This is a genomic window from Alteromonas sp. ABV2_168 (genome assembly GCF_056161165.1).
In genome coordinates, this window is the sequence record NZ_JBSWYQ010000010.1 from 1 (window position 1) to 115,343 (window position 115,343).

Annotated in this window: 101 protein-coding genes and 9 tRNA genes (1 of these 110 running past the window's edge); 46 read left to right on the top strand and 64 right to left on the bottom strand. The window is 48.7% G+C overall.

The features are described 5' to 3' along the window. Nucleotides 1-283: 283 nt before the first annotated feature. The 3 genes from ACXAH4_RS14800 to gltX all read right to left on the bottom strand — a co-directional run bounded on the left by ACXAH4_RS14800 (nt 284) and on the right by gltX (nt 2,071). Nucleotides 284-359 (bottom strand) — tRNA-Glu (locus tag ACXAH4_RS14800). A 136-nt stretch (nt 360-495) separates the two neighbouring features. Further along, a tRNA-Ala gene (locus ACXAH4_RS14805) sits at nt 496-571 on the bottom strand. Between the two features lie 90 nt (nt 572-661). Beyond that, nucleotides 662-2,071 carry a glutamate--tRNA ligase gene (gene gltX, locus ACXAH4_RS14810; RefSeq protein ID WP_474882445.1) on the bottom strand — a complete coding sequence of 470 codons (1,410 nt, stop codon included), beginning with the start codon at nt 2,069-2,071 and terminating at the stop codon, nt 662-664. A gap of 300 nt (nt 2,072-2,371) precedes the next feature. Between gltX and ACXAH4_RS14815 the strand changes: the two genes are divergently transcribed. From ACXAH4_RS14815 to ACXAH4_RS14835, 5 genes are all read left to right on the top strand, one after another. Next, nucleotides 2,372-2,447 (top strand) — tRNA-Val (locus tag ACXAH4_RS14815). 36 nt (nt 2,448-2,483) lie between these two features. After that, nucleotides 2,484-2,559: transfer RNA gene (locus ACXAH4_RS14820), tRNA-Val, on the top strand. Nucleotides 2,560-2,609: 50 nt separating this feature from the next. Beyond that, nucleotides 2,610-2,685, top strand: a tRNA-Val gene (locus ACXAH4_RS14825). Nucleotides 2,686-2,808: 123 nt separating this feature from the next. Continuing rightward, a tRNA-Val gene (locus ACXAH4_RS14830) sits at nt 2,809-2,884 on the top strand. A gap of 261 nt (nt 2,885-3,145) precedes the next feature. Then, nucleotides 3,146-4,771, top strand: coding sequence for a response regulator (locus ACXAH4_RS14835; RefSeq protein ID WP_474851154.1), 1,626 nt, complete (start codon nt 3,146-3,148; stop codon nt 4,769-4,771). A gap of 23 nt (nt 4,772-4,794) precedes the next feature. On the opposite strand, the gene ACXAH4_RS14840 is transcribed toward ACXAH4_RS14835, so the two are convergent. Both ACXAH4_RS14840 and moaA read right to left on the bottom strand, forming a co-directional pair. Further along, nucleotides 4,795-5,352 (bottom strand): GNAT family N-acetyltransferase, encoded by a 558-nt coding sequence (locus ACXAH4_RS14840; RefSeq protein ID WP_474882447.1) that lies wholly within the window; start codon nt 5,350-5,352, stop codon nt 4,795-4,797. Between the two features lie 23 nt (nt 5,353-5,375). Then, complete coding sequence (gene moaA, locus ACXAH4_RS14845; protein ID WP_474882448.1) at nt 5,376-6,344, bottom strand: GTP 3',8-cyclase MoaA; 969 nt, start codon at nt 6,342-6,344, stop codon at nt 5,376-5,378. A 186-nt stretch (nt 6,345-6,530) separates the two neighbouring features. Here moaA and ACXAH4_RS14850 point away from each other — a divergent pair, with 186 nt between their 5' ends. Next, nucleotides 6,531-8,318 carry an ABCB family ABC transporter ATP-binding protein/permease gene (locus tag ACXAH4_RS14850; RefSeq protein WP_474882450.1) on the top strand — a complete coding sequence of 596 codons (1,788 nt, stop codon included), beginning with the start codon at nt 6,531-6,533 and terminating at the stop codon, nt 8,316-8,318. Continuing rightward, complete coding sequence (locus ACXAH4_RS14855) at nt 8,318-8,530, top strand: DUF3820 family protein (RefSeq protein WP_119500860.1); 213 nt, start codon at nt 8,318-8,320, stop codon at nt 8,528-8,530. Before ACXAH4_RS14850 ends, ACXAH4_RS14855 begins: the two co-directional genes overlap by 1 nt. Nucleotides 8,531-8,576: 46 nt before the next feature. Here the strand turns inward: ACXAH4_RS14855 and ACXAH4_RS14860 are convergent, their stop codons facing one another. Both ACXAH4_RS14860 and ACXAH4_RS14865 read right to left on the bottom strand, forming a co-directional pair. Continuing rightward, complete coding sequence (locus ACXAH4_RS14860) at nt 8,577-10,214, bottom strand: rhamnogalacturonidase (RefSeq protein WP_474882452.1); 1,638 nt, start codon at nt 10,212-10,214, stop codon at nt 8,577-8,579. Nucleotides 10,215-10,410: 196 nt separating this feature from the next. Beyond that, nucleotides 10,411-10,800 carry a DUF3224 domain-containing protein gene (locus ACXAH4_RS14865; RefSeq protein WP_303574944.1) on the bottom strand — a complete coding sequence of 130 codons (390 nt, stop codon included), beginning with the start codon at nt 10,798-10,800 and terminating at the stop codon, nt 10,411-10,413. A 67-nt stretch (nt 10,801-10,867) separates the two neighbouring features. On the opposite strand from ACXAH4_RS14865, the gene ACXAH4_RS14870 reads away from it, so the two are divergent. Beyond that, the gene (locus tag ACXAH4_RS14870) at nt 10,868-11,209 is read left to right on the top strand and encodes a hypothetical protein (protein ID WP_474844832.1); all 342 of its coding nucleotides are present in this window, start codon (nt 10,868-10,870) and stop codon (nt 11,207-11,209) included. A gap of 6 nt (nt 11,210-11,215) precedes the next feature. On the opposite strand, the gene ACXAH4_RS14875 is transcribed toward ACXAH4_RS14870, so the two are convergent. From ACXAH4_RS14875 to ACXAH4_RS14885, 3 genes are all read right to left on the bottom strand, one after another. Next, complete coding sequence (locus tag ACXAH4_RS14875; protein WP_303574946.1) at nt 11,216-12,562, bottom strand: class II 3-deoxy-7-phosphoheptulonate synthase; 1,347 nt, start codon at nt 12,560-12,562, stop codon at nt 11,216-11,218. 356 nt (nt 12,563-12,918) lie between these two features. Continuing rightward, complete coding sequence (locus tag ACXAH4_RS14880) at nt 12,919-13,407, bottom strand: low molecular weight protein-tyrosine-phosphatase (protein ID WP_349585535.1); 489 nt, start codon at nt 13,405-13,407, stop codon at nt 12,919-12,921. A 229-nt stretch (nt 13,408-13,636) separates the two neighbouring features. Then, nucleotides 13,637-14,326, bottom strand: coding sequence for an SDR family NAD(P)-dependent oxidoreductase (locus tag ACXAH4_RS14885; RefSeq protein ID WP_474844831.1), 690 nt, complete (start codon nt 14,324-14,326; stop codon nt 13,637-13,639). A gap of 190 nt (nt 14,327-14,516) precedes the next feature. Between ACXAH4_RS14885 and gdhA the strand changes: the two genes are divergently transcribed. After that, nucleotides 14,517-15,857 carry an NADP-specific glutamate dehydrogenase gene (gene gdhA / locus ACXAH4_RS14890; protein ID WP_474844830.1) on the top strand — a complete coding sequence of 447 codons (1,341 nt, stop codon included), beginning with the start codon at nt 14,517-14,519 and terminating at the stop codon, nt 15,855-15,857. A 73-nt stretch (nt 15,858-15,930) separates the two neighbouring features. Here gdhA and pobA read toward each other — a convergent pair whose 3' ends face one another. Then, entirely contained in the window at nt 15,931-17,109 is a 1,179-nt protein-coding gene (pobA, locus tag ACXAH4_RS14895) for a 4-hydroxybenzoate 3-monooxygenase (protein WP_474844829.1), read from the bottom strand. Between the two features lie 210 nt (nt 17,110-17,319). Between pobA and ACXAH4_RS14900 the strand changes: the two genes are divergently transcribed. Next, nucleotides 17,320-17,622 (top strand): hypothetical protein, encoded by a 303-nt coding sequence (locus tag ACXAH4_RS14900; RefSeq protein ID WP_474844828.1) that lies wholly within the window; start codon nt 17,320-17,322, stop codon nt 17,620-17,622. Between the two features lie 223 nt (nt 17,623-17,845). Continuing rightward, nucleotides 17,846-18,562, top strand: a complete 717-nt coding sequence (gene pepE, locus ACXAH4_RS14905; protein ID WP_474882453.1) for a dipeptidase PepE — start codon at nt 17,846-17,848, stop codon at nt 18,560-18,562. On the opposite strand, the gene bioD is transcribed toward pepE, so the two are convergent. Genes bioD through bioB form a run of 4 tightly spaced genes read right to left on the bottom strand, consistent with a single transcriptional unit; the run spans nt 18,539 to nt 22,265 of the window. Further along, the gene (bioD, locus tag ACXAH4_RS14910) at nt 18,539-19,213 is read right to left on the bottom strand and encodes a dethiobiotin synthase (protein ID WP_474882454.1); all 675 of its coding nucleotides are present in this window, start codon (nt 19,211-19,213) and stop codon (nt 18,539-18,541) included. The two genes, pepE and bioD, sit on opposite strands and share 24 nt — an antisense overlap. 3 nt (nt 19,214-19,216) lie before the next feature. Further along, nucleotides 19,217-20,011, bottom strand: a complete 795-nt coding sequence (locus ACXAH4_RS14915; RefSeq protein ID WP_474882455.1) for a methyltransferase domain-containing protein — start codon at nt 20,009-20,011, stop codon at nt 19,217-19,219. Continuing rightward, nucleotides 20,008-21,165: an aminotransferase class I/II-fold pyridoxal phosphate-dependent enzyme gene (locus tag ACXAH4_RS14920; RefSeq protein ID WP_474844824.1), complete on the bottom strand. Its 1,158-nt coding sequence runs from the start codon at nt 21,163-21,165 to the stop codon at nt 20,008-20,010. The genes ACXAH4_RS14915 and ACXAH4_RS14920 overlap by 4 nt, the downstream gene beginning before the upstream one ends. Beyond that, on the bottom strand, nt 21,165-22,265 hold the full coding sequence (gene bioB / locus ACXAH4_RS14925; protein WP_119500846.1) for a biotin synthase BioB: 1,101 nt from the start codon (nt 22,263-22,265) through the stop codon (nt 21,165-21,167). The genes ACXAH4_RS14920 and bioB overlap by 1 nt, the downstream gene beginning before the upstream one ends. A gap of 98 nt (nt 22,266-22,363) precedes the next feature. Between bioB and bioA the strand changes: the two genes are divergently transcribed. From bioA to ACXAH4_RS14945, 4 genes are all read left to right on the top strand, one after another. Next, nucleotides 22,364-23,635: an adenosylmethionine--8-amino-7-oxononanoate transaminase gene (gene bioA / locus ACXAH4_RS14930; protein ID WP_474882594.1), complete on the top strand. Its 1,272-nt coding sequence runs from the start codon at nt 22,364-22,366 to the stop codon at nt 23,633-23,635. Between the two features lie 15 nt (nt 23,636-23,650). Then, nucleotides 23,651-24,181, top strand: coding sequence for a DUF2937 family protein (locus ACXAH4_RS14935; protein ID WP_474882457.1), 531 nt, complete (start codon nt 23,651-23,653; stop codon nt 24,179-24,181). Nucleotides 24,182-24,333: 152 nt separating this feature from the next. Beyond that, nucleotides 24,334-25,689 carry a hypothetical protein gene (locus ACXAH4_RS14940; RefSeq protein WP_474882459.1) on the top strand — a complete coding sequence of 452 codons (1,356 nt, stop codon included), beginning with the start codon at nt 24,334-24,336 and terminating at the stop codon, nt 25,687-25,689. A gap of 159 nt (nt 25,690-25,848) precedes the next feature. Further along, nucleotides 25,849-26,115 carry a hypothetical protein gene (locus ACXAH4_RS14945; RefSeq protein WP_119500843.1) on the top strand — a complete coding sequence of 89 codons (267 nt, stop codon included), beginning with the start codon at nt 25,849-25,851 and terminating at the stop codon, nt 26,113-26,115. Between the two features lie 53 nt (nt 26,116-26,168). Here the strand turns inward: ACXAH4_RS14945 and ACXAH4_RS14950 are convergent, their stop codons facing one another. Both ACXAH4_RS14950 and ACXAH4_RS14955 read right to left on the bottom strand, forming a co-directional pair. Then, nucleotides 26,169-27,320, bottom strand: coding sequence for a GNAT family N-acetyltransferase/peptidase C39 family protein (locus ACXAH4_RS14950; RefSeq protein ID WP_474844821.1), 1,152 nt, complete (start codon nt 27,318-27,320; stop codon nt 26,169-26,171). Next, a complete protein-coding gene (locus tag ACXAH4_RS14955; RefSeq protein WP_474882460.1) occupies nt 27,317-28,765 on the bottom strand; it encodes a RimK family protein in 1,449 nt (482 codons plus the stop codon). The genes ACXAH4_RS14950 and ACXAH4_RS14955 overlap by 4 nt, the downstream gene beginning before the upstream one ends. A gap of 315 nt (nt 28,766-29,080) precedes the next feature. Here ACXAH4_RS14955 and ACXAH4_RS14960 point away from each other — a divergent pair, with 315 nt between their 5' ends. Continuing rightward, nucleotides 29,081-30,049 (top strand): calcium/sodium antiporter, encoded by a 969-nt coding sequence (locus ACXAH4_RS14960; RefSeq protein ID WP_474844819.1) that lies wholly within the window; start codon nt 29,081-29,083, stop codon nt 30,047-30,049. 77 nt (nt 30,050-30,126) lie between these two features. On the opposite strand, the gene ACXAH4_RS14965 is transcribed toward ACXAH4_RS14960, so the two are convergent. Further along, on the bottom strand, nt 30,127-30,498 hold the full coding sequence (locus ACXAH4_RS14965; RefSeq protein ID WP_119500839.1) for a hypothetical protein: 372 nt from the start codon (nt 30,496-30,498) through the stop codon (nt 30,127-30,129). 275 nt (nt 30,499-30,773) lie between these two features. Between ACXAH4_RS14965 and asnS the strand changes: the two genes are divergently transcribed. From asnS to ACXAH4_RS15005, 8 genes are all read left to right on the top strand, one after another. Next, nucleotides 30,774-32,171, top strand: coding sequence for an asparagine--tRNA ligase (asnS, locus tag ACXAH4_RS14970; RefSeq protein ID WP_474844817.1), 1,398 nt, complete (start codon nt 30,774-30,776; stop codon nt 32,169-32,171). A 151-nt stretch (nt 32,172-32,322) separates the two neighbouring features. Beyond that, nucleotides 32,323-33,453, top strand: coding sequence for a paraquat-inducible protein A (locus ACXAH4_RS14975; protein ID WP_474882462.1), 1,131 nt, complete (start codon nt 32,323-32,325; stop codon nt 33,451-33,453). A 2-nt stretch (nt 33,454-33,455) separates the two neighbouring features. Then, on the top strand, nt 33,456-35,105 hold the full coding sequence (pqiB, locus tag ACXAH4_RS14980) for an intermembrane transport protein PqiB (protein ID WP_474844815.1): 1,650 nt from the start codon (nt 33,456-33,458) through the stop codon (nt 35,103-35,105). Then, nucleotides 35,095-35,658, top strand: coding sequence for a PqiC family protein (locus ACXAH4_RS14985; protein ID WP_474851142.1), 564 nt, complete (start codon nt 35,095-35,097; stop codon nt 35,656-35,658). Before pqiB ends, ACXAH4_RS14985 begins: the two co-directional genes overlap by 11 nt. 18 nt (nt 35,659-35,676) lie before the next feature. Continuing rightward, nucleotides 35,677-36,774: a GGDEF domain-containing protein gene (locus ACXAH4_RS14990; protein ID WP_474844813.1), complete on the top strand. Its 1,098-nt coding sequence runs from the start codon at nt 35,677-35,679 to the stop codon at nt 36,772-36,774. A gap of 111 nt (nt 36,775-36,885) precedes the next feature. Further along, a complete protein-coding gene (locus ACXAH4_RS14995; protein ID WP_474882463.1) occupies nt 36,886-38,043 on the top strand; it encodes an efflux RND transporter periplasmic adaptor subunit in 1,158 nt (385 codons plus the stop codon). A gap of 9 nt (nt 38,044-38,052) precedes the next feature. Then, on the top strand, nt 38,053-41,214 hold the full coding sequence (locus tag ACXAH4_RS15000) for an efflux RND transporter permease subunit (RefSeq protein ID WP_474882465.1): 3,162 nt from the start codon (nt 38,053-38,055) through the stop codon (nt 41,212-41,214). A 17-nt stretch (nt 41,215-41,231) separates the two neighbouring features. Beyond that, entirely contained in the window at nt 41,232-41,714 is a 483-nt protein-coding gene (locus ACXAH4_RS15005; RefSeq protein WP_474844810.1) for an N-acetyltransferase family protein, read from the top strand. Here the strand turns inward: ACXAH4_RS15005 and ACXAH4_RS15010 are convergent. After that, nucleotides 41,711-42,136 carry a CBS domain-containing protein gene (locus tag ACXAH4_RS15010; RefSeq protein ID WP_474844809.1) on the bottom strand — a complete coding sequence of 142 codons (426 nt, stop codon included), beginning with the start codon at nt 42,134-42,136 and terminating at the stop codon, nt 41,711-41,713. The genes ACXAH4_RS15005 and ACXAH4_RS15010 overlap by 4 nt on opposite strands. 165 nt (nt 42,137-42,301) lie before the next feature. On the opposite strand from ACXAH4_RS15010, the gene tpx reads away from it, so the two are divergent. Together tpx and sodC are read left to right on the top strand one after the other, a co-directional pair. Beyond that, nucleotides 42,302-42,796 (top strand): thiol peroxidase, encoded by a 495-nt coding sequence (gene tpx, locus ACXAH4_RS15015; RefSeq protein WP_303574976.1) that lies wholly within the window; start codon nt 42,302-42,304, stop codon nt 42,794-42,796. A gap of 168 nt (nt 42,797-42,964) precedes the next feature. Further along, nucleotides 42,965-43,495, top strand: coding sequence for a superoxide dismutase [Cu-Zn] SodC (gene sodC, locus ACXAH4_RS15020; RefSeq protein WP_474882467.1), 531 nt, complete (start codon nt 42,965-42,967; stop codon nt 43,493-43,495). Nucleotides 43,496-43,552: 57 nt separating this feature from the next. On the opposite strand, the gene ACXAH4_RS15025 is transcribed toward sodC, so the two are convergent. The 16 genes from ACXAH4_RS15025 to aspS form a co-directional block, all read right to left on the bottom strand. Next, a tRNA-Ser gene (locus ACXAH4_RS15025) sits at nt 43,553-43,643 on the bottom strand. 99 nt (nt 43,644-43,742) lie between these two features. Beyond that, on the bottom strand, nt 43,743-44,804 hold the full coding sequence (gene nadA, locus ACXAH4_RS15030) for a quinolinate synthase NadA (protein WP_474882468.1): 1,062 nt from the start codon (nt 44,802-44,804) through the stop codon (nt 43,743-43,745). 229 nt (nt 44,805-45,033) lie between these two features. Beyond that, nucleotides 45,034-45,109 (bottom strand) — tRNA-Lys (locus ACXAH4_RS15035). A gap of 45 nt (nt 45,110-45,154) precedes the next feature. Further along, a tRNA-Lys gene (locus tag ACXAH4_RS15040) sits at nt 45,155-45,230 on the bottom strand. A 506-nt stretch (nt 45,231-45,736) separates the two neighbouring features. Continuing rightward, the gene (gene ybgF / locus ACXAH4_RS15045) at nt 45,737-46,552 is read right to left on the bottom strand and encodes a tol-pal system protein YbgF (RefSeq protein WP_474882596.1); all 816 of its coding nucleotides are present in this window, start codon (nt 46,550-46,552) and stop codon (nt 45,737-45,739) included. A 22-nt stretch (nt 46,553-46,574) separates the two neighbouring features. Next, the gene (pal, locus tag ACXAH4_RS15050; RefSeq protein WP_303574978.1) at nt 46,575-47,141 is read right to left on the bottom strand and encodes a peptidoglycan-associated lipoprotein Pal; all 567 of its coding nucleotides are present in this window, start codon (nt 47,139-47,141) and stop codon (nt 46,575-46,577) included. A 36-nt stretch (nt 47,142-47,177) separates the two neighbouring features. Continuing rightward, on the bottom strand, nt 47,178-48,533 hold the full coding sequence (tolB, locus tag ACXAH4_RS15055; protein WP_474882470.1) for a Tol-Pal system beta propeller repeat protein TolB: 1,356 nt from the start codon (nt 48,531-48,533) through the stop codon (nt 47,178-47,180). Nucleotides 48,534-48,538: 5 nt separating this feature from the next. Continuing rightward, complete coding sequence (gene tolA / locus ACXAH4_RS15060; RefSeq protein ID WP_474844805.1) at nt 48,539-49,351, bottom strand: cell envelope integrity protein TolA; 813 nt, start codon at nt 49,349-49,351, stop codon at nt 48,539-48,541. 6 nt (nt 49,352-49,357) lie between these two features. Further along, nucleotides 49,358-49,783, bottom strand: a complete 426-nt coding sequence (gene tolR / locus ACXAH4_RS15065; protein ID WP_119500818.1) for a protein TolR — start codon at nt 49,781-49,783, stop codon at nt 49,358-49,360. Nucleotides 49,784-49,802: 19 nt separating this feature from the next. Continuing rightward, nucleotides 49,803-50,483 (bottom strand): protein TolQ, encoded by a 681-nt coding sequence (tolQ, locus tag ACXAH4_RS15070; RefSeq protein WP_349585487.1) that lies wholly within the window; start codon nt 50,481-50,483, stop codon nt 49,803-49,805. Beyond that, nucleotides 50,473-50,880, bottom strand: a complete 408-nt coding sequence (gene ybgC / locus ACXAH4_RS15075) for a tol-pal system-associated acyl-CoA thioesterase (protein WP_474882472.1) — start codon at nt 50,878-50,880, stop codon at nt 50,473-50,475. Before ybgC ends, tolQ begins: the two co-directional genes overlap by 11 nt. A 434-nt stretch (nt 50,881-51,314) precedes the next feature. Further along, nucleotides 51,315-52,319, bottom strand: a complete 1,005-nt coding sequence (gene ruvB / locus ACXAH4_RS15080; RefSeq protein ID WP_474882473.1) for a Holliday junction branch migration DNA helicase RuvB — start codon at nt 52,317-52,319, stop codon at nt 51,315-51,317. Between the two features lie 12 nt (nt 52,320-52,331). After that, entirely contained in the window at nt 52,332-52,955 is a 624-nt protein-coding gene (ruvA, locus tag ACXAH4_RS15085; protein ID WP_474882475.1) for a Holliday junction branch migration protein RuvA, read from the bottom strand. Nucleotides 52,956-53,199: 244 nt separating this feature from the next. Next, nucleotides 53,200-53,718 carry a crossover junction endodeoxyribonuclease RuvC gene (gene ruvC, locus ACXAH4_RS15090; protein WP_119500813.1) on the bottom strand — a complete coding sequence of 173 codons (519 nt, stop codon included), beginning with the start codon at nt 53,716-53,718 and terminating at the stop codon, nt 53,200-53,202. Next, nucleotides 53,715-54,152, bottom strand: coding sequence for a dihydroneopterin triphosphate diphosphatase (nudB, locus tag ACXAH4_RS15095; RefSeq protein ID WP_474844803.1), 438 nt, complete (start codon nt 54,150-54,152; stop codon nt 53,715-53,717). The genes ruvC and nudB overlap by 4 nt, the downstream gene beginning before the upstream one ends. Nucleotides 54,153-54,158: 6 nt before the next feature. Then, the gene (gene aspS, locus ACXAH4_RS15100) at nt 54,159-55,922 is read right to left on the bottom strand and encodes an aspartate--tRNA ligase (protein WP_474851134.1); all 1,764 of its coding nucleotides are present in this window, start codon (nt 55,920-55,922) and stop codon (nt 54,159-54,161) included. Between aspS and ACXAH4_RS15105 the strand changes: the two genes are divergently transcribed. Beyond that, entirely contained in the window at nt 55,921-56,076 is a 156-nt protein-coding gene (locus ACXAH4_RS15105; RefSeq protein ID WP_161599126.1) for a hypothetical protein, read from the top strand. The genes aspS and ACXAH4_RS15105 overlap by 2 nt on opposite strands. Before the next feature lie 26 nt (nt 56,077-56,102). Next, a complete protein-coding gene (locus tag ACXAH4_RS15110) occupies nt 56,103-57,005 on the top strand; it encodes a DUF72 domain-containing protein (protein ID WP_474882477.1) in 903 nt (300 codons plus the stop codon). 108 nt (nt 57,006-57,113) lie between these two features. Here ACXAH4_RS15110 and ACXAH4_RS15115 read toward each other — a convergent pair whose 3' ends face one another. From ACXAH4_RS15115 to ACXAH4_RS15150, 8 genes are all read right to left on the bottom strand, one after another. After that, on the bottom strand, nt 57,114-58,454 hold the full coding sequence (locus ACXAH4_RS15115; protein ID WP_119500809.1) for a sigma 54-interacting transcriptional regulator: 1,341 nt from the start codon (nt 58,452-58,454) through the stop codon (nt 57,114-57,116). Beyond that, complete coding sequence (locus ACXAH4_RS15120) at nt 58,451-59,044, bottom strand: hypothetical protein (protein ID WP_119500808.1); 594 nt, start codon at nt 59,042-59,044, stop codon at nt 58,451-58,453. The genes ACXAH4_RS15115 and ACXAH4_RS15120 overlap by 4 nt, the downstream gene beginning before the upstream one ends. After that, on the bottom strand, nt 59,044-60,444 hold the full coding sequence (locus ACXAH4_RS15125; RefSeq protein ID WP_349586212.1) for a sensor histidine kinase: 1,401 nt from the start codon (nt 60,442-60,444) through the stop codon (nt 59,044-59,046). Before ACXAH4_RS15125 ends, ACXAH4_RS15120 begins: the two co-directional genes overlap by 1 nt. 98 nt (nt 60,445-60,542) lie before the next feature. After that, nucleotides 60,543-60,815, bottom strand: a complete 273-nt coding sequence (locus ACXAH4_RS15130) for an EF-hand domain-containing protein (protein ID WP_474844800.1) — start codon at nt 60,813-60,815, stop codon at nt 60,543-60,545. Between the two features lie 200 nt (nt 60,816-61,015). After that, complete coding sequence (locus ACXAH4_RS15135) at nt 61,016-63,088, bottom strand: EAL domain-containing protein (protein WP_474882479.1); 2,073 nt, start codon at nt 63,086-63,088, stop codon at nt 61,016-61,018. A 53-nt stretch (nt 63,089-63,141) separates the two neighbouring features. Further along, on the bottom strand, nt 63,142-63,588 hold the full coding sequence (locus ACXAH4_RS15140) for a tellurite resistance TerB family protein (RefSeq protein ID WP_474882481.1): 447 nt from the start codon (nt 63,586-63,588) through the stop codon (nt 63,142-63,144). Between the two features lie 93 nt (nt 63,589-63,681). Then, nucleotides 63,682-65,331, bottom strand: coding sequence for an ATP-binding SpoIIE family protein phosphatase (locus tag ACXAH4_RS15145; protein ID WP_474882483.1), 1,650 nt, complete (start codon nt 65,329-65,331; stop codon nt 63,682-63,684). A 21-nt stretch (nt 65,332-65,352) separates the two neighbouring features. Further along, nucleotides 65,353-65,658, bottom strand: coding sequence for an STAS domain-containing protein (locus ACXAH4_RS15150; protein WP_474864392.1), 306 nt, complete (start codon nt 65,656-65,658; stop codon nt 65,353-65,355). A 238-nt stretch (nt 65,659-65,896) separates the two neighbouring features. On the opposite strand from ACXAH4_RS15150, the gene yciH reads away from it, so the two are divergent. From yciH to ACXAH4_RS15185, 7 genes are all read left to right on the top strand, one after another. Next, the gene (gene yciH, locus ACXAH4_RS15155; protein WP_474882485.1) at nt 65,897-66,220 is read left to right on the top strand and encodes a stress response translation initiation inhibitor YciH; all 324 of its coding nucleotides are present in this window, start codon (nt 65,897-65,899) and stop codon (nt 66,218-66,220) included. A gap of 54 nt (nt 66,221-66,274) precedes the next feature. After that, nucleotides 66,275-67,075 (top strand): response regulator, encoded by an 801-nt coding sequence (locus ACXAH4_RS15160; RefSeq protein WP_474864395.1) that lies wholly within the window; start codon nt 66,275-66,277, stop codon nt 67,073-67,075. A gap of 255 nt (nt 67,076-67,330) precedes the next feature. After that, nucleotides 67,331-68,518, top strand: coding sequence for a prephenate dehydratase (pheA, locus tag ACXAH4_RS15165; RefSeq protein ID WP_119500799.1), 1,188 nt, complete (start codon nt 67,331-67,333; stop codon nt 68,516-68,518). 323 nt (nt 68,519-68,841) lie between these two features. After that, nucleotides 68,842-70,305 (top strand): betaine-aldehyde dehydrogenase, encoded by a 1,464-nt coding sequence (betB, locus tag ACXAH4_RS15170; protein ID WP_474882487.1) that lies wholly within the window; start codon nt 68,842-68,844, stop codon nt 70,303-70,305. Nucleotides 70,306-70,314: 9 nt separating this feature from the next. Continuing rightward, the gene (gene betA, locus ACXAH4_RS15175) at nt 70,315-72,018 is read left to right on the top strand and encodes a choline dehydrogenase (protein ID WP_474882489.1); all 1,704 of its coding nucleotides are present in this window, start codon (nt 70,315-70,317) and stop codon (nt 72,016-72,018) included. A 3-nt stretch (nt 72,019-72,021) separates the two neighbouring features. Beyond that, entirely contained in the window at nt 72,022-73,239 is a 1,218-nt protein-coding gene (locus ACXAH4_RS15180) for a BCCT family transporter (RefSeq protein WP_474864400.1), read from the top strand. 9 nt (nt 73,240-73,248) lie between these two features. Continuing rightward, nucleotides 73,249-73,950 (top strand): TorF family putative porin, encoded by a 702-nt coding sequence (locus ACXAH4_RS15185; protein ID WP_474882491.1) that lies wholly within the window; start codon nt 73,249-73,251, stop codon nt 73,948-73,950. A 105-nt stretch (nt 73,951-74,055) separates the two neighbouring features. Here ACXAH4_RS15185 and ACXAH4_RS15190 read toward each other — a convergent pair whose 3' ends face one another. From ACXAH4_RS15190 to ACXAH4_RS15210, 5 genes are all read right to left on the bottom strand, one after another. Continuing rightward, entirely contained in the window at nt 74,056-76,662 is a 2,607-nt protein-coding gene (locus ACXAH4_RS15190; protein WP_474882598.1) for a TonB-dependent receptor plug domain-containing protein, read from the bottom strand. 442 nt (nt 76,663-77,104) lie between these two features. Further along, complete coding sequence (gene tyrA, locus ACXAH4_RS15195) at nt 77,105-78,250, bottom strand: bifunctional chorismate mutase/prephenate dehydrogenase (RefSeq protein ID WP_474882493.1); 1,146 nt, start codon at nt 78,248-78,250, stop codon at nt 77,105-77,107. 30 nt (nt 78,251-78,280) lie between these two features. After that, nucleotides 78,281-79,372, bottom strand: coding sequence for a 3-deoxy-7-phosphoheptulonate synthase (locus tag ACXAH4_RS15200; protein WP_474882495.1), 1,092 nt, complete (start codon nt 79,370-79,372; stop codon nt 78,281-78,283). Between the two features lie 236 nt (nt 79,373-79,608). Continuing rightward, complete coding sequence (locus tag ACXAH4_RS15205; protein ID WP_474882497.1) at nt 79,609-80,124, bottom strand: maltose acetyltransferase domain-containing protein; 516 nt, start codon at nt 80,122-80,124, stop codon at nt 79,609-79,611. A gap of 96 nt (nt 80,125-80,220) precedes the next feature. Then, complete coding sequence (locus tag ACXAH4_RS15210) at nt 80,221-82,353, bottom strand: TonB-dependent siderophore receptor (protein ID WP_474882499.1); 2,133 nt, start codon at nt 82,351-82,353, stop codon at nt 80,221-80,223. Between the two features lie 254 nt (nt 82,354-82,607). On the opposite strand from ACXAH4_RS15210, the gene ACXAH4_RS15215 reads away from it, so the two are divergent. From ACXAH4_RS15215 to ACXAH4_RS15225, 3 genes are all read left to right on the top strand, one after another. Further along, nucleotides 82,608-82,937 (top strand): DMT family transporter, encoded by a 330-nt coding sequence (locus ACXAH4_RS15215; protein WP_119500791.1) that lies wholly within the window; start codon nt 82,608-82,610, stop codon nt 82,935-82,937. Nucleotides 82,938-83,084: 147 nt separating this feature from the next. Then, nucleotides 83,085-84,053 (top strand): sensor histidine kinase, encoded by a 969-nt coding sequence (locus ACXAH4_RS15220; protein ID WP_474882500.1) that lies wholly within the window; start codon nt 83,085-83,087, stop codon nt 84,051-84,053. 2 nt (nt 84,054-84,055) lie between these two features. Beyond that, entirely contained in the window at nt 84,056-84,667 is a 612-nt protein-coding gene (locus tag ACXAH4_RS15225) for a response regulator transcription factor (protein ID WP_474882502.1), read from the top strand. 79 nt (nt 84,668-84,746) lie between these two features. Here the strand turns inward: ACXAH4_RS15225 and rplS are convergent, their stop codons facing one another. From rplS to ACXAH4_RS15260, 7 genes are all read right to left on the bottom strand, one after another. Continuing rightward, complete coding sequence (gene rplS / locus ACXAH4_RS15230) at nt 84,747-85,106, bottom strand: 50S ribosomal protein L19 (protein ID WP_119500788.1); 360 nt, start codon at nt 85,104-85,106, stop codon at nt 84,747-84,749. An 18-nt stretch (nt 85,107-85,124) separates the two neighbouring features. Next, nucleotides 85,125-85,886 (bottom strand): tRNA (guanosine(37)-N1)-methyltransferase TrmD, encoded by a 762-nt coding sequence (gene trmD / locus ACXAH4_RS15235; RefSeq protein WP_474864411.1) that lies wholly within the window; start codon nt 85,884-85,886, stop codon nt 85,125-85,127. Beyond that, a complete protein-coding gene (gene rimM, locus ACXAH4_RS15240) occupies nt 85,886-86,407 on the bottom strand; it encodes a ribosome maturation factor RimM (protein WP_119500786.1) in 522 nt (173 codons plus the stop codon). Before rimM ends, trmD begins: the two co-directional genes overlap by 1 nt. Before the next feature lie 25 nt (nt 86,408-86,432). Further along, on the bottom strand, nt 86,433-86,684 hold the full coding sequence (rpsP, locus tag ACXAH4_RS15245) for a 30S ribosomal protein S16 (RefSeq protein WP_070174859.1): 252 nt from the start codon (nt 86,682-86,684) through the stop codon (nt 86,433-86,435). A gap of 135 nt (nt 86,685-86,819) precedes the next feature. Continuing rightward, nucleotides 86,820-87,707, bottom strand: a complete 888-nt coding sequence (locus ACXAH4_RS15250) for a response regulator (protein WP_474882503.1) — start codon at nt 87,705-87,707, stop codon at nt 86,820-86,822. Next, nucleotides 87,688-89,718, bottom strand: a complete 2,031-nt coding sequence (locus ACXAH4_RS15255; protein ID WP_474882505.1) for an MHYT domain-containing protein — start codon at nt 89,716-89,718, stop codon at nt 87,688-87,690. Before ACXAH4_RS15255 ends, ACXAH4_RS15250 begins: the two co-directional genes overlap by 20 nt. Continuing rightward, nucleotides 89,715-90,884: an HD domain-containing phosphohydrolase gene (locus ACXAH4_RS15260; protein ID WP_474851119.1), complete on the bottom strand. Its 1,170-nt coding sequence runs from the start codon at nt 90,882-90,884 to the stop codon at nt 89,715-89,717. The genes ACXAH4_RS15255 and ACXAH4_RS15260 overlap by 4 nt, the downstream gene beginning before the upstream one ends. A gap of 230 nt (nt 90,885-91,114) precedes the next feature. On the opposite strand from ACXAH4_RS15260, the gene ACXAH4_RS15265 reads away from it, so the two are divergent. The 3 genes from ACXAH4_RS15265 to ACXAH4_RS15275 all read left to right on the top strand — a co-directional run bounded on the left by ACXAH4_RS15265 (nt 91,115) and on the right by ACXAH4_RS15275 (nt 97,162). Continuing rightward, nucleotides 91,115-92,875, top strand: coding sequence for an ABC transporter transmembrane domain-containing protein (locus ACXAH4_RS15265; RefSeq protein ID WP_474844781.1), 1,761 nt, complete (start codon nt 91,115-91,117; stop codon nt 92,873-92,875). A 125-nt stretch (nt 92,876-93,000) separates the two neighbouring features. Beyond that, a complete protein-coding gene (locus ACXAH4_RS15270; protein ID WP_119500781.1) occupies nt 93,001-94,056 on the top strand; it encodes an efflux RND transporter periplasmic adaptor subunit in 1,056 nt (351 codons plus the stop codon). Further along, complete coding sequence (locus tag ACXAH4_RS15275; protein WP_474882507.1) at nt 94,049-97,162, top strand: efflux RND transporter permease subunit; 3,114 nt, start codon at nt 94,049-94,051, stop codon at nt 97,160-97,162. The genes ACXAH4_RS15270 and ACXAH4_RS15275 overlap by 8 nt, the downstream gene beginning before the upstream one ends. 123 nt (nt 97,163-97,285) lie before the next feature. On the opposite strand, the gene ACXAH4_RS15280 is transcribed toward ACXAH4_RS15275, so the two are convergent. From ACXAH4_RS15280 to ACXAH4_RS15295, 4 genes are all read right to left on the bottom strand, one after another. Next, the gene (locus ACXAH4_RS15280; RefSeq protein WP_119503352.1) at nt 97,286-97,693 is read right to left on the bottom strand and encodes a tellurite resistance TerB family protein; all 408 of its coding nucleotides are present in this window, start codon (nt 97,691-97,693) and stop codon (nt 97,286-97,288) included. A 248-nt stretch (nt 97,694-97,941) separates the two neighbouring features. Next, the gene (locus tag ACXAH4_RS15285; protein ID WP_119500779.1) at nt 97,942-99,162 is read right to left on the bottom strand and encodes a phosphoenolpyruvate carboxylase; all 1,221 of its coding nucleotides are present in this window, start codon (nt 99,160-99,162) and stop codon (nt 97,942-97,944) included. Beyond that, on the bottom strand, nt 99,159-99,794 hold the full coding sequence (locus tag ACXAH4_RS15290; RefSeq protein ID WP_119500778.1) for a condensin complex protein MksE: 636 nt from the start codon (nt 99,792-99,794) through the stop codon (nt 99,159-99,161). Before ACXAH4_RS15290 ends, ACXAH4_RS15285 begins: the two co-directional genes overlap by 4 nt. Further along, on the bottom strand, nt 99,791-103,471 hold the full coding sequence (locus tag ACXAH4_RS15295) for an ATP-binding protein (protein WP_474882509.1): 3,681 nt from the start codon (nt 103,469-103,471) through the stop codon (nt 99,791-99,793). The genes ACXAH4_RS15290 and ACXAH4_RS15295 overlap by 4 nt, the downstream gene beginning before the upstream one ends. 99 nt (nt 103,472-103,570) lie before the next feature. On the opposite strand from ACXAH4_RS15295, the gene ACXAH4_RS15300 reads away from it, so the two are divergent. Next, nucleotides 103,571-103,747 carry a hypothetical protein gene (locus ACXAH4_RS15300; protein ID WP_474882511.1) on the top strand — a complete coding sequence of 59 codons (177 nt, stop codon included), beginning with the start codon at nt 103,571-103,573 and terminating at the stop codon, nt 103,745-103,747. Between the two features lie 39 nt (nt 103,748-103,786). On the opposite strand, the gene ACXAH4_RS15305 is transcribed toward ACXAH4_RS15300, so the two are convergent. The 3 genes from ACXAH4_RS15305 to ffh all read right to left on the bottom strand — a co-directional run bounded on the left by ACXAH4_RS15305 (nt 103,787) and on the right by ffh (nt 106,596). After that, nucleotides 103,787-104,452, bottom strand: a complete 666-nt coding sequence (locus tag ACXAH4_RS15305; RefSeq protein WP_474882513.1) for a permease prefix domain 2-containing transporter — start codon at nt 104,450-104,452, stop codon at nt 103,787-103,789. Then, nucleotides 104,446-104,784, bottom strand: coding sequence for a PadR family transcriptional regulator (locus ACXAH4_RS15310; protein WP_474844777.1), 339 nt, complete (start codon nt 104,782-104,784; stop codon nt 104,446-104,448). The genes ACXAH4_RS15305 and ACXAH4_RS15310 overlap by 7 nt, the downstream gene beginning before the upstream one ends. Before the next feature lie 417 nt (nt 104,785-105,201). Then, nucleotides 105,202-106,596 (bottom strand): signal recognition particle protein, encoded by a 1,395-nt coding sequence (ffh, locus tag ACXAH4_RS15315; RefSeq protein ID WP_474844776.1) that lies wholly within the window; start codon nt 106,594-106,596, stop codon nt 105,202-105,204. Nucleotides 106,597-106,814: 218 nt separating this feature from the next. Between ffh and ACXAH4_RS15320 the strand changes: the two genes are divergently transcribed. Together ACXAH4_RS15320 and ACXAH4_RS15325 are read left to right on the top strand one after the other, a co-directional pair. Beyond that, nucleotides 106,815-107,606: a cytochrome C assembly family protein gene (locus ACXAH4_RS15320; protein WP_474844775.1), complete on the top strand. Its 792-nt coding sequence runs from the start codon at nt 106,815-106,817 to the stop codon at nt 107,604-107,606. 138 nt (nt 107,607-107,744) lie between these two features. Continuing rightward, nucleotides 107,745-109,040: an HlyC/CorC family transporter gene (locus ACXAH4_RS15325; protein WP_474844774.1), complete on the top strand. Its 1,296-nt coding sequence runs from the start codon at nt 107,745-107,747 to the stop codon at nt 109,038-109,040. Between the two features lies 1 nt (nt 109,041). Here ACXAH4_RS15325 and ACXAH4_RS15330 read toward each other — a convergent pair whose 3' ends face one another. Beyond that, a complete protein-coding gene (locus ACXAH4_RS15330) occupies nt 109,042-109,230 on the bottom strand; it encodes a hypothetical protein (RefSeq protein ID WP_119500773.1) in 189 nt (62 codons plus the stop codon). A 121-nt stretch (nt 109,231-109,351) separates the two neighbouring features. Then, the gene (gene sixA / locus ACXAH4_RS15335; protein WP_474851116.1) at nt 109,352-109,864 is read right to left on the bottom strand and encodes a phosphohistidine phosphatase SixA; all 513 of its coding nucleotides are present in this window, start codon (nt 109,862-109,864) and stop codon (nt 109,352-109,354) included. A 176-nt stretch (nt 109,865-110,040) separates the two neighbouring features. Here sixA and ACXAH4_RS15340 point away from each other — a divergent pair, with 176 nt between their 5' ends. Then, complete coding sequence (locus ACXAH4_RS15340) at nt 110,041-112,791, top strand: insulinase family protein (RefSeq protein ID WP_474882515.1); 2,751 nt, start codon at nt 110,041-110,043, stop codon at nt 112,789-112,791. A 182-nt stretch (nt 112,792-112,973) separates the two neighbouring features. Further along, nucleotides 112,974-115,343, top strand: partial view of an EAL domain-containing protein gene (locus tag ACXAH4_RS15345; RefSeq protein ID WP_474882518.1) — the 5' portion only. 2,142 nt of this gene lie beyond the right edge of the window; the window shows 2,370 of its 4,512 coding nt (coding positions 1-2,370); its start codon is at nt 112,974-112,976; the stop codon falls past the right edge of the window.

The window sequence follows — 115,343 nt, forward strand, 5'->3', positions numbered from 1 at the left end:
TAGGCCTCTAGACGAAGGGGACAGAAATTTTGTCTTGCGAAGCATGCTTCGCTAAATTTCTGTAAGGCGATTCACGATTTATCGTGAGAGCGACCTTATCCTAGGTTCGAAAGCAAGCTTTCGAGATTTTCAGTAAGGCGAATCGAGCCCGCGAGATGAGCGACCTTATTCCTCTTACTGACTTTCAAGTCCTGAAGATGTTTAAATGTAACTCACTGATACAAGCTACAAACAACAACTCCGGCCTATTTCACAGTATTAACCGACTGTGACGCGATACAAATGGCGTCCCCTAGGGGATTCGAACCCCTGTTACCGCCGTGAAAGGGCGGTGTCCTAGGCCTCTAGACGAAGGGGACTGAAAATCTGTTTCGAAAGCAAGCTTTCGAGATTTTCAGTAAGGCGAATCGAGCCCGCGAGATGAGCGACCTTATTGCCTTACCTAAGAACTTACCGGAAAATACATTTCCGACTACTGTAAATTCTTTAAGAATTTGGTGGAGCCAGGCGGGATCGAACCGCCGACCTCCTGCATGCCATGCAGGCGCTCTCCCAGCTGAGCTATGGCCCCGTACTTGGAATGGTCACTGTATTTCGTGTGACTGTTCCGTGACAGCGGGGCGCATTCTAGGCATACCCCACTGCCCTGTCAACGGTTTTTTTAGGAATTTTCCCTGTTTGCTATAAAAGTAAGCGCTTTGTTTATTCTCTCTTCAATTTTGGCTTTTGAGAGCAAATTCAACGTTACATCCAGCGACGGAGAGTTACCACTTCCGGTTGCTGCAACACGTAAAGGCATACCGACTTTACCCATTCCCACACCCAGCGATTCTGCCGCCGCATTAATAGCAGCACCGATATTTTCCGGATCCCATTCTTCAATAGCCAGCAGTTTCTCTTTAACCACCTCGAGAGGCTCTTTGGCAACAGGTCGCAGATGCTTTTTCGCAGCATTTGCATCGAAGTCTTCAAAATCCACATAGAAGTATGTACTGATTTCCGCCAGCTCTTTAAGTGTTTTGACACGATCAGCCTGAATGGCAATCACCGATTCCAATGCCGGTCCGGCAGCCAAATCGATATTCATCTCATCAAAATGCCATTTCAGACGTGACGCAACCTCACTGGCTGGCAGAGTTTTCATGTAGTGTTGATTCAGCCATACCAGTTTTTCAGTATTAAAAGCAGAAGCAGACTGACCAATGGCGTCCAGATCGAAATATTCAATCATTTCTTTCAGTGAGAAGATTTCCTGATCCCCGTGGGACCAACCCAGACGAACCAGATAGTTAAGTACCGCCTGCGGCAGATAACCATCATCACGATACTGCATTACACTCACGGCACCGTGACGCTTAGACAGCTTCTTGCCATCATCACCAAGAATCATAGATACGTGAGCGTATTCAGGCACCGGCGCACCCAATGCTTCCAGGATATTAATCTGGCGTGGCGTGTTATTAATGTGGTCTTCGCCACGCACTACGTGAGTAATACCCATATCCCAGTCATCCACTACAACACAGAAGTTATAAGTAGGCGAACCGTCAGAACGTTGAATGATCAGATCATCCAGCTCTTTATTACTGATTTCGATTTTGCCACGGATATGGTCGTTAATGACTACCGTGCCTTCCAGCGGGTTTTTGAAACGGATAACAAAAGGCTGACCTTCCGGGTGATCAGTACGGTCACGCCATGTACCGGGATAACGGGGCTTCTCGCCGTTTTCTTTTTGCTTTTCACGAATGGCGTCCAGTTCTTCTGAACTCATGAAGCACTTATACGCTTTACCTTCATCCAACATTTGCTGAATCAGTTCTTTATAACGGTCAAAACGTTGTGTCTGATAATACGGACCTTTATCCCAGGTCAGACCCAGCCATTGCATACCATCAAGAATGGCTTGCTTGGCTTCTTCTGTTGAACGTTCCAGATCGGTATCTTCTATACGAAGAACAAATTCGCCACCTTTGGCTTTTGCATATAACCAGGAATAAAGTGCAGTACGGGCACCACCAACGTGAAGATAGCCTGTAGGGCTGGGAGCAAATCGCGTTACGACAGACATGTAGTTTCTCTATCTTTAAATGGAAGTAAAAATTGCGTGCATTCTACCAGCCAATCCGGCGTGGCAAAAGCCAGCTATCGTGCCATTATTTAATATCAGCGGTTAACTGCGAAATAATGGACGGAATTTTCATATTATGCTTAAAATTCCGCCACCCACCGGACACAGAAACATCAGCACCCTGCGAATTGATCGGAATTCAATCAGGCAGTCATTTTTCCGTAATTTTGTTGTTGACACCATCGAATGCAACCCTATAATACCGCCCCACTTGTCCAGCACGGACAGGTAACAAACAGCGGACGCTTAGCTCAGTTGGGAGAGCATCGCCCTTACAAGGCGAGGGTCACTGGTTCAAGTCCAGTAGCGTCCACCACTTCTCCTTGAGCGGTGGGCTGTTTGAAAAGAAAGAGGACGCTTAGCTCAGTTGGGAGAGCATCGCCCTTACAAGGCGAGGGTCACTGGTTCAAGTCCAGTAGCGTCCACCACTTTCTCACTATCACTGTGAGCAGTTTCTTTCTTTTAGCAACAAATTACCGGACGCTTAGCTCAGTTGGGAGAGCATCGCCCTTACAAGGCGAGGGTCACTGGTTCAAGTCCAGTAGCGTCCACCAATTTTCTTTGGATTTGGTACGGCGAGGGTCACTGGCTCAACAACTTCGTTGCATTCTTTTAATAAGAGCTTCGAGTAGACGTCCACCAGTTCCCTTTTAAAAATTTGTTGCAGAAAAAAATTCGGACGCTTAGCTCAGTTGGGAGAGCATCGCCCTTACAAGGCGAGGGTCACTGGTTCAAGTCCAGTAGCGTCCACCACTTTCTTTTCAGATTCCTTGTTTCATTTATATATCAAGTAACGTGTCCGTTCACTGGTTCAACAACTTCGTTGCCTGCTTTTGAGAAAAATGCTCAGCAAGCGTCCATCACTTCCCTGTTAACTTTCCCATTCTCTTTGTATTTCAAACCGTGCTAAGGTGCTGATTAACTATTGCAGTTGATTTTCCTAATAGTTTTGCAGGATGCTGCCGATACAAAAACAGCACAATGTATTGCTATGGACAGGTAGTAACACGCACGATGAATATCAAGCTTGCCCGCGCTATTCGTGTTCTGATTGTAGATGATCAGATCCTGGCGAAGGGATATTTGAAATACACAATGGAAGAACTCGGGTTCCAGCAAATCAGTTATATTGATAAAGCTGACGAAGCCCTGCGCCTGATAAAAGAAGAAACCTTTGAACTTGTGGTGTGCGCGTATGATCTGCGGGAAGAAAAAGAAGGTTATTTTCTCTACGAACAACTCAAAGCCCACAAGATCCTGCCTCTGACCACTGCGTTCGTTTTTATTTCTTCAGACACTACTGCTGAGATTGTTCATTCAATCGTTGAACTGCAACCTGACGAATTTCTTGCCAAACCGTTCTCGGTAAAAGAGCTGGATAAACGCCTGAGTCGCGTACTGGTTCGCAAACAAGCACTCAAAGATGTTTATGCGTTAATGGACAAGGGGGATTTCGAAGGGGCACTTGACGAACTTGAGCGCTTTTTGACAGAACCCAAAAACGCTGAATTTTTCCCGCTGGCCCTGCGAACAAAGGGTGAATTACTGCTTTTATGCGAACACTTCGAAGAAGCCGCTGATTTTTATCAGGCCATCATCAATGTGCAGGATTTTACCTGGGCAAAACTGGGACTGGTTCGTTGCTACCTGCAACTGGATAAAGATGATGAAGCGGAAAAGCTTATCCTCAGGCTGGCATTTCAGCCGGATGCCATGCTCAGCGCCTACGATTTACTGGCGGCGTTGCAGATAAAGCAACAGGAGTTCGATGATGCGCTGGAATCTGTCACTCTGGCATCCTCAATCTCTCCCCGTAATGTGCACCGGCATAAACAGGCCGTGGATTTATCTAAGATCACCCATGATTTCCCTGCGCAATTTGACGCAGCAAGGCGGGTGGTAAAATACGCTAAAAATTCTATTCACGACAAACCTGAAAATTACCTTAATGTGGCCCGCGCCGGCATTGATTTTGCCATGACCGCCGATGCAGCAGAGACAGGAAAACTTGTCAGGCAAACGCAGGACTTTATCCGTCAGATGAAAGAAGCGTTTCCGAAAGCGGAGGTCGACAGTGAACTCAAGGTCATTGATGCCAGGCTGTATTATCTTGAAGATGAAACCGATAAAGCCCGCATGCTGTTGAGTCAGTTACAAAATGCCGATATGAGCCATGAAAATACTGAAGGTCTGATGGACAGAGCAAAAGCTTTTCATGAGGTTGGCTTGCAGGAACATGCGCTGGCGATTCTGGATGAAGTTGAGCGCCGTTGTGTTACCGATGAAAGTCAAAGTGCGCTGTTTATGCATTACCTGAAGCAACAACAGCAGGAGAAGCGGGAGATTGCAGAAAGCCCGAAAGCGCTGAATAACACGGCTGTAAACTATTTCCGCGAAGGGGATGTGGCCAATGCGCTTATTGCCTTCCGCCAGGCATTTACGGTTATGCCAAAGAACCCGGCCATAGCGCTGAATCTGCTGCAAACCACCGCGTCTGAGCTAAGGGATAACCCTGCCAGGCAAACAGAAGATAATAAAAAATTAATTTTCAACTGCATGAAAACGCTGGAGTCGGCCACTCTGACAGATGAACAGGAACGCCGCTATCACCGGGTGAAAAGTAGTCTCAGCGGCCTTTAATCACCTGATCAGTTGACGGTTTCTCAGCACACCGGTTTTGCTGGTAACAGTGTCTGCCGGTAAACCACGACTTCATCATTGAACACTGCATCAGAATAGAGATAACGGTGCGAAAACGTCATACCCAGTTTTTCCATTACGTTTACTGATGCCTTGTTATCCGGCAGTGCAATGGCTGAAAACTGGTTTGTCCCGTTAACATATAACGCCTGTTTGACTTGTGCTGCGGCCTCGGTGGCAATCCCCTTTCCCCAGGTTTTGCGGTGAAAGCGCCAGCCCAGCTCCAGATTATTATCATCCCTTTCACCGGTGAAAAATCCGAAAGGCCGCACCAGAATCCAACCCAGATCTTCCTGTGGTGACTCCAGAGCACTCACCCGCCAAAGCCCCCACCCTTTCGGTTCATCAGAAAACGCCCGGATCCGCGGAATAAACTGTTCCCGAATCGTCTCCATAGATGTTTTTTTACCGCCATTGATGTACTTCATCACGGCTTCATCCTGATCCACCGACCACAAAAACTCTGCGTCATCTGCGGTGACAAAATTAAAGGACAATCTTTTTGTATGAGGAATGTGCATGATTTGCTACCCGCGGCCGGTAATCAGCCGCCCAACATCGCAAGATGTGACGTTGCTCCGGTATTACCATCCTGCAGATAATGCGTCGCGTGCTTCTGAGTCAGCAACTGCTGCAAGTGTGCCATTAATGCCTGCACATCACCCTGCTGCAGATAAGGGCGAATATCAATACCGTGCTCACTGAACAGACACAGGTGTAACTTGCCGTTTGCGGCCACCCTCAGACGATTACAACTGGCGCAGAAATCTTTGCTGTAAGGCATGATGAGACCAATGCGGCCTGCGTAATCCGGATGATGAAACTCCTGCGCAGGACCGGCATCTTTGCTGCGCAATACCGGCATCCAGCCTTCATTAAGCAGCTGTTGCTTCAGCGGCCCGCCGGATAAGTGTTGTTGTGCAAAGAATTCAGGATGATCACCGGTTTCCATCAACTCAATGAAACGTAACGTAATCGGCGTGTCTTTCAACCAGTCTTTAAACTGCTGAAGTTGTTTACCGGCAAAATGTTTAAGGTAAACAGAATTCACTTTCACAGTCATGCCAGTATCAATCGCAGCACTGACACCATCGAGCACCTGAGTTAATTTATTCTGTCCGGTAATGTCGGCAAACTGGCGGGGATCAAGACTGTCAATGCTCACATTAACCTGATCAAGACCGGCATCACGCCATTTTTGTGCATCTCTGGCCAGGCGTCCGCCGTGGGTGGTGGTCGCCACTTTATTAATGCCGTCAGTGTTCTTACACAGTGCAATCACGTCGATAAAATCCCGCCTCAGGCTGGGTTCACCACCGGTGATCCGGATTTTAGATGTGCCAAGACCGGCAAAGGCCTGTACCAGCATATCTATCTCAGGCAGCGTAAGAAATGTGTCGTCAGAAGGCCCGTGGTATCCGTCAGGCAGGCAATACTGGCACTTAAAATTGCATGCTTCTGTAATGGATAAACGCAGATAATGAAACCGGCGACCAAAGTTGTCCTGTAACAAAAAGACACTCCCGCTTAGCATTGGCCCTGTAAAGACAGGAAAATGAAAGAAACAATTCAGATTAGCACTTTACCACGAAAGAACTATATCGTCATGAACACAAAAAATGCGTTTAACGTGAAACTTTGAGCGCGCAACGCTTTGCGGTACTCTTATTTACATACAGTCGTACACCACATTTTCACGATGAGACCATCCCGATTTAATGTTTCACCGGACACACCGGTGCGCTGGCACGTGCTGAATCAGCTCTGGCCTTATTTACTTGAGTTTAAAAGCCGCGTTGCCTTCGCGCTGGCCTGCCTGATCATGGCAAAGCTTGCAGCAATCGGTCTGCCCTATGTACTTAAATACACAGTCGATTCACTGAACACAAAAGATGCGGCCACCGGTCTGGTTGCCGTGCCTCTGGCATTAATTGTGGCATACGGTACGTTGAAATTGCTTAACGTGATCATCGGTGAAGTCAGAGACACGCTGTTCGGACGGGTCACTGAAAGGGCCATGCGACGTATGGGGTTACGGGTTTTCAAACACTTGCATAACCTTGATTTGTCTTTCCATCTGAACCGTCAGACCGGCGGTTTGTCGCGGGATATAGAGCGTGGTACCAGCGGTATCAGCTTTCTGATGCGGTTTATGGTATTCAACATCGGCCCTACCCTGCTGGAAATTCTGATTGTAACCGGCCTGCTCTTTTTTCAGTATGGCCTTTCTTTTGCCACTATTATCCTTGCCTCCGTCATTGCGTATGTAGCTTATTCCATGAAAGCAACAAACTGGCGAACGCGCTTTGTTCATGCCATGAACCAGGCAGATTCATCAACCCACTCAAGGGCGGTAGACAGCTTACTGAACTTTGAGACAGTGAAGTACTTCAGCAATGAGGCATATGAAGCCAGCCGTTACGACAATAACCTTGCTGACTGGGAACAGGCCAGACGTAAAAACCGGTTATCGTTATTTGCTTTGAATGGCGGTCAGGCGTTCATCATCGCAGTGGCAATGACGGCCATGCTGGCAAACGCCGCTTACGGCGTCGCACGGGGCGACATGACCATCGGTGATTTTGTATTAATAAACGCATTTACCATGCAAATATTTATGCCCCTGAACTTTTTAGGGTTCGTTTACCGGGAGATCCGTGGTTCCATGGCAAACATAGACAATATGTTCGCCCTGCTGGATACCCGTTCTTCAGTGCAAGATGAAGACAATGCACCGCCACTGAACATCACCCGTGGCGAAATCTGTTTTGAGAATGTCAGTTTTTCTTACCGCGATGACAGGCCTATCCTCAAAAATATCAGTTTTACCATCAAGCCAGGTGAAAAGGTGGCCATTGTGGGTGCCAGCGGCGCCGGTAAATCGACGCTTGTCAAATTGCTTTTCCGCTTTTACGACACTAGATCGGGGCGCATATTGATTGACGGACAGGACATCCGGAAAGTGTCGCAGCAATCATTGAGAGAAAGGCTTGGCATTGTCCCCCAGGACACCGTGTTGTTTAACGATACGTTGCTGGAAAATATCCGCTACGGTAACCCGGATGCCAGTGAGGCGGATATCGAACAAACCATTCGTACCGCCCATCTTGACAGTTTTATTGCTCAATTGCCTGAGAAGGGCGAAACCCGTGTGGGTGAGCGGGGATTAAAACTCTCCGGCGGGGAGAAGCAACGGGTAGCCATCGCCCGTGCAGTGCTGAAAAACCCGCCCGTACTGCTTTTCGATGAAGCCACTTCCTCTCTGGACAGCGGTGCTGAGCGTGCCATCATGGAGGCCCTGTCTGAGCTTGCTTCCGGACACACTACGATTATGATTGCACACCGGTTATCAACTATCACAGATGCAGGTAACATTCTTGTACTAAAACAGGGCGAACTGGCAGAACAGGGTACCCATCAGGAATTGCTGATGCAGCAAGGCGAATACGCACGCCTTTGGACTCTACAACAAAAACAGGAAAACTAATGGATCCGGCGTTCTTAAAAACTGCAGTTAACGCACAGATGCCTTTCGGCAAATATGCCGGCAGAAAACTGTTCTATCTGCCGGAACCTTATCTGGTGTGGTTTCACAAACAAGGCTTCCCGCAGGGAAAGCTTGGCGAACAACTGGCCCTGATGTACGAGATCAAATTAAACGGGCTGGAAGCTGTCGCTGAGCCCTTGCTTGAGGACTGACTGCAAAACCGGCGTCACGGAGTCTGTCATTCAGAACCTGCTGAATTCAGAAACCGCTGAAGCCGGTTGCTTTGTCTGCTGAAAGCGTCTCTGTTTTCTCCCCGTGGGAAGAGAATCTGATATCACGACTTTTAATTACAGTGATCTGGCCTTTCTGCGCGCCCTCCGGCAATGACATATTCCGCAGCGTGATGTCGTTGACACTATCGAAGACGAGCACAGAACGGGTATCAGGTGCTTCAAGCTGCAGGTTGATATTTTCAAGCGTTATGTCCTGTGCGTACCGCATGTACAAACCGGAAGCAGGCAATAACCCGAACATTGCAGGTTCAGGATAGGCTGCACGACGCTCCGGCACATCAAAAGGCGAATGTCGCGGTTCCTCTTCTTTCAGGGCAAAAAAGGCGCTGATGTGATCAGGTTTCTGAGCGAGCACATCTTCCCGCGTCAGTCCGCCGCCGGCGATCAGATACATATCTTTCAGGGTTACCTGAGACACCGGCGATTCCGGTAACCCCTGGATGATCACCGGAAAACGTCCGTCAGAATGACTTACCGTTACATCTTTAATCAGCACACGACGAATAGCACCCGGCGGCGTATTTTCCGGCCCGCGCATGCGTGCACCGTTATAAATAAAAATGGGAGAATTACTGACCCGGTTCATCACCAGACCGGATGCAACGACATCTTCAATAATGCCGCCGTCTACGGTTTCCAGCGCCAGACCGCGACTGTGATCAAACACCACATTACTGATAGCAATGCGTTTGAAACCACCGTTAGACTCGGTACCCAGCTTTATCCTGCCCGTTGCCCCGTCTCCATCCGGTGCAGCGCCCTCCATTGGCTGATAAGTGCCATCAAGCATAGTACCCATGGCATAACCACTGACAATACTGTTGCTGATGGTCACATTTTCGGTAGCGATGGCTTTGCCCATCACATAGGAACTTTTCAACACGATAGCATCGTCATTGGGGCTGTTAACCACCACGTTGCTTATCCGCACGTTTTTACACACGTCTATATCAATGCCATCGCGGTTGGTATCGATGCGCAGATTATCGATGGTCAGGTTGTTAATGGCGGTGGCGAGGATCCCGAAGTGCCCGCCGCGATAAATACTGAAGTCCCGGAAAGTAATGTTCCGGCCGCCCTTTATCGCAATGGCTTTGTTACCCGGATTAACTGAAGGTGCCGGCCCCAGTGGCGGGTATAAGCCTTTCCACAGCCCCTTACCGTCGATCAGTCCACTGCCGGAAATGGTGACATCGTGAATATTTTCGCCCCAGAGCAGGCTGTTTCTGAAATGACTGTGACCAAAATCCTGGTACTTATATTTTTCACCCCAGATATTGGGCTCAGGTTTCAGATATCCTTCGCTCTCATCCTGCGGTGTTGCAGCCAGCAGCGTTGCGCCATTCGCAAGGTGCATATCAACCTGACTTTTCAGCTCAACGCTGAAGCTCGCGTAAGTGCCGGGCGGAAAATACACCGTTCCCCCACCATCCCTGCTGGCAGCGATGATGGCAGCATTAATCGCATCTGTGTCCCTGCTTATACCGTCGCCAACGGCCCCGAAGTCTCTGACGTTATAGTACCCCTGCATGTCCTGAGCCTGCACGTTCTGGATGAAACCGATTACCCAAAGTAAAGACAACTGAAAGAACACTCTGCGCATGTAACACTTCCGCCGGTAAATTTAAAAGCCACCATAAAAAATCATGCTAATGACAGAGCAAACTTATCGTCAATTGAAACTGCTGATGCAGCCTGTTACAACGGCTTAAATAATCAGAAACTTCCATATCTGAATATGTAGGGAGTACCTGCGCTTTTGTAAATGATTGCAGAGCGGCAGTCCCGCACGGGAATGTCTACAACGAATAGTCGAATACGTAACTATGCTCCCCACCCTCCCGAATGATTTTCATATCACCAGAAAGGCCAGATAACGCTTCTGTGCCGGAGTCCGGCACCACTTTTAAAATAAGGGAGTCTTTGCCCTTATCCATCACACCGAAATGTTGCAAAGCAAATGAGCCTGACTTCCCATTCAGGGTTCCGGACACAATTTCTATTGCCACATATCCTGCAGAGCCGGGAACAGCTGTCATCAGGGATAACATTTCGCCCTTGCTTGTGGCACTGAGGGCACCGTGAAATGTTTTTTCTATGGTCATACGACCGGGATTCATCCCGTCTTTCGCTGTCATGAAGCCTTCAACCGGCTGTAACGACACATCAAATTTGCCCTGCACTTCCATTGTACTTTCTCCGTAATGAGTTAGAATAACACTGTATAACCATACAGCAAACTTAAGAAGTAGCAAGATGTATTCAAGGTCAAGAAGACAACGGGATGCGGATATCGACAACCGTATACTGCAAATCCACCGGGCAATTGCTGACAAGGTAATAAGTAATCCGGTGCTGCTCGCGCAGGCAGAAGAAACGCTGGAAGCCCGTTATCAGCAAAAGCTCCTGCGTTACGGCAGTTATCTTTTATGGCACAGCATGCTGGAATTAAAACATGACGCGGAAGCATTCAAAGCACAGTTACTCAGCGATGAGCCACGCTGGAATGCGTTACGAAGAAACACCATTTTTACCGGTGTGTTAACAGAGCAGGAAAGAGAAGTAGCGCTGGCGACTTTTGCCGCCAGCGGGAAATAGACAGGCTTATGCGCCTTTACGTAAATGGTCTGCTACCAGAAACGCCATTTCCAGTACCTGATCGGCGTTCAAACGCGGATCACACTGGGTTTTGTATGCCTGTTTCAGATCTTCATCTGAAATTTCATAAGCACCACCGGTACATTCGGTAACATGCTGACCTGTCATTTCCAAATGCACACCACCGGCATGAGTACCTTCAGCTTCGTGGGCTGCGAAGAACTGACGAATTTCGCTTAAAATCGCATCGAAGTTACGGGTTTTATAACCGCTTGATGCCGAGAACGTATTACCGTGCATCGGATCTGAACTCCATACCACGTTACGGCCTTCAGCTTTAACACGACGCAGTAAGCGCGGCAGGTTCGCTTCCAGCTTATCTGCGCCCATACGGGTAATGAAAGTGAGACGCCCCGGGTCATTGTCCGGGTTCAGCACGTCAATCAGTCTGATAAGCTCATCCTCATCCATCGTCGGACCAACTTTCACACCGATAGGGTTATGAATACCACGGAAAAACTCAACGTGGGCATGATCAAGCTGACGGGTACGCTCACCAATCCACACCATGTGGGCAGAACAGTTGTACGGTTTACCGGTTAACGTGTCGATACGGGTGAGAGACTGTTCGTAGTTAAGTAACAGCGCTTCATGCGATGTAAACAGGCTCGTTTCATGCAATGAAGGCGTGTTCAGCGCATTCAGACCAATCACCTTCATAAATTCCAGAGAATCCTGAATACGGCTGGCAATGTCAGAATAACGGTCTTTCAGCGGGTTATTCTCTAAAAACGCCATATTCCAGCGGTTAACTTCGTTTAAGTCAGCCAGACCGCCTTGAGCAAATGCGCGCAGCAGGTTTAGCGTAGCCGCACTGCGATGATAAGCATCCAGCAGACGGTTCGGATCAGGGCGACGGGCTTCTTCGGTAAACTCAAAGCTGTTGATGATATCGCCACGGTAACTGGGCAATGTCACACCATTAATCGTTTCGTAGTCAGAAGAGCGCGGTTTGGCGTACTGACCGGCCATGCGGGCAACTTTAGTGACAGGACAACGGCCGGCAAAAGTCATCACGATTGCCATTTGAAGCAAGACTTTAAACGTGTCACGGATCTTAGGCGCATTAAACTCGTCAAAAGACTCGGCACAGTCACCGCCCTGCAGTAAAAAACCTTTTCCCTGACACACTTCACCAAGCTGACGGCGCAGCTCACGTGTCTCAGCAGCAAAAACCAGTGGCGGATATTTGCTTAATGTTTGCTCTACAAAAGCGACTTGTTCCTGATTATCGTATTCAGGTTGCTGCAGGATCGGTTTTGATCTCCAGCTGTCAGGTTGCCAGTTACTCACGCTTTCTCCTCATTGTTGGCAGCGATGGCACAGAAAAATTGATGTCCCCGGACGATACAACCGGTGCCGCTTCAACGGCATCAGTTCATGCATGTCTCTGTTGGTGTAGTCTGATTTGTGTAACGGGTTCAGCAGAAAGGTTGCGAAGTGCAATGATGAACCTGAATGTACTTTATCGCGTATCCTGCGGCCAATAAGGCTGACAGCTACGTCTTTATATGAAACACCTGGCGGGAGTCTACCACAATTCAACCGGTGCCGGAGGTTTCATCACAGAAATTTGGTGAGTTTTTTGCGATGGCTTATAACAGAGATGGCGACGCAAATTTTTAGCGGGCGTTACAGCCCGCAATGACCTAACCGGCGGGCTTTTGTTGCTTCAGATGACGGATAAAACCATCCGATGCCTGCTCGATTAAATCCAGCACCAGTTCAAAACCCTGCTTCCCGCCGTAATACGGGTCCGGCACTTCCTTTTCATCGCCCGGGGCAAAGTCGAGAAAATAATGAATACGGTGCTGTTCTTCCTCAGGACTCACCTTCATCAGATTCTCATAGTTACTGGTGTCCATGGCCATGATGTAATCAAAATCAGTAAAATCTTTATCTTCTACACGGCGACATTTAATACCTTTAAAGGAATAGCCACGCTGCACACCCACTGATACCGAACGGCCATCCGGCTGCTTTCCGATGTGATAACCGTGGGTACCGGCCGAATCAATTTTGAGGTCTAAACCTGCCGCTTTCGCTTTGTGACGAAAAACGGCCTCAGCCGTGGGTGAACGGCAAATATTGCCCAGACACACAAAAAGCACTGATGTTTTCTTTTTCGACTTAAACATGTCAATTTTCTTATTTTCTGCGGTATATCTGTCAAGCAACCAGTTATGACCGGCGCCCGGTTCAGACCCGCTGTACTACCCTAAGGAAAATCCTTTCCACAATTTCGCCGCATAGACTGCCATAATTTGGCCTGTGCATAAACGAATTCTTAACAATGATGGTGTAAGCGAAGATTTAAGCAGGCCGCACATACAGCCCGCCTCCGGTATAAAACCGGACAATGTATGCTTACCAGCCGGTAGCTTTTTTATCTCTGAAAAACTGTCCGGAAGGACCATCCTTACCAAGTTGTCCCAGCCAGACGGCGGTTTCAGCCCCCTGCTGTGGTGTTCGCGGTGCATCACGTCCTCCCATGCGGGTGTGTACCCAGCCCGGACACATGGCATTAATTTTAATATTCTTCTCGCCGGCCACCTGTGCGGCAAGGTGTTTTGTCAGTGCATTCAGCGCGGCTTTACTGACGGCATAGGCCAGCGGCCCTTCCATCCCTTCTGAAAAAGCGCCCCACCCCGATGAGACATTGACGATGCGACCATACCCCCTTTCACACATGCCGGGCAGAATTTGCTGAATCAATGTCAGCGGACCGTTTACATGCACCTGCATTGCCTCTTTCAGTGAATCAGAAGACACGTCCTGCCAGTCTTCTTCATGGAGTACACCGGCGTTATTTACCAGCACATCCACACCGCCATAAATGGCCTGAGCACGCATAATATTTTCTTTAGCTGCCGCTTCATTGGACAGGTTAATTTCTATTATCTGAATGTCTTTGCCGACAATGTCCTTCTTAATCTCTTCGCCGGCTTCTTCATCCCGGCAGCCAAGCAACACCTTGAAGCCCGCCTGCGCATAGCCACGAACGATTTCCAGGCCAATACCGCGGTTGCCGCCGGTTACCAGTACAGTTGAGGTCATAATGTCTCCTGTCATCCAGTGAATAAAGTCAGTTGTATTGTTGGGTACGCGCCACTACCGCCAAGGTTCAACCACGGTCCATGCAATCCCGTTCAGAACAGCCGTAAACCTCAGATGATAAGGAATTAATGATCAACATCAGTGCCGTACAGGTAAGCAATACAAATAATTTATTGAAACGGAATGCATTATGAGTCAACTATCAAATCGTGACAGCGTGCTTAAATGGCTGACAGAATTGTACGGCGAACAAAAGGAATACCTGCAGGCCGTTGAGGAGATTGTGGATCATGTCATGCCAGTCTCAAACGCGTCGGAAGCTTACAAACGCTATGACGTGGTCAGAAGACTCTGCGTGCCCGAGCGTATCATTCACTTCAATGTGCAGTGGATGAACGATGACGGCGGGGTCGAAATACACCGTGGATGGCGCGTACAACACAACGGCCTGATTGGTCCATATAAAGGCGGCCTGCGCTTTCACCCCACCGTCAACGAGTCTGTTTTAAAATTCCTCGCCTTTGAACAATCCTTCAAAAATGCATTAACCGGCCTGCCCATGGGCGGCGCGAAGGGAGGCTCTGATTTCAATCCGAAAGGCAGAAGCGACACTGAAATCATGCGCTTTTGCCAGGCGTTCATGGCTGAATTGCAGCGTCATATCGGCCCGCAGACCGACGTGCCCGCCGGCGATATAAACGTCAGCAGCCGTGAAATCGGGTTCATGTACGGCCAGTACCGCCGTATCCACAATCAATTTGGCGGCACACTGACAGGAAAAGACATCTCATTCGGTGGCAGCCATGTGCGCACAGAAGCCACCGGGTTCGGCTTGATTTACATGTTGCAGGAAGTATTGGCTGCTCATGACGATAACCTCGAAGGCAAACGCACCGGTATCAGCGGCGCGGGCAATGTTGCGCTGCACGCTGCGCTGAAAGCCTGTGAATCCGGCGCTGTGGTAACAAGCCTGTCGAACAGCCGTGGTTGCCTGATAAAAGAGAACGGTTTGTCAAAGCAGGACATTCAGTTTGCTATTGAGCAGAAGCACAACTATGACAACATCCTCTTAGCCATCAGGGAGAAGAGTGGCGGAGAATGGCACGAAGGCAAAAAGCCATGGCATCATTCCGCTGATATCTGCCTGCCCTGCGCGACGCAAAATGAGCTGGATGAAGATGACGCTGATATGCTTTGCCGGAACGGCGTGAAGTATGTGCTGGAAGGTGCAAATATGCCGTGCACTGCTAACGCACAGAAAGTGTTTGCTGAACACCGTATTCCTTTCGTACCGGGTAAGGCTTCTAACGCCGGCGGCGTCGCATTGTCAGGCCTGGAAATGATGCAGAACGCCAGTTTTCGCAGAAGCAGTTATGACACACTGGATAAAGAACTGAAAAAAATCATGAAGCACATTCATGAGCAATGTGTGAAAGAAGGCCGTGAAGACGGTTTTACTGATTATGCAAAGGGCGCGAATATCGCCGCATTCAGACGTCTGGCAGATGCGATGGTTGCTCAGGGCCTGTAGTTCGTTAATAAGAGAAAAATCCCGGCGTGCTTGCCGGGATTTCCATAACGTCTGGCGATGATGTAAAGCGCTGTTAAAGTGGCAGACCTATGTAGTTTTCAGCAATAGTGGTCTGTGCTGCTTTTGAGCCGGCAATGTATTCCAGTTCCGCCACCTGCATTTTGCGATCAAACTCTCCGCTTTCAGGGAAACGGTGCATCAGCGTGGTGAGATACCATGAAAAACGTGACGACTTCCATACGCGGTTCAGCGCTTTTTCAGAGTAAAGGTTAATGCCATCAGATTGCTTTTCTTTGAAGTAACTGATTATTGCTGCCGACAAGTAGGTGATATCCGAAGATGCCAGATTGAGCCCTTTCGCGCCGGTGGGCGGCACGATATGCGCAGAATCTCCCGCCAGGAACAGGCTGCCGTGACGCATGCTGCCAAAAATAAATGAACGCAGTGGTGCAATGGATTTTTCGATTGAAGGTCCGGTCACCAGCTTTGAGGAGATCTCAGGACCCAGACGAACAGCCAGTTCATCCCAGAACCGTTCATCAGACCAGTCTTCCACCTTTTCATCCAGCCCTACCTGGATGTAATAGCGGCTGCGGGTAAGCGACCGCATTGAAGATAAGGCAAAACCGCGGTCGTGATTACTGTAAGCCACTTCGTGTGTGGCTGGCGGCACATCTGCCAGCACACCCAGCCAGCCGAATGGATAGACTTTTTCCACGTAGTTCGTGTTGCTTCCCGGCATGGCTTTACGGGAAGGCCCGTGGAAGCCATCACAACCGGCGATAAAACGACAATCGATACGATGAGGTTCGCCGTTTTTTGTATAAGTTACGCAGGGTGCTTCGGTTTCAATATTATGCAGAGCAACATCATCTGCATCGTATACCCGCATTACACCGCGACTGTCTGATGCGTCCATGAGATCTTTGGTAATTTCAGTCTGGCCGTAAACAACCACCTGGCTGCCGGTCAAACCCTTCACATCAATTTCAATGACCCTTTCGCCATCAGCGAGAATAACGCCGTCGTGAGGTAAACCTTCAGCTTTCAGTCTGCTGTCCAAACCGAGCTTTTCCATTACCTGTAAGGTGCACTGTTCAAGCACTCCGGCGCGGATACGGCTTAACACATAATCCGGTGATTTACGTTCTACGATGATACAGTTGATGCCTGCCTGAGTGAGCAGGTGGCCCAGCATCAGTCCCGACGGGCCTGCACCGATAATAGCGACATCAGTTTTGGTGGTATTCATTTTCTTCTTCCGGCAAAGGGCTAAATTGTTAACCTATCGTGAATGAATTTAACACCTGCGTTTAGTCACTATTCCCGCAATCAATTGTACTTTTTCGTCAAATTAACATTTGACATACCGTTGAACAGCGTAAAGAAATCGAAAAGAAAAGAACACAAAGACCATTCCGGTAGTCAGTTAAGAATACCTTAAGCCCAACCGGAACAAACTATGGTAAAGAAACAATCGATTAAGCGCTGTGTCATTTTTGTAGCAGGGTTCAGTGCACTTGCCGCCTGCGCAGCGGAACGGGAAGAAAGGCCTTCAATCCCTCAGGAAGCATTTGACGCCTGTGCATCTTCATCAGAGGGTGACAGTTGCTCCATGAGCGGCCGGGATGGTGAGACAGTGTCAGGCCAGTGTGTGGCACCGCCATCCGGACCAGACGAAGACACTTCATCAGAAGAACTGGCCTGCCGGCCTGATAATATGGGTGAGCCTCCTGGCCGGAGACCGCCTCAGGGACAATTCTGAGTGGTAATACAGTTGTAAACCTTCACTCATCCATGCCACCGTTTCCCCTCAAACTGTGTTCTGTTTGAGGGGAAATCAGTTACAGAATATGAAAAGTAACCGCGCCGTTCCGGTTTTATTCCTCTCTCCCTTTCCAAAAAGTTATTTGTACACCACACTAAACACAGGGTTCGTGTTCGCGTATCATCTTTTAAAATCAAAAAATTCAATTTCCGGAGTGACCATGCCTGCTCATGTGCTGATGCTCAGCAGTTCCCGTGTGGGAGACGAAGACTATCTCGCCCACGCCAAACCCATGATCCTTTCTCATTTAGGTGACAAACGGGACGTGCTGTTTATTCCTTACGCCGGTGTGACAGTATCTTTTGACGAGTACACGGCAAAAGTACAGGCTGCTTTACCTGAATGCCGTGTTACCGGGTTACATACATTTGAGCATCCGGCACAAGCAGTAACAGAAGCCATTCAGGCAGGCAAAGCAATATTAACCGGCGGTGGTAATACCTTTAATTTGCTGGCAAATCTGTATAAAAACTCGCTTATTGCGCCTATATGCCTGGCCATTGAATCAGGCGTTCCCTACATCGGCTGGAGTGCCGGTTCAAATATTTGCGGTGCTACCATCAGAACCACCAATGACATGCCTATTATCGAGCCGCCGTCGTTTGACGCGCTGGCACTGCTTCCCTGTCAGTTGAATCCGCACTATTCCGATTATCACCCGCCGGGTTTTAACGGGGAAACCCGCGATCAACGTCTTGCTGAATTCACGAAGCTGAATCCGGATACAGCGGTACTGGCAATACGTGAAGGCACTGCGCTTGAGCTGTCTAAAGGTAAACTGACATTTAAAGGGGAATATGGCGGTTTTGTATTCTCAGGAAAAGAAAAAACCGCCATTAAAGACGGTGATGACTTAAGCCAGTTTCTGCACCGTTGATACCAGGTCTGCTACCGTATTCTCATCTGCGCCGAAAGGAATTTCGGCCAGCATGGGAGCAGGCAACACGGCTTTAAGTGTCGCCAGATTTTCATCGTATACCGGCATATCAGCAGACAACTGATTCGCCACCCAGCCTTTAATGTTCAGGCCGTCATTCAAAATGGCTTCACAGGTGAGTACGGCATGATTCAGACATCCCAGCCGCATGCCCACTACCACAATAACATCCAACTTAAGTGCCTGAACGATTTGTGGCATCCAGAGGTCATTACCTAACGGTAACCGCCAGCCACCGGCACCTTCCATGAGCATAAAGTCAGGGTGCTTCCCTGCCAGATGTTCGTACCCTTTGATCAGATCTTCTTTTTCAATTTTTAAACCTGCCTGCTCTGCAGCAATATGCGGTGCAACAGGAGGCTCAAGGGTCACCGGGTTCACTTCCTGAAGTGATACGGGCAAGGATGATGCTGCATGCAAAGCTCTTGCATCTTCGTTGCTGAGCGTGCCGTCAGTGACTTCACATCCGGCAGAGACTGGCTTGTACCCCACTGAGGAAAGTCCGGATTGCGCCGCAGCCTGTAAAAATAGAGACGACACAAAGGTTTTACCCACTTCGGTGTCGGTACCGGTAACAAAATAAGCATGCATAAATTAGCGTTCCAGCGATATCTGTAATACGTGATAAGTGAGGGGCAGCGTGCCGGCCGGGGCGGTACAGAAAGCCTTTTCCAACGCTTTCAGTGAATTGCGGGTGAAAGAATGTTGTGCGTGTCCGCTGTCTGATAAGCCAGCACCGGCTTTAGTAATTGAATGCAGCAGACTGCGTATTCCGTCAAAGTGCTCTGTATACGTTTCAACCGTACTTTTCACTACTTGAAAGCCAGCCTGACAGGCTGCTTTTTCCCACACCAGTGACTGAGGTAAAGTGTTTACGGATTCAGGCAACCCCGCCACTGAACGGGCCTGAATAAGCTCGTGAAAAGAACCGGCAACCATAATGGCTAACTGCGCTCTGCCCCCGGGTTTAAGCACCCTGGCAATTTCCGGCATCGCAGTGGCAGGATCATCACTCCACTGCAACGCCATTGAGGAAAATACCGCATCAAATTGCTGTGCAGAAAAAGGCAGTGCATCCGCATCACCTTCTTTGAATGTCAGAGACGGATAATCCCGCCGCGCCTTTTGGAGCATATCTGCGGCAATATCGAGACCGGTAACTTGTGCACCGTTTTTCGCCAGCAACACGGTTTCCCGCCCTGTGGCGCAGCCGATATCAAGCACCCGGCTGCCCGGTTCAACGTGCAACAAACTGCGGGCATGGGCAGCGATACGGGCCTGAACTCCTGCCACCTGATTATATGAATGAGCGGCACGGTCAAAGCAAGCAGCAATCGCCTGTTTGCGGGTTACGGCTGTTTCAGCGGTTTTTGAAGCGGGTTGATTCACACCGCCTCCATAGCCAGCATTAATGCATCCACCAGCACGCTGATATCCCGGGCACTGTGTTGAGCAGTAATGGTGATCCGCAATCTGTCAGCCCCTTTCGGCACTGTCGGATAACGTATTGCCGGTACCCATATTCCACGTTGTTTCAGCGCTTCTGACAGCGCCAGCGCCTTATGAGGATCGCCGCACATCACAGGCTGAATGGCACCGACAGATTCAGTTAACTGAAGGCCCTGCGCCAGAGCAAGCGAACGAAACGTCGCAATATTCTCATGTAACGTTTTCCGCTCGTCACCCGTTGATATGGCCGTAAGCGAATACAAGGTAGCAATAGCCTGAGAGGCCGGCAGCGCGGTGGAGTAAATATAGTGCCTGGCGTGATTGACCAGATAATCAATAAAGGCCTGACTGCCGGCAACGAAGGCACCGGCTGTACCCACCGCCTTACCGAATGTGCCCATCAGTACCGGCAAATCCTGCTGTGTAAGCTGATAGTGCTCTGCCACACCGAAACCATTTTCGCCCAGTACGCCAAATCCATGGGCGTCATCCAGCATCAACCACGCGCCGCTGTCACGACTTTGTGAAACAAGTCCTTTAACCGGTGCGCTGTCTCCGTCCATGCTGAAAATACTTTCACTGGCGATAAGGGTATCGCCGGATAAACCGGATAGTAGTATTTCGCAGTGCGCTAAATCGTTATGACGGAAACGCTTGAATTCAGCTTTGCTGGCAAGCACGCCGTCAATGAATGAAGCGTGCATATATTTGTCGGCCAGTACGTTGCCACCATTTTGAAACAGTGCCTGACAGATGGCCTGATTCGCTGCAAAGCCGGAATTAAACAGCAGTACCGCTTCACGCTGAAGATGCTCTTCAAGATAGGCTTCAAGGGCCGCATGGGCCTGTGTGTAGCCTGTCACTAACGGAGACGCGCCGCTGCCACCACCAAACTGGGCTAAGCCTTCTACCCAGCTTTGCAGCACACCCGGATGCTGACGCATGCCCAGATAATCGTTACTGGCAAAGTTCAGATAGTGCTCGCCGGCTATACAAATAATGCCGTCTTTTTCATATTCCACACAATGCCGGCGACGCAAGTAACCGGCATCCTGCTTTTTCTGAAGCTCAGCATTGATAAAATCAAATGCCATCAGGCCTCCGCAGGCGCGGTTTTACGGGGCGCGGTGGCATCGTAAAACAAGTCAGCCGGCGCTGATTGCGCGGCAATTTCTTCCTGCAATGCCTGCTCATGAGCTTCATCAGAGAACTCGCGGGTACGCTCAGCGTTAATGCCCAGCTTGCGGAATAACAACACGTCTTCGTGGGTATCCGGGTTAGAGGTTGTCAGCAGCTTGCAACCGTAAAAAATAGAGTTGGCACCGGCCATAAAACACAGCGCCTGCATCTGTTCATTCATGTTTTCACGGCCGGCGGACAAACGCACGTGTGAGGCAGGCATCATGATGCGTGCGACCGCAATGGTCCGGATAAATTCGAATGGTTCGAGATCGTCCACTTTATCCAGCGGCGTTCCTTCTACTTTCACCAGCATATTGATAGGAACACTTTGCGGCTGTTCCGGCAGATTAGCCAGTTGCATCAGCAGGCTTGCACGGTCTTCTGCAGATTCCCCCATGCCCACAATACCGCCGGAACATACATTCATGCCGGCATCACGCACATTCTGCAAGGTATTAAGACGGTCGTCGTAGGTACGGGTTGTAATGATGTCACCGTAAAACTCAGGGGAAGTATCCAGATTGTGGTTGTAATAATCCAGACCGGCCTGCTTCAGTGCCACAGCCTGCTCGCGGGTAAGCATACCCAGCGTCATACAGGTCTCCAGACCAAGCTTTTTCACTTCAGACACCATCTGTGTGACATAAGGCATATCGCGGTCACGGGGGTTACGCCAGGCAGCTCCCATACAGAAACGGGTGGATCCGGTGGCTTTCGCTTCTTTAGCGCGCTGAATCACTTTTTCAATTTCCAGTAAGCGCTCTTTTTCTAATCCGGTATCATAGCGTGCGCTTTGCGGGCAGTATTTGCAGTCTTCCGGGCACGCGCCGGTTTTAATTGATAATAACGTGCTCACCTGCACTTCGTTCGGATCGAAATACTGACGGTGAACAGTTTGGGCTTTGAACAGTAAGTCATTAAATGGCAATGCGAAAAGTGCCTTAACTTCGGCTTTGGTCCAGTCATGGCGAATGTCTGCCTGATGTTGTGGTGCGTTGGACGCGATGGTCATGCCCTATCCTTTACTAATGAGAAATGCTGGCTTAGTCTATGCCTGGTTACAGAGTTGTCAACTCTGACCATTTCCAAACCTTTACCAATGGTTACATTTTGAGCAATATTGAGTTTGATCGCCAGCATATCTGGCACCCTTATACGTCTGCCGTCTCCCCCCTGCCCTGTTTTGAGGTGACCGGAGCTGACGGCGCAGAAATTACTCTGGCCACCGGTGAGAACCTGGTCGACGGTATGTCGAGCTGGTGGGCAGCCATCCATGGCTACAATCATCCGGTATTGAACAACGCAGCCAAACAGCAAATCGACAAGTTTTCCCATGTCATGTTTGGCGGTCTGACCCATGACCCGGCGGTATCACTTTGCCGCACGCTGCTTGATATGGCACCCGACGGCATGAACCGGGTCTTTCTGGCCGACTCCGGCTCAGTTTCCGTTGAAGTGGCACTGAAAATGGCCTTGCAGTACTGGGCCTGTCAGGGGCGTCAGGAAAAGCACCGGATTATCGCGCCCCGCAATGGTTATCACGGCGATACCTTCGCCGCCATGTCGGTATGCGATCCGGTAAACGGGATGCACAGCTTATTCTCCGGTGTACTCAGCAAACAGGTGTTTGCGCCGGCCCCGCAAACCCGGTTTGATCAGACCTTCAGTGAAGATGATATTTTGCCGCTGCAGGAATTATTTGAACGCCATCATCATGAATTAGCCGCTCTCATCATTGAGCCGGTGGTTCAGGGTGCCGGTGGCATGCGGATTTATCATCCGGAGTACCTGAAACGCTGCCGTCAATTGTGTGATGCCTACGATGTGCTGCTTATCTGTGATGAGATAGCCACGGGATTTGGCCGTACCGGAAAACTGTTCGGCTGTGACCATGCACATATCAGCCCGGATATCATGTGCGTAGGCAAAGCGCTCACCGGGGGTTATCTGACACTCGCTGCAACATTATGCTCAGAAGATGTGGCACAAGGTGTGTGCCAGGGAGAACCCGGCGTATTCATGCACGGCCCGACATACATGGGTAACCCGCTGGCCTGTGCTGTAGCGAATGCCAGTCTGTCACTGATTAATGAAGGGCACTGGCAAAAACAGGTAGCCGGCATTGAATCACAACTGAAAGCCAGCCTGCCAAATTGCAAAGCGCTTCCCGGTGTGGCTGACGTGCGGGTGCTGGGTGCAATCGGTGTGGTTGAAATGAAACAACCGGTCAATGTGGCCATACTGCAGAAGCATTTCGTCGGAAAAGGGATCTGGATCCGGCCTTTCGGTAAACTGGTTTATATCATGCCACCGTACATAATCACTGAAAGTCAACTTGAAAGACTGACAACGGGCATTTATGACACCTTAGCCAGTCTGTAAAACAAAGGATGAACAATGCAGCTGATGGCCCTGGTAATTGATAAAATTCTGTTCGCAGGACTCTTCATCGCTGCATTGCAGGTTCCCATTCTGGCGGATCATTACCGCCAGTATCTCTCAGGCTACTACGATGCCACCAGAGAACAGGTCATAGAGCTGGAAAATCTGGCCAGACAATTCAATTTCAGTTCTGTAGATGCGTTAATAGAAAGCCTGCGGAATAACGCCGATGGCGTGGTGCAGCAGGACGCTGAAAATAAAGCCGCGCTGCAAGCGAAACTGGAAGAAGCAGACAATGGCATAAAAACCCTCTCCACCGGCAACTACTTTGAGCAGGCCCGCTATATGTTTGCCCCCGCAAGGAAAGATACTTTATTCAGAGTGCTGGATAATTTTGCGCCGTCCATCCCCCTGACACCGGCGGCCATTGTATTCAGTCTGATTGTTGCCATTGCATTGAACATTCTTGTGGTCTCGCCTCTTTGGGCCGGTCGCCGGGTGTATCACTGGCGTCAGGCGAGAAAGGCGCGGGTCCGGTTCAGTTAAGATAAGCATCAGGGACCCCGTGAAAAGTTAAGCAGTTAGCACCGCTTCTGGCTGCTGTGTTTCATATTTGACAAAAAAATCAGGTATCCGTCGCGCAAAAGTAAGCACTGTGGTTTGCTTTCAGTTCAGCTAACCACAAAAAGAAAATTGCCATGACTGTTACCCCCTTTTGCCTGAACCCGCTTTACAATTTCGCATTATTGTTTGCCTGTCTGTTACAAAATCCGGCCAGCGCGGCCACCGGTGACACTTTTCCTTCGGAACGAAAAGTTATCCGCGATCCGGTTACCGGTGTAAAAATCGCCTTTCTAACTACGCAGTCAAAGGGTGACGCCAAAATTTACCCTACTCATCCTCAATGGACGGCTGACGGTGAGTGGCTGGTATTCAGGTCTGCACGGGTGCCGGGAGAGGCCATGGCCGTCAACGAAGAAACCGGCCTGTTAGTGCAGGTCAGTGAAGGTGGTTATTTTGGCATGCTGGTGAATGCACAGCGAAGCGGCAAGCTCTATTTGATGCGGGATCCTGCTGTTGCAGCAGATGCCCAACCCCGTTACGGCGATAACCCGAACGATAAAGCCATCATCGAAGTGAACATTGAAGCATTGCTCGAGGACGTAAAGAATAATGAAGTGAAGCAGTCAGGACACTATGAACGAACAGTGGGAGTTGTACCCGCCTCCATGGGGGCCGGTGGAGATATGGCGCTGGATGCCGCCGAAGATATCATTTATTTCCGTATTGGCCGGGAAGAAGCAGCCAGACACTTGAGTGATAAGGTTGCGCTCAAGGAAAATTTCGGTCCCCGCAATATGGGCGCGGGCCCGACAGGCATCGCCAGTATGAATATTCAAACCGGAAAGATAGACATGGTGGTGGCACTGCCCTTCCAGCTTGGTCACATACAGACTAACCCCTGGGTAAGCAGGGAACTGGTATTTTGTTGGGAAACCGGCGGCAAATCGCCACAACGAATGTGGACAATGAAAGTCGGTGGAGAAGTCAAAGCCCTATACCCTGAAGCAGATTATGAGTGGGTCACCCATGAAGCAGTGATCACCAGGGACGAAGTAGCCTTTGCTATCATGGGGCATCGCGACGTCGGTACTGATGATGAATGGGGCCCGTCAGCCAGCCGCCAGAAACCCACAGGACTGGGTATTGTGAACTTGCGTACAAATGAAATGCGAATTGCCGGGCAAACCCGCAGCGGCAGCGGACTTTGGCATGTACACGGTTCTCCGGACGGGCGCTGGGCTGTGGGTGATGACTTCGAACGTAATCTGTATCTGATTGACAGAACGACAGATGAAATGCAATTGCTCAGCGGTGGCCACAAAACTTCGGCCAGAGATCATACTCACCCGACGTTCAGCCGCGACGGTACAAAGATTCAAATACAGTCGGCAATGCTGGCAGAGGATGACCGGTCCCTGAACATTGCTATTATTTACCTGCCTGAATCCTTACTCAAACGTCAATACGATGAGGTAAAGCGCCGGGACTGACCGGCCTTTTTATTATACTAAAGGATAAACAGGCATCGATGTTGCAACAGTCTTAAGTGAATGCGCTCCTTTATTCAGGGTCAAACGGCAATAAGTTGGTGTCAGGACCCCATAAATAAAGGCTTTAGACTACTAACAACATTGAAATAGGTTTTAACCATGTTGAATGAAAATACGTTACTGATTGGGCAAGTGTTGCAAATTCGAGACAACATTCTGGCAAAACGCCACGCTATTCCGGGTTCTCTGCAAAGCGAATGGAAGCGTCTCACAGACCGCACTGCCGCCTTCGATATTAAACGTACGTTTAACACTGCCCGTAAAGGCACGACTTTCACTAAGCCTTCTCTTTTTCAGGGCTCAGCGGCAGAATTGTCTAATCTGGTAAAGGCACTGCGTAACTTCAACGCGCGTATCAGCCGTTGAAGACTGAAAACGAATAAGCGCGGAGTGATTTATTCTCACACCGCGCTTTAAATTCAGCGTTTTCTGATAATGACTATCGCCCGGACTTTTCGCCGGCCATAGCTGACCAGACGCACAAAATCTTCCCGCGCGACCGGAATGTGCTGATACTCGACGACCTGATCTTCAAAGATTTCAGGATCCGGATCGTGAATATAGAAACAACGCTGGTCTGAGGCTGTCACCGTGACCCAGTGCGGCGCTTTTTTCTTATCAAACGCATAGGTGCTGATCAAGCACAGTACCGCAGCGCCTTCTTCCAGCAAGGCATCCAAAGATTCCATTTTCCATTCGTGAATATCAACGGTAATGCCCTTTTGTCCGGCTTCATGCAGGAAACCCTGTTCCACCACCTCTACAATGTCTTTCTTATGAGCTGTTCTTACGCCGTCAGTGAAAAGCGGTAATGTACGGTTCAACCATACTTCACTCTTAAAGCCTTCGTCAGCCGCTGCCAGAGCCAGTCCTACCGGATGACAACCACCATGACCTGACGTCATAAAAATCGTAGTTGCACGTCGCCAGAGAGATAGCTCTTTTTCCTGCGACACCACGTACTCATTATTCAACTGTGCCATCGCCATCATCAGCGATGCAGGACCACAGGTAAATTCGGTGGTTTGCTGATACCACGGATACACATCAACTTCTGCAGTACTGGAAGGATAGTTCAGTACTTTCTGCATACGAATGGCGTCAGATTTATCTTCGTAGTATTCGTTATACATACCAAACTGACTAAAACCTAAACGTTGATACAGTGTTATTGCGCCCTTGTTGTCCTCAGACACTTCCAGGCGCATAAAGCGCTTTCCCCGCGACAATGCCCTGATTTCCAGTTCACCAATCAGCGATTGGGCAACCTGTTGTCCCCTCGCCTCCGGCAGCACTGCAATAGAGTACAGGCGCGTAAGCATGGTTCCGCGTCGTAATAACAACAATGCGTAACCGAGTATAATGCCGTCCCGTTCAGCCACCAGCAATTCAGCATGGGGCGCCGTCAAATAAAAGCGCATACGACGACGGCTTAATTTGTCATGAGAAAAGCAACGTTGCTCAACATCACACAAAGACGATAAATCCTCAGCCGCCGCAGACCGTACCGTCACCGGTGAAAGTGATAATACGGGCTCTGCGACTTCACGAGCTGCAAGTTTGGCGCTCATCGACCGCGTAACTCCAACCTGTTTGCAAATTCCTGCATAATTAACTGGTACAATTCTTTGCCCAGATATTTGTCTTCGACGCCCGAATCAATACTCGGGTTATCGTTAACTTCAATCACGTACACTTTGTTGCCTGAGTGTTTAATATCCACACCGTACAAGCCGTCACCCACCACTTTGGCCGCCTTGATCGCCGCCTGTAAGACTGCTTTTGGCACCTCAAAAGTCGGCATGGTTTTAAAGCCACCGGAACTGAAACGGTCACCTTCGTGATGGTAAATCTGCCAGTGGTTGCGTGCCATGAAGTACTGACAGGCATAGATAGGTTTGCCACCAAGCACACCAATCCGCCAGTCAAACTCGGTAAACACGTACTCTTGCACCAGTACCAGCGCCGACGCTTCAAGCATTTCTACCAGACGTGTTTTCAGCGCTTCCGCACTTTCCACTTTATACACACCGCGACTGAACGAACTCTCAGGCAACTTAAGCACCAGAGGTAACCCCAGGGTTGAAATCAACTCCTGACAGGTGTCATCAGTGCTGTCTGAAACCATCTTACTTCGCGGTGCAGGCACTTGCTGATAAGCAAACGCATCCTGCAGATACACCTTATTACAGCAACGCAAAATCGACTGGGTGTCATCGATAACAATCAGGCCTTCACGCTCTGCTGCCCGGGCCAGACGATAGGTATGATGGTCTATCGCAGTAGTTTCGCGGATAAACAGGGCATCATAATGGCCCACGGCTTCCGGTGTTAAGCTGGTTACCACTTCAGCATTGAAGCCCGCTTTTTCCGCCGCTTTTACAAAGTTTTTAATCGCTTTGTCGTCAGACGGAGGTGTCGGCTCATCAGGATTAACCAGAATCGCCATGTCCCAACGCATCTTCTTGCCTTTGCGGTCACTGCGCCACTGTTGTTGTGTGAACTGCTGTAAACCGTCAATACAGTCTTGTTTCAGTGAATCCGGCAAATCAGCAAAGCCACGTGCCTGCACTTCCATAAAGCCGATGTTGTCAGCAGCTATATGTAAAGTGACCTGTAAAATCGGACACGGAAATGCTTCAAACGCTGTGGCCGCAACCGGCAACAGAGCCTGATCTTTTGTTTTACCGAACAGTACAAAGAAAGATTCGATGCCTTCTGTCACCGGCCATTTAAATTTGTCCGGCAACGGTAAACGGGCACTGCCCTCATCGGCAATGCGCAAATCATTGATCCTTTTTACAGACGGTAACACACGGTGTTGACGCGCTTGCGCCAGCAACGAACAGTAATATCCCTGACTTAAATAGCGGGATGTGTCACACAAGTTGATAACACGGGTTTTGGGTTCATTCCGTTTCGGGAATTCATCCAGATAATCCTGAAAAGTCAGAATGGTCTGGTCCGGCAGAGTGAAACCGCTAATGTCGTCAACAACGATAAGAGTTTTATGCATGAAATGCTTCTTGATACCTGAATAAGTAAGAACTATTTGTTACCACAATGTTGATTTCATTGAAGGTAACCTTTTCTGTCCGGGCAGTGTAATTCAACTGCTGGCATTCACCAGTGTTTTCAGAACGGCTTTTTTTTGTCGTTACCATGAGTTTTTGTGATAGCGTTCCGCCTGTTATTTTTATGCACTAAATCGTTTTAATTTTTTTATCAGAGAACGTTTAAATAACGCAGCAGAAACGCTATATAGTGGTCACATGATCTGTCTATGTCCCGCCCGTATTCTTATCGCCGTTACGGGTACCAAGGAGTTGATATGCTTTTACCCAGTTTAGCGATAATTGCAGGCCTGCTGGTTCTGCTGTGGAGTGCAGAAAAATTTGTCGGTGGTGCCGCCGGTGTGGCACGGCATTTTGGTTTATCTCCGTTGCTCATTGGTATGCTAATCATCGGATTCGGTACCTCTGCACCGGAAATTATCGTGTCGGTATTTGCTGCGATGCAGGGCAATTCAGGCATTGCGTTAGGTAACGCATACGGCTCTAATATCGCTAACATCGCACTCATTCTTGGATTGACCGCGGTTATCAGCCCTATTGCCGTCCGCTCAGATATCATCCGCCGCGAACTGCCTATTCTGCTTGGCCTTACCTTTTTCGCCTGCTGGCAATTAATTGATTTTCATGTATCCAAAGATGATGCATTCTCCCTGCTTGGTTTATTCATACTGCTGATGGGCTGGAGTATCTGGACTGGCATGAAAGGCAGCAGTGATACCCTTGCCGCTGAATATGAAGGTGAAATTAATCCGGACGATGCCAGCGTTAAAACCAATGTGATCTGGCTGCTGGCCGGGTTAGCTTTGCTGGTCGCCAGCTCCCGTATTCTGGTATGGGGAGCAGTGGAAATTGCCACCCAGTTTGGTGTCAGCGATACCATTATCGGATTAACCATCATTGCGGTGGGCACGTCTCTACCTGAGCTGGCCTCATCACTGATGGCTATCCGTAAGGGTGAACATGACCTGGCACTGGGTAATGTTATCGGTTCGAACATGTTTAATACGCTGGCAGTGGTAGGACTCGCAGGAACGATTCAGCCTATGCAGGTTGAGCCAAGCTTTTTCTACCGCGACGTCATGATCATGTTAGGGCTGTCGGTGGCACTCTTTATCTTCTGTATCGGCATTAAAGGTCAGGGTCGTCTGAACAGACTGGAAGGTGGTGTATTTGTACTGGGATATGTGGCTTACACCTGGTATCTGGTGCAGTCAGCCTTCGTCTGATAACCCGTTGCAGGTAACATATGGTTTAAAAAGCGGCTTTACAGGCCGCTTTTTTGGTTGAGCTTGTTGCCGTTGTATCAGGCTACACTGACATTCAGGGTGAACAGGCTTAACATTGAAATACCCGCGAGAATAAATAAATTCACTCCGTAGTTGTCTTCCCGGCGACGGTTACGACGGGAACGCAGCAGCATGGTCAGCAACGTCATACCCAGACACAATTGCAACAACATGATCAGCGCGTCCACATGCTCTTCAGACCAGGTAGTGCGCCCTTCAATGCCCCAATATGTTTGTAAGCCCGTGACCATTTCCGGACGGGCAAAATGAAATACCACCAGTGCTCCAATCAGCACCAGCCAGCAAACTGAGTTGACTGTCAGAACAAATTGGTAAAAACCGTCTTTATCTCTCGGCTTACGTCGTCTGTCCGGTTGTTGCGAATTCATGATATTTTAGTTCTCCGTGCAGAAAGTTCGCTGGTATCCCGTTTCTGAATGAGTATACTAGCGATTCGTTTATACGTACGAACCGACACTTTAGATACCCGCCATGCCTGACCGGTTGGCATGCCATAACAAGATTAATAGTTTTTTTCGTTGTTTATCAGCGTTTAGCTTTGTCATTTACTATCGGCAATTCTTCTGTGTCTTTTAGTTATTTACGGCATTTTTACGCCTGATAACACATTATTTTTTCAAACAGGTAAGATGGAGACATTCAAATGACGCATGCGCCCGTTGTCGACGTGCTTGATAGTAAGTACGCAGTTGGCGAAACGGTGACGGTAAAAGGTTGGGTGCGTACTCGCCGCGACTCAAAAGCCGGACTTTCTTTTATCGCTCTGCACGATGGCAGTTGCTTTAATCCCGTACAGGTAATCGCGTTAAATTCTCTGTCAAATTATGCTGATATTCAGCGCCTGACGGCAGGTTGCTCTTTATCTGTTGAAGGTGAAGTCAAACCGTCTCAGGGCCAGGGCCAGGCGGTAGAACTGGAAGCCAAAAGTATCGAAATCTTAGGTTGGGTAGAAAACCCGGATACTTACCCGATGGCAGCCAAACGTCACTCAATTGAATATCTGCGTGAGTATGCACATCTGCGTCCGCGCACTAACGTTATCGGTGCTGTTACCCGTATCCGCAACTGTCTGTCGCAGGCTATTCACCGCTTCTTCCATGAGCGCGGATACTTCTGGATCAGCACACCCATTTTGACCGCCAGTGATACAGAAGGTGCCGGTGAAATGTTCCGCGTGTCCACATTGGATATGATGAACCTGCCCCGCACTGATAAAGGTGAGATTGACTATAAGGAAGATTTCTTCGGTAAAGAAACTTACCTTACCGTATCCGGTCAGCTGAACGTTGAAACATACTGTGCAGCGATGTCAAAGGTATACACCTTTGGTCCCACATTCCGTGCAGAAAACAGCAACACCTCCCGTCACCTGGCGGAATTTTGGATGATTGAACCAGAAGTGGCGTTCGCTGACTTAAGCGATGTGGCACAACTGGCGGAAGACATGCTGAAATATGTGTGCAAAGCCGTGCTTGAAGAACGTGCCGATGACATGGCTTTCTTTGCAGAGCGAATCAGCAAGGATGCCATTACGCGTCTGGAAAAACTGATCAGTTCTGATTTCGTACGTATGGATTACACCGATGCTATCGAAATTCTGAAAGCCAGTGGTAAAGAGTTCGAGTTCCCGGTTGAATGGGGTGTGGACTTGTCATCGGAGCATGAACGCTATCTGGCAGAAGAGCATGTTGGTGCGCCGATTATCATGCAGAACTACCCGAAAGACATTAAAGCGTTTTACATGCGTATTAACGATGACAACAAAACCGTTGCTGCAATGGATATCCTTGCGCCGGGTATTGGTGAAATCATTGGTGGTTCACAGCGTGAAGAGCGCCTGGACGTGTTCGACCGCCGCCTGGAAGAAATGGGCCTGAGCAAAGAAGATTACAGTTGGTATCGTGATCTGCGCCGCTACGGCACCGTCCCTCACTCCGGTTTCGGACTGGGCTTTGAGCGCCTGGTTGCTTATGTAACAGGCATGCAGAACGTCCGTGACGTCATTCCGTTCCCCCGCACGCCGGGTAACGCTAACTACTGATATTTTTTCAGTAAGAAAAAGGTGGCCTTTTGTGCCACCTTTTTTGCTTTTTACGGCGGGTGACATTCCGTTACAGATAAAGGCGCTGATGTTGAACAAATTCGTGCTATTGTATAAGTTGGTTGTTTCTACAGGATAAATCTGGCCGGGCATGCAGGAAAACGCGCTGTCTACAATTCAATGTGACCAATGTCTGACGGTAGTACATTTACCTTCGCTGGATCACCGGCAACGGGCTGTATGCCCCAAATGTGGCCATACCCTGCTGACTTATCGTTATCATCAAAATGATAAAGTACTGGCGTTTGCCATCAGTGCACTCATTTTTCTGGGCCTTTCCCTGCCCTTTAACTTCTTATCCTTCCGTGCCAGTGGCATTCAGCACCAGATTGCGCTGCCAGACAGTTTCAATGCGCTGCTGAACCAGGATTACCTGTCGCTGGCCATAATCACCGGCCTGGCCACCGTGGTTTTCCCCGGACTCGTGCTCACCGGGATGATGATTTTAAGCCACTGCCGTAAACACAATAAAAAACCTGTGTTTGTGAAGCATGTGTTTTTCTGGGTGAAAGCGCTGATGCCCTGGAGCATGGCGGAAATATTTCTGGTAGGCACACTCGTCAGCCTGATCAAAATATCTTCTATGGCAGACATTGCTATCGGCCTGTCATTTTATGCTTTCATTGCCTTTTCTGTCTGTATGACCGCCTGTATTATTCAGTTCGATATCAACCGCTATGCGTTCTGGATTTTCGGAGAAGTGCCGCCACCGAAACCACTGACACCGGCAGTCGCCTCAGTGAGTATTCAGCGCACCTGGGCATTACTGGTTACCGCTGCACTGCTTTATATCCCGGCGAATATGCTTCCCATTATGCATACCGAAATGTTCGGACGTGATGAGCCCAGTACCATCGTGGGCGGCGCTATCACACTGTGGCAATCCGGCGACTATCCGGTGGCCATTATTATTCTTATTGCCAGCGTTATTATTCCGGTGGCGAAAATCATCATACTCGCGTGGCTGAATTTAACCGTGCAGCGCGGTCTTGAGAAACGTCCCCGCATCCGGACCCGGTTTTACCGCGTGACGGAAGGCATAGGGCGCTGGTCCATGATCGATGTCTTCGTTGTGGCAGTATTGGTAGCACTGGTGCAGTTGGGTAACACGCTTTCTATTTATCCCGGCCCGGCCGCCCTCGCATTTTGTGGCGTGGTTTTTGTTACTATGGTGGCAGCAATGACTTTTGATACCCGCCTGATTTGGCAAAACAGGAAGTAAGCATGACAGACGAAGCTAAAATAAAATCAACAACCCACGTTTCAAAGGTCTGGCTAATCCCGATTATTGCCATTATTACCGGCGGATGGATGGTGTGGTACCAGTGGAAAAACCAGGGGCCGTTAATCACCATAGAATTGAAATCAGCCAGTGGCATTGAAATTAACAAAACGCCGGTAAAGGTTCGGGATCTTGAAGTTGGTCAGGTGAAGAAAATTGAGCTGAAGCCGGACCTTGACGGTGTACTTGTCACCGCACGCATTGATGCCAGTGCTGAGCGGCTGCTGACAGAAAATACCGATTTCTGGGTGGTGGCACCACGGATCAGTTTTTCTGAAGTCTCCGGTTTAAATACCCTTCTGTCAGGTTCTTACATCGCCATGTCTGCCGATGACAGCGGTCGCAGTAAATTTGATTTTGTTGCTCTTGAACGCCCGCCGGCTACACCGCCCGGCACACCGGGCTTGCATCTGACTTTAAAAAGTAATGATAAGTTTGCCTATAAACCCGGCGACCCGATCATTTACAAGGGGTTTAAAGTCGGCGAATTTGAAGAAGCAGAATTTAATATTGAAGAACGTGTGGTGTATTACAGCGCCTTCATTCAGGCTCCCTATCATAAGCTGATCACCCAGAATACACGCTTCTGGAATGTCAGTGGCGTAAAGCTGCACCTTAAATCCAGTGGTGTAAAAGTTGAAACCGGTTCGCTGGAAACGTTGCTGGCTAACGGCGTCACTTTCGGTATTCCTAAAGGCGCGAGTTCAGGTGGACAGGTAGATGAAAATGCCAGTTTTATTATTTTCTCTGATGATGCAGCCGCCTCTAACGCCCGCTATAAACTGTACGCCAGTTACGTGCTGCTGATAGATGAAACCGTAAGGGGCCTTACCGAAGGTGCGCCGGTGGAATATCGTGGTATTGAAGTGGGTGAAGTGGCGCAAATTAATCCGGCCAATCTGATAGACGGTAATATTCTTGATCAGAATTACCCTATTCCTGTGCTTATCCGCATCTATCCGGGCAAAGTGCGCCAGCAGGATACACAGGAAAGTCTGCAAGCTGTTAAAGACACCATGCACGAGTGGATAGGCAAGGATTTACGCGCCACGCTGCGCATGGGAAATGTGCTTACCGGCGGACTTTATGTCGATTTACAACATGACATCAATGCCAGCCCTCTGACGGTAAAAACCATCAGCGATATTGAAGTCATTCCCACCGTGTCGAACGAGTTCACTCAGCTCACACAAAAAGCTGATGCAATTTTGGATAAGCTCAATAATTTACCTCTGGAAACCATGATTGTAGAGGTCACCAATGTGATCGACGACATTAAAGCCGCATCTAACCGTGTTGAACAGGCAAGCAGTGATTTTGATACTCTGATGGGCGATATTGACGCGAAAGCCCTGAATAAGAACCTGAATGAAATGCTGATCAACGTGTCTGCACTACTGGAAAACTATACCGAAGGCGGTTTGAGTAAAGGTGAAATTCAGGAAACCGTTGATACGATGCAGGAAACCCTGCGGAATATTCAGCCTCTGCTGCTGCAACTTAATCAAAAACCTAACGGGTTAATCTTCTCGGACAATAGCGAAGAAGATATTCAGCCGAAAGCCGGAAAAGGAATGTTTAATGAGAACTAAGTTATTCGCCGCTGCCTGTTTTACTGCGTTATTGAGCGGTTGCAGCAGTGCACCGGCATCCTTAACCTATTACGTTTTGCACTCTCCTCAGGCGACAACTGAAGAACAATCTGAGCCGGCAGCACGGGTTTATATTGAACAACTCAGTTTACCTGAGTATTTGAAGCAGCGTTCTCTGGCTATGCAAACCGGACCTGCTACGGTGTATTTTTCCCCCCGCCATGTATGGGCTGAGCCACTGGATAAAAGTCTCCGTCAGGCTTTAACCGCCTCTCTGCAACATCACGGAGTGGCAGTTTTACCTGCTGCCGTGTATTCACCACAATACCCTGTGTCAGGATTACATATTAAAATCGACGATTTTATTCCCGCATTTGATGGCAACGTGCTGATTAAAGGTCAATACTGGAAAGAGGACGAAAACACACAGCCTCAAATACATCAGTTTGATTTCCGCCGCCCCATGCAGGGCGATGGCTTTGAAGAGGCTGTGGCAACTATGCGCCTGCTTGTCGATGACCTGGCTTCAGCGATAAGTGATAAGGCGCCGTAACGATTCAAAAGCAGGACAATGTTTAAGCCGGCCACATCGCTTTTTTTAAAACGCGGTTGTCACCCCGAATTTGACGAAGAAACTAATCGCCGGATACTGGTTGTCAATCTGTTCTCTCTGGTAGGGATCAGCATCACACTGGTATTGGGGATAAGCTCTCTGATGAACGGTGGATGGCCGCTCGGATTCAGCTTACTGTCCGCATCGCTGTTGTTTTTTCTGGCCAGTCAGATTCAGGCTACCTACCCCAATAAAATCGGCCGGATGGTATCGGTTTATTTACTGACAGGTTGCCTGATGGGGCTGGAAACTTACCTGTTAGTTACCGGCGGGCATAACAATACCGGCCCGCTCTGGATTTACATATTACCCCCCGTTGCAATGTTTTTCGGCGGTTTCAAACGGGGTCTGATGGTGATGGCAGTATTTACGCTGCTCATTGTCATTATTCTATTCACACCACATGATGCCCTGCTGTTAACCAGTTACTCCACGGATTTTAAAAGCCGGCTGATACTGTCGTTTGCCACTGTCACATTCTTATCTGCATTTTACGAATACAGTCGTGAGCGGACCTTTGAGCTGATGCAGAAACTCAGTGACAGATACGAACAACAGGCACTACACGATACCCTGACCTCACTGCCAAACCGCAGAGGCATGCAGCAACTGCTGGGGCAGGAAATAAAACGGCATCAGCGCACCCGTTCTGCATTCACACTCATATTGGTTGATGTAGATAAATTTAAGGAAATCAACGATACTTACGGGCACGGAAACGGTGATATTGTGTTGCAACGTACTGCAACCCTTCTCCGGCAAAATGTGCGCAGGCAAGATATTGTCTGCCGCTGGGGCGGAGAAGAGTTTTTAATGGTATTGCCTGAAACCGGAGAACAAAGTGCTTCTGTTCTGGCAGAAAAAATTCGTAATACGCTGGCAAAAACCAGCATCTGGCTGGAACAAAAAGAAATAAAGGTCACCGCCTGTTTCGGTTTATGTGAAATAAATGAGGAAATTTCACTTAACCGTGGGTTATCTCTGGCCGATAAAGCACTATACAAAGCAAAACAAACTGGTCGTAATAAAGTTGTATGCGCCAGTGTTATGCAATAATAAAAAAAGCAGTCGCTGAAACAAAATAAATACGCTGTTACAAACAGACAATACAATCAGCAGATTCAACAAGTATCATAATAACAGAGATGGAAACTGGGGAAGCGTCACATGCAATGGAAAAAAATTGCCCTGCCAATCGTCATTCTTGCTGCAGGATTTGCAGGTATGACACTTATCGCCTCGGCGGGTGATAAAGAAGAAGAACCCGAAGTAGTAGATACCCGTCCGACAGTGACAATCAGCGAGCTTCAGGCTGAAGATTACGCGGTTACCCTTAATTCCTATGGCGAAATCACGCCGCTTGAAAGCACCATGCTGGCTGCTCAGGTATCGGGGGAGGTAACGTCCTGGAACCCGGATTTTGTGCCCGGCGGGCTTGTCCGTCGTGGTGAAATCCTGTTTTCCATCGAGAAAGATGCCTACGAAGCCGCATTGCTGCAGGCCGAAGCTAACCTGTCATCAGCACAGGCACAATTAATACAGGAGCAGGCTCAGGCGAACGTGGCGGAGCGGGAAGCGGCCGGCATGTCAAAGAGTCGTGTGACCGACCTGTATTTAAGAAAGCCTCAGTTACTCAGCGCACAGGCCGCCGTAAAATCTGCTGAAGCCATGTTACGCATTGCTAAGCGGGATCTGGACAATTGTGAAGTACGCGCCCCTTATGATGCTCTGATCATCAGTCGTGAAATCGGTACCGGTGACTACGTAACTCCCGGTACAGTGGCTGCCACTCTGAATAATGTGGAAACCGCTGAAATTACCTTCCCGGTTGCCGGCTTCGACCAGTCATTTTTGCCTGTCAGCGTCACCGGCCTCGACGCAACAGTAACCGTAGACAGGCGTACTATCCCGGCCAAACTCCACCGCGATCTGGGTATCGTGGATCAGTCCACCAGAATGAGTCATCTGGTTGCACGTATTGACGACCCTTACGGTGTACGCTCCGGCAAAGCCCAGATTAAATTCGGCAGTTTCGCCAACATCAGCTTTAACGGTAAAACACTGGAAAATGTGTTCCGTATTCCACAGGAACTGGTGAACAATAAACGGATCTGGCTGGTGAGTGAAGATGCCACATTGCAGTCGGAGATTGTTGAAATTGTCCGTGAGCAGGACGATTTCTATTTCGTTCGCGGGAATTTTGATGGTCTGCAACTTGTCACCTCCCCGCCGGAATATCCGCTTAACGGAATGGCAGTGAAAGTGATTGAGCAGAGCAACAAACTGGTTGCGGCTCATGCGAATAGCACTTCCGCCGGTATTTAAGGGGAAGTTATGCATCAGGAATACGATACGAACCGCGGCGTGATTGCCTGGTTCGCCAGAAACTCTGTTGCTGCAAACCTGTTGATGGGTTTTATTATCATCATGGGTTTGTCTGCCTATTCCTCTATCCAGAAACAAATGTTCCCCAACGTCGAGGTTAACTACATCCGTGTTGATGTGAGTTACCCGGGCGCGTCTCCGCAGGAAATTGAAGAAGGGATCCTGATAAAGATTGAAGAGGCGGTAAAAGACGTTTCTGAAATCAACAGTACGATCTCAAGAGCTTACCGCAACGGTGGCGAAGTCAATATGGAGATTGACGATAAGGAAGAACTGAGCGACGTTCTGGATAAAATTAAACTGAAAGTCGACAGCATTGCCACCTTCCCTGCAGACATGGAACCGGTGAATATCCGGCAACTGGCGTTCAGGCAGCAAGTTATCGACATGCCCATTGTGGGCGATCTTCCGCTTAAAGATTTGAAAGTCCTGGCGAAAGAAGTCGAGGATGAATTATTACTGCTGGATAACGTTTCGCTGGTCGACGTGGGCTATCCCGAAGACGAAATTGCCATTGAAGTAAATCCTGATCAGTTACGTAAATACAATCTTTCTATCAGTGATATCAGCACCGCCATCAGGGCGTATTCCACCAACCTGTCTGCCGGACAACTGAAAACCCGCTCTGGCATTATCTCTGTGCGTGTTGAGAACCAGTACTACCGTGGCGAAGAATTTGCTGCCATCCCGGTTAAAGTCGGCACCGGCGGTGCCAAGGTATTGCTTGGCGATGTGGCAGAGATCCGCGATGCCTTTACCGAGGGCGAATACTACTTCAAGTATTCCGGTAAAAACGCTATCTATATTTCGGTTAAAGCAACACCTTCACAGAATATTGTGCCAGTGGCAGAAACAGTAAAAGCTTACATTGCGCATAAAAATGAACAATTTCCGGAAGGTGTGTCGCTGGAAACCATGGTCGACATGACTTACTACCTCGACGGCCGTCTGGACATGATGCTAAAAAACCTGCTGCAGGGTGCCATTCTGGTTGCATTATTGCTGACCATTTTCTTACGCTTCAGACTCGCCTTCTGGGTCATGCTCGGGCTGCCGGTCTGTTTTCTCGGCGCAGTGATGATGATGCCGCTTCTCGGTATCAGTCTGAACATTATTTCTCTGTTTGCCTTCATCATGGTGCTGGGTATTGTGGTGGATGACGCCATCGTCATCGGAGAAAGTGCCTACACAGAAGTTGAAAGCAAAGGCAGCGGTATTAATAACGTGATCCGCGGTGCCAAGCGTGTCGCAACACCGGCAACCTTCGGGGTGCTGACCACCATCGCCGTGTTTGCTCCCTTCACATTAAGTGACGGTATGGACGGACCTTTCATGGTGAACATCGCCGTGGTGGTGATTTGTTGTCTGGTTTTCAGTCTCATTGAATCCAAACTTATTCTGCCGGCGCACATCGCTCACACCACATTTAAGCCGGTGAAGCCGGACAGCTGGCGCGCCCGTTTTAACAGCCGCTTTAATGGCTTTGTCAACGGTCCGTACAAGCGTACCGTCATTAAAGCCATTGAATGGCGATGGGCTGTGCTGATGGTGTTTGTGGCACTGCTGATGCTGGCACTGGGTTTAATTCAGGGCAATTTCATTCGCATGGTCCCTCAAGGCAAAGTGCCCCACGACTTCCCTTCAGTCCGCGTTGAAATGAACGAAAACGTACCGGACAGCGCCGTACTCGATGCGTTAAAAATCATTGAAAAAACCATCCTCGATGAAGATGAAAAAATCAAACAGGAGTTTGGTGGCGACGGCATGGTCCGGGATATTCTGGTGTTCAACGACGACCGTACTAACGGCGAAGTGTTTGCACCACTGGTAGATGAAAGTAAACGGGTAATTAATACCTTCGAACTTGCCAGACGCTGGCGTGAAGCCATGCCGGACATTCCGGCAATGAAATCACTGGTTGTCATAGATGATATCAACGGCGGCAGCGATGACGGCGAATTTGGTTTTCTGCTGTTCGGGCCGGAGCTGGAGACCCTGAACGCGGCCGGGTTGGCTTTCATTGAGATGCTACAGCGGGAAGAAGGCTTGTTTGACGTCAGCTCAACTATCGATCCCGCCAGCAAAGAAGTACAGATGAAACTGAAGCCGGTGGCCTACGATCTTGGTCTTACGCTGCAAAACATCGCCGGGCAGATTGGCAGCAGCTTTTATGGTGGCGAAGCCCAGCGGGTGATCCGTGACGGCGAGGAAGTTAAGGTCATGGTGCGTTACCCTGCCCTTCAGCGGGAACGGCTTGCCGATCTTAAATACAGTGTGATTACCACTCCTGCCGGTCAGGAAGTCATGCTGGGTGACATCGCGGAGCTGACCGAAGCCCCCGGCATCAGCTATATCCGCCGTGAAAGTGGCTATCGCAGTGTATATATCTGGGGCAGCATCGACGAACAGAAAGTAGAACCGGGTGAAGCTATAAAAGCCATCTATGAAAACTTGCTACCGGAACTGCAAAAAACCTACCCCGGTGTCATGACAGAACTGGGCGGTGATATTGAAGAGCAACAGGCACAGCAGGATCAGCAAATGCTGTTTTTCACTGCCGCTATGATTATGGTGTACATACTGCTGGCCGTGCCGTTAAAGAGCTACAGCCAGCCTCTCATCATTATGTCGGTTATCCCTTTCAGCTTCACCGGCGCAGCATTCGGACATTTCCTGCTCGGCTATGATCTCAGTACCATGTCGTTTTTCGGTCTGATTGCCGCCGCCGGGGTTGTGATTAATGACTCACTGGTGATGACAGATTTTGTTAACCAGCGCCGCCGTCAGGGGTACAGTACCCGGGATGCTGTGGAAGAAGCGGGTTCTGCCCGTTTCAGAGCCATTACGCTCACATCCATTACGACTTTTGCGGGTGTACTGCCCATTCTCTTTGAAACAAGCCTTCAGGCTGTTCTGGTGATTCCTATGGCTATCGCGCTGGGATTTGCTGTAATGTACGCCACACTGGTGACGCTTATTCTGGTGCCCTGTCTGTATCTCATTCTTATTGATTCAGGCAATGCCTTTAAATGGCTGTTTCATCACATTGTCCGGATTGCGAAGCATGTAACGCCCGGACGAAAATCCACCGGCCAGCCACGCACGGAATAATTTACGGAGTTTCTTTGATGAGCCAACTTACCATCCGTCCTGCAGTAGTGCAGGACAGCCAGCAAATACTCGATTTCATTACCGAACTGGCGGTATATGAAAAAGCAGAGCATGAAGTAAAAGCAACCATAGCGCATATTGAGGATACCCTGTTTTCAGATCAACCAAAGGCACACTGTGTGCTGTGTGAAAATGAAAACGGCCCGGTTGGCTTTGCCATCTATTTTTTCAGTTATTCCACCTGGCAGGGACAATACGGCATTTATCTGGAAGATTTGTATGTATCACCGGCATCCAGAGGCTGCGGTGCAGGCAAAGCTCTGCTGAAACATCTGGCAAAGATCGCAACAGAACAAAACTGCGGCCGTTTTGAATGGAGCGTACTGGACTGGAATCAACCCGCTATTGATTTTTACGAGTCTATTGGCGCCAAACCACAAGGTGAGTGGATAAGATACCGACTGGACGGCGACGCCCTCAAACAGTTCGCCGCAGATTAATTTTGTTGCCTGGCGGTTACCTTGTCTTCCATGTAGCGAAGAATATCCCGCCAGGATAATACCCCGACAGGTTCGTCTTTTGCATTGATGACCGGCAGGCATGACAAGCGGTGACGGTTAAAGGTGCTGATGGCGTTAAGAACGGAACTGTGTTCTTTAACGGTAATCACGTCACGGGTCATGATTTGATGTGCCCGCCGTTCCAGCGTCGCCCTGTCTTTCGCCCTTTCTGAAATCGTATCGATAAACGGGCTCAGAGCTTTCAGTAAGTCTCTGTCAGAAATAATCCCGGTGAGTTTGCGGCCCTCGACAACCAGTAAATGATGAAACCCGGTGGCTTCAAACAGCTCCTTAATGGTGTGCAGGCTGTCGTCCATTTTCACGCTCACCACCCGCTGACTCATAATACTATTAACGCTCACAACGCTCCCCCGCTTATCTCTTTACGTTCTGAGTATACGGCATATAACCGCTTTACAAAGCAGACAGAAAAATAATTAGATAAATTGCGGATTAAGCGGTTGAAATCCCGCCTGACTCCATCAATATAGATCATGAACATTTACTCCAATTATGAAGGAACTTCCATGGCAACAGTTACATTACAGGGCAATCCGTTAGAAACTCTGGGTGATTTACCCGCCGTTGGCACACCTGCACCGGCGTTTGAGCTGGTAAAATCCGATTTATCTACCGTAAGCTCTGCAGATTTGTCAGGTAAGAAAGTGGTACTGAACATCTTTCCGTCTGTAGATACCGGCACGTGTGCCATGTCTGTACGTAAATTCAATGAAAAAGCCGCTTCACTGGACAACACTGTGGTCATTTGTGTATCTGCGGACCTGCCATTCGCTGCCGGCCGTTTCTGTGGCGCAGAAGGGATTGAAAACGTTCTGACCGGTTCAACGTTCCGCTCAGATTTTGGCACAGACTACAATGTGACTTTCACCACCGGTCCACTGACAGGCCTGTTATCACGCAGCGTTGTGGTGATTGATGAAGAAGGCAAAGTGGCCTACACCCAGCAGGTTGCTGAAACGGCTGATGAGCCGGATTACGAGGCAGCTATTGCCGCTCTGTAAGCATCATTTTTTCTTAAGCGAAGCAGCCTCTGATGGCTGCTTTTTTGTATTTGTCACCGTTAAAATCTGATCTCCCTTCCGTGCTGACCGGGTAGAAACCCTGACAGCCACTGCAAGAACCGCTTCTCCACTGCAACGGCCCTCAGATTTCATTTACACGGAGACTTCATGAAAAAATCAGTCCTCGTTTTATCTATGTCATTATTTTTCGCAGCCGGTAGCATTGCTGCAGAAGACGAAGAATTTTTCACTGTTACCTTGAAAGACCCTGCCACCGGTGAATCAGCCGGCACCGTAAAAATTGAAGAGAGCGAATACGGACTGGTGTTTACACCGGCATTATCCGGTCTTGAGGCAGGCGGACACGGCTTCCACGTGCATGAAAATCCGTCATGCGATTCTGCCATGAAAGACGGAAAGAATGTTCCCGCCGGTGCAGCAGGCAGTCATATGGACCCGGAAAAAACCGGTCAGCACGGTTATCCCTGGGCTGATAACAGCCACATGGGTGATTTACCCATACTGCTGGTTGATGATGAGGGCAATGCCAGCCATCCGGTACTGGCACCACGGTTATCACTGGAAGACGTAAAAGACAAAGCATTGATGGTTCACCAGGGCGGTGATAACTACTCGGACGCGCCGGAGAAACTTGGCGGCGGTGGCGCAAGAGCATTGTGCGGTGTGATTGGTGCCTGATATTCAGTTTTAAGCCTGAAAAGCAAAAACCCGCAATGAATGCGGGTTTTTAGTATCTGGCGGAGAGAGAGGGATTCGAACCCTCGATACGCTATTAACGTATACACACTTTCCAGGCGTGCGCCTTCAGCCACTCAGCCATCTCTCCGGAATTGTCTGACGAAATTCGTCAAAGCGCGCGTATAGTAGGGAAAGTCTCCCGCTGAATCAAGTACTCACCGGGAAAAAAACCTCAACTGCGCTTTTATTAAGCAATTGCCAGCTTTTTCTGCTTCAGTTGTGCTGAAAAGTTGAGCATTCTGTCCAGCGGAATGAGGGCTTTGTGACGCAAAGCTTCATCCACATGGATTTCGTGATCATTCACACCCTCTGTCAGGCTGTTGTAGATGGCCTGTAAGCCGTTCATTGCCATCCACGGGCAGTGAGCACAACTTTTACAGGTTGCGCCGTTACCGGCCGTTGGAGCTTCAATAAACGTCTTCTCTGGCATCAGTTGTTGCATCTTATAGAAAATGCCTTTGTCTGTTGCCACAATAAACGTGTTGTTAGGCATATCCTGAGCGGCCTGAATCAGCTGACTTGTCGAACCGGCAGCATCCGCAAGATCAACCACACTGGCAGGTGATTCCGGATGCACAAGAATGGCTGCATCAGGGTACACTGCTTTCATATCACTCAGTTTCTGCGCTGAAAACTCGTCATGAACAATACACTCGCCCTGCCACATCAGCATATCAGCACCGGTTTTCTTCGCAATGTATGCACCCAGGTGGCGGTCAGGGCCCCAGATGATAGGTTTACCCTGCTCGTCCAGATGCTCAACAATTTCCAGCGCAATACTGGATGTCACCACCCAGTCGGCTCTTGCTTTTACAGCAGCAGACGTATTGGCGTAAACAACCACGGTGTGATCAGGGTGCGCGTCACAGAAAGCACTGAATTCTTCCACCGGGCAACCGATATCCAGCGAACAGGTTGCTTCCAGGTTTGGCATCAGTACGGTTTTTTCAGGACTGAGAATTTTTGCTGTTTCACCCATGAAGCGGACACCGGCAACGATTAACGTTTGCTCAGTGGCATCACGGCCAAAGCGTGCCATCTCCAGAGAGTCCGCAACGCAACCACCGGTTTCCTCGGCCAGCGCCTGAATCTCGGGGTCAGTGTAATAGTGAGCTACCAGAACAGCATTACGATCACGCAGCAGTTGCTTGATCTGTTCCTTCAGTTCGGCCTTGCGCACATCAGTAAGCGACGCAGGCTTGGCCGGGAACGGATAATCAACTTGATCGACTCTGAAAGCAATAGTCATAACAAATAGCCTGAATAATCGACAATAGGGCGACGGATTATACCCGACTGTCATAAAAATTACATAGGGATACGCTATGAATAAAAGTGTTTGCCCGGATTAAAGCGCTATGACTTATAACAGTGCAATGCTTTTGCGGTTAATAAAGCTGATAACGAATCGGGATAATATCTAACAGGAAGTATTTAAGAATTTTAAGAGGTTCCGGATAACCGGAGCAAAGATAAGATGGTGGGTCGTGCTGGATTCGAACCAGCGACCAATTGATTAAAAGTCAACTGCTCTACCAACTGAGCTAACGACCCATCTTATGGTTGCGGTGAAAAGCGACATTCTCACATAGGAGAAAGTGGTGGGTCGTGCTGGATTCGAACCAGCGACCAATTGATTAAAAGTCAACTGCTCTACCAACTGAGCTAACGACCCTTTCGCCTTTCTGCGTCACCACTCTGTGGCAACGGCGGCATATAATACTCAGATTCTGAGGCAGTGCAACCTTAAATCCGGATTTATTTTCACTTTTCTCGTTTTTCTTGTTCAAACGGTCAAAATGAAATCAAATCGTACAGTATTCCCCCGCTTTTCGGAGAGTTATTTTGAATTTAACCCTGCCCGACAGATAAAAATGTAGCATCCGGACGCGAAATTGCAGTGGGATTTGCCTGAATTTTTTCTCATCTTTAAAAAAAATTTTGTGCAACTGCCGGATTATTCACCAATTTTCTCAAAATAATTTTAATTATTTTTGAGACGCCGGCAACAGATGGTTATTTTTCGTTCTCAACGTCACACTTCGCAGACAAAGTTGTAGTGACAAAATTGAGTACATCACCGCTAACTTTTGATTTTCCGTATAGAAAACAGGCAGGCGTATTTTACGCAGAATTTCGCGGGCAATAAAAAACCTCCCGGAGGAGGTTTTTTTAATCAGCTTATAATCCGGATAAACGGGACTGGGCAAGTTTGGTGGCTGATGAATCAGGATATTCATTGACCACTTGCTGAAACAGGCTTCTGGCCTGCCCTTTGTTGCCCTGTCTTTCTGCTATCACTCCAAGCTTAAGTAATGCGTCAGGTCGTTTGGGAGAGTCTGAGAAGCGATCAATAACAATATTGAACTGTTCAGATGCATCAGACCACTTTTGCTGATTAAACAGCAACTGCCCTAACCAATAATGCGCGTTGGGCGCGTATTCACTGTTTGGATAAGATGACAGGAAAGACTGAAAAGCCGGAATGGCTTTGTCGTATTCTCTGGATTTCAGGATCAGATTGACTGCAGCGTCATAGGCATCACTCTCGCTTTCTGCGCTGGCCTGTGCCGGTGACTGAGGTTTCGACGGTGTTGGCTGAGACGGCGCAGGTGATGAATAATCAGAAGCTGAACCGGATGCACTGCCCACACCAGCCTGCTTTAACGCTTCAACACGCTTGTCAATTTCCAGATACAACTCGCGTTGGCGCTCAAGCACTTTCTCAAGTTGATTGGTGTGCACTTCTACAGCCCCGCGCAACTCGTCAATTTCACCCTGCATGGTGTCGAGTTGTTGCTGTAAACGGTGCTGCATTTGCGTGCGACTGTCTACCATTCGCTCCAGTACAGTGATGCGTTGCTCTAACGTGCTGGAGGAATTACCTGAATTAGCCGTTTGCTGCGAGCTGCTGTTACCGACATCATAAACAGGAGCCTGAGCTTGCGCTGCGGCTGAAATACAAAGGGCGGCACACATGGTGACGCCCTGAATCATTGGTTTAACCAAAGCTTAACCCTTATTGGTAAACTACGATACCACGACGGTTTTGTGCCATCGCGTATTCAGTTGACCCCATAACCGCTGGCTTCTCTTCACCGTAAGAAACAGTAGAGATTTGGCTGCTGCTTACACCTGCGTTCATCAGGTAAGTTTCAACAGCTTGTGCACGACGTTCACCCAGAGCAATGTTGTACTCTGGTGTACCGCGCTGGTCAGTGTGACCTTCGATAACCACATTTTGATCCGGGTTGTTTACCAGGAACTCAGCGTGTTTATCCAGTAAAGCCTGGAATTCTGCTTTAATCGTTGCACGGTCGAAATCAAAGTAAACGGTTTGCTCTTTTTTCAGCGCCGCTTTCTGCTCTTCAACCATTTCCTGCTGACGTTGCATGCGGGTAGCAGCTTCTGCCTGTACACGCGCCTGTTCAGCTTCACGAGCCTGACGTTCCGCTTCTGCCTGCTCCTGGGCAACACGGTTACGTTCAGCGGCCAGTTCTTCTTCAGACGGGCCGGAAGAACAAGCCATCATAGTCACCACTGGCAAGGCAATAATGAAGCTTTTCATCACTTTATTCATTTGCATCCTCTTAATCCTTATATTTATTTGTGTATATCTGTTTTAAAACAAAAATGGTGACCAACTCGGCGACTTCACTTGTCCATTTGTGGCTGGTAACCTGGCCTTAAAGCGCCCGTCTAAAGACACCAGAGATAAAACCTGTGTGCCATTGTGAAGGGTACTGTAAATAATCATGCTTCCATTCGGCGCAATACTCGGAGACTCGTCCAGAAAGGTCTTCGTCAGTACTTGTATTCCGCCATTTTCCAATCCAAGTTTAGCGATACGGTAATCACCCCGTGTGCGATTTACCAATACCATTTGTTTACCGTCAGGTGTAATGGTACCGCCAAGATTCTGTTCGCCTTCAAATGTAAGGCGTCTAACCTTACGAGAAGATAAATTTACGCTATAAATCTGAGGTTTACCACCCCGTTCCGAGCTAAATGTTAAGCTCTTGCCATCCGGTGTCCAGGCCGGCTCCGTATCGATGGCACGATTTCGCGTAATACGCTGTAAATTTTTCGTCGCAATATCCATCACATAGATTTCCGGATTGCCATCTTTTGACAACACCATTGCCAGACTTTTACCATCCGGCGAGAAAACCGGGCTGCTGTTGATGCCGGGGAAATCCGTCATCTTTGTGCGCGCCATGGTGTAAATATCCTGGATAAAAATCTGCGGACGTTTGTTCTCGAAACTGACATAAGCCAGTTTCTCACCGTCAGGCGACCATGATGGTGACATTAACGGCTCAGGTGAAGACAATAATCTTGTCTCATTTTCACCATCATAATCTGAAATAACCAGCTGGTACGGCCGCTTTTCTTTATTTCTGTCACGCACCACAACATACGCTAAACGGGTGAGGAACGCACCGCGTTCACCTGTCAATTTTTCGTAAACCACATCACTGATGCGGTGAGCGTACTGACGAAAATCCGCAGAGCCGATTACCGACTGGCGGGCATCAATCACATGATCGGCACTGTCAACCAGTTTGCCATTGCTCATACCCTGACTTTTGCCGCCGGTAACCTGACCACGCAACACATCAATCAGCTCAAATGATACTCTGTATCTGTCAGCCCCTTCCGGCGCCACGCTGCCCACGACAATGGTGTCCACACCGGTAGCCGCCCAGGCACTGTAATTAACCTGCTTATCGGTTGCCGGCTGCTGTGGCATTTTTGCAACGGCAATCGGGTTAAACTTGCCACTGCGCATTAAATCTGCCATCACCACTTCGGAGATGTTCTCCGGCATCTGGCCGGCTCCTTCCCATTTAAACGGGACAACACCTATCGGGCGCGCACTGTCTACCCCTTCAGTGATCACTATTTCCAATGCTGCCTTTGCCATACCACTAGCGCTTAGTATGACAAGACCTAATAACATCCTGATTTTTTTCATCGTCACTACAGTCTCACCGTTATGTTTATATCTCTTATTTGTTCGTACACGGCCGGATCATCCGACATAGGCAACTTATCCGGCCGGCGCACGGCTGCTTCTGCTGCACGGCATAACGCATCATCACCACCCAGGCGTTTAACCTGAGTCACGTAACCTGACGTTGCAAGGCGAATATTCAGACGGCATTCTTTACCCTTAAAGCTGTCATCTGCATACAGGAAGCTTTGCACCTTAGAGGTTATCAACGCCCGGTATCGATCAACTTCAGACATCACCTGTTTCCGGCGACGCTGAGCCTGAGCTGCGCGTTCAGCTTCGGCTTTCTCCTGCAAAATCCTTTCCTGTTCTGCTTTTTCACGGGCTTCTTTTGCTTTTCTTTCCGCGTCGGCTTTTTCCTGTGCCTCCCGCTGCTTACGTTCTTTCTCCTTTTGCGCAGCAATACGCTTAAGTTCCTGCTGCTTTTGACGCTCAGCTTCTTCGCGGCGCTTCTTATCTGCCGCTTTCTTTTCAGCTGCCTGTCTGGCCGCCTGCTCTTCTTTCCGCTTGCGCTCCTGAGCGGCTGCTTCTCTGGCTTTGCGCTGACGGGCATCGGCTTCCGCCTGAGCCTTCTCGGCTGCAGCCTCTTCAGCACGCTTCTTATCGGCAATGGCCTGCGCGTCGATGAATGTTGCCTGAATGACAGGCGCATCACTGTTGCTTACAGGCTCGAAAGGATCGGGCGAAAAACTGACGCTAATTAGCAACACTACAGCAATCGCCACGTGAACGCCAATGGCTTTAGCTAATGCCTGCTGATTAGAATTTAATTTACGCATACTTTTTTATGATTCGTCCACCGGGTCTGTCATTAATCCCACTGACGGCACCCCTGCTTTTTGCAGCAAGACCATCAACTGAATCACTTCGTTATATGCAACCTGTCCGTCCCCTTTCACCACCACCGGCGTTTGCGGTTCAGACTTTAATTTTTCGGCCACCAGTGCAGTAAGTTCCTGCGTACCCAACGGGGTTTCCTGGTCGTTGCCAACGTTCAGGTAATAGTTACCCTGTACGTCCACCGAAGCGATGAGCGGCGGCGTATCTTCCTGCTCAATCGGCTGGGCGCTGGCTTTCGGCAATTCCACTTTCACGCCCTGGGAAATAAGCGGCGCGGTAACCATAAAAATGATCAGCAGTACCAGCATCACGTCGATATAAGGCACCACGTTAATTTCGGATACCGGACGACGCCGTTTACGAATGTACATAATCAGTCTCCGGACATCGTTACTGTGGCTGTGCCGTCATCGCCTGACGGTGCAATATGGCAGAAAACTCTTCCATGAAATTCCCGTAGCTGTTCTCCAGTTTCTCAACTTTATGGCTGAAGCGGTTGTAAGCGATAACTGCCGGAATAGCAGCAAAAAGACCGATAGCGGTTGCAATAAGGGCTTCTGCAATACCCGGCGCCACCATAGCCAGTGTGGCCTGCTGCACTTCACCCAGAGCAATAAATGCATTCATGATGCCCCATACCGTACCGAACAGACCGATGTAAGGACTGATAGAGCCGGCAGTAGCCAGAAAGGGCAAACGGCTTTCCAGCTCTTCCACCTGACGGGACATAGATACACGCATTGCACGGTAGGTACCGTCGACAATGCCGTTCACTGCATTGTTACCTTTGCGCAGACGCACAAATTCTTTAAAACCGGCGCAGAAAATATTGGCCATCCCTGTTACATCAGAACGGGCGGATAATTCCTGATAAAGACGGTTGAGATCTGCGCCTGACCAGAATTTGTCTTCAAACTGGCGCATTTCTTTATCTGCTGCATTCAATGCTTTGGTACGCTGAAAAATGAACGTCCATGAAGCCACTGACACACTGAGCAGCAACAACATAATAAGCTGAACAACAAAACTGGCCTGAAGGAACAGACCGATAAAGGTTAAATCAGATTCCACTAGCTAAATCCCCTGATAAAGTGGCTGGTAATTTCCGTGGCTTCATTGCCACAGGGTCTACACACACAATTTTTATGTCCGCCGACACTAAACAGTTGTCTTGCGGATCTTTTATTTCTTGTCTGAAAGTTAAACTTGCGCCCTTCAATTCTACAATTTGCGATTCAATACTCAACAATTGATTAAATCTGGCCGGCGCATGGTTATGCATTTCAACCCGTTTGACGACAAAGGCTATGGATTGTTCCATCAACTTGTCCTGTTCGTAGCCCAGCGATCTCAACCACTCGGTTCTGGCCCGCTCCATGAACTTCAGATAATTCGCATAATACACAATACCGCCGGCATCTGTGTCTTCGTAATAAACCCGCACCGGCATGGTATGTTTTGCAGACATGCAATACTCCACTTTTAAAAATGTAATGAAAACGTCATAAAGAAAAACTTACCGGGGAACTCACCAAATGGTCCATTTATGCCGTTGAAACGCTTTATTCCTGCGGTAAAAACAAATTCCAAGGCCAGTCATTAACAGCAACTTAACACATTAATTTTTCTAATGGTAAAAAATAATTTTCCTCAATTGTCAGGTTCAGAAACTACTCTATAATGCGCCCATCTGTCGAACAGAGTGAAGCGGTTCTGGAACGGTTTCACACGAGTTTTCTCCTGATTGACATGAGTTCCCTGGATTTATTTCCTTCAACACTTGTTGTTTTAGCCCGTTCAATTTGAGCGGGCTTTTTTTATGCCCGAAAGAAAATATCATAAATAGCAGCAGAAAGAAGAAATGGCCGGCCAATGAATCACTGACCGGCAAGAAAGGATATTTTAGCTTTTTGGTTCAAATCCGAAATGCAGGTAAGCCCGCTGAGACACAATACGGCCTCTCGGGGTGCGCTGAAGGAACCCTTGCTGAATAAGAAACGGCTCAATGACGTCTTCGATGGTTTCCTTTTCTTCCCCGATTGCGGCTGCCAGATTATCAAGCCCCACCGGACCTCCGTCGAATTTATCGATAATGGCCGTCAGCAGTTTTCTGTCCATGTAATCAAAGCCTTCTTTATCCACATCCAGCATATCCAGCGCTTTCGCTGCAATGTCTGCATGTACTTTTCCGTCGGCTTTAATTTCTGCATAGTCTCTGACACGGCGAAGCAAACGGTTTGCGATCCGCGGCGTACCACGGGAGCGCCGCGCCACTTCCTCAGCACCGGCTGCATCCATATCCAGATTCAGATAACTGGCGCTGCGCTGAATAATGGTGGTGAGATCTTTGATATTGTAAAACTCAAGACGTTGCACAATACCGAAACGGTCACGCAGAGGCGAAGTCAGAGAGCCGGCACGGGTGGTCGCCCCCACCAGCGTGAACGGTGGTAAATCCAGTTTAATAGAGCGGGCAGCCGGGCCTTCACCTATCATGATATCAAGCTGATAGTCTTCCATAGCCGGATACAGGATTTCTTCCACCACAGGGCTCAGACGATGAATTTCATCAATGAACAACACATCATTTTTTTCAAGATTGGTAAGCAGTGCTGCCAGATCGCCGGCCTTTTCCAGCACCGGACCGGATGTGGTTTTAATATTCACGCCCATTTCATTAGCAACAATATTTGCCAGCGTGGTTTTTCCTAATCCCGGAGGACCGAAAATGAGCAGGTGATCAAGGGCATCATCACGATTGCGCGCCGCCTGAATAAAAATTTCCATCTGTTCACACACATGGGGCTGACCTGTGTAGTCAGCCAGCATTTTCGGCCGAATGGCGCGGTCAATGACTTCGTCTTCTGTAGTAGCAGAAGGCGCAATCAGTCTATCAGCTTCAATCATCAAAAATTTCCGTTAAAGTGCCGCTTTTAAAGCTTCGCGGATAAGACTTTCGCTACCCATACCGTTCTGATAAACAGATTCAACCAGCTTACTTGCCTGAGCAGGTTTATACCCTAAGGCAATCAGTGCACTTTGTGCTTCTTCTCTGGCATCGTTTACAGGCACAATAGTGTTCATGAATTTGGCGTCTACGTCTACGTCTACGGGCATGGGAACAGCTTGTTGCTTACCGAATTTCGCCAGCCGGTCTTTCAGTTCAACCACCAGCCTTTCGGCAGTTTTCTTACCGATGCCCGGTAGGCTGACCAGTGCACTCACATCTTCATTCTGCACGCTAATCAGGAATTGTCCTGCAGACATGCCAGACAGAATGGTAAGGCCCAACTTCGGCCCCACACCATTGGCCTTAATCAGTTCGCGGAACAGCTCACGTTCCATTTTATCGGCAAAACCAAACAGCAATTGTGCGTCTTCGCGCACCACAAAGTGGGTATAAACCGCCACACTCTCACCTACTGCTGGTAGTTGATAAAAACTGGTCATCGGCATCTGAATTTCATAGCCAATACCGTTCACATCGATTAATACTTCCGGGGGCTGTTTTTCTAGTAATCGCCCTTCAATTCTTCCAATCATTTTTTTGATAACCAAATTAGGTGCCCGACTATAATGACCGCCTTCATTTCGCAGCCAATTCGTGCTCAATTGCAAAAATAGCCAAGCATCATTTTTTAGGTGCAAAAGGCTCGCAGAGACACTAGTCGGGGACGTTTAAAACCTTCTGCAGCATGGATGCTGCAGCAGAGCCCCCAGGGATGGGTTCACGGCGTGTTTTAAACGGCACCGGCATGTGTCTCCAGAAGAGCCTGCTAGCACCGATTCAGCGTAGGCGGCGACGGACGGTTTTACTGGCCTGTCCCGCCATGTTAATCAGACTTTGTTCCGTGTGTGCATGGCACAGCGCTACAGCAAGGGCATCGGCAGCATCGGCCTGAGGCGTTCCCGGCAAATTAAGCAAATGTTTAACCATATGCTGTACCTGGGTTTTCTCCGCACTACCCTTTCCGACAACAGCCTGTTTGATTTGTCTCGCCGAATATTCAGCCACTGGCAATTCAGACTGCGTAGCCGCCACAATGGCAGCCCCTCTTGCCTGCCCGAGCTTCAATGCAGAATCCGGGTTTTTCGCCATAAAAACCTGCTCTATGGCAAATTGCTGCGGCGTGAATTCACGTATTACTTCACCCACACCGGCAAAAATTTGTGCCAGCCGGTCAGCCATAACATCGCTTTTGACACGAATGCATCCACTGCCCAAATAAACAATTTTGCCCTGTTTTCTGGCAATCACACCATACCCTGTTACACGGGAACCTGGATCTATACCCAGTATAATCATCTTCGGCACTCCGGCACAAATGCTTCTACTGCATCACGGTTTGAAGGCGACCATAATTTAGCCAGGGCATCAGGTTTGTCCAGCCATTCAAACGCCAGATGCTCAGTTAGCACAAGTTCACTGGCCGAAGAGACACAGGCACTGAAGACATGCTCAGTATTAAAACGGGTACCCTGCGGGTAACGGTGCAGCCAGCGCCGGCGGATTTCGTAGCGGTTGATATGAGAGCAGTCATTAAGCTGCAAGGGAGTCAGAACGATGCCTGTTTCTTCGGCGACTTCTCTGACAGCAGTTTCTGCAGGAAGCTCACCGGCTTCGACAGTCCCTGTTACAGACTGCCAGAATGAAGGGTCATCGTTGCGTTGTAGTAACAATATGCGGTGGTGCTCATCATAGAGCACCACCAGCACAGATTCCGGTCGCTTTAACGCCATCCGGAATTATTCAGCGTCTTTCTTAACAGTCGCAATGGCCAGTTCCGCCAGCGCTGCCGGATTTGCAGGGCCCGGTGCATCTGTCAGCGGGCATGCAGCCGTGGTGGTTTTCGGGAATGCCATTACGTCGCGAATTGACGTTGCCCCGGTCATCAGCATCACCAGACGATCCAGACCGAAAGCAAGACCAGCATGGGGCGGCGCGCCAAACTGCAGAGCTTCTAACAGGAAGCCAAACTTGTTCTGCGCTTCTTCTTCGTCAATACCCAGAATACTGAATACCGCAGACTGCATGTCCTGATTGTGAATACGCACAGAACCACCGCCCAGTTCCACACCGTTCAGTACCATGTCGTAGGCATCAGAAATCGCTTCAGCCGGGTTCGCTTTGAGCTCTTCAGCGGTCAGGCCGCGGGGTGCCGTGAACGGATGGTGACACGCAAACAGCGCGCCGTCCGCTTCTTCAAACATAGGGAAGTCAACAACCCACAGAGGTTTCCAGTCACCTTCCAGCAACTCGAAATCTTCACCCAGCTTCAGACGCAGTGCACCCATAGCTTCAGTTACTACGTTTTTGCTGTCCGCACCGAATAACAGAATGTCGCCAGCCTGTGCGCCGGTGCGCTGTAACAGCGCATCAGTAATGTCTTCAGACAGGAATTTCAGAATGGGTGATTGCAGACCTTCCTGACCAGGCTTGTCTTCATTCACTTTCATCCATGCCAGACCTTTAGCACCATAGATGCCGACGAATTTGGTGTATTCATCAATCTGCTTACGGGACAGGCTGGCACCGCCTGGCACACGGATAACCGCCACACGGCCTTTCGGATCGTTGGCCGGACCGGAGAATACTTTAAACTCTACGTTAGCCAGCAAATCAGCCACATCTACCAGTTCCAACGGGTTACGTAAGTCAGGCTTATCACTACCGAAACGCTGCATCGCTTCTGCGTATGTCATACGGGGGAATTCACCCAGATCGACATTCAGCATTTTCTGGAACAAGTCACGGATCATGCCTTCGGTGATAGACATTACGCCATCAGCATCAAGGAAGGTGGTTTCCAAATCGATTTGAGTGAATTCTGGCTGACGATCAGCACGTAAGTCTTCGTCACGGAAACATTTTACGATTTGGTAATAACGGTCCATACCCGACATCATCAGCAACTGTTTAAAAAGCTGAGGTGACTGTGGCAGCGCAAAGAATTCGCCTTTGTGAGTCCGGCTTGGAACCAGATAGTCACGGGCACCTTCCGGCGTAGCTTTCGTCAGAATCGGGGTTTCGATATCCAGGAAACCTTCTTCTTCCAGATATCGGCGTACTGCACCGGTAACACGGGCACGAAACTTCAGGCGGTCGCTCATTACCGGACGACGCAGGTCGAGGTAACGATAACGCAGACGTTGTTCTTCAGAGTTTTCCTGGTTCCAGTCCAGCGGCAGTACCGCAGACTTATTGATGATTTCCAGGCCAGTGCCAAGAATTTCAATTTCACCGGTACGCATTTGTTTGTTTATCTGACCTTCAGGGCGGGCACGCACTTTACCGGTCAGCTTCACGCAGAATTCATTACGCAGTTTATTGGCTACGTCCAGTACTTCCGGTAAATCGGGATCGAAGACCACCTGCACGATGCCTTCGCGGTCACGAAGATCGATGAAAATAACGCCGCCTAAATCACGACGCTTGTTAACCCAACCACAAAGTGTGACTTCCTGGCCGGCGTAAGATGAATCAATATTCCCACAGTAATCTGTGCGCATGGTCCCTGAACCTCTGGTAATGTGTTGTCTGCCTGGCGATGCTGACTTGCAAGGCATTGCGGTCAGTGCTTCAATGCAGCCGGACGGTGACTTGTCTCAGTCAGGCAACTATCCGGTTAAGCCTCAGACTTTAGATAAAAATAAGGTCGCATAGTATAAACAAATGCATCGTAAAGCCCAATGACTAAAAGCGATTTCCACAGCCAACTGAACAATTCTCTGCCACCTGTGTACATTGGTGTGCCTCAGTGGCAACACAGCCGCTGGCCGGGGGACTGGTTTAACGATGCCGGAGCACGAAAAAATGCCCTCGGATATTATGCAAAGCATATGAATTCAGTGGAAGGCAACACCACCTTCTATGCCCTGCCCTCACCGGACACTGTGGCCCGGTGGATTGAGCAAACCCCGCAGACCTTCCGCTTTACGTTTAAAGTCCACCAGACCATCACTCACAGTGGCGCACCGGACCCGAACCACCCTGATATTGAAAAGCAGTTGTCGCTGCTGGCCCCGTTGAAAGAACGGCTGGGCATGCTGATGTTGCAACTGCCCGCCAGCACCGGCCCTGACAGTTTGCAGGCCATTTCCGCAATGTTGCAGCAATTTCCGGCAGACATACCTCTTGGCGTTGAAGTACGTCATCCGGCATTTTTTGATAAAGGCGGCGCGGAACAACAATTTAACCGCATGCTCATAGAACAGAAGGTAAACAGGGTCATTATGGATACGCGGGGATTATTCGCCGGTCCGTCTGACAGCGAACTGACCACAGAAGTACGGATGAAAAAGCCCAGACTGCCGGTGAATGTGATTGCGACATCCACGGCACCGGTTGTGCGCTTTGTGGGTGGTAATGACGATGCCGCCAATACCCGCTGCTTACAACCCTGGATAGGAAAATGCCATCAGTGGCGGCTTGAAGGCCGCACACCATACATGTTCTTCCACAAACCGGAAAATGGCGATGCGCCCTGGCTGGCAGCAGAATTTATCGACAGTTACAACGCCTGCTATCCTGATGCAGCATTGCCTGCTCTGACTTTCGCACCACCATCTGCTGAGCAAACTTCTTTGTTTTGAAAGATTAAGAACCGGGTTGTAGAGAGGAAATAAATATCCGCACTCTGCTCATTTAACAGAGTGCGGCGGGGTATTATCAGAAAATAATGTTGGTGAAGTTACCGGCTTCTAGCGGAAATCACCGGCATCAAGCTCATGTTTTTTCATCAGCTTGTGCATATCGGTACGGTTACGACCGGCCAGCTCGGCGGCACGGGTCACGTTGCCATCGGTCATTTTCAATAATTTGTGCAGATACTTCTGTTCAAATGCATCACGGGCTTCGGTCAGTGTTGGCCAGCTCTGGCGGGTAGCCGACAGCGCCTGTTGCACCAGATGCAGCGGGATCACCGGCGTTTGTGTCAGCGCCACACACTGCTCAACTACGTTAACCAGTTGCCGAACGTTACCGGGCCATTCTGATTTCACCAGTAGCTGCATGGCATCATCAGAAAACTGCGTCACATTCACACCGTGACGCTGACCGCTTTGCTGAAGCAATGTACGGGCGAGCAACGGAATGTCTTCACTGCGCTCTTTCAGGGAAGGTAGTTTCAGATTCACCACGTTAAGACGATAATACAAATCTTCACGGAAGCTGCCCTCTTCCATTTCTTTATGCAAATCTTTGTGTGTTGCAGAAATAATACGTACGTCGATGTCCACGTGTTTAGCACTGCCCACAGGCCGGATTTGACGTTCCTGCAACGCACGCAGCAATTTGACCTGTAACGTCATTGGCATGTCGCCAATTTCATCAAGGAACAAGGTACCGCCATCCGCTTCACGGAACAAACCGGGATTTGCATGCACCGCACCGGTAAAGGCGCCCTTTGCATGACCAAACAATTCTGACTCCAGCAGGTTTTCCGGCAATGCACCACAGTTAATGGCAATAAACGGCTTGTCACGGCGGTTACTGGCACGGTGAATAGCATTCGCCAGCAGTTCTTTACCGGTACCGCTGGCACCACTGATAAGCACACTCACTTCACGCTGGGCAATACGGAAAGCCTGGTCCATCACACTGGTCATTTCCGGAGCACGGGTGATGATATCTTTGCACCACTCTTCCGGCTGAACAGATAACGACTGACTCAGGGCTTTTTGCAATAACTTGCGTAATTCGTCGTGATCCACCGGCTTAGGCAAAAAGCCGAATACACCACGCTGGGTTGCCGCAACGGCGTCAGAAATCGTACCGTGGGCTGTCATCAATATCACAGGAATATCCTTACGGACCCCCATGATTTCTTCAAATAAGCTCAGACCATCAAGGCCCGGCATACGTAAATCAGACAACACCACGTCGTAGTCATCACTACGAATTTTACGTAATGCCGCCTGACCATCTTCTACCGCCGTGACCTGATACCCTTCACCTTCAAGGCGAATGGTCAGCAGGCGAAGTAAACTTTTATCGTCGTCAACGAGCAATAATCTGGCGTTTCGCGCTCCGGATTCATTCATCGCTGCGTACTCCTGTTTTTATCCATCAGCGTTGCTTCAACTTTGAGCAACTCTTCCATCTTCTTTGTTTGTGATTCCAGTTCTTTTTCAAGCATCTGCAACTGCTTTTCTTTATCGGTGTTCACGCGGTTTAAGATCACCATTGCCGATTCAAGCTCAAGCATTTCATCGTTGGGGGCATTAACAATAGTGGCCACCACGGTTTGCATATCCGGCGTCAGCTTATCCTTCACTTCAGTCAGCCAGTGCCGGGCACGAAGGCGACTCTGATAAGGGGTGTCTACAGGCAGTGATAAAATGATTTTTTTAATTTTATCCTCTGTGGAATCGGACAACCCGGCGATAGCATCTCTGCGCACAGGCCAGCGGGTATTGTCGGCCTGAACCCACAGGTTCACCCAATAGAGCAAATCGCACTGGTGCTCAAAAGATTCTGTGTCTTTTTCTACCAGACAAAGGGAATCACTCTCCACCAGTTGCGGTGCGACCGTATTTTCCTCGACCGGAATAACTGGTGCAGACTCATTCCCTTCTATCGCTGCACATCCACCCAGCATGGCGGCCAGTGGCAGCAATAATTTGATTTTCATTAACGTTTTTCCTTCTGCGGAATGCTTACTCTAAAACAGACATCGGCATAATCTACATCAACAACAGCCACATCGCCGTGCATCAAACGGGCACAGTCTGAAACAATGGACAGGCCCAAACCCGTGCCAATGACATTGTCGTTTCTTGGATCGTCACCCCGGGTAAACGGTTCAAAAAGTTTACCCACTTTTTCCGGCGGAATCTTTTTCCCCCGGTTAGCTACATCAAGTACTGCTACCTCCTCCTGTTGATAAATTCTGACGGAAATAGGTCTGCCTATTGCACCGTGTGCCACAGCATTCGATACCAGATTATCAAGTATACGACGATACAACTCCTCGTCGACACTAATGGTTTCTACTGTTACATCCACAGTAACCTCACGGTCCTGCAGTGCCAGGGCGTAATCTTCGATACAATCTCTGACCGGATCCTGCGGATTGATGTCCGTAAATTTGGGTTCAGCCTGCTGCAGAAGCAGGTTGTAATCCAGCAGCTTTTCTACCAGCGTATTCAGGCGCTGGGTACTGGAACTGAGCAAAGACAGTACTTCAACCTGCTGGGGATTCAGCTCACCGACAACATTCTCAGAAAGCAAACTACACCCTTCTTTAATGCTTGCCAGCGGCGTTTTAAGTTCGTGGGCGGCATGTCGCAAAAGCGCAGTGCGTATATGTTCAAGCTGCTGTAAACGTTCCGCCAGCCAATGAAGATCTCTTTCTACCCCAATTAATTCGTAGGGCGCCTTCGTAGACAATGGCGGCAGCTCACCACGCTGATGGGCGAGGATCTGAATGATTTGCTTGAGCTTGCGCACCGGATTCACAATCAACTGGCTGCCGAGCAAAATCAGCAACAATGACACACTGACCAGCAGCGCCGTCGACCATGCCTGCTTGGCCTGCATATCAGTCATGTCTTCCTGCTGCACAGCCAGACGGGTTTGAATAGCCTTGTCCACGTCTTTACGGATGGCTGTAACACCGTTACTTAATGAAGCGAGATACGCATTCAGTAAAAGCTGATCGTTAATAGTGCGGAAATTTCGTAATTGCTCAATTTGCTTTTTCAGCAGCCCGCAATTTTCACTCGCCGGAACGATACCGCAGAGCTTGCTTTGCGCGCTGGCAAACTGAGCAATTGCATTGTCAGTTAAATCAGCGACGGTGGCGTTCTGGATAATGGCGTACTGACGGAGGGTACGTTCCAGATCTATGGCAGCACCGTCCAGATTTTGCAGGTAACCCACGACCGTCACGACGAAACGTGTCTCTTTGGTGGTCATCCTGCTGACTTTGGCAAGATCGCTCTGGCTTTGCCAAAGCAGTGCTATAAGGGGAACCAGCGCAAGTAAAAAACTACCTAACGTAAGTTGTCTGAGGGAACCAACTCGCAAAATTCGATCACTAAATAAAGTCCGGTTTTTCAGGATCGCATACCCCTTTCAATGCCGCAATAGATGATGGCACCAAATACCCTGTGCCATCGTTAAAAAGATTATTTAGCAGATGCGCGCATGCTGAGTAGTTCTACTTCCTCGCTGGCTTTCAGCTCGTCAATGCTCAACTGACCATCTGCATTATCGTCAATGCGACTGAAAAGACGTAACAAACGGGTATCAGCAACAGCCTCTTTAAGGGAGATATAACCGTCCTGATCTTCATCCAGTTCAGACATCCATGCTTCACCGGCATTGGCCTCTGCAACAGCGATAGCCTGAACAGCAATAATGGTAAATAACAATAAAAATACTTTCTCAATTCGCTTCATAACAACCTCCTGTGCTCGCGGGTTGTGAGCGGATGTAAAGGACTGAGACCCGTCCGGTTATACAGAAGCTCACGTTAAACAGGAGATTGCACAAGTAGTGCCAAAACACCATTAACCAACAAAATCAGTAACTTGTGGTTTAACACTACGAATAAGAAGTTGCAGGTGTTGCAAATTATCTACACTGGCGGCGCAAATTTTTATCCCTGCGCCGCATCCGGAGCATTTAATAAATGCAGATAATTTTGGTCAATAGTCAGCAGTTTGGAGAGGGGTACAGGCTTGCTGAACAAGTACCCCTGAACATGATCACAGCCATGCTCAATCAGATACGCCCATTGACCGGGGTGTTCTATACCTTCGGCACATACGGTTAGTGCCAGTCGTTTAGCCAGATCAATGATGGTACCGGTTACCAGCCGTGAGCGCTCAGAGGTGTCCAGTTCTCGGATAAACTGACGATCAACCTTAAGCGTATCGATGGTGATTTGCGTGAGGTAACTTAACGATGAATAACCGGTACCAAAATCATCCAGAGAAATAGCACAACCGAGATTGCTGAGACGCTTGAAGAACTTATCAGCAAAAGCAAAGTTTTCCAGATAGGCGGATTCGGTGACTTCAAATTCGAAATACTCAGGATTCACCTGATAACGTTCAAATAACCCGTAGATATCGTCGAACAAGCCGGTGTGGCGTAAATCGTGGCCGGACAGATTGATTGCGACTTTAAATTTACGGGAGATCAGCATTTGCAGATCGGGCAGTTCCATACATACCCGTTCAATCATCCACTGGGTGATGGCCGATATTTTACCGCCCTGCTCTGCAATGGGAATAAACTCTGACGGCATCACCAGACCAAATTCAGGGTGCTGCCAGCGTATGAGCGCTTCAAGGCCGATAATTTCACCCTGCTGACTAATTTTGGGCTGATAGTAAACCAGAAATTCATCCTGCCGGATGGCACCGTCAATGCTGTTAGCAATAGACATTTTACGCTTGTACGATTCAACCATATCAATGGTGAATAATGTGTAAGTCCCGCGTCCTTTCGCTTTAGATCGGTACATGGCAAGGTCAGCATTACTCATTAACTGACTGAGCTCGTACTCCGCATCACTGGCTCTGGCAATCCCTACACTGACACCAACTGTCAACGCCAGACCTCTCAGCATGAAGGGGTCGGTGAATGCGCTGACCAGTTTATCTGCCAGGTTTTTCAGGCTTGCATCCGACACGTCCCTGTCAGGCACAATAATAAATTCATCACCGCCCAGCCGTGCAATTAAATCGCCTTCCCGCAACAGGTTCACGACACGGTCCGCCACTTCTATCAGGATCAGATCGCCGGTTTCATGTCCCAGCGAGTCATTAATCCCTTTGAATCCGTCGAGATCAAAGAAAACCAGTGCCAAATCATCTTTGGTGCGTCTTACACGGGCCAGCTCAAGCCTGAGGTTATCCACCACAAATTGCCGGTTAGGGAGTCCTGTGAGGCTGTCGTAATTCGCCAGCCGCATCATTGTTTGCTGCTGTTCCACCAGCGTATCGTTCTGTTCTTTATTGATGATCAGCTCGACTTCGATTGTATCGAGAAAACTGTTGATACTGGTGCCCAGCCTGGCGACCTCGTGATTGTGTTTATCAGAAAATCGCTTTGAGTAGTCTTTGTCTCTGGCGATATCACGGGTAAATTCGATCAGGGCCTGCAGGGGTCTGAGCAATCTGCGGCTTACCAGCAGCGCGACAATCACGGTGAGAAAGATGGTGCCGGCAAGCCAGGGAATGACAGAGAAAAATAATGTCTTCTGCGACTGCGCCAGCAGCCCGTTCATGTCGCTGACCATTACCACTTTGCCAGTCAGATAAGGCTCTTTACCGATATTGGCTACGGCATACATAAGTCCGTCAGCCATCTGAATGCCAGCAGGCAATGTAACAGCAAAGGAGTCACTGGCGAGGTTATTCTGTTTAACCGAAGAGGTGATGAGGTTTTTTCTTAAATCAAATACGAAAGCCGCAGTGACCTGACGGTGTGATAACTGCAGAGCAAGTTCCTTTCGTGCTACTTCGCCATCGATGTCACGGTTACCCTGTGCCGGCTCCAGGCGGGCCGCCACATTCTGCACGAGGGCTGACAACTGCTCCTGCTGCATGGAGGTAACACGGGCTTGCTGCGCGTTCAGCGACACGATGTAGACAACGATTACAGACGCCGCTACTGCTACAGATATCAGCAACGTCAACGGCAACTTCATGGACCGGAACAAACTAACCTGCCTGATTGTTTACACCAGTCGGACGACTCAGCTATGCAAACTGCTCAACCGGCAGACTGTTCCGTAACGGAAAGCTTTGTTTTAATAAACTGGCTGTGAGGTAAATGTAATAAGTCGGCTATACGTCTGATGGTATGCTCTTCAACAGGAGCAATATTTTTATCGGCATAGGCCACTTCCCATAAGCCCGTTAGAATAGCCTGCTTTTCATCAATATTACACTTTTGATTAATAACATGTGTGAACTGCACCATATCGACCGCTTCTTCTGCCGACGTCTGACCTTCGTTCATTAATGCGTTCAGCTCATCAGCATCCAGAGAAAACTGCCTTTCCAGCAAGGCGCGGTATGCCTCAAGTTCCCTGGGGTCTGCTTCGCGATCTGCGCGAATAATTTCACTCAGCAACACGGCGGTAGCCAGTTCTGTTGTATGGGTTTGCGTTTTATCTGACGGGGGATCCCTGAACAAATCAAGTACGGCTTTTAACATGTGATATTCCGGTTTGGACGTTTAACTGTTTATACGCGTTTTCAACCAGAATGTTTCACCCCGTGAGATAAGCAATCAAGCGCCGGCGATAAATTACCGGTCAACAGACAACCGTATCTTCAGTGTGTTGCCGTTACCAGAGTAAGTCACCTGCTCACAAAGCTCGTTGAGTAGTGTCAGTCCACGGCCAAAACTGTTGTCTTCACCAGTATTTGCCGGCGCTGTATAATCAAAACCCTCTCCGGAATCGCTGATTGTGATATCCAGTGCAGCATCTTTGGGCAGAAACTGAATTAAAAAACTGACCGAGCCTTCCTGCAGTTGTTTAAGTCTGATTTCCCGCGCCTGATAATATTCCAGAAAGCCGTCCGGTGAGGACTTTAACGCAGAGTCCAGTTTCAGAATGCCATGTTCGAGTGCGTTATTGAACATCTCCGAGAGCACAGTGTAAAGATCTGAGCGCAGCAACGTCATACCGGGTTGTGAATTTATCATTTCGATAAGCGACGGTACGATATGCTGATTTTTAAGCTCTGCCCCGCTGAGAGACAAACTAATGCTGTAGGGCAGCTCATTGAGGGTAAAATCATTTTTCACTGTTGCCAGTGACTGACAGGTATACAACACAATGGTCATGTCGTCGGCCTGTTGCAGGTCGCCCCGGTAATTCACTGCCCTGTCGTGCAAATATTGTGAAGTTACCTTTGCCTGTGCGGAGAACCACTTAATAACGCCCTGTTCGTCAGCCATTTCTCCGGCGACATTCATCACTTCCATCAGTCCGTCGGTGTAGACAAGTAACTGGTCTCCCTCTGCCGCCTCGAACACCTCACAGTCATCTTCAAATTCATCAGACTCGAGGATACCCAAAGCCATATGCCTTGGCGGTAAGGTGCGCACCCGGCGTGTGCCAGCTTCCTTTAGCAATAACTGAGGCATGCCGCCATTCCAGACGGAAAACCGCTTGCCGCTGGCATCTATTTCCACAATGACAGCGGCACAAAACATATCTGCCGGAAGTAAAGATAATAAGGTGGTATTCAGTTTTGCCGCCATTTCTCCGGCAGAAAGACCACGCCTGGCCATAGAACGGAAAGACCGGCTGACAGGCAGCACACCGATAGCAGATGCAAGACCATGACCGGTGAAGTCACCCACCATGAAATACACGCCGCCGGCAGGACTGGCTTCACACAGAAACACATCTCCGTTAAACACCGCCGCCGGTGACAAATCGAAATCGAAGAAAGCGGTGATGTCAGACTTGTTTACAATGGCATTATTAAAAATATGCTCAACAATAGTATGTTCGCGGTCAACATTCTGCTGAAAATACCGTAAAGCACGGTTCTGCAATTCAATTTTATTGCTGAGTTGCCTGATACGCCCGTGAGCACGGATTTTCGCTGCCAGAATGACTTTATCAAAAGGCTTGGCGACAAAGTCATCACCACCCACTTCAAGACAACGGGCCAGACTCTCTTTATCGTCCAGTGAAGTGATGAAAATCACCGGCAGATAGCTGTCACCATACATTTGCTTTAAATGGGGAGCGACCTCGTATCCGTTCATCTGGGGCATGATCACATCAAGCAAAATAAGATCAGGCTTAAGCCGTGAGGCCATCTCCAGTGCTTCTGCACCATTTTTCGCTTCGTAGCAATCAGTGTACCCCTCTTCTTCCAGCATGTGCAGAAGCAAAAAGCGGTTCAGCGACTCGTCATCGACAATCAGAATTTTCATGGCTTTGAGCCTTTCCGCTTATCAGGAAATGGCAAATTTCTTGTCGAACCGGGAGATAGTTAAGATGCGCCCGACCTGAGGACGACAATGGGTTATTTTGTATTTCAGCGATTTGTCTGCCAGTGTTTTCTGCATGTTGAGCAACATGCCAAGAGCCGAACTGTCCATGTATTCCGTTTTGCCCAAATCGACTTCTACGGTTTCAACAGTTTGAGGTAGCGACATATACGCATCTCTGAATTCCTGCACCTTGCCGAAATCAAATTTATCGTCCATTTCGATTACCCAGGTGACGCCATCATCAGATAAACCAGCTGTAATTGTCATTCATTCTTCCTTTGATTAAACCTTGTTTAAGCGTAGTCCGTTATTAACCGTTTATAAAACATAAACAACGGAAAAAGCCGGAATCCATTGGGATTTCCTTGTAATATTTCTTATCATTACCTTAACTGGCACACTAACGTACTGAGATGCATGCGGAAATAGCGAAAAGCGCACTGATATTAGACTAAAGACTAAATCACCCGTACGGTGCCATACAAACGTAATCAGAGACATACATATGCAAGACTCAAAATTAGTATACAGTACCGACGGTGGACGTGTTCAGGAATCGAAACCACAAATGACCCGCTCATCTTCCAAAGATGGTGTGGTCAGAATTCAACGTGAAACAAAAGGACGCAAAGGTAAAGGTGTGTCTGTTATCCACGGTCTGGACCTGGATGCAAAAGCCCTGAAGGCCTTGTGTACCGAGCTGAAGAAGAAATGCAGCTGCGGTGGCGCAGTAAAAGAAGGCCTGATAGAAGTGCAAACTGATGACCGCGAAAAACTGCGGACTTTACTTCAGGACAAACAATATACCGTTAAACTGGCCGGTGGATAAACCGAATCCTTACTACAATTAGTCTCATTCAATAGTGACGTCAGGTGAGAAAAAATGGAAAAGCTTTCAATCTCTGACTTGCACATAGTGCTGGTCGAACCTTCAGATACACAACGAAAAATAATTACAAACCTGTTACTCAAGGAAAACGTCAGAGAAATTGACGCTGTCAGTTCAATCAAAGAAGCCCGCGACGCTATCGAATCCCACAGTGCAGATTTGGTTGTCAGTGCCATGTATTTTGAAGACGGCACCGCCATTGAGTTACTAAAATTCATTAAAAGTCATCAGGAATATGCATCCATTCCTTTCATGCTGGTGTCCAGCGAAAGCCGTACTGTGAAACTGGAAGAATTTAAACAGGCAGGGGTAGCCGCGATTTTGCCTAAGCCTTTCGAACCCATTCACCTGTCCCGGGCACTGAACGCAAGTTTAGATTTAATTAATCACGATGAGCTTGAACTGGAATTGTTCGACGTGCATGAAGTCCGCGTGCTGCTGGTTGATGACAGCCGTCTGGCCCGTAATCATATCCGCCGGGTGCTGGAAGGAATGGGTCTGAAGAAGATCACTGAAGCAGAAAACGGTGCCATGGCCCTGACGCATATAAAAGATGCCGAATTTGATTTGGTAGTGACAGACTACAACATGCCGGAAATGGACGGCCGTGAATTATCTGAATTTATTCGCTTTAATCCGGAAACTGCGCATATTCCAATTATCATGGTGACATCTGAGTCTCAGGACAGTATGCACATGGCTAACATTCAGCAAACCGGGGTTAATGCCCTGTGTGATAAACCCTTCGAACCTACCGAAGTGCGGGCTATGCTGGCGGCACTTTTAGGCGAGTAACTGGTAAACCCCAGTGCTGTTAGCACAACCGGCACTAAGATTGAAGATGAACGGTGATAACGACCGGTGCAAAACTGTATAAAACTATTGACACTCACCGGTCATCGTCATAAAGTCGGCCATATGAAAACGAATATAAAGCACACTAACGCATTCTTTTTTGGTTTTATCACCTTCATTTGAGGGAGGATGCGCTGTGTGTATAAACCTCCCGCACGGGAGGTTTTTTTTTGCCACGAATACGAGTGTAGAACTATGTCAGAACCCGCTTTAGACGCAATACGAAAACGCATTACCGAACTGGACAGCCAGTTGTTAACCCTGCTGGCCGAGCGGCGTCAGCTGACCAATGAAGTAGCAGAAACTAAAATCCGCCACCACATTCCGGTGAGAGACGTTAAACGGGAAGAACAACTGCTTATCCGTTTAATCAAAGAAGGCCGGAACGCTGGCCTGGATCCCCACTACGTCACCCAGATTTTTCACGTTATCATTGAAGACAGTGTACTGAATCAGCAAGCCATGCTGGCCGAACGGGCAAATCCCGGCAGCAGCCTGCCGCTTAACCGTGTTGCTTTTCTGGGCGATAAAGGGTCGTACAGCTATCTGGCAACACAAAAATATTTCTCCCGCCGGCCCGGTGAACTGATGGAAATGGGCTGCCAGAGCTTTGCTGAAATTGTTCAGAAAGTAGAAAGTAATGAAGCTGATTACGCTGTACTCCCCATTGAAAACACCAGCTCAGGCAGCATCAATGAAGTTTATGACCAGCTGCAACACACTCACCTGAGTATCATTGGTGAACTTACCCACCCTGTCCGCCACAGCTTGCTGGTAGCTAAAGACACCAGTCTCAGCAAAATTAAAACCTTGTATGCCCACCCTCAGGTATTTACTCAGTGCAGCCATTTCCTCGCGGAACTGGGCAATGTTGAAGTGAAAACCATGGATGCCACCTCTTCAGCGATGCTGACTGTCAGTGAGTTACAACGTGACGATGTGGCTGCTATCGGCAGTGAAGCCGGCGGAAATCTTTACGGATTAATGGCTATTAAGTCTAATCTGGCAAATCAGAAAGAGAACCACAGCCGCTTCTTTGTTGTATCAAGAGATCCGGTAAAAGTACCGCTACAGGTTCCGGCTAAGACCACGATTATTATGTCTACTGTACAAAAGCCGGGGGCTCTCGTTGAAGCACTGACGGTGCTCAAAGACAACCAGCTTAATATGACCAAACTGGAATCACGGCCGATCACGGGTAATCCCTGGGAAGAAATGTTTTACATCGACTTCGAAGGAAATCTGGAAGACGGACCGGTACAGAATGCCATTGAGAGCCTGAAAAAGATGACCCGCTACCTGAAGGTGCTGGGTTGTTACCCCACTGAAGAAGTCAGTCCGACAAAAGTAGCCGCCGCCAGCGCGCTCATCGACAGCGAGTAATCGCCAACATTTAAATCAGCCCCGTGCAGGGGCTGATTTGCCTTTTCCTCTCATTTCTGCGACCATGCGCCGCGATTTATACTGCGTTTTTTTCTGCTGAAGTTCAGCATGCTATCTATATGATACAGAAAGCTTTCAAATTCACTAAATAATAATTAAGCGTCATCACACCCGTTTGACTTCAAACGAAAGTGAGCCAAAACACCCTCTCAGAAAGTATATAACGCGATTTCGAACTGAATGATACCTGCACTGCGGGGGTATTTTGCTACCCGTATTTTGGCCGGTGTCATCGTCATTTTTAATTTTTACTGAGGTATCTAATGTCTGAAAAAAGACTTCTGAATTTTATCCACGGCAAACCTGTCAGTAACCAGTCCGGGGAAACCTTCTCTGTTACTAACCCGGCCACCGGAGAAGTCATTTACGATGTTGAAGTTGCTGATGACTCAATCCGTCAGGCAGCAATAGAGAGTGCCAGAGAAGGTTTTAAGCAGTGGTCCTCTATGACTGCAATGGCACGTTCACGAATACTGCTTAAAGCCGTCGCTATTCTGCGTGAGCGCAACGACGAACTGGCCCGTTACGAAGTACTGGATACCGGAAAGCCTATTCAGGAAGCAGATTGTGTGGATGTGGTCACCGGTGCTGATGCCATCGAATACTTCGCCAATCTTGCCCCTGTTCAGGTTGGTCAGCAACAGGATCTGGGCGGGGATTTCTACTACACCCGAAAAGAACCTCTGGGCATTTGTGCCGGGATTGGTGCGTGGAATTATCCAATCCAGATCGCCTGCTGGAAATCAGCGCCGGCAGTGGCCGCCGGCAATGCCATGCTGTTCAAGCCATCAGAAGAAACACCGCGGGGAGCGGTTGAGCTGGCCAAAGTCTACATAGAAGCCGGCGTTCCAGCCGGTGTGTTTAATGTGGTTCATGGTGACGGCGACACAGGTAACTGGCTGACCACTCACCCGGACATTGAAAAAGTGTCGTTTACCGGCGAAGTAGGCACGGGCCGTAAAGTAATGGAAGCCGCTGCCGCCAATTTAAAAGATGTCACCATGGAGTTAGGTGGCAAGTCCCCCCTTATCGTTTTTGACGATGCGGATATTTCTCAGGCAGTGAGTGCAGCCATGCTGGGGAATTTTTACACCCAGGGCGAAGTATGCACAAACTGCACTCGGGTATTTGTTCATGAAAGCGTTTATGACGCTTTTGTCAGTGAACTGAAAACCCGCACAGAAACCAATATCAAAGCCGGCGACCCGATGAACCCGGACGTCAATTTCGGCGCCCTGATTTCAAAAAAACATCAGGACCTTGTGATGGGATATATCGAAAAAGGGAAAGCTGAAGGCGCAACACTGCTCACCGGCGGCACGACGTTGCAACCGGACGATGCCCCCAACGGCTATTTCGTGGCACCAACCATTTTCACTGACTGTTCGGACGACATGACTATCTGCAGGGAAGAAATCTTCGGCCCTGTCATGAGTATTCTGACCTTCAAAGATGAAGACGAAGTGATAGGCCGTGCTAATAACACCCCTCTGGGCCTGGCAGCAGGCATCATGACCAAAGATGTACAGCGGGCTCACCGTGTCATCCACCAGCTGAAAGCCGGAATTTGCTGGGTCAATAATTACGGCGCTTCTCCTGCTGAAATGCCTGTGGGCGGCTATAAGCTATCCGGCATCGGCCGTGAGAACGGTATCGAAACCCTTGATCAGTATACCCAGACAAAATCGGTATACATGGGCATGACACCACTTGAAGCACCGTTTTAAGGAGTCACGATGAAACAGTATGACTACATTATCGTCGGTGCGGGCTCTGCAGGCTGTGTGCTGGCAAACCGCTTGTCTGCCAATACGCTGCATAAGGTATTACTGGTAGAAACCGGCGGCAGTGATAAAAGCATTTTCATTCAGATGCCCACTGCCCTGTCGATTCCGATGAATACCGACAAATACGCCTGGCAGTTTCACACGGAACCGGAGCCTTATCTTGATGACCGTGAAATGCACTGCCCGAGAGGAAAGGTGCTGGGTGGCTCATCATCAATAAACGGAATGGTGTACGTACGGGGCCATGCCCGCGACTTTGATGAATGGGCAGAGCACGGTGCTGAGCAATGGGATTATCAACATTGTCTGCCTTATTTTAAACGTGCAGAAGACTGGTACGAAGGTGCCAACGCCTACCGCGGAGAAGACGGCCCGCTGGGAACAAATAACGGCAACCAGATGCAGAACCCCCTTTATACCGCTTTTATTGAAGCGGGCAAACAGGCGGGTTATGCAGAAACTCTCGATTACAACGGCGCACAGCAGGAAGGTTTTGGCCCGATGCACATGACCGTGCAAGGCGGAAAACGCTGCTCTGCCGCAAGAGCTTATCTGGATCCGGTTAAGCACCGTAATAACCTGACCATTGTGACCCTGGCGACTGTTGAAAAAGTCCTGCTGGAAGGCAAAGTCGCAAAAGGTATTCAGTTCACCGGCAAAGACGGCACTGAAAAAGCGTTTGCAAGCAAAGCTGTTATTCTCAGTGCCGGTTCCATCGGCTCTCCTCATTTGTTGCAACTATCCGGTATCGGTAACCGTGAAGTACTCGAAAAAGCCGGTATTGATTGTCAGCATCACTTACCTGGTGTGGGAGAAAACTTGCAGGACCATCTGGAGTTTTATTTCCAGTTTTACTGCAAAGAACCAGTCACACTGAACAGCAAACTGGACTGGTTTTCAAAAGGCCTGATCGGAGCCCGCTGGCTGTTGTTTAAAGACGGCCTGGGTGCCACCAATCACTTTGAGTCCTGCGGCTTTATCCGCTCGAAAGAAGGTGTGGAATGGCCTGATCTGCAATACCACTTTTTACCCGCCGCCATACGTTACGATGGAAAAAGCGCAGTGAAAGGTGACGGGTTCCAGGTGCACATTGGTCACAACAAACCAAAGAGCCGTGGGTTCGTGCATGTAAAATCAGCGGATCCGTCACAGGCTCCGGCAATACAGTTTAATTACCTGCAACATCAGGATGACATAGAAGGCTTCCGTGCCTGCGTCAGACTGACCCGCGAAATCATCAATCAGTCTGCGTTCGACAAGTACCGTGGTGAAGAAATCCAGCCCGGCAAACAGGTGCAGACTGATGAGGAAATCGATGCATTTGTCCGCCGGGCGGTGGAAAGTGCCTACCACCCCTCCTGCTCATGCAAAATGGGTGAAGATGATATGGCCGTCGTCGACTCGCAAACCCGGGTACACGGTATCGCTAATCTGCACGTGGTTGACTCGTCCATCTTCCCCACCATTCCTAACGGCAACCTGAATGCACCGACCATCATGGTGGCCGAGCGGGCTGCCGATCTGATCCTGGGTAATGAACCACTTGCCTCAGAGAACCGGGATGTGCTGGGCGATCTTAAGTGGAAGCAACGTCAGCGCAGCAGAGATATGGGTGTAATGGGCGTTGAATCGCCGGTGAACAATCAGGAGTAACCTATGAATTTATGGTTAAGCGCCGGTATCGCGCTAACCCTTATCGCCATCGTTTTTATTTTGTGGAAATGGGGCAACTTAACCATGATCGGTGTGACGCCGGTGAAAACACTGACCTTCATTTCCATTCTGTTTACTTCAGGACTGGATGTAGGACTTATCATGTTTCCATTGACGGAGTTCAGCACCTATGCCGATACCCCGGCAAACCCGGAGTATGCCTTTACCAACCCTCTCGCCATTGAGTTCGGGTTCTGGGGCTTCTTCATCTGGGCTTTTTACTTTGTTACCTGTTTTTACTTTTGTGTCATCGAGCCGAAGGTAAAATTCTTTGAAATCAGCTGGGTAAAGTTCATCAATAACATGGTGATCATCGGTACCTGTGCATTTACGGCGTTCCTGCTTCTTAAAAACCTGCCATGGTATTTGCCGTCCCTCGGAGATGGCGAGTCCATAGTACCTGTGTTTTATCTTATCGTGTTCGCAGCCATCGCTTTTTCGGTGTACAGCAGCACAGATATTAAATACGTCAGAATTTTAAGTGTTTCTACGACCTGGTTGTTTATCTCGCTCATCGCATTCATGTGGGGCGGTGCTTTCTTGTGGGGTAAAAGTGACATTTCAGAATACTTCGCTGCCACATCCTTGCTGGGCGGCTATTTCGCAAATATTGAGCACTTTCTGTTCCCGTTGAATAACTATCACGCGTTTTATCTGTTCTGGTGGTTTGCCTGGAGCATCATGATTGGTCAGTTTACTTCCCGCTTCGTCGGAGGCTTAAAAACCTGGCAGGTGCTGTCAGCGATGTTGATCTTCCCCTCGATTCCCATCGCACTGTGGTTTGGTGTGCTGTATCACTATCACGAGGCCGGTTTAGACACCACCGGGATTCGCAACATCGCCATGGTGTTTGTGGGTATTGTGTTCGTGATCAACTCGCTGGATTCCCTCATTCGTTTATATACCGACAACCTGAATCTGTCGTCAGGACGACTGGGTAAATGGAAATACTTCTTCCTGAACTTCATCGCACTGGCAGCACTGACCATGCTGTTCAAAATCGACTTCCTGAAAATTCAGTGGGTCGGCGCCCTGGTGATTGCCCTGTTCTATTGCTGTCTGGGCTATATTCTGTACAAAAAATTCACACCGGTCAGAAAAATAGACAGCTCACCGAAAGAAAACGAACTCGATTTTGAAAAAATCGAAACCATGCAGTAAGGAGAAAATATGCAGTTTACATATTCAAAAATGGTAGCGATTTGCTCACTTGCCGTTGCACCGGCCGCGCTGGCGGACTGGTCAGCCACGGTAACCGGCGCCTCTGATTACATGTTTAACGGGGTAAGTCAGACGCAGAATGATCCGGCCCTTCAGGGCAGTATCGACTATGCGGCTGACAACGGCTGGTATGCGGGCAGCTGGACATCCAATGTGGATTACGGCGATGCAGCAAACCGCGAACTGGATTTTTACACCGGTTATTATCAGTCACTGAATGATTCAACAGATGCTGATTTCGGTATTGCTTACTACAGCTACTATGGCAGCTCTGCAGCCAGCGAATATAACTACCCGGAGATGTACGGAAAACTGATTTTTACCCACCGTCTGGGTATAACAGAAACCACACTGTGGTATTCGTGGGATTATTTCGGTACCGGCGCAGACCATGTCATCGGGAAAGTCGCCCATACGTTCAGTATTGCAGACAACCATGCAATACAGCTGACGGTTGATAACTCTCATTCACTGGATGAAGAAAAATATCAGTGGGATACCGGTGACAGCAGTTATGTGCATTACAAAGTGGCGTATCAGACGCAGTTTCATGGTTTTGATATCGAGATTGCAGCGGAGGATACAACATTGAGTTACGACACGGCGGATGCAAGATTATTTGCCAGTGTCAGCCGCACATTCAGCTTTTAACTAAAAAAAAGCGCAACACGGTACCAGGGAGACGACCGGTTGCGCAGTTCAATCAGAGTAAAGCAAGCATGTTTGAGGACTTGCTTTACTCATATTGCACAAAGCTTAGAAGCGTGCAGTGATGCGGGCGTGTAAATAACGGCCCAGCACGTCGTAAACTTCCGGTACTGTGTTCATATCGTTGTACGAATAGAGGTACGGAGGCGTTTTATCAAACAGGTTGTCAATACCGGCAGACACTGACCACTGATCATTGATGTAGTATTCACCTGAAACATCGTGGTACACCACAGTACCCACATCAGTCATCAGACCGTACGATTCCAGATAGTAATCGTCTGTCATGCCACCGATGTAACGCACCTTCCAGCGCAGCTTCCAGTCATCGGTACCAGCTTTAATCGCAAAGTTAGACTTCCACTCTGCAAATCCACCGTTGTTACCGTCGATTTTACCTGTGTATTCCACATTGTCTTCAGTGTACTCAAGCAGACGGGTGGTATCCCAGTTAACGTTCCAGTTGAGACCCAGTGCGTCGAAGTTATAGGTCACATTGGCATCAACACCACGGGTTTTCAGGGTACCCACGTTAGTCAGCGGTGATTCCATATAATCTATGTTACCGGTGATATCGTCACGGACGATGCTCAGAACACTACAAGCTTCTTCATCACCACCGTAACAGCTGTCCAGATAAGACTGTGTATCGATACGGGAAATTGCGTTGCTCAATTCAATGGTGAAATAATCCAGTGTCATTGATAAGCCTTCCACAAAAGACGGGCTGTACACCACACCTAATGTATAAGTATCAGCCTCTTCCGGGCTCAGGTTATCAATGGTCACGTAGGTATTCTCAATCTGAGAATCCGTGTACGCATAAGAGATGTTACCAATCTGCGCATTACAAGCCTGATATACGTTTGACGCGGTATCCAGGCTGCCATAGCCTGAGCACGGATCAACCAGGTAATCGAAGGAACCCACGTTACCGCCGTACAGTTCATCGACGGTGGGAGCACGGAATGCAGTAGACGCCACACCACGGAACATCAGATCTTCGTTCACTCGCCAGGTCAGACCCAGCTTCCAGGTGATATCAGAATCAAACGTGCTGTAATCAAACCAGCGGATAGCGGCATCAAGAGACAGCTCTTCTGCTCCCGGGACGTCAGCCAGTAAAGGCACAGCAAATTCTGCGTAAACCTGCGTGGTGTCGTAGCCGCCGGATGTAGGATCCTGCGCCGAGGCGCTGCCATCACCTGCAACAGTTACCGCATCAGGCTGATACCAGCCTTTCTCTTTACGGTATTCCGCACCACCGGCAAAGCCGACGAAACCGGCTGGCAGTTCAAAAAGCTCTCCCGACAGGTTTACATTCCAGGAAGTAAACTGGTTACCACCGGATGCCTGGTCGGTATAAGTGATGTAATCCAGAGTATCCTGAGTAATATTGCCTTCAGTGGCGAACCAGTCCTGACAAGGAATCGTGACATCGTCACACACATCAGTGTCCATGGTCTGATAAATTTTAGTCAGGTTGATGTAATTGGAAGAACGGTCTGTGGCATCGTTACGGCCGTAGGTGTAAGACACATCCCAGTCCAAACCGTTACCGATATCCAGATAGCCCTGGAATCCGACGACTGAACGGATGGTATCTGTGGTCTGATCGAAAACCCGGTCACCCACTTCTGTCATACGACGACGCATGGAGGTTGCAACACCGAAAGGGTTACCTGTCGCATCAGCGGTCAGGGTTGCACTGATCGGAGACGGTGCCATTTGCTGCGTGGATGTACGCTTGGTATACAAAAATTCCATGTATGCCTGTGCATCATCAGTCAGGTTGTAATTACCGTTCGCGAATAAGCCGATACGTTCCTGCGGCGTGTACAGATAAGAACGCTCAGAGTAGTTGTAAGGCGTGTAACCTTCAGAGAAGTTCTTATCACTGTCCAGTGTTCCCCAGCCGTCGCCCGCATTGTATGCACCACCCGGTACATAGGAACTGCCTGACTGGCAGTTACCTTCTGCATCATAATCGTTGTCAGGACAGGCAGAGAAACCACGGTCGCCCTGCATGGCAGAGCCACGGTCAACATAGCTGATACCCAGAACGATATTGCCTTTATCGCCGCCTGCACCGGTTACAATACTGATGTTACCTGTGTTAGCGTCACCCTCATCACTGCCTGCATAACCGACATCAATCTGAAAACCTTCAAAGTCGTCTTTTGTAATGATGTTAACCACACCGGCAACAGCGTCTGAGCCGTATACCGCAGAAGCACCGTCTTTCAGTACTTCAATACGCTTGATTGCCGCCAGCGGGATAGTGTTAAGGTCAACCGAAGAGTCTGCGCCGGTACCGGAATTTACCATTCTGCGGCCATTAACCAGTACCAGTGTACGGTTGGCGCCTAAACCACGCAGGTTAATGCGGGCAGCCCCCACACCGCCGTTGTTCGATGCGGCACCTGTTGCCATACCACTGGCAGCAGGACTTTGTTGTAAAACCTGTTCAACCGACGTGTAGCTGCCTAAAGAAATGTCTTCAGCGCTGATGATTGCAACGGGACTGGCCGTTTCCATGTCGGTACGCTTAATGCGTGAGCCGGTAACCTGCACTTTTTCAACCTGCTGTTCAGCTGTGGCTGTATCCTGTGCGAAGGCGTGTGTTGTCGTTAGAAGGGTTGAAGCTGCTCCCATTGCAAATGCAATTTTAATCGATTGGGCGATTTTAGGATTGATGTTCACTTTTTAGTTCCCCTGAACTATTTGCATTATCTGAAATCAGACAATTACGAAGTTCTGATTATTGATGGTTATATTTGTGCGACTGAAATCGCGGCGGGGAATAAACCATAATCCAGCTGTGTAAATCAATTTACAAAAGGGGAAATAGCGACAAAAATTCCATTTTTTACTTTTAATTACATTTTAAAGACAGTGGATGAATAAGTTTTACACACATCAGTAAAACCTAAATAAAGCCCAAATAAATAATCATTTTATTGATAGTGAACACTAACTTTGAATTAATTGTAAAATGACCTTTTAATTCGACGAATTTGAGTTAAATATCATACAAAACAAAAAAGGCAGACAAACGTCCACCTTTCTCTATTAATTAAATATCAAATAAAGATAATTAATTTTTCCTCAACATCTCATCATCGTCGGCTTTTAATAAAAGCTGTTTACTGTCGACAAGACATTTTTTCGCGTAATCTCCGAACCAGCTGCCAATGCGGTTAAACTCATCGATAAATGCCTGTTTATCGCCTTTTTCTAATAACGATAATGCTTGTCCGAAACGCTCATGAAAACGCTTCAGCAACGCAAAGTTATCAGGATTATTGAAGATAATGTCTGCGTAGAGTTGCGGCGACTGAGCGAACAGGCGGCCTACCATTGCCAGTTCAAGACGATAAATCGGTGAGCTGAATACTGTCAGAGTTTCCAGATCCGGGTTTTCACCCTGCAAATGGGCGCCATAAACAAATGTATTGAAGTGGCGCATTACCTGAATAAAGGCCATAGCCCGATCGTGCTCTTCTGCCGTGCTGTGATGAACAGTGGCACCCCAGGTGCGCATTTGCTCAATCAACCACTGATAGCTGGCTTCTCCCCTGCCATCACATACCACCACAACCTGCTTTATCATACCGGGCGCATCGGGTCCGAACATGGGGTGTAAACCCACCACCGGACCTTTGTGGCACGCCAGCATGGTGGTCAGAGGCTTGACTTTAATACTGGTGATGTCAGCCAGCACACAATGTTCAGGCAATGCATCCAGTTGTCTGATCACCGCTTCAGTCAGTGTAATAGGTACGGCAACAATCACCAGATCTGCCCGCGCAAAAAACTGTTCCGTTTCCGGTTTTGACCAGTCGTCTTTTTCTACCACTGCCACCGGATAACCGGACTTTTCAAACAGACTGACGATGACTTTACCCAGCGCACCGGCACCACCGACAATAACAACCTGCTGAATATCAGGATTAATACAGCGGTAGCGGTTATTCTGGGTGTGATAAGACTCACGCATGATCCTGCGCAGTAAATCTTCTGTTAAATCAGGCGATACACCGGCAGCTTCTGCATCGGCACGTCTTGAGGCAATGAGTTCTTTTTCCCGCTCGGGCACATACACAGGCATGCCTGTTTCCGCTTTGATTTGACCAACCTGAGTGGTCAGTTTTGCCCGCCGGGATAATAAAGAAACGAGCTCAGCATCGAGCTCGTCAATACCTGACCGCAACGCGGCCAGTTTACTGGAATGATCCATCATGTTGCGACTCTGAAGAGAGGCGCTGCAGCTTCAGGCTACAGCAGACCGTTTATTTTGGCGCAATGGTAACACAGTTATCAGCTTATCTCTGGTTTGGGTAATAAGCGTATCTGTGGTTTCCCAGTCAATACAACCGTCAGTGATTGACACGCCGTACTCCAGCTCATCAACAGGCACACCATCACCTTTCTGGTTACCGGCATTAATATGACTTTCAAGCATGATACCGATAATCGACTGGTTACCTTCCAGGATCTGGTTAACCACGTTCTGTGCAACCAGCGGCTGACGACGGTAATCTTTGGAGGAGTTAGCGTGACTGCAGTCCACCATCAGTCCGGCAGTCAGACCGGCTTTTTCCAAATCAACTTCGCAATCAGACACACAAACGGAGTCGTAGTTTGGTTGTTTACCGCCACGCAGAATGATATGGCCGTCAGGGTTTCCACTGGTAGTAATCACCGCTACCTGCCCCTGCTTATTGATACCCATAAAGCTGTGACCGGAAGCAGCTGATTTCAGTGCATTCACTGCAATATCCAGGCTGCCGTCTGTGCCGTTTTTGAATCCGACAGGCATAGACAGACCTGATGCCATTTCACGGTGGGTCTGAGACTCAGAAGTACGGGCACCGATAGCACTCCAGCTGAACAGCTCTGCCAGATATTGCGGGCTGATTGGATCCAGCGCTTCTGTCGCAACAGGGATTTCAAGTTCTGCTAACCAGATCAGTAACTCGCGGGCTTTACGTAGGCCGGTTTCAATATCAAACGTACCGTCCAGGTGCGGGTCATTTATCAGCCCTTTCCAACCTGTGGTTGTACGTGGTTTTTCAAAATACACACGCATAACAATGAAAAGGGTATCTTTGCACGACTCATGAAGTTCTTTCAGGCGCAGCGCATAATCTTTTGCTGCGTCGATGTCGTGAATGGAACATGGACCACAGATCACCAGTAAACGGTGGTCACGGCCATGAATAATATCGGAAATAATTTTTCTGGATTCAGAGATAGCCGAAAGGGCTTTATCAGAAACCGGCAATTCTTTAGCTAAATCATCCGGAGTGATCAGTACCTGTTCAGCACTGACGTGTACGTTGTTAACGGTGTCCTTTATCATGAGACTCTCTTCATAAAATAAAATTGGTTGGCCTGCCTGCAGTGACCTTTTGCAAAATTGCCGCCGGCGCTACACGGTATTTTAACTGCCCGCTCACGATGTAAATCTAAGTTTACAGAATATAAAAATCTTTATTTTCGTAGCTCGTTGACTTTTTATCAATTTTTGATAAAGGCCGCAACCACCACCGGAGACTTTTTTGACACCACACCTGCAAAATCGTTCTAAAGACCAGGTCATCGCCTGCCTGCGACTGCGCCGTCGGGGATGACTGTATTGTCTTCTATTACGGTGCCCGGCAGAATTGTTACGCCATTTCCGATAGTTACATTGCTCCCTATCACCACAGGACGTGCCCGTTGCCATCCGGCAAGTCGCTTTTGCGGATCTTTATGATGCTCAACGGTGGCAATAACCACATTATCTCCAGCCCTTACATTATCGCCGGTTTCCACAGAAGCGCCATCAAGAATGGTCAAATAACAACCAGCGGTAAACACACCCCTGCAAGCAATTTGAAAACCGTAATCACAATTGAAGTGACGACCTGTCTGTAAGCCCGTGGCACCGGGAATAAGTTGACTGAGTACTTGTGACTTTTCCGTTCCTGAGAGAACGTCAGCCTGATGACACAGCTTTTTTGCCTGCGCCCTGGCTTGCCTGAGGCCGGCATCATTAGTGAGATACCATTCCCCTGCCAGCATGTTCAGAAATTCAGGATTGTGCTGTAAAAGTGAAGTGCCGTTTTCCATTCAGAAATGCCTGTAAAGATGGGGAAGAGAAAGCCTATCACAGACACAAAAATGCCCGCTACTCAGGCGGGCATTTTGTTACATTGTCAGCAGGAATTAATAATCCCAGCTAACCGTCAGACTGTAGTTTGTCGGTGATCCGTAGAATGCCTGCTCGGTTCTTACTGAGCTGAGGTATTTCTCGTCAGTAATGTTATCCAAATTCAGGCTGAAAGACAGATTATCACTGAAGCTGTAGGTCACATAACCGCCCAGCACAGCGTATGCATCCTGAGTAATACGGCCATAACCTGATGTGAAATAAGTTTCACTCTGATACCGGGCAGACAGACCCATATTAAGCTTTTCATTCCACACAGGTGCATAGTCCGCCAGCATCTTAAAAGTTCGACGGGGAATAAAGGTGCGGGCTTCATCACCGTTCTCTTCATCCATGCTCAGCACAGTTAAGCCACCCTGAACAGATAACTCATCAGTGATTGCACCGGACAGTTCAACTTCAAAACCGTTTGAGTCTACGGTTACACCACGGTACAGCGCATAATTAAAGTCGTCAGAGTAATCGTCGTCATCAACACCGTCACCATCGCCGTATTCGATGAATTCATACAGGTTTTCCTGTTCCGTTCTGAACAGTGCAACAGTCAGCAGGAAGTTGTTTGCGAACTCTTTCTTAACGCCCATTTCATAGCTGCGGCCTTCTGCTGAACCCAGAGGCTGAAGATCTTCATTCAGGTAATACTGTGGCTGATAAATATCGCTGTAGCTGCCGTATACATTCAGGCCTTCCAGTACTTCCCAGGTAAAGCCGATATACGGGCTGCTGCCATCTTCAGTCGTAGAGGTTGACGCGCCCCAGGACTCACCCTCGTTTTCATAGTCAACAAAGCTGACACCAAGCACTAAATCAAGCGCATCGGTAACCGCAAGCTGTACTGAGCCGTAAAAACGGTTTAATGAAATGTCGGTATAACCCGCTTGATAAGGCGCCGCCCATTCAGGCAATGCGACCTCAGTGCCAGTCCACCCCGGTAGCGCAGGCATGACATCAAAACCGCTTAGTGCACCGTAATCCATGTCACTGGTTTCTGCATCAGCCAGGCTAATACCCACATTAAAGGTATGTTCCCGGCCCCAGGCTTCAAACGCACCTTGCAGGTTGTTGTCCCAGATTAACGTTTTGTCTTCAGCATCATATTTACCCGGATAACCCAGCATGCCTAAGCCCGTTTCAGCGTCTAAGCCGGTGTTGGAATAGGTGTAAAATAGCGCAGAGTGATCTTCATAGCGGATGTGATTCAGCTTAGACGTGTATTGCAGATTGTCGTTAATAAACCAGTTCAGTTCGGCAAACGCGGTTTTATTCAATGTATCCCAATAGGTCCAATCCATCGCTGTAGTGGTAGAACGGTCAAAATCAACCTGGGTGCCATCTGAATAAATTAAAGGCACTGCACCCCATGTCACACCGTCACTGTTGTTGTCCTGATGCGAATAGCCGAACATCACAGTCACGCTGTCACTCAGCTGTCCGTCAACGATACCGTAGAACACATTACGTTCATTTTCGTACAGGTTCAGCCAGCTCTCTTTATTTTGATGGGCCACCACCACACGGGCTGCCCAGCTGCCGGAATCAGTCAGTGGCGTGGATACATCAGCCACAGTTCGCATGGATGCCCAGCGGCCCAGTGTAAAGTCAACACTGGCTTCGGTTTCGTTACCGGGGCGTTTGCGCACATAGTTGACCGTACCGGACGGATTACCCAGGCCGGTGATCAGACCGTTTGAACCACGGATAAACTCAACCTTTTCATAAATCGCTGTATCCAGGTCGCCGACAAAAATATCGCCGAAGGGAATGCCCGAGCCGTCAATGTGCATACTGGTGATGTCAAAACCACGGGCATTGAAGTACGTCCGGTCAGTTTCAGACTGGTCGACGTTAATACCTGTCACCTGTTTAAACAGGCTGTTGATATCACTTAAGCGGTAGTCTTCAATCAGATCAGATTCCAGAATCGACAGCGACTGTGGCGTATCAAAGCTGTCCAGACCCAGGCCAGTCGCGCCTGAACTGATACGCTGAACGCGACTTTCAACAATTCGGATTACTTCGATATTGTCTTCATCCGCTTGCGCACCGTTGTTGTCTGCATCAGCATTCTGCGCCTGTACAGCCATTGCCAGCATGATAGGTGAAAGCGCAAAAATGTGCTTTTTAGTCATTGTGAAACCTGCTCTTAACCAAAGTGAAAATTCGGACGACATTATAAAGAGGACATAGCGAATTTCAAATAATAATTATTATCATTAACATTAGATAATCATTATTTATCATGACATTTGTCATCTGACACTGATGATGTTTGTGACTTACAACAGGCAACCGCTCAAGCCATACTGAACAAGCTTCAACATTGAGTACATTTAACCGGCACTTAACCCGCTGCAAGCGCGGCTTGCACAATAAGGAGAACACCATGATTTATGTGTTACTTGCTTGCGCCATTTTCACAGAAGTTGCTGCCACACTTTGTTTAAAAATGTCGGACGGCTGGGAAAAATGGCATTATGGCTCTGCGTCAATTGCTCTTTATGCAATCTCAGGAATGATATTTGCGGCCGTATTAAAAAATATGGGTATTGGTGTCGCCTATGCAATATGGTCGGGAATGGGCATTGCGCTTATTGTCACCGCGTCAGTTGTATTTTGGAACCAAAAATTCGACACTTACGCTGTTGCGGGAATAGTGCTCATACTCTCGGGTACACTATTAATTACCAGCAAATCTGCCGTCGTATTCCAATAAGGAAGGAATTCATCAGTTATGCATGCTGCTCAGCTACCGTTACTGTCGGAAGGATCCAAGAAAAAATGGTCTTACAGTTCATTAATTTTCTCGTTATCTTATTTTGTTCCTCTTTTTTATGCTGAATCAGTTGCTCCCCGGGAGTTAATGATCTTTGGCTGCGGATACATCCTGTTTGTGGCTCTGTATCTGCTTGCCATTCACTGCAAGCTTTCTACCCTGCCCCTGCCCTTGTCGGCTTTGACGGCCCTGTCATTTACCATCAGCTTTTACAATCCGGGAGCGTCTGTACTATTTGGCTTTATTGCATATATTGCCGGCTACTACTACCCGGTTTCCGCCGGTATCGCATTTGTACTGTTTACCGGTTTGTCCTTAACAGGCTTACAATTATTCTGGTTTGATGATCACCTGCTATTTTTTCTCGCTTCATTAATTAACCTGCTTGTACTTTTTTGCTTTGGCGTAATGGAACGTAAGGAAACCCGGAGCCAGCTTAAAGATGCCAGACACGCAGAGTCACTCAGTGCGCTCAGTGCTATTGCAGAAAGGGAACGCATTGGCCGTGACCTCCATGACATTGCCGGCCACGCACTAAGCAGCATGTCACTGAAAGCACAGTTAGCGGGGAAACTCATAGAAAAAGGCCGCACGCAGGAAGCACACCGGGAAGTAAAAGCGCTTGCACATCTTTCTCAGTCTCTTTTAAGCGAGATCCGTCATGCAGTCAGCGACCTGAAAAAACTCAGCGTTTCGGAAGAAATTACCAAAAACACCCGCGCACTCTCTGAACTGGGCTTTGCAGTCAACGCCTCTGTTCACGACGATGCATTTAGCGATCTCAGCGCCTTGCAAGAATCTCATCTCGCGCTGGTCGTAAAAGAAGTATTTACCAATATTTTGCGGCACAGCAAGGGGAATCTTGTGAGTCTTTCAGCCCTGCGGGAAGACGGAATGTTAGCGATAACGATTGAAGATAATGGTAAGCATGCGGTTATTGATGCGGGAAATGGACTGACTGGCATCAGAGAACGCGCCGGCTTAATAGGTGCAGAGATGTCGATAACGAGTGGCGACGCAACAAGGGTCAGACTGACCTTACAGACCGGAGAATAACTATGCAGGCTATTTCGTTACTCATTGTCGAAGACCAGTCACTGGTGCGGGATGCTATCGCCAGTTTACTGGATCTGGAAGATGACATCACAGTCACCGGAAAGTGTGTGGACGGGGAAGCTGCCATCACATGGCTTAGTAACAATCCTCATCCGGATATGATTTTGTCTGACATCGAAATGCCAAATCTGAGTGGCCTGGACATGGCCCGTAAGTTACAGGACTCAGGTTTTGCCGGCACTGTGGTATTTATGACGACATTTTCTAAACCCGGTTATATTAAACGGGCTATGCAGCTTGGTGCAAAAGGCTTTATTTTAAAAGAATCTGACAGTGATTATCTTATCTCAGCGTTAAGGAAAATCAATCGTGGAGAACGTGTCATTGATCCTGAGCTGGCTTTACTGGCATTAGATGACAATAACCCCCTGTCTGAAAAGGAGCGTAAGGCGCTGAAACTCGCCAGCGACGGATTAAAAACCAAAGAAATTGCATCTCAGTTATTTCTGTCAGAAGGCACGATTCGAAATTATCTCTCAGAGTCCATTGCCAAACTCGGGGCAACAAACCGTGTTGATGCAGCCAGAATCGCAGAACAGAAAGGCTGGCTGTAAAGGTTTTTTCAGAAGACACAAAAAAGCCCGCTTAAAGCGGGCTTTTTCATAGTTAACAGTAACGCAAGGATTAGTAATCTTAGTTAAGCTTCTCTTTGATACGTGCAGATTTACCTGAACGCTCACGCAGATAGTAAAGCTTAGCACGACGAACTGCACCACGACGTTTAACTTCAATAGAAGAAACCGCCGGGCTGTGTGTTTGGAACACACGCTCTACGCCTTCGCCGCTTGAAATTTTACGTACGGTAAAAGACGAGTGAAGACCACGGTTACGCTTAGCGATAACAACACCTTCGTACGCCTGAAGACGCTCTTTGTCACCTTCAGTAACGCGAACTTTTACTACTACTGTGTCACCTGGACCAAATGCAGGAACATCAGCTTTGAGCTGTGCTTGCTCAATTTTCTTGATGATATCTTGACTGACTTTGCTCATCATATCCTCTCGTCCTAGTTAACTGTCATCTTGCTGCAACTGCGACTTGAATACTTCAAGAAGACGCTGCTGCTCCTCAGTCAGAGCTAGGTGGTTTAATAACTCGGGGCGACGCTGCCAGGTTCTGCCCAGCGATTGCATCTGTCGCCACTGTCTGATTTTTTCGTGATCACCGCTCAACAACACAGGAGGAACCGCTTTACCGTCGAGTACTTCAGGCCGCGTATAATGCGGACAATCCAGTAACCCGTCGGTGAAAGAATCTTCAATGGCAGAAGCCTGATGACCGAGTACACCCGGCACCATTCTGGCTACTGCATCCATGAGCACAAGCGCTGGCAGTTCGCCGCCGCTTAGCACGTAATCCCCTACTGACCATTCTTCGTCAACATGGGCCTCAATGACGCGCTCATCGATTCCTTCATAACGCCCGCAGATAAAAATCATGCGGTCGTTAGTGGCAAGGCGTTTAACCCCTGCCTGATCCAGCTTTTTACCCTGTGGTGATAAGTAAATCACCTTTGCATGTTCACCGCCGGCTTGTTTCGCCGCGGCGATGGCGTCAGTTAAAGGCTTCACCATCATCAACATACCCGGACCACCGCCATAAGGGCGATCATCGACGGTACGATGACGATCGTGTGTGTAATCACGTGGGTTAAACATGTCGACATCCAGAATGCCTGATTTCACAGCCCGTCCCACAACGCCTTGTTGCATGAAGGGTGCGAACATATCAGGAAACAAACTGATAACGCCGAACCATTTCTCCGCAGTCACTAGAACCCCGGGTCCCAGTCTACCGTAATTACACTTGCAGCCTTATCTACCGATTTAATGACGGAGTCCATCACATACGGCAATAATCTTTCTTTTTGACCAAATGCGTCATTCACTTTGGCGCGGACCTGCAAAACGTCATTTGCGCCAGTGTTAAACACATCTTTCACCACACCCAAATCGTAACCTTGCGTAGTTACGACCTGCATGCCGGTGAGCTCCCGCCAGTAAAATTCACCTTCACCAAGTTCAGGTAACTGGTTTTCGTTAATTGCGATGTCCAGATTCTTGATGCGCTCTGCGTCATCACGACTCTCTACACCGACAACTTTCGCCACCAGACTTTTACCGTGGGGTCGCCACTGATCAATCCGGTATTCTTTACCATCACTGAGTTGCCACGGTGAATAGTCAAAAATACCTTCTGGTACATCAGTAAAGCTGTTGATCTTGACCCAACCTTTCACACCATACGATGCCCCGATCTTGCCAATAATCACTTTGTCAGACGCTTGACTCATCTTTACCTACCAGATTAAGGACAGCTTACGCTGCCGCTTTTTTAGCTTCTTTTACCAAGCTGTTAACGCGCTCAGATAAGCTCGCGCCAACACCAACCCAGTATTCAACACGCTCAAGATCTAAACGCAGACGTTCTGCCTGACCTTGTGCAGTTGGGTTGAAGAAACCGACGTTTTCGATGAAACGACCGTTTCTTGCGCGGCTGCTGTCAGCCACAACTACTTGATAAAATGGACGCTTTTTCGCGCCACCACGCTGTAAACGAATAGTAACCATAGTTGCCTCAAACTCGTTGTAGCGTTACCGTTAACTTACCTCGTTGAAAGCACTGAAAAATCAGCGCCAACAAGAAGGCCGCGGCATTATACGGATCTACGCTTTAATTGCAAGTTTAGTGATGAAAAAAGCGCCTCAGGACACCTTTTCCGATACGGTGTGGATGATGGGGTAAGGTAAGTTCCACATATGCAGCATAAATAACAATGCCTGTCGGGGTGAAACTTTTGCCGGGATGGTCACACCGGCCAGCAAATCCTGTTTCAACGCCATGATCATCAGAACCAGTGCATTAAGGGGGGTAGCATGGTCTTTGCACCGGGAAAGTGCCTGTTCCAGCCTGGCGCCAACTGCAGGGTCGTTTAATAAACCCGGCAGCCGCATCATTAACTCAGCGGTGAACAACAACGCATAAAACTGACTCTCCCCCAGTGTCAATTTCAATGATGCATCCTTGAAATCACTGTAATCTCCCTGCCCGAAAAAACGTTCTCCACAAAGGGACACGGCCTTTTTCATATTATCATTAATGTCAGGCCGTACAGATGCAGTGAGCTCGCACAAATTGGAATTGACGCATTGCATGAACTGTTTCAGCAAGGTAAAAGAATTAAACAAAGGCGAACTGGCTGCCATCGACTGACAAGCAGCACTATCCGGAAATGTCTGATTCACTTCCTCAACGGCACGTAAATGCTGGGTCAGCAAACCATGTGAGCAGGGTTTCGTAAACCAGCAGTGAGACACCTGACTTCCCTGCAGTATTAAACTCTCATTCGCCTGGCCTGATAACACGAAACGACTGATCACCGGATTGCCTTCGCTCACTTTCTCAAGAAATTCAACACCGTTCATCACCGGCATCATAATGTCGGTAATGACCACATCAGGCGTATCTGACGCGATAGCCTCCAGCCCTTTTTGCGGCGAGTCAGCAATACTGATTTTCCAGCCGGTCTGATACAACGCCCGTTTAAGGCCGTTGAGCACCATTTTTTCATCATCAACAAAGAGTATTTTCATCACTGAGCTCACTTTCAACGGTCTGCGGGTGTTCCACCGGTAAAACAATTTTAAAGGTAGTACCTAGTCCAATTTCACTGTTAACTAATATCTGGCCTTTGTGCTTTTCTATAATCACTGCATAGGCCAGTGAAAGCCCCTGCCCTGTTCCTTTACCGGGCGGTTTGGTCGTAAAAAACGGTTCAAAAATGCGTTTGCATACCTCTTTGCTCATGCCTGTTCCATTATCGGTAATCTCAATGATCACCGTGTCATCCTCAGGATACACACGCACCTGAATCAAACCTTTTTCCATCCGTTCGCGGCCAAACTTTTCTTCTACTGCATGGGCGGCATTTACAATAAAGTTGAGTACCACCTGATTCACTTCGTCTCTGCTGCAGGTCACCAGCGGTACGTCTTCAGAAAACTCCGCTTCGAGGTCGGCCACATAACGCCATTCCCCCCGCGCAACGGTAATAGTTGAGGAGATCGCTTCTTTCAAGTCGACCTTATGCATTTTTTCGTCACCGGAATGGGAAAAAGACTTCATCGCCCCGACGATTTTTGCAATACGCTGCAAACCTTCAACCGACTGATCAAACGCCACTGGTATCTCGTCAATAAGGAACTCAATATCTTCACCCTTCATCAGAGCTTCAAGTTCTGCTCTTATTTCAGCCTGTTCGGCTTCATCCTTACTGTTGAGAAACGCATGAACGGTTTTCATCACAGAAATGCCGGTTTCAGATGCGCCCTTTAAGAAGAAGATATTGTCTGACACATACTGCGTCGGAGTATTTATTTCATGAGCAATACCGGCAGCAAGCTGGCCGATGGATTCCATTTTCTGTGCCTGCCGCAACTGGTCTTCCAGCATAAGTCGTTGGGTGATATCACGGATAACCACGTTGAACAGATGCATGTTCTGTATAACCACGGTCATAGGAGAAAAATTCATTTCGCAATGGAAGGTAGTGCCGTCCGACCGTTTACCGTCCAGTTGCATGACATGTTGTTGCTTCCCTTCTTCACCGTCTCCTGTGAGTAGCCGGATGTCGAATCCGGGCAGAATTTTTGTAATATCCTCGTTGCGCAACTGGTCTGCATCTTTATATCCGAACAAACTGAGTCCGACAGTATTCACGCCGGTAATCCGGCCATTTTCATTGACCACCAGCAAGCCGTCAGCCAGGTTCTCCACGATGTCTTTCTCTCTGGCAGCGCTGACTTTGGCTGTAAGCTCAGCAGCCTGTAAACGCTTGTCGAAAATTGACCCCAGCAGCGTTGTTGCAAAAATGACGAATACCAGTGTGGTAATAGCCAGTGCGAGAATGGCTGGTTCAGCGTGGCCCCCGGTCTCTGAGGGAATAAATGTTACTGGCAAATAATAATGCACCGCATACATTGCCACATAGTGCATGCCCGCGATGGCCATGCCCATCACCATGGCACAGCCCACCAATCCTAATTGCCCGCGAATGTTTTTACGCTGTATGTAAATCACCATATAAATGGCAACCATCGCAAACAGCCAGGCGCAAACGATGGAGAGTAAGAAGAAGCCAAAATCGTAGGTCATGGCAGCTTCAGTCTCCATAGCTTCCATGCCTGTGTAATGCATTGCCCCGATCCCGATCGCCAGACTCAATGAACTCAGTTGAATATTGGTAAAGGTGAATACTTGTGTCGCTATGAGTTTCGCAGCGATATAAGCGCCAACAATGGGTGGCAATATAGACACCATGGTCAATGCCACATCAAATGACATGCCGATAGGTAACATAAAGGCGAGCATGCCGGTGAAGTGCATCGCCCATACCCCTAACCCAAATGTCACACTGCCAAACCGCTTCCATTGCCGTCTTGTTGACAATAATTCGGTTTGCCACATCCGTTTTAACACGACAATTAGCGAGTAGGCCGCCAGTGTTGAAACGAGCAGAGAAAGGAAAAGAATAAAGTGATTATAATGACCGTTTACTTCCGTATATAACGCCGGCTCCGGCGTAATAAACCTCCAGAAAGTCATACTGCAATATCCTCCGCATTTCCGGCGTCACCGTTGTCTTCCAGATACACTCCGATCATCAGTGCAGGACTTAACGCACCACTTTGTATGCATACAGTGAGGATCTGTTTGAGTGTAGTGGTTACTACCTGCCCTTCTCTGGCCAGTTGCTTTCCGGCGTTGGTCGCGATTTTTTCTGATATCACCATACCGGGTTCAATGGACGATACCGGCACAGACATCAAATCGGATTTGCGCAGCAACATTCGGGTAAAGACCGACAAAATTTTGCCGTCGTACCAGCGGGCATCTGTTTCCAGCCGGCGTAATGCATCCACCGTGGACATGCCTGTCTCCCGTGCCCTGATAAAATCATTAACCACTTTAAGCATTCTCGCTCCGAAAGGAATGTCTGCACCTTGTACATCGTCAGCGGGGACACCTTCCCCGTTAAAGCACTTGTCCTGATAGCGGATGTTCCTGGCTACCGCTTCAAAGCGGGGAATTTTTTCCAGTAAATCGCTGGCCAGACTGGCGTGTTGTTCAATCAGTTCATTTTCAGCCGCCGTCAGCTTGCTGGTTTCATACTGGTCGGCCAGTACGCCCGGCAATAGAATCGTTCCCAACTGTGATAACTCAGCAACGGGTTCCAACATCCAGCTTTGTTTTAGCTTCAGTTCCCTTGCGAGCTGAAGCATGTACATTTTCAACTGTACATTGTGTGCTGCAGCCTTCGGATTCACCAACTCCAGGACTTCAGCCAGAACACTGACAATGCCTCTTACTGTCTGATTCAACAGGCCCTTTTCTGCCATAATCAGACTATGTTGATGAAATCCGGCTTCTATAACCCGCTTCAGTTCAACAACAGAACAGGGTTTGGTGAGAAACCTGAAAACATCCCCCTCGTTTACTGCATCTATGGCTGTTTGCTGATCGCCGTTACCGGTAACCATAATTCTCACAGTGTCCGGATAGAGACGCTTTACTTCCCTTAGCAGCGATAAGCCATTCATATCCGGCATAGTCATGTCAGTGACAAGCACGGCATAATGATTTTCTGCCATCAGTGCCAGCGCCGCTTTACCGCTGTTTGCCACATCAAAAGCAAGTTGCCCCCGAAGATTGCGCCGGAAAGAATCGAGCACATTGGCCACATCATCCACCAGTAGTGCTTTGTTTTGCATGGAGGCTCCCGGAGACGGTTCACTTGTTTAACAAACACAGAACCTGACTGACTACTAAAAATACCTTTTGCTGTTGTTTAACTATGGTCAATCTCCGGTGAAATTCAAATTATGGGTCAGAAATTTATTGTGTTTTTGGTCTTGCTGAATGACGAAGTGGTCTTATCCGGCAATCCTGATAGTTAACTGTGGCGTAAAATACAAAGTTCAGTGTTTTTTGAGATACCGGCATGACTTCAGATCAAGGAAAGAATAAGGCAACAACCTGGCAGGTTGTTAAATGGATCCGGACCCTGCTCACGGGCTACCGGATACAGGTGACAGGCGCAATCATCGCCTTGCTGGTGGCCTCCGGCGCGTGGCTGCTTCTGGGTCAGGGAATTAAGCTGGCCGTCGATCAGGGTTTTATGAACGACAACGCAGACATGCTGAACCGGGCAATTATTGGTGTTCTTGTGATTACTGCGGTGGCAAGCCTGGCAACCTATGTGCGTTTTTACCTGATGACCTGGCTGGGTGAACGCATCAGTGCCGATATACGCATCAGCGTATTTTCTCATTTGCTCACCCTGCCACCATCTTTCTTTGCAAAATTACGCACCGGAGAAGTCATTTCCCGCTTCACCAGCGACACCACCATTATTCAAACTGTGGTGGGTATGAGTCTGTCGATGGCGATCCGCTCCTTTATCACTTTCACCGGCGCGCTGGTGCTGATGACCATCACCAGCCCGGTGCTGACCTTGTGCGTATTACTGGCGGTGCCTGCGGTGTTAGTCCCCATCCGTTTGCTTGCCCCTCAGGTACGCCATTACGCCCGTCTGAGTCAGGACAGGGTGGCAGATTTGGGGGCGCATATTGATCAAAGTTTACATGAAATAATGACTGTACAGGCTTTCAACGCAGCAGATTTGGAACGTTCCCAGTTCAAGGCCGGCGTGGATGCCGTTATGGAAACCGCCGGACGCCGTATCCATTACCGTTCTATGCTGATTGGATTAATTATGCTGCTGAGTCTCAGCGCTATCGTCCTGATTGCCTGGTTCGGTGCCAGACAAGTGTTTGCCGGTGATATGACCGCAGGTGAACTGTCAGCCTTTTTATTCTATGCGGTGATGGCCGGCGGCAGCGTGGCAACCATCAGCGAGGTTATCGGCGAAGTTCAGCGTGGAGCCGGCGCCAGCGAACGGTTACTGGAACTTTTACATACGGTGCCGGACATCTCCCCGGGCATAACACAGTTCAGTAATGACACGGCCAGACCACCAGCCATCATTTTTGACAATATTACTTTTTGTTACCCCGGCAGCGGCGTCCTGTTTAATCAACTGTCTTTAACTGTCAATCCCGGCGAGAAGGTTGCCCTGGTAGGGGCCAGCGGAGCAGGAAAAACGACGCTGTTTCAATTGTTGCTTCGCTTTTATGATGTGCGCAAAGGCACCATTCTGCTGGACGAAGCCCCTATAACGTCATTATCGCTGGAATCATTAAGAAGTCAGATCGCGATTGTTACTCAGGAGCCCGTGGTTTTTGCCACCAGCGTACTTGAAAATATCCGCTACGGTTGCCCGTCAGCCAGCGATGAGCAGGTCAGGAAAGCAGCTAAATCCGCATTTGCCCACGAATTCATTGAAGAGCTGGAGAAAGGCTATCACACTCAGTTGGGAGAACGGGGAGTAAGGTTGTCCGGCGGTCAGAAGCAGCGCATTGCCATTGCCCGTGCCCTGCTGGCCAACAGGCCAGTACTGTTACTTGATGAAGCAACCAGCGCACTGGATGCCCGCAGTGAAAAAATGGTGCAGGAGGCGCTGAATAAGCTGATGCAGGGTCGTACTACCATTATCATTGCTCACAGGCTGGCCACCGTGAAACATGTTGACCGGATCATCGTCATGGATAAAGGACACGTTGTAAGTACAGGAAAACACGATGAACTGATAGAAAACGATACGCTGTACAGGGAGTACGCTGAACTGCAATTGCTTAGCTGACAAGGCTGTGGTGCTATACACAGCTTATAAAAACAAAAATTTAACAACAATCACTTTACTGACTCCGGCGCGTCTCCGTTCAGCGTGCAGGAGAGTGACAAGCGTTGATGAAACACGGAAATACAATGAAAACCCAACTACGAACCTCTGTTTTTTTTAGTCTCACTGTTTTATTTTCCATAGTGAGCAGCAGTGCCAATGCCCAGTTTTTTGGCGATAATCAGGCCAAACTCGTTGTCCTTGAAGAAATTAAATTTCAATATGCCAAACGGGATGTGGAAGCTGTGGGAACTGCAGAAGCCGTCCGCTCGGTTGTATTGTATCCCGCTGTTGCAGACGAAGTGACTGAAGTGAATTTTGTACCGGGCCAGTATGTAGAACAGGGCCGGGTACTGGTAAAACTGGACGACCGCCGTCAGCAGGTTGCCGTTCGCCGCGCTGAGCTCCAGTTACTTGACGCAGAACGTTCCTATAAACGTTTACAGGAAAGCCGGGCAAAGGGCGCCATTCCCCAGAGTGAACTCGATCTGGCGCAAACCACCCGTGACCTTGCCAAAGTTACCCTTGATGAAGCCAAAGCAGATTTAGAAGACCGCACCGTTGAAGCACCGTTCAGCGGGATTGTCGGCCTGACAGATGTTGAAGTGGGCGATCGTATTACAGCCACCACCGCCATCACGACTCTGGATGACAGAAGCAAACTCTTTGTTGATTTCCGCGCCCCTGAAGCAGCGCTTACTGTATTGCTCAACCAGCCGGAAGTCACGTTACAACCCTGGACAAACCGCGATAAAACACTGCCGGCAGAAATTGCTGAAGTTGACTCGCGTATCAGCGAAACTGACCGTACCTTACGTGCACGGGCTATCCTGGACAACAATCTAGACAACTACCGCCCGGGCATGAGCTTCCGTGTAAACCTTGAGATTAATGGCAATGAATATGCGGCTGTACCTGAAGCTTCTTTGTTATGGGGTGCAACCGGTGCCTACGTGTGGATTGCTGAAAATGGTAAAGCCCGCCGCGTTGATGTGATTGTGCATCAGCGTCTGCGAGGCACAATTCTCGTATCCGGTAACCTGTCTCCGGGTGATATGCTGATTTCTGAAGGTGTTCAGCGTCTTCGTGAAGGGCAGCAAATCACAACCGAACTGGCACGCCGGAGCGACAACAATGACTAAGCACTCTCAACAGACCGGCGATTTGCCGTCGGTTTCTATTCGCCGCCCCGTATTAATTGTTGTACTTAATCTGCTTATTGTCATTGCCGGCTTTGCTGCCGTTAACGGTCTGGAAGTACGGGAACTGCCTGACGTTGATACACCACAAATCACTGTAACGGCGGAGTACCCCGGCGGTTCTCCGGAAACCGTGGACGCTGAAGTGACCAGCCGGCTGGAAGGCGCAGTGGCCCGGGTCAGCGGTGTGAAAAATATCTACGCTCAGAGCGAAGAAGGCTCCGCCCGCGTGCGGGTTGAGTTCAGACCCGGCATTGATTTGGAAGATGCTGCCAATGAAACCCGCGAATCAGTAAGCCGTGTACAGCGCCAGTTACCCGAGGATGTGGAACAGGTATCCATTATCCGTGCAGACAGTGACGCTCAGGCGGTAGTCAGTCTGGCAGTATCCAGTGACACTCTGGATATGGAAACGCTGACCGAGCGTGTTGATACCGATCTGGCGCCGCTATTTTTGAGTATTCCCGGAGTTGCTGACGTACAGTTAAGTGGCGACCGCGAGCGCGTACTTCGCGTGTCTGTCGATCCTCTGCGGCTGACCAGTTTCAACCTGTCGATGACAGATGTGGCAAATGCACTCGAATTAGCGCCCTTTGATGTTCCTGCAGGGAGCATCCAGTCTCAGGACCAGTCTCTCATCGTCCGCGCAGATGCGACGTCTGTTTCAGCACAGGATGTTTCAGATATCGTGATCAGCGGAGATATCCGGGTTGGCGATGTCGCCAGCGTATTTTTTGGCCCCGCAGACAGCAGCAGTATGGTGCGCCTTGACGGTCGTCCGGTGATTGGTTTAGGCGTGATCAGACAAGCCAGCTCTAATACCATCGAAATTTCAGATGAAGTTATGGCCATGGTGGAAGATCTGAACAAACGCTTTGTTGATATGGACATTGTCGTAACCAGTGATGACGCTGAATTCATCCGTGATTCTGTGGGCGAAGTGATTGGCTCTTTAAGCATCACCATTATTCTGGTTGTGTTTACATTATTAGTCTTCATTGGTTCATGGCGTGCAACCATCGTCCCCGCCCTGTCCATTCCGGTATCCCTGGCTGGGGCGCTTGGCATTATCTGGATGCTTGGCTTCTCAATCAATATTCTTACCCTGCTCGCACTGGTGCTGGCAACCGGGATGATTGTTGATGATGCTATTGTGGTGTCAGAAAATATTCAGCGTCGCCGGGGCATGGGCCTCGGAGCCAGAGCCGCGGCAGTTATCGGTACCCGTGAAGTGTTTTTTGCGGTTGTAGCAACCACGGCGGTACTCGCTTCGGTGTTCATCCCCATCGCATTTTTACCGTCTACGGCGGGACGTCTGTTCAGAGAATTCGGCGGTGTACTGGCCGGTGCGGTAATCATTTCATCCTTCGTCGCACTTTCTCTGGTACCTGCTCTGACCGCACGTTTGCCGGTGAAGAAAGCCAAAGAGAAAGGCATATTTTCAGCCACGCTGGGACGTTTCGGAAATGCATGCCTGCGTGGTTATCAGCGCTCACTTTTATGGTCGCTTAAATACGCCTGGCTTATTGTCCTGTTAAGTATTCTGGCTGCTGTTGGCGCCTGGTTTACAGCTCAGAATATCAACAATGAGCTGCTACCCAGCGAAGACCGTGGCACAATCCGTATTTTCGCCCGTGGCCCTGACGGCGCAGGCATGAATTTTATGGATCGTCAGGCTCATAAGATGGAAGAGGTGCTGCTGCCTTACGTCGAAAACGGTACTGTGGATTCTATCTATACGGTAGTCGGCTCCTGGGATCCAAACATTGTATTTATCACAGTACCTCTTAAACACTGGGATGACCGCGATAAATCATTACAGGATATCGTGTCGGAAATCCGTCCTCAGTTGCAGGCAATTCCGGGAGCGCCGGGAAATGCATTCGGGGGCAACAGCCTGAATTTACGTGGACAGGGTGGCGGACTTGAACTCGCCCTGACCGGTAGCAGCTACGAACGTATTTATGAAGCCGCGATGGACTTTGCAGCCGCTATTGAAACCAACATTCCGGAATTGGGTTCACCCCGTGTGAGTTATGAACCCACCCAGCCTCAAATGCGTGTGAATATCGACCGTCGCCGGGCAGAAGAGCTGGGCGTACCGCTTAGTGACATTGCTGCGACACTCAGGGCTGCCGTGAATGGCGACGATATTGCTGATTTGAATGTGGGTGACCAGGCGATTCCAATCATGCTGGAATCCAGCAGACGAAATACCAGCAACCCGTCGGATTTAACTAATCTCTATGTGAAGTCTGATAATGGCTCACTCATCCCGCTGAGCAGCGTAGCGTACATCACGGAAGAAGGTGTTGCCGCGGAGCTGGAGCGTCAGTCCCAGCGCAGAGCTATTAAACTGGAAATGGAATTACCTGACGGCTTCCCCATCAATGAAGCTGTAGAGAAAATCCGCGCCCTCGGCAACGACACACTTCCTGATGGCATTGGCACTGTGTTCCTGGGCGAGGCACAAACATTTGAAGAAACCTCTCAGCAAGTTGCACTGACTTATGTTCTGGCTTTCATCATCGTGCTGCTGGTTCTGGCAGCGCAGTTTGAGAGTGTTAACAGTGCCATTGTGGTTATGCTCACTGTACCCTTTGGTATCGCCGCAGCGATTTATGCGCTGTACCTGACCAATACCACAATTAATGTGTATTCGCAGATTGGTCTGGTGATGCTGATAGGCCTGCTGGCGAAGAACGCCATCCTGCTCATCGAATTCGCTGACCAGCTCCGCGACCACGGCCATTCAGTTTACGACGCCATAGTAGAGGCCGGTAAGGTACGTCTGCGTCCGATTATGATGACACTGGTATCCACCATCCTGGGTGGTCTGCCGCTTATCCTGTCCTCCGGTGCCGGCGCGGAATCCCGTAACGCTATCGGTTGGGTGGTGTTTGGTGGATTAGGTATCGCGGTAGTGTTTACTCTTTACCTCACACCGGTGCTGTATCTCGCCCTCGCCCGTTTCACCAAGCCACGGGCTGATGAAACCCAGCGGCTGGAGAAAGAACTCACCGATGCTGATGAACAGCAAATAGCGTAAACAACACAGCAAAAACAAAGGCCGCTTCAAATTGAAGCGGCCTTTTTCATGTCGTCAGTACTTATTTTATCTGTTCAGAATTCAGATACCGGTCATCCCTGCAAGACGCCGTATTTTATCGTTCTAGTTCAATTCCGAGGGTGATACCGGTTTTGCACGGTTTACCAGCGCTTTCGCAAGCACCTTGTGCGTCAGCAGTGACAGAAGCTCTGTTTCTTCATCACTACGTTCGCCGTCAATGCCGGTGATGGCCATGGCCACTTCCAGCGCCTTATCAGCATCAAAGAGTAAGTCAGTTTGCAACGTACGCAGATAACGTTGCTCTTCGCCTGCATCCAGTACCTGCCGTGTCTGGTAGATAGCGTCGGTAAAAAATGCCTCGCGGCAAATGGGGCTTTGCCAGTCTAAATGGTTTATAACGTCTTCCAGATAATCCTGTTCTGAAAGTGTGACCTTACCGTCAACCTGGTATAACAAAACCGATAAACGGATCAGAGCTTGATTAAAAGCCTGCTCATGGGACAACTGCATGATAATCTCCATTCGTGTGCCATATGCCTTAACAGTCTGATAACAACGACGGTTAGCCGGTATTATCAAATTCGCGCGCCACTTTAGTTCCTCTATGTGACACGCCTATTACGCATAGCTGCTACAGAAAGTTCATTATGTTACACAAATGTTAATTATATGGAAATTTAAAAAATTTTCACCCTTTGTTCAGACTAAATTGTTCTAAACCGGGGTGAATGACACAGAGTTGACGATTTACGCCGGGACTATCTGAGCCCCAGCGTAACGTCGTTTATGTAGAAATTGCCGGTGTAAACAGCGTCCGGCTGGCCGGAAGCATCCAGCGCGAAGAATTGTTTATCGTTTTCATCCAGCGACTGATAACCGCCGATAACCTGATAAATCCATACCTCTTTATCGAACTCAAGTTCCCGTTCTTCAAAGTACTCAAGGGCAGATTTAGGCTGACCGGAGTCAATAACATCACAGAAGTAATCATCCACAGCAACATGGATAGGATCCTTCTCCAGTGACACACTGGACTGCGCCGTGACTTCAATTTCCTGTGCGGCCTTGTGGGCATTTTCATCCGGCTTACGGCGATGAATGTCAGTCAGGGTGCTGACAATCATCTGATAGTCACCTTCGTGAGCTACCTGGTTCACGTCGGCTGCCGCCGCTTCAAGTACACTCTCTGCCTGATTGAACAACACGGGCACCTGACTTAATGCCGGATAATTCCCTGGCGTAAAATCCGGTTGTTGCTCCATGTGCAGTAAAAAGCCCTTAAGCAGACGGGTACGTCCCTGAAACTCACGGAAGCGCCCCAACAGGTCGAGTAAGCGGGCCTGCACCACAGACAGTTCCTGCGCAGCTTTAGAGAAACTCTGCTGTAACGCAACAACAAGCAAATGCCGCAACTCACGGTTACTGCCGGCGAGCTCACTGAGTTCATCGAAATGGAAACTCTCCAGTTGCTGCAGTAAATCACTCACCTGTCCCTGCGCCAGTTCGTTCTCACGAATTTTTGCTTCTACCGAAGAGACATAGCCAAACTCATTGTTAATGCGACTGAACAGCACCCTTACGCTGTTGGTCAGTGACTCTGTTAACTGATACACATGCTCAGTTAAATCGGTCATATGAGCATGGGCTTCGTTAAAACGGTTGTAGTGCAGCGACTCTTTGTAGTGCTCAGCTAACGTGCGCAAGCTTGCCAGCGACGCAGTGATGTTAGTGTTGATGGTACGGTTTCTTTCATCCTGCAAACTGCCTTCCAGCAATGCACGAACCGCGTTTTTCAAGCGCAGCGGACTTTGAGGATCGGGACGCCACAACACACCTAGCTGAACCAGTTGTTCCAGCACTTTGCGGCTAAAATCCGCCTCTTTTACCGACCCGTTGACGTAAGCATGCATGATGAGGTCGCTGTGGCGGCCCAGCGCATTGAGCAACCGCGTGCCGGCCTGAACCAACACCTGACTCATATCAGGCTCCCCTGCTGCACGGCAGCCTCAGCTTGCTCAGACAACGACAGACTTTCGGTTTCGTCGATAAATTTAATCATCTCAAAAAGATGCTCAACTTTACCGGTGACCAGATAAATCTGCTTTTCGGTATTCGGTTTAATCAGGTATCCCATATCGGTCAGACGCTTAAACACCTGCTTAAGCTGACCGTCCAGATTCATACTGGTAGAGTTAAACACCCGGTAACGTGAGATTTTTTCAAGCTGTTCTGCATAAGCCGGCGTATCTTCTATGACGCTTTGCAGTTCATTTAAACGCAGTGCGTTACCCATCGTGACGGGCATATCTGACTCACTGGCTTGCTGTACCAGTAACAACCATTCTACCAGCGGCACCAGACTGGATGCAGTTTCCTGAAACTGCTGGGTCAGCACTTTGCGCTCATCGTCACCCAGCGTTAAATAAGCAGCAAAAAACACGTCGCCTTCACCGGTTGACGCCAGAGTGCGGTTGAGCACATTCAGATGAGGCTCAAGCTTCTGTGCATTGTCGCGGCTTTTCAGGTAGCGCCAGCCTTCTTCATCACTCACCTGACAAATAAACTGCCCTTTCAGCAATAAACTTAAAATACGACCCTGTTCTGACATCATGCTGACTCCTCCTGTTCGCGGCGGGCTTTAATGCGTTCTGCAATAGCGCTGACTTTTGGCTCAACCACCTGTAACTGTCTGCTGACTTTATCGATAAGGTAGCGATTCTCAAACAGCGTTAATACATCAGACTCAGGATTTGGGAAGGCCCCTACCACGCTAATATTATTGTTCTGACAGGCATCGAAGATTTTCTTCACGTTAGTCTGGTGAAGTGTGCCTAATTCATCGATAGGCCAGTGAATAGTGGTATCGGCTTCACCACGAAGCAGACGGGTAAAGGCAAGCAGGAACTTACACAAAATAAGGTAAGCCATACCGTGACTGGAAGACTCGTTCAGCTGTCTGTCGGTGCGGATCACAAGATCGCTGTTGCCTTCACGTAAATGCAGTTCAATATCCAGCAGTTTACTGATGCCGCCGGTCAGCGCGGCACGGCCGAGAATATCCAGCACACGACGCATACTCTGCCCGTATTCTTCATCCGGCAATTCATTGGCGCCCTGCCCCATCCACTCGTCGTAGAGAGCACGGAACTGTTCCAGTTCAGGCCAGAATTCCAGTTCGCTGATCCGTGAGCGGATTTTTACCGCGGAGTCAGACACGCCATCAAGGAACAATTCACCGTCAACCTCTTTAGTAATGCGGCGGCTCTGACTGACGATGCGTTTATCGATATCTGCCAGTACGTAATAGTACTGACTCAGATCCGCACCAAAGATACGTCCCTGCTCTTTCAGGCCCTGTAATTTCTGCGGCACAATAACATTCAGCAGCTGCGCCAGATGGCCGACCATGCGGCGGTGGTCAACGCTCTTCACGCCCTGGGCGTTCATCACGGCACATTCTTCACGGGCCCGTTCCCAGGTATCTGACAAACCGGTTCCCGCCTGCGCGGCGATAAGCTGATCAAAGCGTTCAACATAAGCTTTCACATCAGACATTAAGCCTTCACGCTCCTGCAGGGCACTCTGCACCTGAGATAAGCGTTGATTAACGGATAACTCATCATGGCGTACAGCCTCTTCGGCCTGTACCGCCGGCAGAGCAATTTTTGCCAGCGATTTAGCAAAGTTAACCACCTGCTCATATTGGTCGGATGAGGTTTTCAGTGTCGTTTCTAACTGACCATGCTGATCTTTAAGCTGCTCCCGCGTTTCCCGGTATACGGTTTGTTTTGCAGCCAGTTCGCGCTCAGATTCGGCCAGTGACTTACGGGCTTTCGCCAGGCTGTTTTGCCAGGCAACTTTGTGGCCGGTGAACACCGTCTGATACCAGCGTTCGTAGTCAGCAACTTTATGACGATGGGTTTCTGTGCGGTAGATATCCTCTTTAAGCACTTTAATGCGCTTTTTCATCTCACCGATTTCATCCACGTCCACGCCGCGGTTATTCAGCTCATTTTCCAGCCACTGCTCAGAGTCACGACGGTCTTTTGCCGCATTATCTCTGGCTTTACGCATATCTGAATCAAGCTGACTGATACGGGCATCAGTGTCAGCAATCAGCTGCTGCCAGTGGAAGCTGTGCTCCGTTTCGGCTTCCCGTTGCTGATCTTTAATCTCATCGCGGTCAAGTTCAAACTGTGCCACCAGCTGTTTTCTGGCCTGAACGTTATCATCCAGTTTGCTGCGTGCTTTTTGTTTGCGGGCCGACAACGCCTGCTGATATTCACTCAGTACTGCATCACGGTCCTGCTGGGCACGCTTACGGGTGGCTTCTGCACTGCGTACAGCGTTATCTTTCTGGGTCATCGCCAGCTCAGCGTTACGCACGTCTTCGTTGGCTTTCGACAATACCGCTTCACACTCGTTTTGAGCCGCTAACGCCAGCGCCAGAGATTCTTCTGCAGCACTTAAACGGGCTTTAAGCTCCTGTTCAGTATGGGCATATTCCGGCGTATCCAGTGCTTCCAGTGCCAGCTTGATACCAAACAGGCTTTCACCTTCAGCCAGTTGAGGAACGAGATCTTTGCGCTCCAGCAATTCGGGACGCAAGACCTTACCCAGCGTATGTTCCCAGTTATCGAGGTTGCCACGCAGAAACTCCAGCAGGGAGCCTTCTCCGGGGTACAGGAGCTGATTGATACCGTCGATATGCTTTTCCTGTGCCCGATGCTGGTTGCGGGCTTTATCCAGTGCCGATGAGGCTGACTGACGATGCAGTACCGCCTGACTGTGGGCCTGCTGTGCCTGACGATACTCGCTGCGCGCAGCATCTTCATTGATGCTGGCTTCTTTGATTGCGGCATCCAGTAAATCAAGCTGAGACTGCTCAAACTCGTTATAACCGGCGTTATTCAGTCCGGCTTTCAGTTCGGCTTCTGCAACTTTCAGGTCGCTGAGGGCGTTTTGATGTGCGTGATTTAACGATTGAATTTGCTGTGCATAATCGTCGCGGATGTTTTGCAATGCATCACGCTCTTTCTGCTGCAGGTCACTGCGCTTATCAGCCGCTTCCTGACGGCTGGCTGAAAGCTGTTCCAGGTTCATACTGAGCTTTTCACCCAGTTCAGCAATACGGCGGTTAAACGTTGATTCGATGTCCTGATGTTTTTCAGTCAACAAGGTATACCGGCCGGATACCAGTTCCAGCTCGTTCTGCCACTGACCAAGATTCGCCACATCTTCTTTTAACTGTTCAATATCCTGTTCCTGCCAGCTCTGGAATTCTTCTTCCACAGCATCCAGTTCCGAGGTGTATTTTTCTACATCGGCACGGGCAGATGACACCGTCTGATTGAGCGTGTCGCGGGTCTCAGACCACTGGTTATCATTCTGCTTGCGCTGGAACTGATTCTCTTCCAGTTGATTCTTAGCCGTTTCAACCGCCGCTGATAAATGGCTCTTATCCGCCTCAAACACCTGCTTTAAACCGCCAAGCTGCTTTTCTGTCGTTCCCAGCGCCATATCAGCCTGTTCAAGTTTGGCAAACTCGGGGCGGATACGATCAAACTGCTTGATGAGCTGGCATTCGCGCAGCCAGTCATCCACACGGTTACGGCTTAAATTTGAGGTGGGCGGCTGCACACCGTCTTCTTCGAGAATAGCGGCAATCATGGCCTTGATGGTTTCCATCTTGCCTTCTTTAGAATGCACGGCTTTGGCCAGCTTCTCGATGTGACGTACATGCAAATTAGGCTGACACAAACTGAAAATACGGGCGTAACCCAACAATTCCCGTGAATTGCTGCTCTGGTTCAGTACACCGTGATCGTTTTGCAAAATGGCACGGAAGTCTTTTGTGGTCAGTAAACTGGTCACCAGCACGTTGTTGCGTTTCATCGCTCTGGCAAGCTCGGCGCTGCTGATACTCACCCGTTTACCGTTTTTTTGCGGCAACAGGTAATCGTCGATATCAAAAGGCTTACCGATAAAGCGGTAATTAACCCCCGTCCCGTTAGAACTCAATACCGCCTGACATAAATCCCCTTCAGCGCGGGTGAACTCATAAATAATAAAGCTGGATGTGCGGGGTAAATACCAACGCTCGAAACTGTCCCGTGTGGCCGGTACAACGCGGCTGGGATACTCGCCGTAGAATACGGGAATAAGCCGTTGCAAGGTGGTTTTGCCGGATGCATTAGTACCGCAAATATTGGTATGCCCATCCAGTTTGAGTTCGACGACACCCGGCAGGTGGGTATCAATAAGAATGATGCGTTTTAAACCAGCCATAATAATCCTGTCTTCGTACCGGCATGTCTTTTTTGTTATCGTCGTGACTGCCGGTATACGTCTTGCTGAAATTGTTATACCGCTGTCGGGAGAGGAAATATGTCAGGCGTTGCAAACAAGCATTCCGGCCTGCAAAGAGTCTGGCCCGAACCTTTTCTTCAAAGCATCCCTGTCGCCAGCGATATCCATCGTTTAAGCGGGGTAGCAGTGTATTATGAATTGGCAAAATTGCCCAGTGTGGATGTGATTTTGTCGGTATTCCGGTGCACTGTTTGAGTGAATATCAAACAGTGCACCACAAACGATCGTCAGGCCTTAAAGATCTTCACCTGACAGCGTTTCCTGCAGGAAGGTGATACACTGGATAGCCACATAGCAAAGTGTTTTCACAATAAGTGCATAGAACACTGTCAGCATGGACACGGCGAACGCCGGACCGAAGACACTAAGATCTTCCATAAATGCGCCCATGGAAATCCACCCCAGCACAGTCATCAGTATACCCAGCCACATGATACTGTTACCTAGCAAGGTAAATACTCGTAGGCTAGAAATGGCCTGCGTATTGGTTTCCATGTCTCCCGACATCACCGTTTTAATGGCCAGTTTGCAAGTTTTCCATGATGTTGCGCCTATTGTAAACAGTGCCGCGGGTAGCAATGTGAGTAGCATTGACGGTACATCAATGAACATGCTGATTTCTCCCCCCAACGCCATAGCGAAAAGGGTTAACGCTAAAAATAAACCGACGCTGATAATAAACATAATTACTACCTTTTGTGTGTCATTAATAAAGTGAATGGAGGTTAATAAACTTTGTCGCCAATACCAGAATGCGTTTGCCAGTACATTATGCTGTGCTTGCCTGGCATAAAACGTTTCATCCAGATCGCCCAGCATCGGCTCCTGCAGGTGTTGGGGTACTATTCTTGCTAACAGACTTTGGGCCAGTCGTGGTGGCTTCTGCAATATACTCAGCATTGTGCGGCCTTATCGCTTAGTGCGATGTTTTGCCACATAGTCTGCAACGCCTGACGAGAGCGTTTCACTGCCGCCTGCCCTTCAGCGGTCACCTGAAAGTATTTTTTTGCCCGTCCGCCCCGTTCTGCTGTCGCTTCTCCCATTGCACTGGTGAGCAGCCCTTTATCTTCCATTCTGGTCAACGTGGTATACAGTGCGCCGATGCTCACATCCCGCTGAATGCTGTCGTGTAGCAATTGACGAATGGTGGTGCCATAGGCTTGATCACCAAGTTTCAAAATTGCCAGCAACACATACTGCTCAAATTCGCCGAGGTATTTTTCCTTACTCATAGCGCCTCCTGTGTTTGGTTTGATCTACAATGTATAACAAATAGTTTTCACGTCAATATCCTATACATTGTAGAAGTTATATCAGGCTATACAACACAATAGTCTGGCATACCCGACACGCCCTCAACGCCATTACATTCTGACGACCAAAATTACAATTAATAACATAATTGGCTGTGACGCTGATGAATACTTAACGTATTTCTTGTGCGAGGATAAAGACATAGATAACAAACTATTGGCTCTGCTGATTGGAGCAAGTGTGGCCCTCACGGGATGTAATGGCGAATCAGACTCTGACATTAGACAATGTCGGTGTGGGCGCAGATTTGTGTCATGTTATAACACGGGAAATGACCATCGGCCCAATAAAAAAAGAGACGGCATGCCGTCTCTTTTTCGTTTTATCTCTGTGGCTTACCGTGGCGGGAACATTCCGCCGCCACCGCCCATGCCACCCATTCCGCCGGGAGGCATCATGCCCTTCATCTGGCGCATCATTTTCTTCATGCCGCCGCCGGACATTTTCTTCATCATCTTCTGCATTTGGGTGAATTGCTTCAGCAGACGGTTAACATCCTGAATTTGCGTACCGGAACCGGCAGCAATACGACGTTTGCGGGAGCCTTTGATCATGTCAGGACGCTCGCGTTCAGCCGGCGTCATGGAATTGATAATGGCTTCCATCTGATTGAACTGCTTTTCATTGGCCTGATCTTTAATTTTGTCAGCCATGCCGCCCATACCCGGCAACTTGTCCATCAGCCCCATCATGCCGCCCATATTGCGCATCTGTTCAAGCTGCTCTTTAAAGTCCTGAAGGTCAAAACCTTTGCCTTTCTGAACTTTCTTCGCTAGTTTCTGCGCTTTGTCTTTATCAACTTTACGCTCAACTTCTTCAATCAGGCTGAGTACATCACCCATCCCCAGAATGCGCGAGGCAATACGCTCAGGATGGAACGGCTCAAGGGCATCAACCTTTTCACCCATACCAATGAACTTGATGGGTTTGCCGGTGATTTTACGCACCGACAACGCGGCACCACCACGGGCATCACCGTCGGCTTTAGTCAGGATCACACCGGTAAGCGGTAATGCATCATTGAAGGCTTTCGCTGTATTTGCCGCATCCTGACCGGTCATGGCATCTACCACGAACAAGGTTTCAACAGGTTTAACCGCAGCGTGAAGCGCTTTGATTTCATCCATCATGTCTGCATCAACGTGCAAACGACCGGCTGTATCCACTAAAAGTACATCGTAAAATTGTTTTTTCGCCGCATCGATGGCGCCGTTAACAATATCAATGGGCTTTTGTTCAATAGAGGAAGGATGGAAACCCACACCCACATCTGTAGCCAGTGTTTCCAGCTGCTTGATTGCCGCAGGACGATAAATATCCGCACTGACCACCAGCACTTTTTTCTTTTCGCGCTCAGTCAGATACTTAGCCAGTTTACCCACACTGGTGGTTTTACCGGCACCCTGCAAACCTGCCATCAAAACGACCGCCGGTGGCTGAGCAGAGAGGTTCAGCTTTTCATTGGCCTCCCCCATGACAGACTCAAGTTCAGACTGTACAATTTTTATGAAGACCTGACCGGGCTTCAGGGCTTTGGTCACCTCAGTGCCTACAGCACGGGCCTTGACCTGGGCGACAAACTCTTTGACTACCGGTAAGGCAACGTCCGCCTCAAGCAGTGCCATCCGCACTTCCCTGAGCGTGTCTTTAATGTTGTCTTCGGTCAGTCTGCCACGGCCACTAACGTTGCGTAACGTCTGACCAAGGCGTTCAGATAAATTCTCAAACATAAGGCAGCTTCTTCAAATCGGTTAACTCATTATTCCCGCCATTATAGCGAAAAAGGCGTTCACAACGAACCTTGATATGTGTTTCTCTGTTTATATTGTCTTAATCTGTGTAAAAACAATGGTTCTGGTTGAATTTCCTTTGCACTTGCAGTATCAATACAGCCAGTAAAACGGGTGCAGGAAAAAGTCACACAGCACCCCTTCGTACAGGAATTGGGATGACCACCGTATTTGCCGTAGCCGGCATAATTTTTTATCTTGCTGCCGCTTTTCTTTTGATGGGCAAGATTGTCAATCAGCAAACACCAAACAAGAAACTGGCAATGATCCTGTCTCTGGCAGGTGCGGCTGCCCATATATGCTACCTGTCACAGGCCATTGTTATTGCCCCTGGCCAGAACATGAGTATTACCAATGTATTGTCACTGGTATCCTGGCTCATCACTGTATCTATGCTTATCAGCGCATCGGTCATGCCTAATATCATTCTGCTGCCCGTGGTGTTTGGATTTTCTGCGATGACAATTGCGGCCGCTCAGGTACTGCCGGTCAGTCATATCATGCACATAGAAATGCAGCCTGGTCTGGTTATCCACATTACCCTTTCGTTATTTGCCTACGGCACGCTGGTGATCGCTTTTCTTTACGCGCTACAAATGTCGTTTATTACGTTTAAGCTGAAACAGAAAGGCGCATCTCTGCTGAATTCGCCGCTACCTCCGTTAATGCTGGTAGAGGGCATGTTGTTTAAGCTACTGCTTGTCGGCACATTCCTGCTGATTTTATCGCTGGTAAGCGGGTTCGTCTTCCTCGACAATATGTTCAGTACCATGTATGCCCATAAAACTGTCCTGTCGATAATTGCCCTGGCAGTTTATATTGTCCTGCTTACCGGTCAGCATATTTGGGGCTGGCGCGGCAAACAGGTTATCGTACTCACCGTTATTGGTTTGATGCTGCTCACACTCGCTTATTTTGGAAGCCGCTTTGTCAGAGAAATACTGCTTTAAAGGCTTATTAATGCCTTAAAATGCAGATAAAATGCCCGAAAAAGACCAGTTATAATAAAGATTCATTAACTTACACTTGAAACCCGCTGTCTGAATAACTAAATTGGATAGTCCACACAGGTAAAGGAACCCGAATTTTTGGACGACATATCAACGAGTACGCTATTTATTGCACTTGGCGTGCTGATTTTTTTATCTGCCTATTTCTCAAGCTCTGAAACAGGCATGATGTCGATAAACCGTTATCGGCTCAAACACTTGCAAAACGAAGGTAACCGTGCAGCTTTACGGGTGCAAAAGTTACTTGAACGTCCTGACCGTCTCATCGGCCTGATCCTGATTGGTAACAACCTGGTGAATATTGCGGCGTCTTCTATCGCAACAATTATCTGTACCCGCCTGTTTGGCGATTACTGGGGATTTTTTGCAACCACATTTGGCCTTACTCTGGTCCTGCTGATATTTGCCGAGGTCACACCGAAAACACTGGCAGCGTTGTACCCTGAAAAAGTCGCGTTCCCGAGCTCAGTCATTCTGCTGCCTCTGCTATTTGTACTTTATCCGTTTGTTGCACTCATCAATTCCATCACTAACAGTATTTTGTTCCTGCTGCGTATTAATCCGACAAATGGTAACGATGACTCCCTGAGCCGGGAGGAATTACGGACGGTGGTATACGAAGCCGGCACGATGATTCCGAAAAAGCACCAGGATATGCTGGTGGGTATTCTTGATTTAGAGAATGTCACCGCCGAAGATATCATGGTTCCCAGAGCAGACATTGTCGCTATCGATATCAACGATGACTGGAAGAAAATCCAGAAGCAACTTACCCATGCCCAGCATACCCGTGTACTTCTGTATCGTGACAGCATTGATGATGCCGTGGGCTTCGTGCATTGTCGTGACGCCCTTCGTCTGTTATCAAAAGATCAATTCACTAAGTCGAGTTTGCTACGCGCAGTGCGTGAAATTTACTTCACACCGGAGTCCACTCCACTACATACTCTGATGTACAAATTCCAGGCAGAAAAAGAACGTATTGCTCTGGTGGTCGATGAATACGGCGATATTATGGGCCTGGTCACGCTGGAAGATATTCTTGAAGAGATCATCGGTGACTTCACCACGTCCATGGTGCCGGATCACAGTAAAGAAGCGAACATTCAACAGGATGGCAGTGTGCTGGTAGATGGCAGTGCTAACGTGCGTGATTTAAACAAGGAAATGGACTGGAAGTTGCCTGTTGACGGCCCGAAAACCCTTAACGGTCTTATTCTGGAGTACCTGGAAGAAATTCCGGAAAATCAGGTCAGTGTGCGTCTCGCCGGTTATCCTATGGAGATCGTGGATATAAAAGACAATATGGTGAAAACCGTGCGTATCCTACCCGAATACTTCACTGAGCCGCGGGATAACGCTTCAGATATTTAATTTACTCTGATTTCTCTTTGGCCTGCGCTCTGCGGGCCAGTACCTGCGCTTTCGCCGCAGCAACTTTACCCGACAACACATTCAGTTTGCCTAGGATATCTTTTAGCTCCTCATCATCTCTGAGATCGGCTTCCGCCATATGACTCTCCAGAGATCGACGGAGCAAATCCGGAATAGATTTGGTCGTCATTAGGAATACTGCCCTGCGCAGCTGGTTACACTCTCACTAACCTGTTTATCGGTTAATAAACCAACTTCTGAAGCATTTTTTTGATTTTATTGAGAAAGCCTTAAGAATCTTTGGCTTAGGGTTATCCTTGGAAATGTGCTAGCAGTTCGCCATGCTGTTTCTGCACATTATAGCGGACGACAGCAACTGAAGCGGTGGCAAACAGGCTGTTACTGGGTATGACACACACCTCATCAAGAAAATAGCTGACAAAGGGCATGTGGCTGACTAGCAGCATACGTTCAACAGGCTGACTTCTACTCTGTGTAGCGGTGAACAGGGTGTCTACATAGTCGTGTGCGAGCTTTGGATTGCCTTCCGGAATAATGTCTTCACACAACTCCGTTTTATTAGCACTGATATCCAGACTGACCATGTCAAATGTTTGACGAGCACGACGGTAAGGACTGATCAGAGCCAGATCTATTTGCCGGTCCTGGCAGTAGTTATCAATAAGCCAGTTAGCACTGACTGATGCCTGAGCCCTTCCATAATCGGTAAGTTGCCGGCTTTTGTCATCAACCCGTAATGATTCCGCCTCACCGTGGCGCATGATAAACAATAAAATGTCGGCGTTGGAATTTTGACGTGGCATAGTTTAATGAATATGATGAAAGACTACACTGTAACCATAGCAGACCGGAAAAGACTAGCCTAGTATAAATATGTAAGACTTTAGGTGATACGGACGTGTAATCAATTCAGGAAGCGCAAGCGCCGGAAAGTTACCTTTTAAGAAATGCAGTAAAAAACATAAATAAAGAGAGCATTTTGACAACACCACTGAATCTGGAAAAAGCCACTTTCCATACGCTTCCAAATGGCCTGCGGGTCATGATTTACCAGCATGAACTGACACCCTCCACCTATGTTTCCATGTCTGTCCGTGCCGGCCATTTTTATGATCCCGAACAGTGTGAAGGTTTATCTCACCTCCTCGAGCACATGATGTTTCTTGGCAGTCGCCACTTGCCTAAGCCCAACAGCATTAATGATATGGTGGACAGTGCAGGCGGCAGTATTAACGCCTGGACCGGCACTGAGTTTGCTAATTACCATTTTCATTGCAGAAGCGCGGAACTCAAACGCATTCTTCCCGCTTTTGCAGATATGCTCAGACTCCCTTTGTTAGATAAAGACACTCTGGATAAAGAAATCAACGCTATCGAGGCGGAATTTCAATTTAAACGTAAAGATGATTTGCGCCGTCTTTATCAAATCCATAAAGAAACCGCGAATCCGGCCCATCCCTTCAGTAAATTTTCTGTAGGCAATGCCAATATTTTCCGCTCTTTACCGGAAGATGAACTGCATAAAGCGTTACAGGGTTATCATTGTCAGTACTACACTGCCAGCAATATGTGCCTGGCCATTTTTACCAGTGAAGATCCGGAAGATGTGCTGGAACTGACACAGCAGAGCTTCAGTGCATTCCGTCAGGGTGAAGAAGCGCCAAAAGAATGGCCGCCACTTTATAACGAAGAACAACTTGCGGTAGATATTAATATCATTCCGTTGCAAACCGCGCGGCGGATGATTGTCACCTTTGCTCTGCCCGGACTCCATCTGGATTACCGCACCAAACCGCTTAACTATTTAAGTCATCTCATCGGCGATGAAGGTGAAGGCAGCTTACTGGCCTGTCTGAAGGCTAAAAACTGGGTCACCAATCTGATAGCAGGCAGCGGGATTGAAGGCGATGACTTTAAAGATTTCAATGTCAGCTTTCAGTTAACCGAAGAAGGTCTGAACAACAGAGACAGCATACTGGAAGCCTTATTTGCATTCGTCAGGCTCATTAAAAACAGCATTGATGAGAAGTGGCGGTATCAGGAAAAAGCGCATCTTGGCGCACTGGCTTATCAGTATGAAGAGAATCCCAAGCTGCAAAGTATTGTTTGTGAATATTCCCAGCATCTGTTCACCTTTGACAGCGAAGAAATTAAGCTCTTCAGAATCATTATCGACAGTTTTGACAAGCAGAAGCTGGAACACGCACTGTCCTTTTTTACCCCCCGTACAATGCGGGTAAAAATGATTGCGCCGGACCTTCCCACAGATTCGGTGTGCCGGCACTATAACGCCCGCTATCAGATGCGCCCTTTGCCTGAGGACTTATTGCACAAGCTGGCAGAGCCGGAAGCTTACGACGGTTTACAGTTACCTCCGCCCAATCCTTATCTGGGTGATGATTATCACCTTACTATTCCGGGCGATGATTATTTACTGCCAGGAGCACTGGTCAGAGAAGAACATTTCGCATTCTGGTTTGCGCAGGACAACCAGTTCCACAGCCCGAAAGGCGATATTTATATTTCTTTCGATGCACCTGCATTTACTGACAACCTGATTGCAGTAGCGGCAAAACGTATCTGGCTCGCAGCGCTGAATGACCATTTGCAGGCGAAATATTACCGCGCAGAAATTGCCGGCCTGCATTACCGGATTTACGGGCATCAGGCTGGTTTTACCCTCCATACCCGCGGATTTTCAAATCATCAGGTCAAGCTGGCTGGTCAGCTGCTGGAAACTATCCATCAATTTATGCCTGAAGCATCCCAATTTGAGCGTCTGAAAGCCATGCAGATTCAGACCCTTGAAAATGCCCTGATGAATAAGCCTACCAACCGGTTGTTTTCACGGCTCAGCGTGATTGTTCAGCGCAACACCCAGGCGCCGGTGGAACTGCTTAAGGCAGTCCGTGAATGTTCTTTCGAAAATATGACAGACATTTGCCGGCAGGCGCTGAATAAATATTTCGTCGAGAGCTTTATGCATGGCAACTGGCCGGCAGAAGAAGCCTCAACCTTTGCAGAGCATTTAAAAGGTGCCTGTCCCGGCGCCGGTTGTCAGCCATTGTCCCGCGCTGTGACCCAATTACCTGTTGGCGAAGCCCTCTATCACGAAGTCATATGTGAACACGATGACGCGGCAGTAGTGCTTTATTTACAGGCGCCGGGAAACAGCCTGAAAGACACCGCCATGTGTATGGTGCTGGAACAAATGCTCGCCGCCCCGTTTTTCAATGTACTCAGAACAGAAAAGCAACTCGGGTACGTGGTCGGCACCGGCTATGTGCCACATAATCAGCATCCGGGTATGGCTTTCTACATTCAAAGTCCGTCTCACGAACCGGAAGTTCTGCTTAAAGAAATGACCTCCTTTCTGTTTGAGCAACTTAATGAAATTGATTTTTACCGGTTCTACTGGTCAACGATTCAAAAGAATCTGCTAAAACAGATGGAAGAGCGTGATTTATCACTGTCGATGAAATCACAGAGGCTGTGGGTAAGCCTGGGCATTCAGGATCATGGTTTTGACAGGAACAGCAAGCTTGCCGACCTGATCTGCAGACTGTCTTTTACCGATATACAGGACTACGCCAACGCGCTGGCCAAACGAAGATTGTTCGGCGAACTGGTATTGTTTGCACCCGGTAAATTCAAAGGTATCGATGTACCTCAGGACAGATTGCTCAGCGACCTGTCATCGTTCAAAAAGCAAACACCTTATTTTGACTGATTTTTCACGATAAATAGGGTGTAAACTTTAAAGTGGACAAGAATTAACCTCCTCTGTCCCCTATCCGGAAAAAAACTTGTAGATATTGGCTGATTTCGGCATATTGAACCTTCGGTTTGAATGGATGCTGCCGATAATAAACGTAATTAAAACGATAAAATAATACGGCCAAAGGTGTATTGGTGCGCTCAACCTTAATCTGGATTTTTGTCAGCTGCATTCTGCTGCCGGGGTATCTACTCTGTGCGGAGAGTAAGGCTGTATCAATCACAGACATTTACTTCCAGAATATCTCGCAAAAAGATGGTATTTCAGACCATAGTATTCTGGATATTGTTGAAGACAAGAACGGAAGCTTGTGGATTGCCACACTCACCGGCCTGCACCGTTATACCGGTTATTCAGAAGGTGCTAAACAGTATCACCCTCAGACTTCAAATCCCCGCTCTCTGCCTTCGACATGGATAAACGATCTGTTTATCGATGATAAAGGTACGCTTTGGGTAGGTACGGACCAGGGCCTGGCGAAATACAATGCTCAAACTGACGACTTTACTGTCATCGCTTTTGAAGCCAATACGTCAAAATCTAAATACATCAGAAAAATAATAGCAGACGAAAACGGTCGCTTGCTTGTCAGTACCTATGACGAAATTTATCGCCTGCAACCCGATGGGAAGGTACTGATCCCGGCTTTTCGTGGCACAAAGTTACCCGATGATATGCTGGTTATTTATAATGAAGCACACCGTTTATGGATAGGAACAAGAAATCACGGTGCTTTCATTCTGAATAAAAACAGTGATCAGATATTCCCGCTTTCAAAGGTGAATCCTTATGGTTATTCAGTCGCTCAAAACCGTGTGCATGACATTAAGGTTATCGACGGGGAATACTGGCTGGCGACGGGGGACGGAATTACAAAGATTGCCAACAACGGGGAAATCTCTTATTTGGGCAGTTCAGAAGACAACCACCCAGTTAAATTAGCTACCACGTCTACACTGACACAGGTCGGAGATATCGTCTGGATAGGCACATTCAAAGGACTGGCTATCTACGACCTCAGGAAAAGACAATTCATCGCAGCAGGCCAGAAAAGCGCAGAACTTACCGGTCTAACTCAGAAAATTATTTTTTCTATTCAGGCAGACAGCAATGGCAGTGTGTGGGTAGGCACCTATTCCGGCTTATTCAGATACCAGCCTAAACTCAGTGCTGTCCGCACGTTTGAAAACAGAAAAGAATTTCAGAAAGCTTCCATCTCGTCAACCATCTGGGCCATCGATGAAGATGCGAATGGTGATCTATGGTTTGTCACGCAAAATGAAGGATTGGGTAAGTTTGACCGGGATCTTGGAACAATTGACTATTTTATCGAAAATTTAAAAAGTAACCTTTGGGATTTGATTATAGATGACAATGGCTACTTTTGGATTGCAAGCACGAGCGGCCTGTTAATTTACGAACATAAAAGTGGAAAGTTTAATTTAATTACAACACTTTTCAAAAACCAGGTTGTGGAGAGTCTTTACTTCGATGGCAAATACGTCTGGCTAAGTTTAAATAATGGTGAATTGACCTCGATACCCAGTTCAATGCTAGGTGAAGCAGAAAGTATCAGCGAACTGGAAGCTCTCTCAACAGAATACCAAATTACACAAGGTGACACTCTCGTTTTTCCTATATTCACGGACAGTGAGGAAAGGCTTTGGGTATCTACACCTGATAAAATTCTGGTCTTCGACCCCGTTGCCGGTAAGGTCGTCAGAGTCATTGAAGACCCGTCAAATAGCAGCTTCAGAGCTGTGAATGTTTACTACTGGCGAAATTTCTACTGGGTCACCACTTTTTACGACGGAGTTATTAAAATAAATGCCCATAGTCTCGAGATTGAAGACCGCCAGCAAGTTGTGCAGGATGCAGGAGTAACCTTTTCTGCTCAGGGCCGTGACAGTTCAGTGTGGTACACCAACCGCTTAGGTATAACGCGGGTAGATCTTTTCACTCTTGAATCCAAAGATAATATTTCTAAAGAAGCATTGGGATATAATGAGTTCAGTGAAAGGGCTGCGCTACTTACCTCTGATGAAGCACTGGTTTTTGCCGGTTCGAAAGGATTTAATATTCTAACCAAAACATTTATTGAAAATGATTTAGTTCAGACTTCTCAAACACGTCCACCACATCTTTTTGATCTCAAAATTTTTGGCTCATCTTCAATTAGTGATTTTGATGATGAAACAAAATCGACTGATACCAGCATTTTAGAGAAGTCTGAGTATTCTCTGGATTACGAGCAATCCCGTTTTAGTATCACTTTTGGCTTGATTAATCCCGTCACTCCTGAAGATGTGGTGTACCGCTATCGTATGACAGGAAATGTAGATGACTGGTTTCCGGCTGATACCAGCAGACTGGCACAATTTAATAACGTGCCTTTCGGCAATTATGTCTTTGAAGTGCAGGCCAAGGAAGGAGATAAAACCTGGTCTGACAGCACCAGCTTTAAAATATCTGTTGGCCGGCCTTTCTGGTTACACAGTGCAGCA

What these genes read in the sequence shown, in the direction of transcription:
- tpx (WP_303574976.1), top strand. Translation starts at nt 42,302, where the DNA reads ATGGCAACAGTTACATTACAGGGCAATCCGTTAGAAACTCTGGGTGAT.
- ACXAH4_RS15110 (WP_474882477.1), top strand. Translation starts at nt 56,103, where the DNA reads ATGACTAAAAGCGATTTCCACAGCCAACTGAACAATTCTCTGCCACCT.
- bioB (WP_119500846.1), bottom strand. Translation starts at nt 22,265, where the DNA reads ATGACCATCGCGTCCAACGCACCACAACATCAGGCAGACATTCGCCAT.
- ACXAH4_RS14860 (WP_474882452.1), bottom strand. Translation starts at nt 10,214, where the DNA reads ATGCGCAGAGTGTTCTTTCAGTTGTCTTTACTTTGGGTAATCGGTTTC.
- ACXAH4_RS14940 (WP_474882459.1), top strand. Translation starts at nt 24,334, where the DNA reads ATGACTGTTACCCCCTTTTGCCTGAACCCGCTTTACAATTTCGCATTA.
- ffh (WP_474844776.1), bottom strand. Translation starts at nt 106,596, where the DNA reads ATGTTTGAGAATTTATCTGAACGCCTTGGTCAGACGTTACGCAACGTT.
- ACXAH4_RS15300 (WP_474882511.1), top strand. Translation starts at nt 103,571, where the DNA reads ATGTCAGGCGTTGCAAACAAGCATTCCGGCCTGCAAAGAGTCTGGCCC.
- ACXAH4_RS15180 (WP_474864400.1), top strand. Translation starts at nt 72,022, where the DNA reads ATGAATTTATGGTTAAGCGCCGGTATCGCGCTAACCCTTATCGCCATC.
- nadA (WP_474882468.1), bottom strand. Translation starts at nt 44,804, where the DNA reads ATGACTATTGCTTTCAGAGTCGATCAAGTTGATTATCCGTTCCCGGCC.
- tolR (WP_119500818.1), bottom strand. Translation starts at nt 49,783, where the DNA reads ATGTACATTCGTAAACGGCGTCGTCCGGTATCCGAAATTAACGTGGTG.
- ybgC (WP_474882472.1), bottom strand. Translation starts at nt 50,880, where the DNA reads ATGTCTGCAAAACATACCATGCCGGTGCGGGTTTATTACGAAGACACA.
- ACXAH4_RS14950 (WP_474844821.1), bottom strand. Translation starts at nt 27,320, where the DNA reads ATGAGCGCCAAACTTGCAGCTCGTGAAGTCGCAGAGCCCGTATTATCA.
- pqiB (WP_474844815.1), top strand. Translation starts at nt 33,456, where the DNA reads ATGACAGACGAAGCTAAAATAAAATCAACAACCCACGTTTCAAAGGTC.
- tolA (WP_474844805.1), bottom strand. Translation starts at nt 49,351, where the DNA reads ATGCGTAAATTAAATTCTAATCAGCAGGCATTAGCTAAAGCCATTGGC.
- ACXAH4_RS15275 (WP_474882507.1), top strand. Translation starts at nt 94,049, where the DNA reads ATGACTAAGCACTCTCAACAGACCGGCGATTTGCCGTCGGTTTCTATT.
- aspS (WP_474851134.1), bottom strand. Translation starts at nt 55,922, where the DNA reads ATGCGCACAGATTACTGTGGGAATATTGATTCATCTTACGCCGGCCAG.
- ACXAH4_RS14990 (WP_474844813.1), top strand. Translation starts at nt 35,677, where the DNA reads ATGTTTAAGCCGGCCACATCGCTTTTTTTAAAACGCGGTTGTCACCCC.
- ACXAH4_RS15225 (WP_474882502.1), top strand. Translation starts at nt 84,056, where the DNA reads ATGCAGGCTATTTCGTTACTCATTGTCGAAGACCAGTCACTGGTGCGG.
- rpsP (WP_070174859.1), bottom strand. Translation starts at nt 86,684, where the DNA reads ATGGTTACTATTCGTTTACAGCGTGGTGGCGCGAAAAAGCGTCCATTT.
- ACXAH4_RS15215 (WP_119500791.1), top strand. Translation starts at nt 82,608, where the DNA reads ATGATTTATGTGTTACTTGCTTGCGCCATTTTCACAGAAGTTGCTGCC.
- ACXAH4_RS15105 (WP_161599126.1), top strand. Translation starts at nt 55,921, where the DNA reads ATGGTCCCTGAACCTCTGGTAATGTGTTGTCTGCCTGGCGATGCTGAC.
- ACXAH4_RS14850 (WP_474882450.1), top strand. Translation starts at nt 6,531, where the DNA reads ATGAGACCATCCCGATTTAATGTTTCACCGGACACACCGGTGCGCTGG.
- ACXAH4_RS14865 (WP_303574944.1), bottom strand. Translation starts at nt 10,800, where the DNA reads ATGGAAGTGCAGGGCAAATTTGATGTGTCGTTACAGCCGGTTGAAGGC.
- ACXAH4_RS14900 (WP_474844828.1), top strand. Translation starts at nt 17,320, where the DNA reads ATGGTAAAGAAACAATCGATTAAGCGCTGTGTCATTTTTGTAGCAGGG.
- bioD (WP_474882454.1), bottom strand. Translation starts at nt 19,213, where the DNA reads ATGCATGCTTATTTTGTTACCGGTACCGACACCGAAGTGGGTAAAACC.
- ACXAH4_RS14855 (WP_119500860.1), top strand. Translation starts at nt 8,318, where the DNA reads ATGGATCCGGCGTTCTTAAAAACTGCAGTTAACGCACAGATGCCTTTC.
- ACXAH4_RS15330 (WP_119500773.1), bottom strand. Translation starts at nt 109,230, where the DNA reads ATGACGACCAAATCTATTCCGGATTTGCTCCGTCGATCTCTGGAGAGT.
- ACXAH4_RS14870 (WP_474844832.1), top strand. Translation starts at nt 10,868, where the DNA reads ATGTATTCAAGGTCAAGAAGACAACGGGATGCGGATATCGACAACCGT.
- ACXAH4_RS15000 (WP_474882465.1), top strand. Translation starts at nt 38,053, where the DNA reads ATGCATCAGGAATACGATACGAACCGCGGCGTGATTGCCTGGTTCGCC.
- pal (WP_303574978.1), bottom strand. Translation starts at nt 47,141, where the DNA reads ATGCAAATGAATAAAGTGATGAAAAGCTTCATTATTGCCTTGCCAGTG.
- pobA (WP_474844829.1), bottom strand. Translation starts at nt 17,109, where the DNA reads ATGAATACCACCAAAACTGATGTCGCTATTATCGGTGCAGGCCCGTCG.
- gdhA (WP_474844830.1), top strand. Translation starts at nt 14,517, where the DNA reads ATGAGTCAACTATCAAATCGTGACAGCGTGCTTAAATGGCTGACAGAA.
- ACXAH4_RS15270 (WP_119500781.1), top strand. Translation starts at nt 93,001, where the DNA reads ATGAAAACCCAACTACGAACCTCTGTTTTTTTTAGTCTCACTGTTTTA.
- ACXAH4_RS15265 (WP_474844781.1), top strand. Translation starts at nt 91,115, where the DNA reads ATGACTTCAGATCAAGGAAAGAATAAGGCAACAACCTGGCAGGTTGTT.
- betA (WP_474882489.1), top strand. Translation starts at nt 70,315, where the DNA reads ATGAAACAGTATGACTACATTATCGTCGGTGCGGGCTCTGCAGGCTGT.
- ACXAH4_RS15250 (WP_474882503.1), bottom strand. Translation starts at nt 87,707, where the DNA reads ATGAAAATACTCTTTGTTGATGATGAAAAAATGGTGCTCAACGGCCTT.
- ruvB (WP_474882473.1), bottom strand. Translation starts at nt 52,319, where the DNA reads ATGATTGAAGCTGATAGACTGATTGCGCCTTCTGCTACTACAGAAGAC.
- asnS (WP_474844817.1), top strand. Translation starts at nt 30,774, where the DNA reads ATGACGCATGCGCCCGTTGTCGACGTGCTTGATAGTAAGTACGCAGTT.
- ACXAH4_RS15145 (WP_474882483.1), bottom strand. Translation starts at nt 65,331, where the DNA reads ATGAAAATTCTGATTGTCGATGACGAGTCGCTGAACCGCTTTTTGCTT.
- ACXAH4_RS15185 (WP_474882491.1), top strand. Translation starts at nt 73,249, where the DNA reads ATGCAGTTTACATATTCAAAAATGGTAGCGATTTGCTCACTTGCCGTT.
- ACXAH4_RS14835 (WP_474851154.1), top strand. Translation starts at nt 3,146, where the DNA reads ATGAATATCAAGCTTGCCCGCGCTATTCGTGTTCTGATTGTAGATGAT.
- ACXAH4_RS14985 (WP_474851142.1), top strand. Translation starts at nt 35,095, where the DNA reads ATGAGAACTAAGTTATTCGCCGCTGCCTGTTTTACTGCGTTATTGAGC.
- nudB (WP_474844803.1), bottom strand. Translation starts at nt 54,152, where the DNA reads ATGGCGTTAAAGCGACCGGAATCTGTGCTGGTGGTGCTCTATGATGAG.
- ybgF (WP_474882596.1), bottom strand. Translation starts at nt 46,552, where the DNA reads ATGATTCAGGGCGTCACCATGTGTGCCGCCCTTTGTATTTCAGCCGCA.
- ruvC (WP_119500813.1), bottom strand. Translation starts at nt 53,718, where the DNA reads ATGATTATACTGGGTATAGATCCAGGTTCCCGTGTAACAGGGTATGGT.
- pepE (WP_474882453.1), top strand. Translation starts at nt 17,846, where the DNA reads ATGCCTGCTCATGTGCTGATGCTCAGCAGTTCCCGTGTGGGAGACGAA.
- ACXAH4_RS14995 (WP_474882463.1), top strand. Translation starts at nt 36,886, where the DNA reads ATGCAATGGAAAAAAATTGCCCTGCCAATCGTCATTCTTGCTGCAGGA.
- ACXAH4_RS15120 (WP_119500808.1), bottom strand. Translation starts at nt 59,044, where the DNA reads ATGAAAATCAAATTATTGCTGCCACTGGCCGCCATGCTGGGTGGATGT.
- ACXAH4_RS14840 (WP_474882447.1), bottom strand. Translation starts at nt 5,352, where the DNA reads ATGCACATTCCTCATACAAAAAGATTGTCCTTTAATTTTGTCACCGCA.
- ACXAH4_RS14935 (WP_474882457.1), top strand. Translation starts at nt 23,651, where the DNA reads ATGCAGCTGATGGCCCTGGTAATTGATAAAATTCTGTTCGCAGGACTC.
- ACXAH4_RS15280 (WP_119503352.1), bottom strand. Translation starts at nt 97,693, where the DNA reads ATGCAGTTGTCCCATGAGCAGGCTTTTAATCAAGCTCTGATCCGTTTA.
- ruvA (WP_474882475.1), bottom strand. Translation starts at nt 52,955, where the DNA reads ATGATTGGAAGAATTGAAGGGCGATTACTAGAAAAACAGCCCCCGGAA.
- ACXAH4_RS15140 (WP_474882481.1), bottom strand. Translation starts at nt 63,588, where the DNA reads ATGTTAAAAGCCGTACTTGATTTGTTCAGGGATCCCCCGTCAGATAAA.
- ACXAH4_RS15290 (WP_119500778.1), bottom strand. Translation starts at nt 99,794, where the DNA reads ATGATGTCAGAACAGGGTCGTATTTTAAGTTTATTGCTGAAAGGGCAG.
- ACXAH4_RS15220 (WP_474882500.1), top strand. Translation starts at nt 83,085, where the DNA reads ATGATCTTTGGCTGCGGATACATCCTGTTTGTGGCTCTGTATCTGCTT.
- betB (WP_474882487.1), top strand. Translation starts at nt 68,842, where the DNA reads ATGTCTGAAAAAAGACTTCTGAATTTTATCCACGGCAAACCTGTCAGT.
- ACXAH4_RS15205 (WP_474882497.1), bottom strand. Translation starts at nt 80,124, where the DNA reads ATGGAAAACGGCACTTCACTTTTACAGCACAATCCTGAATTTCTGAAC.
- ACXAH4_RS14955 (WP_474882460.1), bottom strand. Translation starts at nt 28,765, where the DNA reads ATGCATAAAACTCTTATCGTTGTTGACGACATTAGCGGTTTCACTCTG.
- ACXAH4_RS15285 (WP_119500779.1), bottom strand. Translation starts at nt 99,162, where the DNA reads ATGAGTCAGGTGTTGGTTCAGGCCGGCACGCGGTTGCTCAATGCGCTG.
- ACXAH4_RS14960 (WP_474844819.1), top strand. Translation starts at nt 29,081, where the DNA reads ATGCTTTTACCCAGTTTAGCGATAATTGCAGGCCTGCTGGTTCTGCTG.
- ACXAH4_RS15150 (WP_474864392.1), bottom strand. Translation starts at nt 65,658, where the DNA reads ATGACAATTACAGCTGGTTTATCTGATGATGGCGTCACCTGGGTAATC.
- ACXAH4_RS15200 (WP_474882495.1), bottom strand. Translation starts at nt 79,372, where the DNA reads ATGATAAAGGACACCGTTAACAACGTACACGTCAGTGCTGAACAGGTA.
- ACXAH4_RS14920 (WP_474844824.1), bottom strand. Translation starts at nt 21,165, where the DNA reads ATGGCATTTGATTTTATCAATGCTGAGCTTCAGAAAAAGCAGGATGCC.
- ACXAH4_RS14975 (WP_474882462.1), top strand. Translation starts at nt 32,323, where the DNA reads ATGCAGGAAAACGCGCTGTCTACAATTCAATGTGACCAATGTCTGACG.
- pheA (WP_119500799.1), top strand. Translation starts at nt 67,331, where the DNA reads ATGTCAGAACCCGCTTTAGACGCAATACGAAAACGCATTACCGAACTG.
- sixA (WP_474851116.1), bottom strand. Translation starts at nt 109,864, where the DNA reads ATGCCACGTCAAAATTCCAACGCCGACATTTTATTGTTTATCATGCGC.
- gltX (WP_474882445.1), bottom strand. Translation starts at nt 2,071, where the DNA reads ATGTCTGTCGTAACGCGATTTGCTCCCAGCCCTACAGGCTATCTTCAC.
- ACXAH4_RS14965 (WP_119500839.1), bottom strand. Translation starts at nt 30,498, where the DNA reads ATGAATTCGCAACAACCGGACAGACGACGTAAGCCGAGAGATAAAGAC.
- ACXAH4_RS15190 (WP_474882598.1), bottom strand. Translation starts at nt 76,662, where the DNA reads ATGGGAGCAGCTTCAACCCTTCTAACGACAACACACGCCTTCGCACAG.
- ACXAH4_RS15005 (WP_474844810.1), top strand. Translation starts at nt 41,232, where the DNA reads ATGAGCCAACTTACCATCCGTCCTGCAGTAGTGCAGGACAGCCAGCAA.
- ACXAH4_RS15210 (WP_474882499.1), bottom strand. Translation starts at nt 82,353, where the DNA reads ATGACTAAAAAGCACATTTTTGCGCTTTCACCTATCATGCTGGCAATG.
- ACXAH4_RS15115 (WP_119500809.1), bottom strand. Translation starts at nt 58,454, where the DNA reads ATGAATGAATCCGGAGCGCGAAACGCCAGATTATTGCTCGTTGACGAC.
- ACXAH4_RS15320 (WP_474844775.1), top strand. Translation starts at nt 106,815, where the DNA reads ATGACCACCGTATTTGCCGTAGCCGGCATAATTTTTTATCTTGCTGCC.
- rimM (WP_119500786.1), bottom strand. Translation starts at nt 86,407, where the DNA reads ATGAGTCAAGCGTCTGACAAAGTGATTATTGGCAAGATCGGGGCATCG.
- tolB (WP_474882470.1), bottom strand. Translation starts at nt 48,533, where the DNA reads ATGAAAAAAATCAGGATGTTATTAGGTCTTGTCATACTAAGCGCTAGT.
- rplS (WP_119500788.1), bottom strand. Translation starts at nt 85,106, where the DNA reads ATGAGCAAAGTCAGTCAAGATATCATCAAGAAAATTGAGCAAGCACAG.
- ACXAH4_RS15160 (WP_474864395.1), top strand. Translation starts at nt 66,275, where the DNA reads ATGGAAAAGCTTTCAATCTCTGACTTGCACATAGTGCTGGTCGAACCT.
- ACXAH4_RS14945 (WP_119500843.1), top strand. Translation starts at nt 25,849, where the DNA reads ATGTTGAATGAAAATACGTTACTGATTGGGCAAGTGTTGCAAATTCGA.
- ACXAH4_RS15305 (WP_474882513.1), bottom strand. Translation starts at nt 104,452, where the DNA reads ATGCTGAGTATATTGCAGAAGCCACCACGACTGGCCCAAAGTCTGTTA.
- ACXAH4_RS15260 (WP_474851119.1), bottom strand. Translation starts at nt 90,884, where the DNA reads ATGCAAAACAAAGCACTACTGGTGGATGATGTGGCCAATGTGCTCGAT.
- ACXAH4_RS15295 (WP_474882509.1), bottom strand. Translation starts at nt 103,471, where the DNA reads ATGGCTGGTTTAAAACGCATCATTCTTATTGATACCCACCTGCCGGGT.
- ACXAH4_RS15255 (WP_474882505.1), bottom strand. Translation starts at nt 89,718, where the DNA reads ATGACTTTCTGGAGGTTTATTACGCCGGAGCCGGCGTTATATACGGAA.
- yciH (WP_474882485.1), top strand. Translation starts at nt 65,897, where the DNA reads ATGCAAGACTCAAAATTAGTATACAGTACCGACGGTGGACGTGTTCAG.
- ACXAH4_RS15310 (WP_474844777.1), bottom strand. Translation starts at nt 104,784, where the DNA reads ATGAGTAAGGAAAAATACCTCGGCGAATTTGAGCAGTATGTGTTGCTG.
- sodC (WP_474882467.1), top strand. Translation starts at nt 42,965, where the DNA reads ATGAAAAAATCAGTCCTCGTTTTATCTATGTCATTATTTTTCGCAGCC.
- ACXAH4_RS14885 (WP_474844831.1), bottom strand. Translation starts at nt 14,326, where the DNA reads ATGACCTCAACTGTACTGGTAACCGGCGGCAACCGCGGTATTGGCCTG.
- ACXAH4_RS14880 (WP_349585535.1), bottom strand. Translation starts at nt 13,407, where the DNA reads ATGTTTAAGTCGAAAAAGAAAACATCAGTGCTTTTTGTGTGTCTGGGC.
- tyrA (WP_474882493.1), bottom strand. Translation starts at nt 78,250, where the DNA reads ATGATGGATCATTCCAGTAAACTGGCCGCGTTGCGGTCAGGTATTGAC.
- ACXAH4_RS15130 (WP_474844800.1), bottom strand. Translation starts at nt 60,815, where the DNA reads ATGAAGCGAATTGAGAAAGTATTTTTATTGTTATTTACCATTATTGCT.